Consider the following 115,343-nt stretch of genomic DNA (forward strand, 5'->3'; position numbering starts at 1 on the left):
CTGACCAATTTGATTGGACAACTTTTTCTTGGGATAGTGTGGATTTTGGTAGTGGATACGAATATATTGCTCTAAGATTTTGGACTAATGGTGTTGATGAAACAGAGTTTCAAGCCATTGATAATGTAAGTGTCGGCTCTCTACCTCAAAATCCCAAAACTCCTCCTCAAGCCTACGACGATCATTTTGTTACACAAAAAAATAATTCTTTAACTATACTAGGATCAGATTTATTAGCAAATGATTTAGATCCTAATGGCCAAATTCTCCAAATTACACAAGTTAATAATGCCAGTGATGGTACTGTCTCTCTTGATAGTCAAGGTAATATTTTTTTTAACCCCAATGTCAATTTTGCTGGTGTTACCAGCTTTGACTATACGATACAGAATGAGCAAGGATTGTTGGATCATGCAACTGTAACCATCAATGTTGCTAATGATGTAGCCCTAGGAACTAACCTCAACGGTATTCATGATTGGTCTACTCAAGTTCCCTTTATTGATCGCTTTAAATCTTCTCGTCAGTGGATAACTCAGACAGACGGGGTTTGGGATACCAATGAAGATGAACTCTTGGATTTAGATGCAAATGGTTGGGTTAAATCTTTACCAGCACTCGAAGACACACCCCAGTATAATTATGTGAGTACCATTTTTACACAGCTAGATCAAGGCCGATACATTGTTTTATACGAGGGAGAAGGTGAAATTCAATATAAACTCGGTGGAAAAATTGATCAAGCTGCTTCTGTTCACGGCCGAGATGTCATTGATGCTAGTGACAACCTTGTCATAACAATTACTGAAACCGATCCCAATCAAACAGGGGATTACATTCGCAATATTCGCTTGATTCCCGAAGCTTATGAATCAACCTACGAAACACAAACATTTAACCCAACTTTTCTAGAAAAAACTCAGCCTTTTGGTGCAGTTCGGTTTATGGATTGGATGGATACTAACCATTCAACTCAAGGAGAGTGGAATGAAAGACCTACGTTAGATAGTTCCACTTGGTCAACCTCAGGCACACCAGTAGAAGTAATGGTCGAATTGGCTAATACCCTTGATATCGATCCCTGGTTTACTATGCCTCATCTGGCTACGGATGAATATGTAACTAATTTCGCTACTTACGTCAGAGATAATCTTGAACCTGAACGAACCGTTTATGTTGAATATTCTAATGAAGTTTGGAATTGGCAGTTTCAGCAAGCAAAATGGGTTGATCAACAAGCTAAAAATGATCCTAATTTCGATGGTAATTGGATGAATTGGTTTGGAAAACGAACCACTGAGATTACCCAAATTTGGGATCAAGTATTTGAGCAAACGGGTCAAAAAGAACAAGTAATTGGGGTGATGGCTGCTCAAGCAGCTAACCGATGGACAGCAGAACAAGCCTTAAATTATGATTCTTGGTCTACTGAAAATAAAACCCATGCTGATTATGGTATTGATGCGATCGCTATTGCTCCTTATTTTGGTTTAAGTATCAACAGTTCTAACGAGGCTGAAATAGAAAAGTGGAATCTGGATCAACTGTTTGATGAATTAACTCATGGAGGAGTTTTAAGTGATGGACATCCAGGGGGAGCATTACAAAGATCGGCTGAATGGATAGAAAGTTATGCTAATTTAGCTAAACAAGAAGGGTTACAACTTTTGGCCTACGAAGGTGGACAGCATTTAGTGGCATCTAATAATCAAACCATCACTGACCTATTCATAGAGGCTAACCGCGATCCTCGTATGGGTGAATTGTATAAAGAATATTTCAGTAATTGGTATCAGCAAGGGGGTGGGTTATTTATGAACTTTAACGATGTAGGCACACCTAGTAAATCGGGAAGTTGGGGAACTTTAGAATCCATTGATCAAGCTGGTTCTCCTAAATACGATGCCCTGATGGACTTAATCAATAATGGCATTGAAACTGCTCAATAGTTTGGCGGTAGAGACGTTTTCTCAAACGTCTCTACTTCAATTAAAACGCTTCAAGAAGAAGCAATCACCGACTGAGGTTTAGCAAAAATCATCCGACCGGCAGAGGTTTGTAAGGCAGAGGTGACAACCACACCTAATTCTTCTCCGATGTACTCTTTGCCTTCTTCTACTACTACCATCGTTCCATCTTCAAGATAACCTACCCCTTGGGTGGGTTCTTTGCCTAACTTGAGGATTTTTAGATCGATGGTGTCACCTGGCAAATAAATAGGACGAATAGCTTGGGCAATATCATTAACATTGAGAATGGTTACTTTTTGTAAGTTAGCCACTTTGCTCAAGTTGTAGTCATTGGTCAAAAGGGTTCCATTGATCTCTTGGGCTAAATGGACTAACTTAGCATCAACTGTGGCAATATCTTCATAGTCAGCAGAATGAATAACGATTCTTTTAGGGAAAGATTCTTGCATTCTATTTAAGATATCTAACCCTCGTCGTCCCCTGACTCTTTTTTGATCATTACTACCGTCTGCTAACTGCTGTAATTCTTGTAAAACGAACTGAGGAATTAAAATTTGTCCTTCAATAAACCCCGTATGCAGCAATTGTTCAATACGACCATCAATGATACAACTGGTATCAACAATCTTGGTTGAGGCTGCCTGTAGAGTTCCTTCTGCTACTAAGAGGGTTTCAATACTATTCGGGTTGATCAGTCGTAAGAAAGTACGGCCATGGGTATCAGCTAAACTAACCCCCATAAAGGAAAACACCACACTTCCTAAAATAGCTGTCATTGGTTTAATAAAGGCCAACTCCTTGGGGATAGGAAGCAGAAAAATAGGAGCTAACATCAGATTAGCGATCAGTAAACCAATCACTAACCCGACAGCCCTAGTTAAAATGACTTCAATGGGTGTGGTACTAATACGGTTTTCTAAACGCCGATACGTCGTCTGAGCGACCAATCCGAAGGCTAACCCCAAAATTGAGGTAAACCCTGCTGCTAACCACCGCAAAGCCTCAATATTAGAGATTTGTTCTTGTACTTCTACAGGAAGCAAATCAACGCTATCGAAGCCGACTCCGGCCGCTGCTAGGATAAATATGAGAATAATAATGGCATCAATCATAGTTTTGATCTTAATCTATAATTTTGGTAGTTGAGAAGAAAAAATTACAAGATTTTTCTACCTTATTCAGATTATTTTATCTATTATATCCCTCTCATCTAACTCATTCTTGTTGATTCTTAATCCATTGCTGACTATCTTACTCTGACCAGTTCAGTAATCTATCGAAAAATTTTACAACTTTTAAGAATCTATGGAAAATTTTATGCCTATTTCAGCTTATCTTCATATTCCTTTTTGTCGTCGCCGTTGTTACTATTGTGATTTTCCTATCTCTGTTTTAGGAGATAAAACAAATACCAATCAATCGGGTTCTATTGTAGAATATGCTCAGTTTTTATGCGAAGAAATCAAAATTACTCCTACTTGTCATCTACCTTTAGAAACAGTTTTTTTCGGAGGAGGGACTCCTTCTCTTTTACCTCCTCGTTATTTAGAAAAAATTTTGCTCACGTTAGATGAGCATTTTGGAATTGATGCTAATGCCGAAATTTCCATAGAAATGGACCCTGGAACTTTTACTTTAGAACAATTACACGATTATAAAAAGTTAGGAGTTAATCGTTTCAGCGTAGGCGTTCAATCTTTTAATGATAAATTATTAGAAAAATGTGGACGATTTCATCGTTTGAAAGATATTGAACAGACAATTAATTTTATTTATCAAACTAATATTAAAAATTTTAGCCTTGATTTAATTTCTGGTCTTCCTTATCAAACTTTAGAAACTTGGGAACTTTCCTTAGAACAAGCTATTACAATTAATCCCTCTCATATATCTTGTTATGATTTAGTATTAGAACCCGTGACAGCTTTTGGTAAACAATATAAACCAGGTAATTTTCCTTTACCGGACGATGAAGATACTTCCAAAATGTATAAAATAACTCAGCAAAAATTGACAAAAGCGGGGTATGAACATTATGAAATTTCTAATTATGCCAAATTAGGTTATCAGTGTCGCCACAATCTTTTTTACTGGGAAAATAAACCTTATTATGGCTTTGGTATGGGCGCAGCAAGTTATACGAATAATCAAAGATTTACCCGCCCCAAAACTCGAAAAACTTACTATGAATGGGTCAAGCAATTAAAACTATCAGGTTATGTAATTTCTGCTTCTAATTTAAGCAGAGTTGACATTTTATTAGAAACTTTAATGTTAGGATTGAGATTAAAAAAAGGTATTAATCTATCAGAAATTAGTAACCGATTTGAGAAAGATATAATTGAAAAAATCTATCAGACTCTAATTCCTTACCATCAAGCCGAATTAGTTTACTTTAAAAATATAAATGATAATTTTATTACCGAAATAAATAACAATAGTTGGCAAAGTATCCATCGGATAATGCTAAGTGACCCTGATGGTTTTCTATTATCCAATACTATCTTAGCATCTTTATTCGATAAGCTAGAATCTATAGTCTAACTAAAGATAGAAAAAATATCAATGAGTGCAATTAGATTCATTTTTTGATATTATAGAACAGATTATTATCTTTTTACTATCCAAAAATAGTAGAAAGTGTAATTGAAACATAGAAAAAATTAGGAGGATAATTACTTTGTTAGACGAAAAAGCAAAAAAAACAATGCTGAGAAAAATTCCCCACGGACTTTATATTTGTGGGGTTAAAGATGGGGAAAACTTGAATGGTTTTACCGTGAGTTGGTTAATGCAGAGTTCCTTTGAACCCCCTTTAGTGGTTAACTGTGTTAAAAAAGATTCTGGTTCCCATGAAATGCTCAAAAAAAACGGCGTTTTCTCCATCAGTTTTTTAGAAGACGGACAAAAAGAGTTAGCTGCTAAATTTTTTAAACCTCAAAGTCGTGTGGGTAATAAATTTGAAGATGTGGAATTTTATGAAGGGGAAAAAACAGGATGCCCTATCATTAAAGATTCTTTAGGCTATGTAGAATGTCAAGTAGTAGGCTCAGTCGAAAAAGGAGATCATACTGTTTATGTTGGTGAAGTTATTAGTGCAGGAATACACCGAGAAGGAAAAGCTTTGAACTTAGAAAGTACAGGATGGCAATACGGTGGTTAATGCTATAAAAAATTAAAAATCAGAAACCAAAAGTTATCAATTACTAGAAAATAGAACACGTCATGCCATTAATTCAAGTAAAAACATCAGTTTCTCAACCAGAATCAAGCGTTATTGAATCTTTGCTAACAACTTTATCAGCTAAATTAGCACAACACTTAGGTAAACCTGAATCCTATGTGATGACTTCTTTTGACTCAGATATTAAGATGACTTTTTCAGGAACTTTTGATCCCGTTTGCTACCTAGAAGTTAAAAGTGTGGGTAATATGAGTCCTTCTCAAACTAAAGCCATGAGCGATGATTTTTGTCAAGTTATTGAAGATAAATTAGGAGTTGATAAAAATCGGACTTATATCGAATTTGCTGATGCTAAAGGTAGTATGTGGGGATGGAATGGGAGGACATTTTAGTTAGTTCAAAATTCATTCTAAAAAATTTCAATTGATTAAGGGAGGGAAATATTATTACAATAAATGAATAAACCCTCCTTGATCAAAAGGTATATCATTAATCAAGGCTTTTGACTCGTTTATTGTTGACATAAAGTCTATTATTATTGGGTTTCATTCCTCAACCCAACCTACCAACTACCTCAAAATTTTGTTATGAATTATCAAGATATTATTACCATTGAACCAGGAAAGCGAGGGGGTAAACCTTGTATTCGGGGAATGCGGATAACTGTTTATGATGTATTAGGATGGTTAGCTTCAGGGATGTCTCATGAGGAAATTTTAGATGATTTTCCAGAGTTGACAGAAGAAGATATTAAAGCGTGTTTAGAATTTGCTGCTAACCGAGAACGTCATCGCCTCGCTGTTGAAGTTGACGACAATATTCTAACCCAATTCCTCGATTTGCTCCTGTAATTAAATAAGTCCCCATTTTATATTTTTATATGGATTCTCAAAACATTTAATCTTTTTATTTCTTTGGCTAAGTTATTGATACTGATGATAACACTAACAGGTTTGTTCAATCTTGAGTGCGATCGCTATTTTTGAAACACGATTTGCTTTAATTTATCTTGCGATCGCTTCTATTAGCGTTCTTCCAGCGCATTTACCCCCTCAATAGACCAGTACAACCATCACCAAGGCAAAATCTCACCATTAGAATGCCAAAAACTACCAGTATTTTCTAAATTTAATTGATCAATATTTGTTTTTAACCATAGATTTTGCCCATCGACGCTGAAATTCTTCTTGAACCTCTACATCAACTGGTTCAACATCTTCTCCAAAATCAAAAATACTTACTAAGTGTTGGCGACTGGGAAAAATACCAATTTCCGCTTTGTAAATTTTTAAACCTAAACCCATATCTACTGCCATTCCTGTCATGACAACTTTCCGACTTGCGCCGTAACACATTGGATAAAGATTTATTTTGGCTAATTGTTCTCGAACTCTTTTGAAAGATTCCCAAAAAATAAAATCAATACATTCGATCTTTCCACCAGCCCAAAGCAACTTAATTCTACATTCTGTACGTCTCCGATTATCTTCAGTCCAATCTTTGCAACTAAGCTCAACCCTTGCAGACAATAAATTCCCTTCTTCGTCTCTAAGTAAAATGTCACGATGACTTAAAGATTTTTCTAAAATGTTTGGCATATAATTTTGACAATCTAGTTTTTATCCATTAATTCATCAGTGCGTAGGTTAGGTAGAGGAACGAAACCCAACATAACTAATTATTCCTAAGTTTCTAACAAGTTGGTTCATTCTTGGGGATAACGTTCCCATAAATCTGTTGTTCGGTGCAAACTGCAATGATTTCCTTCCCCTAAAATAAGATGATCAATCAGAGGAATACGAATCAACTGCATTCCTTGTAATAATTGTTCTGTTAAATCTAAATCTTGTTGTGAGGGTTCAACATTGCCAGACGGATGATTATGAGCCACAATTAAAGCGTTTGCTCCTTGTTTGAGGGTTTCTCGAAAAATTTCAGCCGGATCAACTAGAGTTTCTGTAGCGGTTCCAATAGTGATCACTTTCGTTCCTAAGAGTCGGTATTTACTGTCTAAAAAAACAGCAGCAAAATGTTCTCGTCTCTCCCACATCAAGTCATGACTTAAAGCAGCCACAGCAGCTTCAGGACTATCAATGGTTACTCGTTCAAGGGGACGCACCTGAAAGGTTCGTTTTCCTAATTCTACTGCAGCAATAATGGTTGTCGCTTTCGCCGGTCCAATACCATCAATACTCATTAATTCGTGGGGACTAATGTCTCGTAAAATATCGAGAGGATCACGTCGATGTTTGCTTAATTCTTGTAGAATATGATGGCCTAATCCTACAGCAGAGAGTTTCCCTTTTCCCTGTCCTGTTCCGAGTAAAATGGCTAAGAGTTCAGCAGTGGCCAAATTTTTAGCTCCTACCGCCATTAAACGCTCACGGGGTCGTTCGCTGCAAGGAATATCAGCAATTCTTAAATGATAGGTCATACTCAGTTAAAAAGGAGCAATACATTATGCTCATATTGTCCTGTTTTAACTGATTTTTTAGCAAATGTCTGTGATCTGATGATTATTCACCACATTCGCATCCGTGATGAGAACAACCTGCACCGTTGGGATGTCCATTCGCACAAGCATCACCGCAGTAATATTTTCCTTCTTTTTGGACAGCATCGCTAATAGAAACAATACAGTTACAAGAAGGACAAGCACATTTCATTTGAGTTACAGTAGCTGATGTCATAACTAATCATCCAATAACAATCTATTTTTATTTAAACCGATCATTAGGGTTGATTCCAAGAGATTGAGATGAATTTTAATGTGTAGTTTTTGGTTGAAATTAATACAGTAGAAATTAGAGGATTATGATATGTGTAAAACTTACCGAAGAACAGACAAATACATATCGGGAAGATTGATCTTATTTGCTACTATCTTTAAAATTTTGAATACTTGAGACGTTTTTAAGGGTTTTCCTAATTTATCACTAAATAAAAAGTCTGATGATTGAGTTTTATATCCGTTGAGATATACGGTCAAATAAGGCCGTAATTTAGTAATAATGGGGACTTTTTTTGTTGTGTGTAAGGTAGAGTCCTCAATGATAATTACTTCAGACGTGATATCCTGTTTTTGTAAGGATAAAATATCTTCAATTCTAGACGTGGTGAAGTAAGCTAAAGCAACAATAGTTCTATATTGAAGGGGTAAAACTCTTAAAAATTCTTCTAAGAGGGAAATTTCAGGTTTCCATAGTCGAGGAGTCAGCAGGGTATTCAACATGACAAAAGGGTGAGGGTGCAGCGAAAATGTGAAAATATTATTAATATATTTACATCTTAACAAAAAATGTTAAGAATACAAGACATTATCGAAAAATGATTATTGAGAAAAATGATTGCTTAATGCGATCCATTGATTGAGATCAAGATTTTCAGCCCGTACTTGTTCATTTAGGTCGATTTCTGTTAAAAATTTTGTCAAAAGATCCCGATCAATTAAACTTTGTAGGTTATTGCGTAACATTTTGCGACGACTGGAAAACCCTAAATTAATTAAAGTTTCTAACTGTTTAGGATTAATAGCAGAATTAAGCAAAGGACGAGGACGAAACGTAATTACAGCAGAGTCGACTTTTGGAGGAGGATAAAAGGATTTTTTTGGCACATCACAAATATAATTACAGTCAGCTAAGTATTGCATTTTGATAGATAATGCACCATAATTTTTACTGCCAGGAGAAGCAACAATTCTCTGCGCTACTTCTTTTTGAATTAATAAAACAATGAGATCATAAGGTGGATTTTCAGGAGAAGCAATATTGCCTAACAGTTTCTCTAAAATGGGACTGGTAATATTGTAAGGAATATTAGCAACAACTTTATTAATGGGTAAAAACTTAGGAAATTGTTCAGCTTCTGTGGCAATATCTAATTTTAAAATATCCCCTTGTAACAGTAAAAAATTATCTTCATTTCCTAAACTTTTAACTAATTTTTTACAGAGATCCCAATCTAATTCTACTGCAATAAGAGACTGAACTAAAGGTAAGAGACGACGGGTTAAAATACCCGTTCCTGGGCCTATTTCTAGGAGGCGATCGCTATTTTTTAGGTTTGCAGCTTGTATAATTTGTTCTAGTGCCGTTTCACTGCGTAACCAATGTTGAGCAAACCGTTTACGGGGTTGGGGCATAATGAATACTATGTTGAAATAACTCTTTTTTTATGACATCACCTGATACTGAGAAACTACATCTTACCACAAAATTAGCCTATGGTGCTGGTGATTTTGGTCCTGCGATCGCTGCTAATATTTTAGTCTTTTATTTATTATTTTTCTTTACAAATGTAGCTGGTTTACCTCCTGGTTTAGCTGGCAGTATTTTAATGATTGGTAAAATTTCTGATGCCATTAATGATCCCATTGTTGGCATATTAAGTGATAAAACTCGCACTCGTTGGGGTCGTCGTCTTCCTTGGATTTTAGGGGGAATGATTCCTTTTGCTCTGTTTTATTCTTTGCAGTGGATTATTCCTCAGTTTAGTAATGATTTATCAGCCAATCGATGGGGTTTGTTTGCTTATTATGTTTTTATTGGAATCTTATTTAACATTGCTTATACAACAGTTAATTTACCTTATACTGCCTTAACTCCAGAATTAACCCAAGATTATAATGAAAGAACCAGTCTTAATAGTTTTCGCTTTTCTTTTTCTATTGGTGGTAGTATTTTATCATTAATTCTCTATATTTTAGCTTCCATTGCTTATCCCGATGATCCTCAAACACGATTCTTTATTTTAGGATTAAGCTGTTCTATTTTAGGAATTATTGCCCTGCTTTGGTGTAGTTTACGAATCCAAGAAAAGGGAAGAGAACCTATTTTAAATTTAACTCAAAAGAAACAAGTAGGTATGGTGTTAACTGGGGTCAGTATTTTGGGGATAATTTACGCAATTTTAAGACTAATTCCTGCTACTTCGACCTTTCTAGGAGGAAGTGGAAATATAGATTATATTAGCTTCTTTTCTATTCTATCAAGTTTATTACTGTTGGGATTTGGTTGTAGTTTACTCTTTGCACAAGTAGAAGAGCATTTAGTGGGTCAAGAAGCGAAACAAATTAGACAAGATAATCAAGAACAAACCGATCTTTCTTTTTTCCAACAATTAAAAATCGTCTTTAATAACCGTCCATTTTTATTTGTGATTGGGATTTATTTATGTTCTTGGTTAGCAGTTCAATTAACTGCATCTATATTAGTTTATTTCGTGGTTAGTTATATGAACTTAGGGGAAGACACATCTGGTTTAGTGGCGTTGGCTGTGCAAGGAACTGCCTTAATTATGTTATTTTTATGGCAAGCGGTGTGTCAGAAATTAGATAAAAAAATTGTCTATTTTATGGGTACAGGAATTTGGATTATTGCTCAAATTGGACTCTTTTTATTACAACCCGAACAAGTTACATTAATGTTCATTTTAGCCATTATGGCAGGGTTTGGAGTATCCGTCGCTTATCTAATTCCTTGGTCAATGGTTCCTGATGTGATTGAATTAGATGAATTAGAAACAGGACAACGAAGGGAAGGGGTATTTTATGCGTTTATGGTACTCTTACAAAAGTTTGGCTTAGCATTAGGATTGTTCTTGGTTGGTGTGGTGTTAGAAGCAGCCGGATTCGTTGAACAAATTCCCGGTGAACCCATTCCTACCCAACCTGAAACCGCTTTACTTGCTATTAGAATTGCGGTGGCTCCGTTACCAGCTATTATCTTAATTGTAGGCTTAGTCTTAGCTTATTTTTATCCCATTACCCGTGAAGTTCACGCTGAAATTCGCTTGAAATTGAAAGAAAAACATCAAGGGGAAAGGGAACAATTATAAGCTGTTCATCATTGGAATTGCTAGTTAAGATTGCAGGGGAGTAGGGAGCAAAGGGAGCAGGGAGAAGATGTTTAAGACTTGGTACTAAAAAATCAAATACCCTGTTTAAATGCACAACAGCTTAGGATAGGTAAAAATAGAGTCCAGGTGAAAGGTGGGCAATACCCACCCTACTAAAATTTAAGCACTAATCACACTACCTAAAGCCCGTCCCATGTTTGCCGGGTTCATCGCATCAACGGCTGCAGTGGGTTCATAACCGCAATGTACCATACAGTCAGCACATTGAGGATTACCACTGACGCGTCCGTAATTTTCCCATTGTGTTTCTTGCATCAACTCGTTAAAGCTTTGATAATGACCTTCATTGAGTAGATAACAAGGTTTTTGCCAACCTAACACACTATAGCTAGGACTTCCCCAAGGGGTACATTCATAATCTTTTTCCCCTAAGAGAAAGTCTAAAAAGAGAGGATTATGGTTAAAATTCCATTTTTTCTTGCCTAACTTCCAAGGCATTAAAATTTCTCGGAATAACTTCTTCGTTTGTTCCCGTTTTAAGAAATTATCTTGATTTGGGGCCCATTCATAACTGTATCCAGGGGAGATCATCATGCCATCGGTTCCTAAAGTTTCGAGGAAATCGAAAAATTCCTGCATTTCTTTGGGATCAGCATCTTCAAACACAGTGGTATTGGTGGTTACTCTAAAACCTTTAGCCTTAGCTGCTTTGATCCCTGCGATCGCCTTATCAAATACCCCTTTGCGATCGACACATTTATCATGATGTTCCCGTAACCCATCTAAATGCACACTAAAACAGAAATAAGGAGAGGGTTCAAACTTATGTAAACTCTTTTCTAAAAGGATGGCATTGGTACAAAGATAAACAAATTTTTTCCGTTCAACCAACCCTTTAACAATCTCATCAATTTGAGGATGGAGTAAAGGTTCACCCCCAGGAATAGACACCACCGGCGCGCCACATTCTTCTACTGCGTTAAAGCATTCTTCGGGGGTGAGGTTACGGGCTAAAACATCGGTAGGATGTTGGATTTTTCCGCATCCAGAACAGGCTAAATTACAACGAAATAACGGTTCTAGCATCAACACCAACGGAAAGCGTTGACGACCCTTTAACCGTTGGCTGACGATATAAGTCCCCACACTTAGGGCTTGTTTTAATTGAACTGCCATAGAATTCTCTGCTCACACCTAATAATTTCTGGTTATTATAGTCTTTCTTTCTGGTAGCTTGGGGGAATTTAAAAATATCTTTGTTTATTTTGGTAAACAGGAGTCAGGAGAGAGAATAAAATAAAAGTAGAGGAAACTATTCGGAGATTTTTATAGGAACCAGCACGTGCATTAAGCAATAGTCCCCTGGCGGCCAGCAATAAAAGAGTTAACAATCTAACTAATCTACTAGGAGTTTAACTAATGAATGAACCGATTACCGTCCCTTACGACTTAGCAGATATCCTAAAAGAGCTTAAACAGGATATCAAAGACGTAAACACCAAGCTAGATAAGCAATCAGATAAACTAAACACCATTGATGTTAAGCTGGCAAAGATTGAGACAGAAATTAAAGGAATGGATAAACGATTAGAGAGGGTAGAAAACACCCAGGACACCCTAGTAAAAGAAGTATCTGACCTCAAGGGTGTTCGTTCACTAATCCTCCCCCTAGTCGTCGGTGGTATTAGTGCCGTTATCGGGGGAATCGTTACGGCGGTGTTTAGATTACCTTCTTTATTGTTGAAACCGTAACGAGTCTGATGGCGATCGCTGAAACAGTCTTAAATCATGATCCCAGATAAATATCGCACTACGCAAAAACGTATTTGACATTCACAAATGGTTAAACCTAGATTCCACTTACTTTTGCCTTTTGCCTTTTGCCTTTCGCGTAGCGGCATATTACCCAAACCGTCCACTTACATATTTTTTGGTCATTTTTTCTTGAGGATTATTAAAAATCACCTCAGTTTTATCATATTCAACTAAATAACCGTAACGGTTGCCTTTTTCTGACTCTTCAGCGTTAAAGAAAGCAGTATAATCAGCAACTCTGGTGGCTTGCTGCATATTATGGGTAACAATGATAATGCTATAGTTTTCTTTGAGGTCTTGGATCAAGCTTTCAATGGTAGACGTAGAAATGGGATCAAGAGAGGAAGCCGGTTCATCCATGAGAATAATATCCGGTTTGAGGGCAACGGCGCGAGCAATACAGAGACGTTGTTTTTGTCCACCTGATAGAGATAAACCGTTGCTATCAAGTTTATCTTTAACCTCATCCCATAAACCCACTTGTTGCAGCGATCGCTCGACCAGTTCATCCATATCATCTTCTATGCCGTTAATTCTGGCACCATAGGCAATGTTTTCGTAAATAGACTTAGGAAAAGGGTTAGGTTTTTGGAAAACCATACCAATATGACGACGCACTTCTACGGGGTCAACTTTGGAACCATAGAGATTTTTATCCCGATAAATCACTTTACCTTTGACGCGACAGGTATCGATCAAATCATTCAGACGATTAAAACAACGAATTAAGGTACTTTTTCCACAACCAGATGGACCAATTAAGGCCGTAATTTGTTTACGGGGAAAGTCCATTGAAACATTATCTAAAGCTAAAAAATCCCCATAGTAAACACTTAAATTTTCTGTATGCAAAATTGCATCAGTATCAAAGGACTGTTTTTTCGCAGAAGTATTAGGTAAAGAATGAGCAGAAGACATAATTAAATTCCATTAAAGTTGACAATATTGAATAACTGATAACTGTTCACTGTTTACTTTTGTTTTCCAGTGGCTAAACGAGAAATAATACTGGTTAATAAAACTAAGCTAACTAAGATTAAAGAAGCAGCCCAAGCGAGTTCTCTTTGATTATCATAAGGAACGGTAGCAAAGTTATAAATCAAGACGGATAAAGAAGGGACTGGACTAAATAAACCTTCGGGCCAAAATTGAGAATAAAGAACCGTAAAAATGAGAGGGGCAGTTTCCCCAGCAGCACGAGCCACGGCTAAGGTTGTCCCTGTTAAAATACCAGGTAAAGCCGTGGGTAAAACAATATATAAAACAGTGTGAAAGTTAGATGCACCAACACCGACAGAGGCCCAGCGAACTTCTTTATCGACTAATTGTAAGGCTTCATCAGTGGTTCTTACGACAATGGGTAACATAAGAATAGCTAGGGCAAATCCTCCTGCGATCGCAGAGTAAGAATCCATCGTTACTACTATTACCCCATACGCGAAAATTCCCATAATAATTGAAGGAACACCACTTAAAATATTGGCTGCAAATCGAATCCAACGGCCCCATCTTGGATCACTAAATTCTGATAAATAAATGCCCCCTAAAATACCTGTGGGAATGCTCATGACTGCAGCAATCGCTACTAACATTAAAGTACCAATGATTGCATGACCAACCCCTCCACCACTTTGTAAAGGAGGAGGTGGTAATTCGGTAAATAAAGCCCAATTAAGACGATTGACTCCTTTAAGAAAAACGTAAACAATAACTAAGGCTAAAGGAAGTAAAGCAAGCCCTAGAAAAGCAAAGGCTAAACCCGTTAATAGACTACCCATCCAGTTACGGGGTTTACTAGATGTGTATTCTAAATCAACAGAATTAGAAGAATAAGATTGAGAGTTGCTCATGATAGTTTAATCTAGTATTTTTTGACTTTACTAATAATAAATTCTGCTAAAATATTCACAATTAAAGTAATGGCAAATAGAACTAATCCTGCATATAATAAAGCTGATTTTTGCAGGTCAGCAGCTTCAGAAAATTGGTTAGCCATTAAAGAAGCAATGGTACTGGCTGGCGCAAGCAAAGAAACGTCTAAATTATGGCTATTACCGATAACTAAAGTAACGGCCATGGTTTCTCCTAAAGCGCGTCCCAAAGCCAACATAATGCCCCCAACAATGCCCGAAAAAGCAGCTGGAATCAAAACACTAAACATAGTCTGCCAACGGGTTGCCCCCACTCCATAAGACCCTGATCGCAATTCCGGGGGAACTGCAGCTAAAGAGTCCCTGGCAATGGTGGTTAAAATGGGCAGAATCATAATCGATAAAATGATCCCTGCCGGTAACATTCCGGGGCCTATATAACTGGTACTAAATAGAGGAATCCAACTAAAATTATTGTGTAACCAATTACCAATGGGTTTCAAAAACGGAATTAACACATAAATTCCCCATAACCCATAAACAACACTAGGAATCGCTGCTAAAAGTTCGACTAAGAAAACAAGGCTACGACGTACCGATAAAGGTAAAAAGTTTTCACTCAAAATAATGGCACTCGCTAAGCCAATAGGAACCGCTATTAATAGGGCAATTAAAGAACTAATTAAGGTTCCGTAAACAGCCGGCAAAATACCATAATTTTGTTCAGGAGGATTCCAACTGGTTGAGGTCAAAAATCCTGCACCAAATTTTGCGATCGCTGGTTTTGCTTGGAGTGCGACTTGAATGGCTATCCAAAGTAAAATAGCAATTACACTAAAGGCAAATAGATAAGTTAATGCCTTAAAAATACGATCTATTGTTTTTTCGGTTTGTGATCGCGCTTTACTTTCGTTGTTTTCACCTATACTTAATTGAGTCATATTTCTCTTTTTAAAATTTCAAGACTACTTCATAAACATGAGAAAAATAATTTATTTTAAACAAAAAATTACCTCGTTTTAATCAAAAATTAACCTTGCTAATTTTATGAACTTCACTACTTTAGACTATAGAAAAATGAGATTATTATTTTGTGACTAAAGATAGATATATTACTAATACTAAAGATAGATATATTACTTTTGATAAAAGATTTTACTGAGGAGAAAACAATAGAAAATAATCAATGATAAGCGAGTTAATCTTTACTGCAATTTGCGTATAGGATTTGATTAATAAATAATGCGTATTATATTTGTATTTTTAATATGATAGTCTCGCTTCCTGGGATTAAAAAAGTAAACCATGATACAAAATAAGAGAAAAATTCCTGATCTTCCCATAATTTTGTGGCAAATATTTCAACAACTAATAACTGTTCACTGATCTTTGTGGTCAGTAAAGCCAAAAAGCTTTAAGCTAAAGTTTAGTTAAGTTAACGCTATGATAGGATGATTGGCTTAATAGGGTCATAATCCTAGACAACAAAGCTAAAGTCGTAGTAGTGGTTAAAGGTTACTTTTCGGTAAGATTTAACCCAGTACAGACGACATCTAAGGTGTGAGGAGAACTGTGTCAGTCAAAAAAACCCATCCCAAAAATCATACTCAACAGAAGCCTTCTGTGAAGAAAAAGCCTAACGGCCTAAATTGGTTACTCATTAGTTTAGGACTTACTGGTGTTTCTCTAGCATCAGCAGCTGCTGGGGCTTTTATTGCTGTTTCTTTGTCGGCGACTCCTCTACAGCAAAGTTCTTTAACCCCGGAACAAGAAGAAGTATTTAGTAAAGATGAAGCCATTTCTTATAAAAATTTACGGCTTCCTGAATTAAGTCGTCCTGTCAATGTGTTAGTTTTAGGGACGAAAGTTTTAACCTCAGAAGTTGATGAAAAACCCATTGAAGATTTGGGATATCATGCTTTAGTTAACTCCTTCAAAGGTTTGTCGGATACGATGGTATTGGTTAGGTTTGATCCCCTCAGCAATAAACTTAGTCTTCTATCCATTCCCAGAGATACCCAAACCACCATCAATTATGAACTCAAAAAAATTAACGAAGCCAACTATTATGGAGGCCCATCTTTAGCAGCCGAAACTGTCAGCGAATTATTAGGAGGTGTTCCTGTTGATCGCTATGTACGGGTCAATATTCAAGGGGTTGAAAAGGTAATTGATGCTTTGGGAGGCGTTACTGTGTATGTTCCCAAGGATCTGAAATACACCGATCATAGTCAACATCTTTATATTGATCTCAAAGAAGGAGAACAACATTTAGATGGAGCCGAAGCAGTTTCTTTTTTACGGTTTCGCCATGATCGTTATGGTGATATTGGACGGGTACAAAGGCAACAAACGTTTATGAGAGCGTTAGTAGAACAGGCCCTTAAACCTCAAACCTTATTAAGAATGCCCGAAATTTTATCTATTATTAGCTCTTATATTGATACTAACTTAACTGTTGAAGAATTAGTGGCTTTATCTGGTTTTGCCTCTCAAACCAAACGGTCTAACGTGCAAATGTTAATGCTTCCTGGACGATTTAGTGGAGATGGTAAACACGAAATTAGTTATTGGCTACCGAATTCCTATCAAATTAAAAATATGGTAGCGGAATACTTTGATCACGGTCAACCCAGTTTTGAAGTCGAACCGACTAAACCCACTAACCTAAAAATTGCCATTCAAGACAGCACGGAAGACCCTGAAGCGGTACGGCGTATGATAAATTATTTACGGGAGGCTGGTTATCGCCGTATCTTTGTTAGTGATGAGTGGCCTCAAACCTTAGAAACCACTCGTATTGTTGCACAAAGTGGTGATGATCTCGGTGCTGCAACCTTGCGGGCTGATTTAGGGATAGGTGAGGTATTAGTCGAAAGTACAGGAAATTTAGCCTCTGATATTACCATTGTGTTAGGCCAAGATTGGCAAAATTATTTTCCTGATTCTTCAGTTCGTGTTCAAGAAACAACATCCTTTACTACTCAAAATTGATGGAACCAAATACAATTTTAGATTGGATTTTAGGTAGTCTTGCTATCATCATTTTAATAGCAGGAATGATTATGTTATTGGGTGGTGTATCAGGAATGAACAAAAAATGAGAGATAAAATGATACACAATTTATCAAGGCTAAAGCCTTTACTACAAAGCTTTCTATTTTACATTTAATTACACCTATCTACATACTATAAAGCTTATATCTTCCAACCTTAAATAAATTTCTATTATTAATTATTAATTCTTGTCACCCCGTGAAATAGGCATACGCCAACCTGTTCCAAAAGCTTTATCTGTCACTTTTAACACTAAAGGAGATTGTTTACGCTTAAATTCAGCACGAGTGACTAATTTCAATACTTGCTTAACAATATGAGGATCAAATCCTGCCTGACAAATTTCATGAAACGATCGATAATGATTAATATTTAGATTTAAAATGACATCAAGAATTTCATAAGACGGAAGAGAATCTTGATCAAATTGGTTGGGTTTTAATTCAGCACTAGGAGGTTTAATTAAAATATTATTAGGGATAATTTCTTCGTGACGATTTAACCAATGACACAGAGAAAATACACGAGTTTTCGGTACATCGGCAATGACAGCTAAACCGCCATTCATATCACCATATAATGTACAGTAACCTACAGCCATTTCTGATTTATTGCCAGTTGATAATAACAAGTAACCGAATTTATTGGCTAAAGCCATTAATAAGTTACCTCGAATCCTAGCTTGTAAATTTTCTTCAGCAACGCCAAATTCTGTCTCTGAAAACAAAGGATCGAGGACTTGATCGTAGGTTTTCATAACTTCACCAATGGGTAAAATATGATGATTAATCCCTAGATTTTTGACTAATTTTTTAGCATCTTTAATAGAATGATCGGAACTATAAGGAGATGGCATTAATACCCCTAAAACATTTTTTTCTCCTATTGCTTCTGCTGCGATCGCAGCTACTAAAGCGGAGTCAATTCCCCCGCTTAATCCTAAAACAACTTTAGTAAATTGGCATTTTTTAGCATAATCTTTTAGTCCTAATACTAAAGCAGAAAATAGTTCTTCTTCTTCTATTGGGAGTAAATGATTAATAGAGTTTAAAGGTATTTTTTTGTCTTTAGGATCAAATTCAAAAATTTTAAAATCTTCTGTAAAAGCTGTGGCTGCTAAAACAATATTTCCTTTTTCATTCACCACAAAACTATTACCATCAAAAATCAAGTCATCATTTCCTCCAATTTGATTAACATAAATAATCGGAACTTGATAATGATAACTACTTGATTGTAACATCTGTGTTCGTAGTTTTGGTTTATGGAGATGATAGGGAGAAGCAGATAAATTAATAATTAAGTCGATATTAATATTAACTAATTCTTCAATGGGATTCTGTTGATAAGAACGCTTTTGCCAAAACTGTTCATCATTCCATAAATCTTCACAAATAGTAACTCCAATTTTGATAATTTCTTCAGAATTATTATTAAGAGATATTTGAAAAAAATTTAATTCTTTTCCAGGTTCAAAATATCGATATTCATCAAAAACGTCATAAGTGGGTAATAACCATTTATGAAAAACTTGTTTGATTTCTCCATTTTCTAATAAAACAGCACTATTAAAAAGAGGTTTTTCCCCTTTAATAGTTGCTGCATGATTGGGGGTAACAGTACCAACTAAAACAGCTAATTGAGGGGGTAATTGTTTAGCTAATTCTTGTAATTGAATGGTTAAAAATTCGATAAAACTAGGATATAACAAGAGATCACGAGGAGGATAACCACATAAAGAAAGTTCTGGTGTTAATAATAGTCGGACATTTTTTTTTACAGCTTTTTGAGCAGCATCTAGTATTTTTTTTGCATTATTCTCAATATCCCCAATGACGGGATTAAGTTGAGCGATCGCTATTTTCATTATTGTTTATTTTGAGTAAATTGATAGGTCAGAATTTAGAGATTAAGCCGTCTATTTTGGCTTACTTAACCTCTAGTTAATTATTTGAACTGCTGTTGAAATCGATCAATTAATTGGGTAGATAACTGATAATTTTCGCAGGATAAATCGGCTGCTCTAAAATTGAGGTCTTTGAGAACTTTATAATGTTGTAGAGAGGTATCTAAATCAACTAAACCCAAAGTGGGTTTTAATTGTTCAAACCGAGTAGAAAGTAAACTAGAAAAGACACAACCCGTAATATTAAAAGGTTGACGATTTAGATAAGCATAACGTTGTTCTTCTGTCATAACTTTTTGAATATTATTAGGTAAATAAATCAAGCGTTCTATAGCTTGAGATGGGCGTAAAATTCCTCCTTCTGTAAATAAGATATCTTGATGGGTTTCTAATCGCTTGATAGCTTTTTCAGCAGAAAAACAATGAGGTGCAGAATCATCCACAATTAAGGTTCCAGGATTCAGTTTATTAACGTCTAAAATATCAGCAACATTAGTGGCACCGACAATTAAACCCGATTGATACATTTCTGGCGGTACTTCTGTTTTAGACAGAATAAGATGAACATCTCCTTTAAAGTTAAATTGATTAATTATTTCTTGTTTAATTGCCTCTAATTGGTCTAATTTATCGTAAATATCACAAAGTAGAATTTCTTGGGGATGGGGTAGGGTTTTTAACATTAAGCGAAGGGTACTAATCCCCACTGAACCTAACCCTAAAAATCCTATTTTTTCTTGTGAAATGTTACGGTTAGCTTCTCGTAAAATATTTTCGATGGATAATACTACAGTTGCGCTAGTCGTTCCGTGTCCGGTGGTGATTAGGGGTAAATCTTGGCGAGAAGAAATAGCTTGGGTCACAGCTTTTCCGTAATCCGTTGCTGATGGTAACAAACCGGTTAAAGAGACGGTTTTTGCGCCTATTTGTTTAGCCAATTCTAGGGTTTCAATAATTACATTAACCGTATTGTTTTTATTTTCATAGAGTTGATAAAGGAATCGAGGCAAGCACATCAAAGCAATGCGTCCTAATGGGGTTTCTAAGATGGTGCTAATAATAGGAAGATTATCAGAAAATTCTTCGATTAACGTTTGTGGAGTCCAGCCTAATTGCTCCAATTGATTAAAGTCAGGAGTAGGAAAATAAGTTAAAGCAGCAGAGTCAATAGGAGGAATTTTACCCGTTAGTAATAAGGTTAACAAGGAACGATGTTCTACTTTAACAAAGGGAGAAAGCTGTACTTCGGGTTTAGATTGAGTGACTTGATTCATGGGTTGAGATGGTTTAGATTTATTCTCTAAAATTGGGCTAAATTTAGCAACGGTTGGCCGCAAGAATAGGGATTTAACAGAAATATCACAGTTCATGACCATAGAAATTTTTGAGACTAATTGAATGGCTTGTAAAGAATGACCTCCCAAAGTGAAAAAGTTATCATCAATACCAATGCTTTCAACCCCTAACACTTCCGCCCAAATTTCACACAGTTGGGCTTCTATTTCATTTCTGGGGGCGACAAATTCAACCGTATTTTGAATCTGGGGATCGGGTAATTTATGGCGATCAATTTTGCCATTTTTAGTGAGAGGAAGGGCTTTTAATTGAACATAGCTAGAAGGGATCATATAGTCAGGTAATTTTCTCTGTAAAAATTCTCGCCATTGATCGGGTTCTGAGGTGTTTTTTTCCGCGACAATATAAGCAATTAAATGCTCTTCTTTAGCAATAACAACAGCTTGAAAGATGTGGGGATTTTCTAATAACGTGGCTTCAATTTCTCCCAATTCAATGCGAAATCCATGAATTTTCACTTGATTATCTAATCTGTCCAAAAATTCGATGTTACCGTCGGCAAGATAACGAACATTATCCCCTGTTTTATAAAGTCTTTCCTGGGGATTAAAAGGGTTACTAATAAAGCGTTGGGCGGTTAATTCTGGGCGGTTGAGATAGCCTCGCGCAACCCCTGCACCCCCGATATACAATTCTCCTGTAACCCCCATAGGAACAGGTTTTAAGTAGGGATCAAGGATGTACAGTTGGGTGTTATCAATAGGGCGACCAATGGGAACGGTTCCCACGGTTGGGGTTTGAAATTCAATGGGGAATGTGGTGACTCCGACAGTGGTTTCTGTAGGTCCATAATGATTGAATAGACGGCAATTAGGAGCTTTTTGCCGAATTTGGTCAATGAGTCCCCAAGGGGCTGCTTCTCCCCCTAATATGAGTCGCTGACGGGGTAAAAATGACCCTTGAGGATCAGCTGCGAGTAACGCCTGGAGATGGGAGGGGACGATTTTTAGGCAGTCAATGGAATGCTGTTGGAAGTAGTCGCCGAGGGCTTTGGCATTGGCAGCTCTTTCTTGAGAAATGAGATGCAGACATCCTCCAGTTGCAAGGGCGGGAAAGATGCAAGTATGGCCTAAGTCTGCTGCTAGGGTGGAAACTAGGGCAAAGTTGGCATTGATAGGAATATCTAATGCTTTGATGATGCTATGGAGGTAGTTAAGGAGTTGTCGCTGTTCGATGGCTACTCCTTTGGGTTGTCCCGTAGAACCAGAGGTAAAGATAATATAGGCTAGGGTTTCAGGGGTTAGTTGAATTTGAGGATTTTGGTTACTATTTTGGGAAATAGTTTGCCAATCTTTATTTAAATTAATAACTTTATAATTCGGTAAAGATTGGGGAATTATTAGGAATTTTTGTGTGATTAAAATGTCGGCTTTTACTTCTTCTAGGCGTTGTTGTAGTCCAGCAAAAGGTAGGGCGGAATCGATGGGTAAATAAGCTCCTCCTGCTTTCATAATGCCTAACATGGCAATTATCATTTCTAAAGAGCGATCGCCATAAACAGGGATGGGCATATCGGGTTTAATACCTAGTTTTATTAGGTAATGGGCGAGTTGGTTTGCTTTTTCATTGAGTTGTTGATAGGAGAGTTTTTTCTCTTCATAAACAAGGGCAGTATTTTCGGGTGTTTGTTTAACTTGTTGTTCAAACTTTTCTTGAAATGAGGTTAATCTAGGATGTTCAAAATCCGTTTGGTTTAGTTTATTTAGTAATTGATTAATATGATTTTTTTTGATTATTTTTAGGTCTTTTATTTGAGTATTTGGATAAGTTAAAATATTATGTAAAAGGGTTTGAAAATATTCAGCAAACCGTTGAATTTCTTGGAAATTGAAGATACTAGCATCATAATAAAACTGAGTTTTAAGACTATTTTCTTGGAGGAGACAGAAGAGTTTTAGTTTAAAGCGATCGCTACAGATATATTGTTGATATAAACTGATAGTTATTTCATCTCCTTTATACTGTTTTGGATAAGTTTGAAATTCAAACGCTATCGGGGTTATATCGTCTTCATCTCCTAAGTAATAGTCTTGCCAAGGACGATGATTACTAAAGGTTTCGTGGGTTTTAATGAGTAAATTATTTAATGTCGTTGATTCCTCAATTTGACCACAAACAGGGATCAATTTATTAACTAATCCTAAAATATCTTGGAGTTCTTCATAGGTTCTTCCATTGTAGTTTGTGTTAACAATGATATGGTTTTCATTGGTTAATTTTGATATAAAAATTTGCCAACAAGTTAGAAGAAAATTGTCAATAGTAATGTTGTAACTTGTAACAACACTGTTTATTTTTTCGGTAACTTTTTTGTCAATTTCTAGAGTATAAGTTTTAGGGTTAAAAGGGTTTGACGTTTGCTGTTCAAAAGGGAGTTTTAAACTAGCTTTAGGTTGTTGTCTTTCTTGTTGCCAATAATTAAACCCTTCTGTTGCGTCTTCATCTTCTAATAATTCATTTTGCCATTCGGAAAATTGTAAATATTGAATGGGTTCGTCATTATTATCTTTTTGATGATAAATATTATAAATTTCTTGGGTTAAATTTTTGAGGGTTTCTGCATCGCTATTTAATGTAGGTAAACTAATTAATAAAAAATTTTCTGTTTCTGAAACAGTTAATAAAGATGAATAAAATAAGGTTATTTCATTCAGTTTGTTTAACTTCTTTCGATGATCTTTAAAAATATTTTTAATGGTTTGATCGATGGATTGAGTTGGGTTTTTATCTTGTTTCCAATGAAGATAAAAAAAGTCATTTACCACTTGAACAGGTAACTTAATTCCTTGAATATGTTTATAATTAGTTCTCAGGATATCATAACGCTTAATGATACTTTCTAAGGAATTTTGTAAGCGATTAACTTGTAAGTTGCCTTTTATTAAAAGAGCAATTTGTGAACAAAATAGGTTACTCAATGTGGGGTTAATGGGTTGTTGTTTTAACCATACATATTTTTGTTGTGGTGAAAGCCGAAATCCTTGAATAGTTTGATTAGTCATGTTTTTATACTATTGATATTTTAAAAGTTTAAAAGAGTTAAATGCAGAGATATTTTAAGAAATACCTTTCTTACTTGGGTTATCTCTCGTGTAAATTAACTAAATTTCCCATTGCAACAACAATTTTGCGCTTTCCTTGGTAGGGATTTCGACTATGAGCAGTCAACATATTATCTAACATTAAAATATCCCCTTTTTGCCAAGCAAAACTAACCGATAGGTTTTGATAAATTGTTTTAATTTGGTTCATAACTTTATCTTCAATGGGTGAACCATCCCCATAGTAAACATTGCGAGGTAGTCCTTCATAGCCAAAATTAGATAATAAAGATTGACGAATATCAGAATCAAGAAAAGAGATATGATGTAATTGAACTTGATTAAAAAAGACGCATTCTTGAGTCGTAGGATGTTGAATAATAGCGGGAGACACTTTTTTAGTTCTTAACCCATCATTGGGTAGCCATTCCCATTCGATTGTATTTTTCTTGCAGTAACTTTCCACTTGTTTTTTATTATCTGTCTTAAAAAACTCTTGCCAGCTTACATCAAAGTCTTTGCTATAATTACGAACATACATTAACTGTTTTTCTTCTAAGGTTTGTATAATATCACTATCAAGTTTTTGGTAAATTTTTCGACAGTCAACGATGGGTGTTTCCCCACCTTGTTCAGCAGGTTGAACACAGAAAAACCAGATTTTTTGAGGCCAACTATTGAGGTGAGAACTTTCGTTATGAAATAAGATAGCTTTATCAGCAGGATAAGGGGTTGAACCGTAAACTTTATTGCTAATTCCTTCTCTAGGTAAGTCCCCATAATTACCAAATAAATTGGGACAAATAGCTTGAGATAATGTTTCAAAATCAGAAACTTGATTAAAATTAAATCCTCTAAATAAAATTGCCCCGTGTTGTTGTAATTTTTCTTCTAAATAGGGTCGATTATTTTTAGCCCATTCCATGATATCTATATCATTAATATTGGGCTGAATGATTAACGGTAAGGGTTCATTAGGTTTAAATTGTTCCGTTTTAATTAATTGTTTTGAGGATACAACCACAGCTTTAGGTTGAATACGTTTGAATTTTTTAAACTTATTAAGTTTGGCTTTTTCTCGTTGAGATTGTTGTTGGATTTTTTGTTCTTTTTCGGCTTCGCTTTGCATTTCTAGTTCCTCAATGGTTAAGTCTGGGTTGTTAACAATTTTTTGTAAAAGGGTTTGAAAATGGTTGGATAATTGATAAATAGTAGAAGGGTTTAAGATATTACTTTTATACTTCCAAGTGCCTTTAATTCCTTCACTGGTTTCTTCAATGAATAAAACCAGATCAAACCTTGCTTCTCCTTCATAAAGTTGCAGAGGTTTAATGGTTAAACCTGATAATTCTAAGGGCGGGACAGGAGCATTTTGAAACACTAATAAGACTTGGAATAAAGGGGTTTGGTCAAGACTTCTTTCGGGTTGTAAAATTTCGACCAGTTTGGCAAAAGGAAAGTCTTGATGAGCATAAGCTTCTAAGGTAGTTTCCCTAATTTGTGATAGTAATTCTCGAAAACTAGGCTTTCCTGACAAGTCATTTCTTAACAAAATAATATTAATAAAAAAGCCTATTAATACTTCAGTTTCTTTGTGGTTACGGTTAGCAACATCGGTTCCGATGACAATATCATTTTCTTTGGTATGGCGATGCAATAAGACATTTAACGCAGCTAAAATGGTCATAAATAGGGTGACACCTGTTTGCTGTGAAACCTTATTAAGTTGCTGTGATAAGGTAGGGGAAAGGGTAAATGTTTGGGAACCTTTGGATAAGTTTTTATGAGAAATAGTTCCAATTTTTTTGTTGATTTCAGCAAGATTTAAAGTAGGAAAGTTTTCTAATTTTTTTAGCCAGTATTGATATTCTTGTTTTAAAGTTTTCCCTTGTAACCATTGATGTTGCCAATAAGCGAAGTCAGCATATTGTATTGGTAATTCAGGCAAAGGTGAGGGCTGATTTTGGCAAAAAGCATGGTATAAAGTAGAAAGTTCTTTGATAATAACTCCAGTTGACCAAATATCAAAAATAATATGATGCAAGGTAAAAAGTAAAATGTGGCTATTTTCTTCTAATTTAAGTAACTTAGTTCGTAATAAGCTATCTTTTTCTAAGTTAAAAGGTTTTTCGGTTTCTTGGATCGCAATTTCTTTAATTTTTTCCTCTTTTTCTTGCCTAGATACTAACTGTAAGTTTTCTTTGTCTAAAGGAATATAATTTTGAGATTTTATCACTTGAATGGGTTGACCATTATTCGTGTTAAACGTAGTTCTTAGGACTTCATGTCGTCTAACAATTTCATTGATACTCTTTTCTAATGCCTCTTCATTTAATTCTCCTTGTAACTGAATCGCTCCTGACATATTATAAGCATGATTTTCAGGTTCAAGTTGATCTAAAAACCATAATCTTTGTTGAGCAAAGGATAGAGGTAAGGGTTGCTGTCTGGATACTTTTTTAATAATTGGTTTTGCTGTTATATTATGATTATCAATAACTTGACTTAACTGAGCAATTGTAGAAAATTCAAATAGCGATCGCAAAGGTATTTCTACTTTTAATTTTTGTCGAATGCGAGAGATAACTTGAGTGGCTAATAAAGAATGTCCTCCTAAGGCAAAGAAGTCATTATTAATGCCAACTATTACCCCTAAAATTTCTTGCCAGATGCTTACTAATTCTTTTTCTGTAGGAGTGTGAGGGGCAGTAAAAGCTTTATCTGTAAAAGTTTCACGAGGTTCAGGTAAAGCCTTGCGGTCAATCTTTCCATTAGGAGTTAAAGGAAATTCGGCTAAAGAAATAAAGACCAAAGGCATCATATAGTCGGGTAACTTTTTCTTTAAAAAGTCTCTTAAGTTTTCATCAGTAACATTACTTTCTTTTTGCGAAACATAATAAGCCACTAAGGGATTGATTCCTGATGCTTCTTTCTTAGCAACAACTACAGCATTCTTCACCCCTAAATGTTGATTTAACTGGCTTTCTATTTCCCCTAGTTCTATTCTAAATCCTCGTATTTTTACTTGATAGTCGCTTCTGCCGATATATTCTACTTTTCCATTGGGTAAATATTTGGCTATGTCTCCTGTTTTATAGATTTTTTTGCCTGGGTTAAAGGGACTGTTGATAAATCTTTCTTCTGTTAAGTCTCGACGGTTGACATATCCTCTTGCTAACCCATCTCCTCCGATATACAGTTCTCCTGGTATTCCTATCGGTACGGGTTGTAAATGGTTATCTAAGATATAGATTTGAGTATTGTTAATGGGACGACCAATGGTTATGTTATCTTCTGTTTCTATTTTTTCTATCATTGACCAGACGGTGGTTTCTGTTGGTCCATACATATTCCAGAGTTCTTGGCTTTTTGTGAGTAGTTCTTTGACTAAGGTTTTAGATAAGGCTTCTCCACCACAAAGAATTTTGAGGTCTTTCTTTCCTTTCCATCCTGCATCTATTAACATCTGCCAGGTGGCAGGAGTTGCTTGCATCATACTGGCGTTAGATTGGTCTATTTTTTGACTTAAGGCGACTCCATCGATAACGGTTTGTCGACTGACTATGACAACTTTTGCCCCAGTTATTAAGGGTAAGAAAAGTTCTAACCCTGCGATGTCAAAGGAGAGGGTGGTAACTGATAGTAAAATATCGTCAGAGTTGATTCCTGGTTGTTGGGCCATAGACCAAAGAAAGTTAACTATCCCTTGGTGAGATATTTCGACTCCTTTGGGTTTTCCTGTGGAACCGGAGGTGTAGATGATGTAGGCTAAGTCTTGGGGTGTTAGGTGAGGGTGTGGGGTGTAGGGTGTGGGGTGTAGGGTGATTTTATCGATAGCAATAATGGTATATTTTTCCCTGTTCTCTTTCCACACCCAAGACTGGGTTAAAATGACGTTAACTTGACTGTGTTCTAAAATATAATTAATACGTTCTGAAGGATAAGTGGGGTCGATAGGAATATAGGTGCCTCCTGCTTTGAGAATGGCTAGGAGTCCGATAAGCATTTCAATAGAACGTTCGACACAAATAGCGACTAAGTTATTAGGTTTAACCCCTGATTGTTGTAAGTGATAGGCTAATTGATTGGCTTTTTGATTGAGTTGAGAATAGGTTAATTTTTTGTTGTTAAATTCAATGGCAACTCTGTCAGGTGTTTTTTCTGCTTGTGTTTCCAAGAGTTGGTGTAAACAGCTATTTTTAGGATAATTAGCATCGGTTTTATTACATTTGATTAAAAGATTTTGTCTTTCTAATTCTGTTAATAAAGGTACGGTTTGAATACTCTGATTAGGAGAAGAAAGAATATTATTTAAAAGGGTTAAAAAATGACCTACCATTCTTTGGATGGTTTCAGGTTCAAAGAGGTCTGTTTTATATTCAAACATTCCCCGTAACCCTTGGTCTGTCTCTTCCATGTTCAAGGACAAATCAAATTTTGCTGTTGTCCATTCCTTCTCTATCACCTCTACTGATAACCCAGGTAACGAAAGGTTTTCTTTTGCTGTATTCTTCTGTAATGTAAACAGCACTTGAAACAAGGGGGAATGATTCAAATGGCGTGATGGTTGTAATTGTTCAACTAATTTCTCAAAGGGAAAGTCCTGATTTTCATAAGCTTCTAAACAAACTTTTTTAACCCGATTTAATACATCTAAAAAACTAGGATTTTTTGATAAATTGGCACGAAAAACTAAAGTGTTTAAGAAAAAGCCAATTAATGGCTCAACTTCTTGATGACTACGGTTAGCAATGGGAGAACCGATACAAATATCTTCTTGCTGAGTGTAGCGATACAGTAACACAAAAAATGCACTTAATAAGGTCATAAATAGGGTGGCATCCTGTTGCTTTGCTAAGGCATTTAACTGTTCTGTCACCGCAGAAGGCAAGATAAAAGATTCACCAGCCCCGTTAAAGGTTTGGGTGAGGGGACGAGGTTTATCAATAGGCAAGGATAAGGGGGTAATATCGGTAAGTTGCTGTTTCCAGTAGTCCAGTTGTTGGGTCAAAAGTTCCCCCTGAAGGCGTTTTTGTTGCCAGTGGGCGAAATCGGCATATTGAATGGGTAAAACGGGCAGAGGCGAGGGTTTTCCCAGGGAAAAGGCGTAATATAGTTGTTTTAATTCTTCGATAAAAACCCCTTTTGACCAAGCATCGGCCACAATGTGATGGAGGTTAAGGAGTAGTATTTGTTCGTCATCAGTCAAACGCAATAGTTTTAAGCGGATTAACGGACTCTCAGCTAAGTTAAAGGGTGTTTCTTCTTCTTCTTTGCTAAGACGTTCAATTTCAGTGTTGGTATCTTCTGGCGAATGACTCCGTAAATCAATAATAGGAATAGTAACGGTTATATTAGGAATAAGATGGGCTTGGGGTTGTCCTTCAATTTCCCTGAAATTAGTCCGTAAAACTTCGTGACGCTGGACAATCTCGTTAATGCTATCTTCAAGGGCTTTAAAGTTTAGTTTTCCTGTTAATTGCAACGCCCCAGGCAAGTTATAGGCACAACTTTCCGGGTCTAACTGGGTGAGAAACCAGAGTCTAGTTTGCGCGGAAGATAAGGGTATCTCATCGGGGTTGTCTCGTAGGGGGATACCTTGGGGGGATGTGCTGTCTACCCCTTCGTCTTCGAGTAGGTATTCAAACAATTCTAAGTCTTCTGCACGCATTATGCTTGTCCTCCTTGTCGTTTTTGTGCCAGCAGTCTTTGTTTTTCTTCGGGGGATAGGCTGTTTAATTTTTTTAGGGTTTGGGCAATTTTTTCGGTTTGGCCGGGTTTGGGTTCACGGGATACTAGGGTTTGGCTTAAATGGCTGATGGTGGGGTCATCAAACAAGTCTCTTAGGGTAATTTCAGCTCGAAAGGTTTGACGAATACGGGAAATGAGTTGAGTGGCTAATAAAGAATGTCCCCCTAAGTCAAAAAAGCTATGATTGACTCCTACTTTTTCTAAAGAGAGCAAATCTTGCCAAATATTGCATAAAATCTCCTCTATAGCAGTTTTAGGCGCAATATAATTTGTTTGAGAATTGCTTGTGTCAGGTGAAGGCAATGCTTTATAGTTAATTTTGCCGTTGGGGGTTAAGGGGAAGGTATCTAACCAAAGGAAATGGCTAGGAATCATGAAATCAGATAGTTTTTGAGCTAAAAAGTGGTTTAATATTTCATTTTCTGGTTTTTCCTCCTCTGAACTGATAAGATACGCCACTAAACGAGGGTTTCCTGGAGATGCTTCCCAAGATGTAACAACGGCTTCTTGTATCTGGGGATGTTGTCTTAGGGTTCCTTCGACTTCCCCTAACTCAATACGAAAACCTCTGATTTTAATCTGGCGATCGCTTCTTCCTAAAAATTCAATAGTCCCATCGGGAAAATATCGGGCTAAATCCCCCGTTTTATACAATTTTGTTTGTTTATCAAAGGGATTCTCAATAAATCGTTCTTCAGTTAATTCTGGCTGGTTTAGATATCCCCTAGATAGGTTATCCCCACCGATATAAAGTTCTCCTGTTACCCCAATAGGAACTGGTTGCAAGTATCTATCTAAGATGTACATCTGGGTGTTAGGAAGGGGAGTCCCCAAAGGAACCGTGTTCAAGTCGCTGACGGGTTCATCTGAGGTAACAGAATAGGTTAACACTCCGATGGTTGTTTCTGTGGGGCCGTAATGGTTATAAATACAGCAATCTGGAGCATATTGTTTGATTTTTTTGATTAATTGCCAGTTGGATGCTTCTCCCCCTAAAATTAACCGTTTTTTGGGTAAAATCTTCTCAGGATGCTTAGCAGCAATTAATAGGGTAGATAGGTGCGATGGAACAATTTTTAAGCAGTCGATAGGATGATGATCACAGTATTCGGCGAACCCTTCTGCATCCATGATTCTATCTTGGGAGATAATATGGACACAGCCTCCCGTACACAATGGGGGAAAAATAACCGTATTGCCTAAATCGGCTGCAAAACTAGATACATTAGCAAAATGACTCTCTGGGGGAAGGTCTAGCTTGTCTTGAATCCCATAGACGTAATTATACAGTTGTTTATGTTCTACTCCAACCCCTTTGGGTTTTCCTGTTGAACCTGACGTATAGATCACATAAACTAAGTTATCGGCAGCAACGGGAATATTGGGATTTTCGGTAGATTCTTGGGCAATGTTATCCTGTTCTTGGTCTAAATTAAGGATAGTTAAAGAAAGATCAGCTAAATTTAACTTTAAATGATTCTGGGTAATAATTAAACTCGCTTGTGCATCTTCTACGCGCAATTTAAGAGCTTCTAAGGGCAAGGTTGCATCTAGAGGGAGGTAAGCACCCCCTGCTTTGAGAATAGCTAACATTCCTACGATAAAGTCCACGGAACGCTCAACCAATAGGGGAACAATGCAATCGGGTTTGACTCCTTTTTTGATGAGATAATGGGCGAGTTGATTAGATTTTTGATTTAATTCTTCATAGGTTAATGACTGGTTTTCGTCAATAAGGGCTAGGTGTTCTGGTTTCTGTATTGCTTGTTTTTCAAATTGCTGATAAACTAAGTTTTTAATAGAATATTTAAGGCTATTTTGGTTAAATTTATTTAAAATATTCTCTTTATCTTCTTCACTGAGAATATTTAATTGATTGATGGGAGAACTAGCTTTGACGATAATGTCGTTTAATAAGATTTTGTATTGATTACAGAGCTTTTTAATCGTTTTACTATCAAATTTATAATTATCGTAAGCTAAAAACAGTTTTAAATTACTATCTTGATATTGAACGACTAATTTAAGTATAAAGGGTTCAATAACACTTGTTTTGTCAATGAGAGAAAAAGAAACATCACTAACTTTATTTTCTGGTGGATACTCATACCATTCAAAACTATAGGATAAAATTGTTTGATTAATATTCTTTTCTTTTTCTTGAAAATTATCCCAAGTAAAATAATCTTGCCATTTCTTATTTTCTGAATCATTTAGTTGATTAAGTTCCAGTATTTCCAAAAAAATTGATGTTTCGTTTAACTCAATTTTATTCGGTAAATATTTAGTAAATAAACCAATACCTTGCTCCAATTCTTCGTAACTACGCCCCTGAGTTTGCCTACCGAAGAAAAAAGATGCTTTTCCAGTTATTTTATAGATAAATGTTATAAAACTACTATAAAAGAAGTTTTCTAAAGAAATATCATAGCTATCTACAAATTTTTTTATCTTATCCCAGAGTTCAGATGATAGCTCAATTCTCTCTAACTGGGGAGTAAAGTCAAAACTTTGTTGATTATACTCTTCAATTACTAAGGAAGGATTTGCTTCATATTGCTCTCCTTTTTCGCGCCAAAAGGATCGAGCGATCGCTCCTTCTTCATCTTCTAACAGTTCATGAAACCATTCAGCAATATCAGCATATTGTATCTCAACTTCTGGTAATTTTTTATTTGTCTCATAATGCTGATAAGCTTCTACAATTTCCTGAATAAAGATATTAAAAGAATGACTATCTCCACATAAAGCAGATAGGCGAATTAGTAAGCAAAACTTATCATCTAATAATCTAACTAACTTAAACTTAATAGGAGGAGCTTTATCAAAGTTAAATGGTATTTGAGCAAACTGGCTTTGTATAATATTTAGACGTTTAAACCCTTTATTATGATCAGTTTCTCTTAAATCTTCTTCTTGCCAGTCTAACTTAGATATCGTTAATATCTGCTGAAAAGGAATATTCATTCCTGGTAAACAAGGGAAGATTGTCCGTAAAATTTCGTGACGCTCCATGACCTTATAAATTGCCATTTTTAAGCGTTCAATATCAAGATTACCTTTAATACTTAGGGAACCATTGACTTGATATTGATAGCTAAATTCTAATCCTTGTAATAACCAAGTTCTTTCTTGCTGGGGGGATAGACGAAATCCCTCATTCATATCTGTTGATAAAGATGTTTCAAAGTCTGTCATAATTCTCGTTCCTCAGTCTCAATAGAGAATAACATAGTTAAGAATATTTATCAATAAAATTATCCCATAGCTACCACTACCTGACGAGAACCGACAAAAGGTTGACGGCCATGGGCCGTCAATAAATTATCAAGTAGTAATAAATCCCCCGACTGCCAAGAGAAGTAAACTGCTTCTTGCTGGTAAATATGACGAATTTCTGCTAAGACTGAATCCTCTATAGGGGTACCATCGCCATAATAGGTATTACGGGGTAATTCTTCCTCTTTTAAAACAGCTAAAAGGTTATCTTTAACCTCTGAGCTTAAGCTAGAAATATGAAATAAATGAGCTTGATTAAACCAAACCATTTCTTGTGTTTGAGGATGCTTAATAACTCCTTGACAAACTTCGCAGGTTCTGAGATTATTTCCTATCCATTGAAAGTCAATATTCGCTTTTTTACAATAAGCTTCAACTTTAGTTTTATCATGAGTCTGAAATACTTTTTGCCAAGGTAAATCTAGTTTATCACTATAGTTTCTAACATACATTACACCTTTATCTTGAAACTTATCGCGAATTTTGGGATCAATTTTTTCAAATATTTTTCGACTATTAGCGATAGGAGTTTCTCCCCCTTGTTCTGCTGCTTTAACACAACAAAAAGCAATTTTTAAAGGATAATTTGATGTATATGACATCTCGTTATGTAACGGAATTAATTGATCAGGAGGATATTCTGTTGAAGTGTAAACTTGTCCTTCTAGTTTATTTCTGGGAGTAGAACCGTAAGAATAATCGAGAAGATTACCAAATAGAGAGGTCATAAACGTCTCAAATTTCTTCACATTTCTTATCTCAAATCCTCGGAATAAAATAGCACCCTCTTTTTGCAAATGGTTATTAATGAAATTTCGATGATTCAGACTCCAAGATATCAGATTAACTTGCTCTTGGGTTGCTTCAATGATGAAAGGAATCGGGCAATTATTGAATAAATATTGTTTCGTTAATTGAGCATTAGATAAGTTAATAGCACGTCGTTTAATGGTTTTTAAAGTCTTACTTTTCATAGGTAATTTCCGTATTCATTATGTAACTGTAACCGAAGAAAAAGCCTAACTTATCCGCGTTTGCGACGTTTTAACTTTTGACGCATATTACTTAATAAATTTTCTTCTTGTTTGGTTTTTCTATTCTCTTTTTTCTCAGTAATCATAGCTTTGATTTTAGTTAAATATTGATCAGTCTCTTCAACTAAAGTAGACAAAATAAATTCAAAATCTTCCTGCATTGAGGTGATGGTATCTTGATTAAATAAGCTAGTTCTATATTCAAAGTAACCATTTATTATTCCTGCTTTTTCTGATAGTCTTAAACTTAAATCATGCCGAACTGAACGATAATTTATCTCTCTCATTTTCCAGTTTAAGTCAGGTAAAATGAAATCAGAACTTAGATCGTCATCCATAACAAACCAAACTTGAAATAGAGGATTATAGCTTAAATTTCGTTCAATATTTAAAGCTTTAACTATCTTCTCAAATGGTACTTCTTGATGGGAGTAAGCATCAATAGCTATATTCTTTACCCTTTTCAAAAGTTCTCGAAATGTAGGATTTCCTGAACAATTTGTGCGTAAAACTAAAGTATTAACAAAGAATCCGATCAAGTTTTGAGTTTCTTGTCTTTGCCGATTCGCAATAGGAGAACCAAGACAAATATCCTCATCTTCACTATAACAATATAACAAGCTATTGAAAGCCGTTAATAAGGTCATAAATAAGGTGGCTCCTTCCCTTTGACTCAAGATTTTGATCTGCTCTGTTAACTGAGAAGATAAGCTAAACTCTGACCTATTTCCTTCATAACTTTGTTGTTTCGGACGAGGTTTATCAAGGGGTAAATTGAGGCAATGAGGAGCATCTTTTAATTGATTTTTCCAATAAGTTAATTGTTTCTCAAATGACTTCGTTTCTAACCATTGTCTTTGCCAGATTGCATAATCTGCATATTGAATTTTTAGAGGGGGTAAAGATAGTTTTTTTCCTTGAGAATAGTGCTGATAATAAGTCGATAGTTCTTGAACAAATAGGCTAATTGACCAAGCATCAGAGATAATATGGGGCATAGCAACGACTAAAATGTTTTCTTCTTTTTCTGGAGAAATTAGGCTGACTCTAATTAAACTATCTTGACTTAAATCAAATGGTTTAGCTGCTTCTTGATCGATTAAATTTTGAATATTAGTATCAGCTTCGACTTCTAAAATCTTAATTTTTAGGTATGAATTTGAACTATGATTGCGAATCATTTGTGTGGGTTTTTCATCTTGGGTTATAAAAGTTGTCCTCAAGATTTCATGACGAAAAATGATAGCATTCATACTCTTTTCTAATGCTTCTAAATTCAAAGAACCTCTTAGCTGTAAGGCTCCTGCCATAATATAAGCTGAGTTTGTACCTTCTAATTGCTCAAGAAACCATAATTTTTGTTGCGAAAAAGAAAGAGGGATTAATGAAGGGCGGTCGCTCGCTTCAATAGGTAATAATTCAATAAATTCTTTATCTTGAGAAGAGGTTTCTATCGCCTGACTAAAAGTTTCAATTGTTGGGTTTTCAAATAAACTCTTAAACGGAATTTCTAGATTAAATCTCTCTCGAATTTTTGAAATCACCTGAGTTGCTAGTAAAGAATGTCCTCCTAATTCAAAAAAATTACTATTAATACTCACTGTATTTAAACCGAGTACCTCTGACCAAATAGTAGCAATTATTTTTTGAATTTCTGTTTGAGGCAGAACAAAGTTATTATTATGGTTTAATAAAGATTGGTCAGGTTCAGGTAAAGCCTTGCGGTCAATCTTTCCATTAGGAGTTAAAGGAAATTCGGCTAAAGAAATAAAGACCAAAGGCATCATATAGTCGGGTAACTTTTTCTTTAAAAAGTCTCTTAAGTTTTCATCAGTAACATTACTTTCTTTTTGCGAAACATAATAAGCCACTAAGGGATTGATTCCTGATGCTTCTTTCTTAGCAACAACTACAGCATTCTTCACCCCTAAATGTTGATTTAACTGGCTTTCTATTTCCCCTAGTTCTATTCTAAATCCTCGTATTTTTACTTGATAGTCGCTTCTGCCGATATATTCTACTTTTCCATTGGGTAAATATTTGGCTATGTCTCCTGTTTTATAGATTTTTTTGCCTGGGTTAAAGGGACTGTTGATAAATCTTTCTTCTGTTAAGTCTCGACGGTTGACATATCCTCTTGCTAACCCATCTCCTCCGATATACAGTTCTCCTGGTATTCCTATCGGTACGGGTTGTAAATGGTTATCTAAGATATAGATTTGAGTATTGTTAATGGGACGACCAATGGTTATGTTATCTTCTGTTTCTATTTTTTCTATCATTGACCAGACGGTGGTTTCTGTTGGTCCATACATATTCCAGAGTTCTTGGCTTTTTGTGAGTAGTTCTTTGACTAAGGTTTTAGATAAGGCTTCTCCACCACAAAGAATTTTGAGGTCTTTCTTTCCTTTCCATCCTGCATCTATTAACATCTGCCAGGTGGCAGGAGTTGCTTGCATCATACTGGCGTTAGATTGGTCTATTTTTTGACTTAAGGCGACTCCATCGATAACGGTTTGTCGACTGACTATGACAACTTTTGCCCCAGTTATTAAGGGTAAGAAAAGTTCTAACCCTGCGATGTCAAAGGAGAGGGTGGTAACTGATAGTAAAATATCGTCAGAGTTGATTCCTGGTTGTTGGGCCATAGACCAAAGAAAGTTAACTATCCCTTGGTGAGATATTTCGACTCCTTTGGGTTTTCCTGTGGAACCGGAGGTGTAGATGATGTAGGCTAAGTCTTGGGGTGTTAGGTGAGGGTGTGGGGTGTAGGGTGTGGGGTGTAGGGTGATTTTATCGATAGCAATAATGGTATATTTTTCCCTGTTCTCTTTCCACACCCAAGACTGGGTTAAAATGACGTTAACTTGACTGTGTTCTAAAATATAATTAATACGTTCTGAAGGATAAGTGGGGTCGATAGGAATATAGGTGCCTCCTGCTTTGAGAATGGCTAGGAGTCCGATAAGCATTTCAATAGAACGTTCGACACAAATAGCGACTAAGTTATTAGGTTTAACCCCTGATTGTTGTAAGTGATAGGCTAATTGATTGGCTTTTTGATTGAGTTGAGAATAGGTTAATTTTTTGTTGTTAAATTCAATGGCAACTCTGTCAGGTGTTTTTTCTGCTTGTGTTTCCAAGAGTTGGTGTAAACAGCTATTTTTAGGATACTCACTCTTTGTATTATTCCACTCCTTTAGTAATTGTTGTTCTTCGGAGGTTGTTAGTAATGATAATTGAGTAATTTCTTTATCTGTATCAGTCGTAATATTTTCTAATAAGACTTTTAAATGTTCTACCATTCTTTGGATAGTAGATGGTTTAAATAGATCATCGCTATATTCTATTTTTCCTATAAGTCCATCTTGGTTTTGTTTAATTTCTAGGGTTAAATCGAGTTTCGCAATGATATTTTCTTTCTCTAATATTTTAATATTTAGTCCCGATGATTCAAAAGCCCGATTATTAGCATTTTGTAAACTAAACATGACCTGAAAAATTGGATTATTACCCAAGTTTCGTTGAGGTTGTAGAATTTCTACTAATTTATCAAAAGGAATATCTTGATTATTATAAGCATCTAAACAAGTGTTTTTAACTTGCTGTAATAAATCGCTAAAAGTTGGATTATCTGACAAGTCTATTCTTAACGCTAATGTATTAGCAAAAAAGCCAATTAGAGGTTCTATTTCTTTTCTGTTTCGGTTAGCAATGGGAGAACCAATAATCATGTCTGTTTCTCGACTATATTTTGATAGTAAAACTGACCAAGCTGTCAATAAAGTCATAAATAAAGTAACTCCTTTTTTTTGACTTAGTTGTTGTAATTGATCACTTAATGCTTGACTTAACTTAAAACTTTCAGAACTACCTTGATAGGTTTTCACAGGGGGACGATTATAATCCGTTGGAAGTTCTAATAACGGCGAAATACCCTCTAATTTATCTTTCCAATAATTAATTTTATCGATAACAGAATCACCTTGTAAATATTCATTTTGCCAAAGAACAAAGTCAGCATATTGAATATCTAAAGGAGCTAAAGGGGAAGATTTACCAGCACAAAATGCCTCGTATAATGTTACTAATTCTCTCATCAAGACTTCCCCCGACCAACCATCTCCAATAATATGATGTAGCGTCAGAATCAGGAGGCTTTCTTCTTGATTGAGTCTCAATAGTTTTAGTCTAATTAACGGTACTTCTGTCAGCTTAAAAGGTTTTGTTTCTTCTTCAATAGCGGTTTGTTTAATAAACTTATCTTGTTCTTTTTTGGAAAAATGAGTTAAATTGGATAAGGGTAAGTCTAAGGTTAAATGAGGTAAAACGACTTGTAAAGGTTGCCCATTTTTAATAGTAAAAAGAGTACGTAAAATTTCATGACGACGAATAATTTTATTGAAACTCTTTTTTAAAGCAGAAATATTTAGATTGCCTTTAAGTTGAACAAGTAATTGCTCATTATATGCAAAAATATCAGGATCTAATTCTGCTAAAAACCAAAGCCTTGCTTGACCTGAAGAAGCGGGAAAAATATAAACATCTTTCGCATCAAAAGTTTCAAAATAGTTATTAACAGAAATTGCTTTTTGCTCAGTATTCATGGTGATAAAATAATAAATTTTGATGGTAAAAAATTACTGTTGATTGTTTAAGCGATAAGCATCACGAGAAACTGCCTTAATTTTTGATATTTCTTTCTCTGGTGACTTTGATGCACTATTTTCTAAAAACTCTGCTAATTTAGCAATAATTTGATGTTCAAATAGTTCTCTCACAGTGATTTGAACATTGAGGGTTTCTTGTATCCGTGAAGTAACTTGAGTTGCCAGTAAAGAATGTCCCCCTAATTCAAAAAAGTTGTCATAAATTCCTATTTTTTCGATTCCCAAAATGGTTTTCCAAATTTCGGAAATAATCTCTTCTTTTTTGTTACGGGGTGCAACATAAGAGGTACTTAAATTAGGTCTAGGATAAGCTGAATGATTTTTGCTTGTTTCAGTTTCTTGCTGTTTCAAAATTGATTGAGATTTAGAAGGTTTAAAAATTTCAATCATAGTTTCTATTCCCCTAGTAGCCACAATTATTTGAGATTTATCTTCAGCCAAAATGCGACTAAAGGCTTCTATTCCCTCCTCTGTTGCCATTCCTTGTTTTAAATTTTCTAGATAATTATCTTGATTTTTATACCAAGATAGATTAGAAGCTAAACCAATTTCTCGCCAAAGATCCCAGTTAATAGCTGCGGTAAAATAGTCGCTTTTTTGGTTAACGAATTTATCTAAAAAGATATTAGCTGCATCGTAGTCAACTTGCCCAAATTCTCCTAAAATTGTTCCCACAGAAGACCAAAGATAAAGGAAGTCTAGCTGAATGTTTTTACACATTTTATCTAGGACTAACGTTCCTTTGACTTTAGCAGCGAAAACAGGATCAGATAAATCAGAATTTTGTTCTTGAATCACGCCTTTTCCTAATAATCCAGCAGCGTGAATAATTCCATTTAAGCAGCCAAATTTATGATTAATTTTGTTAAAAGCTTCTTGCATTTGTTGTTCATTAGAAACATCTGCTTGTAAGACTAAAACTTCTGATCCTAGTTGTTCTAATTTATTGATTGATTCTTGATTGTTGGGATTAGCAGAACGACTTAACAAAACTAATTTTGCTTGTACTGTCTTAGCTAAATATTCCGCTAATGCTAGGCCAATACCTCCTGTTCCTCCTGTAATTAAATAGACTCCTTCTGATCGTAAACGTGAGGGCTTTTCGTTCTTTTCTAGAGTAATTTTTTCGTAATTTTCAATCCAGCGATAGTTACCTCGATAAGCAACAAAAGAATCACTCGAAGAAAGGGTTAACTCGGTGATTAATTGATCAACAAATGGTTGCTCTAAACAACGATCAGAAATAACAAGATCGATGTTACGGCAAGTGAGATTAAGATACTCTAAGGGAATAACTTTAACCGGTCCTAAAACTGTTGCTTTTTCAGGACATAAGATTTCTTCTCCTGTAACTTGTTGAATTTGACTAGAAACCACTCCTATGGATAAAGAAGCCATCAAATTTCGTTGACCGATCGCTTGAGTCAAATAAATAATTGATTGATATCCCAATGCTTGGGATTCTTCAAAACATTGAACTGAATTAACTGTCCATAAGTGGGCAATTATTGGGTTTTTGTGAGATGCTAAAAGTTGTTCAACTAAAGGTTGATAATGTTCTTTTACCTCAGGATTAATAATGTATTGATGGTTGTTAATTTTTTGGTAGTCTGTACCCATTTTAACTTGAATCACTTCTTGTTGATATTGACTTTTTAGACGTTGAATTAGAGCATTTCCTAGCCCATATTCATCCATAAAAATCAACCAACAATCATTCCGTTTACTTAAATCAATTGAAGGTAAAGTTGAGCGTTTCCAAGAGGGTAAATAAAACCAATCTTTAATTTCTAGTTTTTCGGTATTATCGACGGTTTTAGTTTCCTGCAAAGCTTCAATCCAATACCGTTGACGTTCAAAAGCATAGGTGGGTAATGGAAGGCGATCGCGTTCTTCTTCTTGATAAAATTTCTCCCAATTAATATTAATTCCTGCTAACCACAATTGACCCAGAGTTTGTAAAATAAACCCAATATCAGATCCTTGATCTTTCGGATGACGAAGAGAAGAAAAAACCCTTTGCTGAGGATCAATTTGTCGGGTTAAGCTATTTAATGTACGTCCTGGTCCTACTTCTAAAAAAATAGATGAACCTTGTTCTAAGAGTTTACTCATACCAGGATAAAATTTAACAGGTTGTCTTAATTGTCGCCCCCAATAAATCGGTGCAGTCGCTTCTGCATCGTTGATCCAATTACCTGTCACATTGGAAATAAAAGGAATAGTCGGGGTATTCAAAGAAACCGTTTTGACTAACTCTGTAAACGGATTAACTATCGGTTCCATCATGGAAGAATGGAAGGCATGAGAGGTATGTAAACGACGGCAATTAATTCTGTTTTCTGTTAATTTTTTCTCTAAATTGTCTATGGCTTGCAAATCGCCAGAAACAACACATAAATTGGGACTATTGATAGCAGCTAAAGCAAGATTCTTATCTAAGAAGGGTTCGATATCTTCAGCCGACAAATTCACCGATAACATAGTCCCTGATGGCATTTTCTGCATCATTTTGCCTCGGTTTGCCACTAACATTAAGGCATCTTCAAGACTGAATACATTTGCCAAACAAGCAGCTACATATTCCCCGATACTATGACCGATCATGGCTTTAGGAGTAATGCCCCAAGATATCCATAATTTAGCCAAAGCATACTCAATAATAAATAAAGCCGGTTGGGTTAAAGCTGTTTCTTGTAACTGTTGACTAGCCGTTTCTATATTGTCAGTATCAGAATAAATAATCTGTTTAAGATCACCATTAACATGAGGCTTTAATATCGCAAAACACTGGTCACAAGTTTCTCTAAAAATTGTTTCTGTTTCGTATAAGTCACGCCCCATATTTATATATTGAGATCCTTGACCTGTGAACATAAAAACAATGGATTGCTCATTATCTTTACTCTCTTGAGTTAAGATTTTTTTGCCGTCACGGGATTCAATAATAGAGACAGCATCTTTTACGGTTTCAACTACCATCATGCGACGATGATCAAACTGTTTTCTTCCCACCTGTAACGTATAAGCTACGTCCGCTAAATTAACACTTGGATGTTGGTTTAAATAGTCCCCTAAATTATTCGTTGCTGTGTCTAAAGCGGTGGGTGTTTTTGCTGACAATAAAAGTAATTGATGGGATCTAGAAATACTATTTTGAGGCAAACTAGGAGCTTCTTCTAAGATGACATGAACATTGGTTCCCCCAATACCAAAAGAACTCACGCCAGCCCGTCGAGGCATCTCTTTAGGTTGCCATTTTCTTAAGGTTGTATTGACATAAAAAGGACTATTTTCAAAATCAATTTGGGGGTTAGGTTGGTCAAAATGTAAACTAGGGGGTAATAGGCCATGTTTCACCGCTAAAACCGCTTTAATAAACCCTGTAATCCCTGCTGCTGCGTCTAAATGCCCCACATTGGTCTTAACTGAGCCGATCGCACAAAAACCCTTTTTATCAGTCCCACTGCGAAACGCTTCTGTCATAGCTGACACTTCAATGGGGTCCCCTAAGGCTGTGCCAGTGCCGTGTGCCTCAATGTAGGTTATGGTATCAGGGTCAACCTCTGCCATCATTTGGGCTGCTTTGATCACTTTAACCTGTCCCGTCTCGCTAGGGGCGGTATAACCCACCTTCATCGCCCCATCGTTGTTCATGGCCGAGCCTTTAATTACCGCATAGATGCAATCTCGATCAGCGATCGCATCTTCTAGGCGTTTCAGGGTAACAACCCCTACCCCGTTACCCCCGACAATACCCTGGGCCGAGGCATCAAAGGCGCGACATTTACCCTCTGGTGAGACGATCTCTCCAGGACAAAGGTTCTTTTCGTTTTGGGGAATTTTTACGGACACACCCCCTGCTAAAGCCATGTCACATTCTCCTGCCAGTAAACTTTGACAGGCTAAATGGACTGCAACCAGAGAAGAAGAACAAGCGGTTCCCACACTGACACTAGGCCCCGTTAGATTCAATTTATAGGAGGCTAATGTTGGGACATAATCTTTATCAATACCGATAATATTTTGCAGTCCTTCTTTAATAGTTAAGGTCTTAGGATAAGTGTATATATTGTTAAACCAATAGGTACTTAACCCCACTCCCGCAAACACTCCGATAGGGCTTTTTTCTCTCTCTGAATCATAGCCAGCCGTTTCGATAGCTTCCCAAGAACATTCCAAAAATAAACGGTGTTGAGGATCTAATCTTTCTGCTTCTCTGGGGTTAAAACCAAAAAAACTAGCATCAAATTCTTCTACATTTTTGAGAATCGAACCTGCTTCTATTTTTTGATTATTATTATCAGAAAAAACAGAAGTTAAGGTCTTACCATCGAGAAGGTTTTGCCAAAATTCATCGAGACTGTTACTTTCGGCAAACCGTCCTGAAATACCGATAACTGCAATTTCTAATCCGTTTTGTTCAAAGTTCATGATAATTAATAGTTAACAATTGATAGTTAATTAAACCTTAAAATTCTTAAGTCTTTTTCGTCTTGCTTGAATACGATTTTTGCCTTTTTTGATGTTGTTAGCTAACTGTTCGTTATCATTAGCTTTATCGGCTGAATTATCTTGTTGATTTAAGTAATTAATAAAGGCAGTAATGGTAGGATATTTAAACAGTTCTACTACTGAAAAATTTTTAGTATTTTCTGGTAAAGACTGCTTTAAGCTAGTATAAACTTTGGTAATGAGTAAGGAATTTCCTCCTAAATCGAAGAAATTACGATTAATTCCTATTTTTTCTACTTCTAATACCTGTTTCCAAGTATCAGAAATTATTTTTTCTAATTCTGTTTTTGGGGCAACATAATCATCATATTTGCTATTAGCAACCTCCTCAAACTGTGGTAATGCCAAGCGATCTATTTTTCCATTGGCTGATAGAGGAAATGACTCTAAAAAGAAAAAGTAAGAAGGAATCATATAATCGGGTAATTTTTCTTTTAAATAACTTTTGATTCCTTCAACTTCGAGAGATGAGTTGAAGTGAGGAATGATGTATGCTATTAGCTTCTCATTACTATAATTAACCAAAGCTGATTTGATGTCAAGGTGTTTAAACAAAATTGACTCAATTTCTGATGGTTCAATCCGATGTCCTCTGAGCTTAATTTGAAAGTCAACTCGTCCCAAAATACGAATATTCCCATCAGGAATATAACAGCCTAAGTCCCCTGTTGCATAAATTCTTTCTCCTGTTTTCGGGTGAATAATAAAGCGTTCTTGGGTCTTTTCTTGATGCTGCCAATAACCCTTTGCAACCTGCACTCCAGTACAATACATCTGACCAGGAACCCAAATGGGACAATCTTCTAGTCTTTCATTCAAAATATAATATTTACTATTACCCATCGGTTTACCATAGGGAATACTCTTCCAGTTAGGATCAACCTCCTGTACTTCATAGCCAATGTTCCATATCGTGGTTTCCGTCGGCCCCCCAATACTCAGAAGTGTTACCCCATTGATAAGTGATTTTAAACGGTTGGGCAAACTTAAGGGCAACCAGTCACCCCCTAAAATCGCTAATCTTAAACTTTTTGGAGTCGAATCTTGAGAATTTTCTAAGTATTCTACCAACATCTCCATCATCGTCGGCACAGAGTTCCACAGGGTTACATTTTCTTGCTGCATCAACCGAGTCCAGTGTTGGGCATCTTTCACCTTTTCAGCCTCTGGTAACACCATGGCTGCACCCACACTTAAGGGTCCGAATATGTCATAGACAGAGAGATCATGGTTAAGGGAAGTTAATGCAAGGATGCGATCGCTTTCATTCACCCCAAACCGTTGATTTGTATAAGTGACAACATTCACCACGTTCCGATGAGGAATCATAACTCCTTTCGGTTGGCCAGTGGTTCCGGAGGTGTAGATGACATAGGCTAAGTCTTCGGGTGTTAGGTGAGGGGATGGGTTGTAGGGTATGGGGTGTAGAGAGTTGTTATCGATAGAAATGACAGTATATTTTTTATTGTTACCTTGTTTGACCCAAGACTGAGTTAAAATAACCTCAACTTGACTATTTTCTAAGAGATAATCGATGCGTTCTTGAGGAAGATTAGGATCAATGGGAACGTATGCAGTACCAGACCCAAGAATGCCCATAACGGCGACAATTTGCTCCCATCCTTTTTCCATGAGAACCGCAATTAATTGATTGGGTTTTAACCCTAACTCCCGAAGTTGATGGGCGATCGCAGAGGATTTTTGATACAGTTGTTCATAGGTTAATGTCTGCCCTAAGGTGATTACCGCAGCATTATCTGGGTTTTGACGGACTTGTTTAGTAAATAAGTCCCATAACGTCACATTTGGTAAAGGCATTTCCGTGGCGTTGATGGCCTGACGTTGGGCAACTTGAGAGGCAGGGAGTAAGTCTAAGCTAGTTTGCTGCCAAACTTCCCCAGAAGTGGCTAACTGTTGCAACAAGCGATAGTAAGTCTCAAACATATCATCGATCATACCTGGGGGGAATAACTCGTCTACCGCATCCCAAGTAAACTTAAGAGACCCGTGATATTCACTCACTTGATGATCTAACCAGACTTGTGAGGCTTGACTGACACCGTACACCATCTTACCCAAGCGATCAAAAGCCGACGTTTCCTGTCCTAAAGCTTCAAACCCAAGGGTACTGGTAAACACCACTGGCATGGCAGTGGGTACATCTCTGCGAAAACGGTTTAATTCTCGCATCACCCGAACCCCACTAAAATAACGGTGATCCAAGTCTTGCCATAGTTGCTGTTGCAGTCGCTGGGCCCGTTGTTTAAAAGTGTCTAAGGGTGAGTTATCTACAGCTAAGAGAGTAACGGAGGTAAAGTCCCCTAAAATATTGTGAATATGAGGATGAAAGGGTAAACGGTTAAATAAAGCTAAATTTAAAGTAAATTTCGGTGTTTTACTCCATCGGGTCAATACTTCTGTAAAGGCAGCTAATAATACCCCCGAAGGAGTCATGCCAGCAGCTTTTGCCCGTTGTTTTAACTGTTGCCAACTCGACCGATCCAATTCCCCATTAAACCGTCGACATTCATGTTTTTTTAGGGTACTGGGATTCTTGGCTAAGGGTAAATCTGGGGCAGGGGGTAAAGTGGGAATTCGACTTAACCAATAATCACGGGATTGATTATACAACTCCGTTCCTTGAAGGGCTTTATCTGCAAAAACATAGTCCCGAAAGGTAAAGTCTAAAGGAGGTAAACTGGATTGAGAATCTTGGCATAATTGAAACCATTCTTCAAATAATCTAAAGAGACTCCAAGCATCAAAAATCTGTAAATCGTAGCTAATATGTAACCTAATTCTATTATCGTCTAAAATACTTGCTCGAAATTCAAACAGCGGCCATTTATCCCACGGTAAAACTTGGTGAGACATTTCTTTACGGATACTGTTTAAATATTTAGCAATTTCATTTTCATCTTTTTGTCTTAAATCTGTGGCTTTAATATCGTATTGGTGGACTTCTTTTAATACCTGTTGTCTACCATCAGGTAACATAACCGCCCGTAGCATATCATGACGCTGAATTAGTTGATTCAATGCCCAGTTTAGACTATCTAAATTTAGGTCATATCCTTCAATTTCATAATAACCGTGGTTAGCTACATCTCCCAATTCTAAAATTCCCATACGTCCCACCCAGAAAGCGTGCTGCATATCGGTTAAAGGAAAGGGCTGATAACGGTTATCAGGATCAGCAATAATCGGGGGTAAGTTAGTATTTTGTGTTTGCTTATTTTGTTGTAAAAGCTTAAGAATTTTTGTCTTATTTTGACTTAGCAATTCTTTGTATTCAGGGGTTAATACTCCTTTTGCTGCACGGATTTTTAATTGATTATTTTCCGTCCAAAGTTGAACGCCAAGTTGAGATAATTCTGTTAATAATTGATTAAGATTCATATTCATTAATGTCATAACTGAAAAACTGATAACTGGTCACTGGTTACTGAATAACTGTTACAAAGTCATCTCCTCAACGTCTTCATCTCCTGTTTCTGGGGTTGAAGTTGTCATCTGAGTGATGGTAATTTGTTCTTGTAAACTATTGGCTAGTTGTTGGATATTGCGATCGCCTAACAGTTGTTCGAGGGACGCAGATAACCCCAGATCCCGTTCTAAATGACTTCTTAATTCCATGGCTATCAAGGAGTCTAAAAGGTTGATTAAAGACTGTTCAGTGTCGATCTGTGTGGGGGATACTTGCAATGAGCGGGCTAAGGTTTGTTTAATATAGGTGGCTATTAAAGCTTTACAATCCCTTGAATCAGCTTTTAAAAGTTGTTGACGAGTAATTTTTTGCAGTTTTTGTCCTACATAATCCTTTTTGAGTCTATTTTTTTCAAATTTGACTCGTTTGAGTTCAGCATTGCTGATCTCAGCTATTAAGTTACCGTCGTCATCATAAAGAAAAAGGTGTCCGAAAACGGTTTCTCCTTGATCTCGATTATCGGTTAACTTGGCGTGACCCCAATAAAGGGGGGTGCAAGGAGTATTCGGTGTGTTGGATTTGTGGGAGGTAAAATGGCTTAAGGAGTAAGAACGAAAGCTTTCTAAACCAATAAGTAAGTAAGTAGCTGAATCTTGGTGAAAAATGGCTAAAAGTAGTTGAATCCAAGCATCTATTTCTCCTAGGGGCAAAGAATAAGGATTAGGAAAACTAGGATTAATACTAGCTATGGCTTCTTGATCTTTTCGCCAGATTTGTTCTATTTGTTGACAACTTGAGCCAAGAACAATCCCTTTTTCTTCAAGATTTTTATAGAATCTATCTTTTGGGATAATATCATAATTTATATCAGAAATGCAAGCTAAATTTAGATTTTTTTGAGAGTCTTTTGAAATTTCTAGGTTGTCTAAAAAGACGGTTCCTACCGCATGAAGTTTCCAATCAAATTGAGAAACATCAGTTTGACTAAAGATTTGAAATTTAATGTTTTTCTCATCTTCAGAGGATAAAATGAGTTGAATGTTATGACTTTTTTCGTTGGCAAAGGTTAAGGCTTCAATAATTTTTAAATCTTTGACCTCACCCATAGATTGATCCCAAACTTCCTTAATACCTTCTGAGACTATTTCTAGATAGATAACTAAGTTCATTAAGGGGATACCGTTGATACAATGATCCTTCACTAAAGGTAAGCGATCAAGATTAATAATTGATTGAAATTGAATCGCTTTTAAAGGAGAAACAATACGGCGATCTAGTAGAGGAGAAATAATATTCTTACTAAGTGTAACTTTCCCTCTACTTTCTAGGTTTAAACTCTTGCCTTCGTCATGCCAATATTTTTGTCTTTGAAAGGGATAAGTTGGTAGAGTGATTTTTCGATAAGTTATCTCTTCAGATTGTTTACTTTTATAAAAGTTAGACCAATCAATATCTAATCCTTGACAATATAAAGATTTTAGGGACTCCAAGATTATAGATTCATCAGACTGCTTGGGATAAAGAGAAGACAGCCAAATACGATTACTAAAATCTTCAAAACAGCGTTGTCCCATTTTAGTTAAAGTTGGCGTTGCACCAATTTCTAAAAACAGCTTATAATCTTGGTTTTCTAAGGTTTTTATCCCGTCAAAAAATTGAACCTTTTCCATAATATGACGACACCAATAATTAGCATTAGCCATATTCTCAAGCGGTTCCCCTAAATTAGAAATAATATCTATTTTAGGCTGATAATAAGCAATTTCCTGAGCAACTTGAAAAAAGTCTTTTAATATTGGTTCCATTAATGGGGAATGGAAAGCATGAGAAACTTGAAGAATTTTTGTCTCAATTCCCTCCCTTTCTAGTTTAGAAACTATATTACTAATCGCTTCTCTTTCTCCAGATATGACTACTTGATTAGGTCCATTAATAGCAGCAATACTTACCTGACTATTTGAATTGGCAATAATTTCTTTTACCTGATTTTCAGATGTCGATACTGCTACCATTGAGCCATTTTGGGGCAAGTTATTCATCAAACGACCCCGATAAGCAATCAGTTTTAAAGCATCTTCTAAACTAAAGATACCTGCCACACAAGCTGCTACATATTCCCCCACACTATGACCCATCATAATATCAGGTTCAACGCCCCAAGATTCCCAAAGTTTAACTAACGCATATTCAAGGGAAAATAAAGCAGGTTGAGTATAAATTGTTTGCTTCAACAAGTTCTGATCTTTTCTTTCATATAAGACCTCTAATAGAGGCGTTTGTAAATAAGCGTTTAAAATATCATTACATTTATTCAATGTCTCTCGAAACACCGAATAGTTTTGATATAGTTCATGACCCATATTGAGATACTGAGAGCCTTGTCCTGTAAATAAAAAGGCAATCTTAGGAAGATTTTTATAAGGTTGAGTTTGTTCTAAAGTATCAAAACGACTTAATTCTTGGAGTAAATCTTTTCTTGTGTTACCCACTGTAGCAAAGCGATAATTAAAATGATCTCGACCTACAGCAGCCGTGTAAAATAAGTCTTCTAAATTAATCTCGGCATGATGATTTAAAAAATTGTGATAATTCTTAGCTAAATCTTTTAAACCTCGACTACTTTTAGCTGATAAAGGTAATAGAAAATGACCTTCTGCCTCCTGCCTCCTTCCTTCTGCCTTCTCATTATTCCATTCCTCAATAATAAGATGAGCATTCGTTCCACTAAACCCAAAAGAACTAACGCCGGCCATCCGTTTTTGACCCTCTTTAACGTCCCAAGGAGTTGGGTGAGTGGGGATGTGGATGGGTAGCCCTTCAAGCAGTGGATTTAACTGTTTAAGATGTAAATGGGGCGTAATTTGCTTATTTTGTAATCCCAACACCACTTTAATTAAACTAGCTACCCCTGCAGCCGCTTCTAAATGACCAATATTGGTCTTGACTGACCCCAAGGTTAAGGCGGTTTCTCTTTCGTCACCACAGAAAACATCTGTCAACGCTTTAGCTTCGATAGGGTCTCCTAACGAGGTTCCTGTCCCATGAGTTTCGATATAATTAACCTGAGACGGGTCAACCTGGCCATCTTTAAGGGCAGCCCGAATGCAAGCTTGCTGGGCCTGACCATTAGGAACCGTTAAACCACTACTGCGACCATCTTGGTTCATGGCAGTTCCTCGAATAACCCCTAAAAGGTTGTCCCCGTTGGCCACTGCGTCAGATAGGCGTTTTAACACCACCAGTCCACAACCTTCCCCCCTCACGTAACCATCGGCGGTTGCATCAAAGGTCTTACAATAGCCGTCAGGAGATAAGGCTTTCATTTTTGCAACAGAAACGAGGGTATTGGGGGATAACATTAAAAAACTACCCCCCGTTAAAGCCATATCGCATTCTTGCTTGCGTAAGCTTTGACAAGCGAGGTGAATGGCTACTAAAGAAGAAGAACAAGCGGTGTCAATAACCAAAGAAGGCCCATGAAAGCCGTAATAATGGGAAATGCGTCCAGCAGCAATGCTTAAGGCGTTTCCAGTAGCGGTGTAAACGTCGATGTCATCAGGGTTTCCCCCAACGGTTCCGTGGCCATATTCGTTGACACTGATGCCCAAAAAAACACCAGTTTGACTCCCCATGAGGGTACTGGGGGCAATGGCTGCGTTTTCTAGGGCTTCCCAACTCACTTCTAATAATAGTCTTTGTTGGGGATCCATGGGGTTTATTTCCCTAGGAGACAGACCAAAAAATGCCCCGTCAAACTCATCTACTTTGTCAATGAAACCCCCTCGTTTACTGTAGCTTTTCCCTGGAGTATCAGGGTTATTATCATAATAAGCGTCAATATTCCAGCGATTTTCGGGGATATCGGTTATGGCATCTATCCCTTGGCATAATCCTTCCCAAAAGGCAGCCGGACTATTGATACCGCCAGGAAAACGGCAACCCATTCCGACGATCGCTATCGGTTCACTTTGTAACCGTTCCATTTTCTCTAGTTTAGTCCGCATTTCTTTAACGGCGAGGGCTGCTTTTTGTAGGGGAGAAAGTTGCTTAGATTGATTATTTTGACTGTTCATTTTTTTGACAATTTTTGTTGATTTACGGTTTTTAAATTAAGTTTTATCTTGGGCTTAATAGTATTAAGACCTTACAAATACTAATACTAGGTTTCTATAATTTGGTTAAATTCACTATCAATGAAGGCTGATAAATCTTCATCGGAAAGTTGTTCTAGGTCTTGCCAAGAATTTGCTAGTTCTTGTTTTTGCTGATTTGTACTATCATCATGAATGACTTGACTGTCTTCAAATTGTTCTAAAATATAGTGAGTAATTGCTTCAATATTGGGGTAGTCAAAGGTGAGAGTATTAGGAAGCGATCGCCCTAACCGAGTTTGTAAGCGATTTCTAAATTCTAAGGCCATTAATGAATCCATTCCTAAGTCAAAAAAGCCGAGTTGTGGATCTAACTTTTCTTGAGTATTTAACCCAAGAGAACGGGTAACATCTTCTTTTATTTTTTCTATTAATCGGGCTTTTCTTTTTTTAGGAGAGAAGGGCTTTAATTGTTCCCATAAGGTTGTTTTAGGTTGTAAATCATGCTGTTTAATGATCTCAGATAATAACCCATTATTTTGATAAATAGGAAATTGTGATAAAAACTGTTTCCAGTTCACAGGAAAAACTGTTGTTTGAGTTACCTTTTCTTGCAGTAATTGACCTAAACTATTTAGTCCCTGTTCAATACTTAAAAATTCTACCCCTGCACTTTTCCACCGCTTTTCCCCTTCAGCTTCTAGATTAGCTGCCATTCCTGTTTCTGACCAAGGCCCCCAATTAATGGTTAATGATGGTAATTTTTGACTTTGGCGATAATGACATAAGCCATCTAAAAAAGCATTAGCAGTAGCATAATTCCCTTGACCTAGAGAACCTAAAATAGAGGCAATAGAAGAAAAACAAACAAAGAAATCTAGAGATAAATATTGAGAATATTTATGTAAATTCCATGCTCCCATTACTTTCGGAGAAAGAACTTTTTCAAACCGTGACCAACTTTGATTAATTAATACGCCATCATCCAAGCACCCGGCTAAATGAATAATACCCCGTATATTGTCATTTTCTTGTAAGAGGTTAGTCACTGCTTCAGCATCGCAGACATCCACCTGTTTAACCTCAATAGTGACTCCTTGCTGTTCTAACTCTGTAATAACTGCTTTTGCTTCAGGTTTCGGTTGACTTCGACCCAGTAAAATGAGGTGTTTTGCTCCATTTTTAACCATCCAAGTGGATAATTTTAGTCCTAACCCTCCTAAACCACCAGTTATTAAGTAAGAACCTTGATCAGAGAAAGACCATAGGAAGTTGTCTTTCTCCTGCTGTGGTAAGGAGGGGTTAGGGAAGAATGGAACCAAACGAGACACATAACGTTGTTGAGGCGTTAAAGCAATTTCTGAAGCTATTTCTGGGCTTAATAGTTCTTCTCGTAAACTATTTATTATATTTTCAGTATTATCTACCGAAATATCAACTAAACCGCCCCAAAAATCAGGATATTCTAGAGCAATAACCCGGCCTAACCCCCATACCGGTGTTTGTGATAGAGATAAACTGTTAAAAGTTCCCTCAGTCACCACCCATAAGCGAGGAGTCATGTTAAGACGGTTTAATGCTTGTACCAGATACAAAAGACTGCCACAGTTGCGTAACTGATCATCTTGCACGGTTTGAGGGGTTAATGCGTCAGTTGGGTAACTATTGAGGTTCCAAAGATGAACAATGCGATCGCAACTCCCAATAGTCTCTAGTACCCGTTGCAAGTCTTGAGGGTTATGAATGTCGATAGTCCATTGTTTCTCTGAGATGCTTTGATATTGTTGGCCAGGAAAAACCAGATAACAATGATGTCCTTCTGCTTCTAACTGTTGCGCTAGAGTAATAGCGACATTGTTATCATCGGCAAACAGTAACCAATGGCCGCAAGTTAGTTGCTGAGGTTGGGTTTGTTTGGGTTGAGGTTGCCAAACCTGCTGATAAAAAGCATTTTCAGGTAAAGATAACGGTTTTTCACGGTTAGGGAGGGTATCAAACCAATAAGACTGTCTTTGGAAGGGATAAGTGGGTAATGGAAGACGACGACGGGGATAGTCTTGATCGAACCCATCCCAGTCTATGGCGACACCGCAACGGTATAACTTCCCTAAACTCTGTAACAGGGTTTCCCAGTTAGACTGGTTTGATCGCAAGGATGACAACCACATCCCCACATCTTCTGGTAGGCAACGGCGAGCCATTCCTATTAAGGTGGGACTTGGACCAATTTCTAAAAAGATGTCATAGTTTTGTTCATATAACGTTTGCATCCCTTGAAAAAATTGCACCGTTTGACGACAGTTTTTAAGCCAATAATCAGGGTTAGTTACGTCTTGAGTTTGAATTCGTTTCCCTGTGACAGTAGAAACTATAGCAATAGTAGGAAGAAAATAGTTGATGTCTTCAGCCACTTCTCTAAACTTATCTAACATCGGTTCAATTAACGCCGAATGAAACCCCTGAGAAACGTTTAATAAACGACATTTAATGCCTGAACTTTCTACTTTTTTAAGTGTTTCATTAATAGCTAACTGTTCCCCTGTAATCACACAGCAGCGAGGCCCATTAATAGCAGCTATTTCTACATCAAATTTTTTTATAATCTGATTAATTTCTATTTCAGAGGCAAAAATAACCGCCATTTTACCCTGTTGCGGTAATGCCTCCATTAATTTTCCCCTAGCAGCAATCAATTTTAATCCATCTTCTAAACTGAAAACACCAGCGATACAAGCTGCTACATATTCCCCCACACTATGACCCATGACAACATCAGGCTCAACTCCCCAAGATTGCCACAATTTAGCCAAAGCATATTCAATGGAAAATAAGGCCGGTTGTGTATAAATTGTTTGATCTAAAAGACTATCTCCCGTCCTCTTATACAAAACATTAACTAAAGACTGATCTAAATAAGATTTTAATAAGCGATCGCATTCATTAATAATATTACGAAATAAAGGAGACGTTTCGTATAACTCTCGTCCCATAGCAATGTATTGAGAACCTTGTCCTGTGAATAAAAAGGCAATTTTTGACAGTTTCCTAACCTTTTCAATAGACTCTGATAAGATTTCTAACTGTTGACATAACTCTGGTAGGGTAGCAGCGATCGCATGGCAACGATAGTCAAAATGCGATCGCCCCCTATTGGCGGTATAACAGAGATCAGCTAAAGAAATTGTCTTATTTTTCGTCAAAAAGCCTCGATATTTAACGATCAGTTCCTGTAAAGCTTCTTTACTCTTCCCTGATAACCCTAAAATCTGCAAAGGTCGTTCTATTTGTCCATTCTGCTTGTTCCCTGCTCCCTGCTCCCCACTTCTTACAACAGGTGATTCTTCTACAATAATATGGGCATTGGTTCCACTCATGCCAAATGAGCTAATACCAGCCATTCTCGGTAAATTATCCTGTCTTACATAGTCCATTCTCCCTTTAGCAATGGTTAACGGAATATTGTCCCAAGAAATCGCAGGATTAAGGGTTTTCAAATGAAGATGAGCGGGTAGTTGTTGATGTTGCAGACTAAGAATAACCTTGATTAAACTAGCGATACCGGCGGCCGCTTCTAAATGTCCAATATTGGTCTTAACTGACCCCAAAATTAAGGGATTTTCCGCCGTTCTATTGCAGCCATAGACATTGCTTAATGCTTCTACCTCAATAGGATCTCCAAGGGCCGTCCCTGTGCCGTGAACCTCGATATAATTAACTTGATGGGGTTCTATTCGTCCGTTGGCTAAAGCGTCTTGAATGACCTTTTCCTGCGCTAAACCGTTGGGAACCGTTAAACCGCTACTATTCCCGTCATGGTTAATGGCTGTCCCCCGAATTAAACCTAAAATCTGATCTTGATTAGCGATCGCATCTTGGTATCGTTTTAACACAACCATCCCGCAACCTTCACCCCTTCCGTAACCATCAGCCGAAGCATCAAAGGTTTTACAGCGACCATCCTCTGATAATGCTTGCATTTGGGATAAAATATCATACATTTGGGGGGCTAACATCAACTGAACCCCTCCTGCTAAGGCTAAAGAACATTCTCTATTCCGCAAGCTTTGACAAGCTAAATGAACCGCTACCAAAGATGAAGAACAAGCAGTGTCAATAGCTAAGGTTGGTCCCTGGAGTCCTAAATAATAGGAGACCCTTCCGGCGGCCACACTTGGGGTGTTTCCAGTGAAAGCATAAGCATCTAAAGTCTTGGTTTTTCCTTGGGTTAGCTGTAATTGTAAGTAATCTGAAGAATTTATGCCGATAAATACCCCTGTTTGGCTATTCTTAAGTTTATTAGGCTCAATACCTCCATATTCCAAGGCTTCCCAACTGACTTCTAATAATAACCGTTGCTGCGGATCTAAGCAGTTGGCTTCACGAGGAGCAATGTTAAAAAAGGGTGCATCGAACTCATCAACAGCAGTATTTAAAAAGCTGCCAATTTGCTTATTTTGTCCTAATTTTAAGCGTGATTCAGAAATAGTTCCAGCCGTATCTTTTTTCTCTTCTAATAATTGCCAAAAGCTTTCGGGATCATTTCCTCCTCCTGGAAAACGACATCCCATCCCTACAATAGCAATAGCTTCTGAAGAAGTCTTTTCTTTTTCTATTAGTTTCTTTTGCATTTCTTCTAGGGCGAGAAATGCTTTTTTCAAAGGTGATAATTTGTCAAAATCTAAAGATTTACTGTCCATTTTAAAATTGGTTGAGATTCTATTTTGCAGATAAATCAAGTTCTATTAAGTTAAAATATTGTAAATTTTTTCTATAATCATTTTTTCAACATCTTCATCAGAATAGGACTCAATTTTTCTTGCTATTTTCTCTAACTCTAAACTCCTGCCTTCTGCCTCCTGTCTCCTGCCTTTTTCTTTCTTCCATCGATGATTTAAACGCTCTAATAAGTAACCAGATAACGCTTCAATATTAGGATAATTAAAAGCTAAACTGGTGGACATGGCAAAGCCGAAAGTTCTTTCTAAACGGTTTCTAAATTCAACAGCCATTAATGAGTCCATTCCCATCTGAAAAAAGCCTACTCTTTTTCCTGGTGCTTGGGATTTATCTAAGCCTAAAATAATTGCTACCTGTTCTTGAATATAATCAATAATTAAAGATAATTGTTCATTTTTAAAACTATTTTTTAATTGGCTCATCAATTGAGATGAATCAATTTGTTTTCTATTGTTTAATAAGCTAACTTCTGAAGAATAATTATATTCTGTTTGTGATAAAGGAGTAGGTAAAGATGAGTTTGATGATTGAGAAACTCCCTCAAACCAATAACGCGATCGCTGCCAAGGATAGGTAGGAATAGAAACCCGATGACGCTGATAATCCTGATCGAAGTGATACCAGTTAATCTCATATCCCTGAATCGATAACTTAGCTAAACTTTCTAACATTTGCTGCCAATTACTGTTACTGGGACGTAAACTAGGTAAATAACAAATTGATTGATTTTTATTTTCAACAATTCCCCGACTCATTCCTAATAAAATAGGTTTAGCTCCTATTTCTAAAAATGTGTTATAATCCCCTTCTAATAATGTCTCAACACTGTCCTTGAAGTTAACAGGTGAAATAATATGATTGACCCAATAATCTGCTTTAGCAATCTCTTCTGTAATAGGTTTTCCTGTAACATTAGAAATAATACTAATTTGAGGTAACTGATAACTAATTTCTTGGGCTAGTTCCTTAAATTCTGCTAAAATTGGCTGCATTAGAGGCGAATGGAAAGCGTGAGAAACCGTTAATTGCTTTGTTTTAATGTTTTGCTCATCTAAATTTTTAATAATGCTATTAATTGCTTCTTTTTCACCTGAAATTACTAAACTATTGGAACCATTAATGGCTGCGATCGCTACTTTATCTTGATAAGAATTAATCATAGGTTCAATCTTTTCTAGCGTCGCCAAAACGGCCACCATTGAACCATTTTGAGGCAAACTTTGCATCAATCTACCCCTAGCAGCAATCAACTTTAACCCATCTTTTAAACTAAACACACCAGCAATACAAGCTGCTACATATTCCCCCACACTATGACCCATGACAACAGTAGGATCAACACCCCAAAATTGCCATAATTTAGCTAAAGCATATTCAATTGAAAATAAAGCCGGTTGTGTATAAATGGTTTGATCTAAAAGACTATTTCCTATTTCCTTATATAAAATATTAACTAAATCCTTATCTAAGTAAGCCTTTAGAATCTCATTGCATTCATCAATAATATTTCGGAAAAAAGAACACGATTCGTATAATTCTCGCCCCATATTGACATATTGAGAACCCTGTCCCGTAAACAAAAAGACAATTTTAGGATCGTTTTCTTCTGTCACTTGTCCCCCGAAACATCCTGTCACCATTTCCCCTCTTATTAACCCCTGTAACTGTTGGGTTAACCCTTCCGTTGACTCAGACACGATCGCTAAACGATACTGAAAAGGCGCACCGCCAAGCGGATCTCTTCGAGATCGCCCGGTATTGGCACTAAAACAAATATTCCCCAAAGACAGATCCTGATGAGACTGTAAATAAGTGCAATAATCTTGAACTAAATGGCCTAACCCTTTCTCAGTCTTTGTAGATAAAGTCAAAAGATGTAAGAGACGTTCAAAATAATTCTCACCGCTCCCTTTCCCCTGCTCTCTGCTTTCTAAAACAGAAACTTCCTCTACGATCACATGACCATTTGTTCCCCCAAAACTAAAGGAACTCACCCCTGCAATGCGCGATCCTTCCACTGACCAAGGTTCACAGGTTGTAGGAATAGAAAAAGTGCTATTTTTCAGAGAAATATAAGGATTTAATTCCTTAAAATGCAAAACTGGCGGAATTTCTCTCTTTTGCAAACATAAAATCGTTTTAATTAATCCGGCCATTCCGGCAGCCGACTCTAAATGTCCAATATTGGTTTTTACCGAACCTAACCAGCAGGTTTGATCGGGGTTTCGTCCTTCCATCAACACTTTTTTGAGGGATCTCACTTCGATAGGGTCCCCCAATGCGGTACCAGTTCCGTGAGTCTCAACATAACTGATCTCAGAGGGTTTCACCCCTGCATTAGCCAATGCTTGACGAATCACTTGTTGTTGCGCCAACCCGTTAGGAGCCGTTAACCCTTGACTTAACCCGTCTTGGTTAATGGCAGTTCCTCGGATAATACCGTGAATGCGATCGCCATCTTGCATCGCATCTTCTAGACGTTTTAACACGACAATCCCACACCCTTCGCTCCGTACATAACCATTAGCACTGCTATCAAAGGTTTTACACCGTCCATCCGGGGCCATCATTCTTGTCTTAGAAAAGGCCACGGTTTGCTCTGGGGTAATAATTAAATTAACGGCCCCTGCAATGGCGAGATCCGACTCTTGTTGTTTTAAACTTTGACAAGCTAAATGGACTGCTACCAATGAAGAGGAACAAGCGGTATCAACGGTGAAACTGGGCCCTTGTAAGTTCAGTAAATAAGATAACCGGTTAGAGGCGATCGCCCCAGAAGTGCCAGTGCTATAATAAGCGTCGCAATGATCGATATGTTGGTACAGTAAACGCTGATAGTCTTGGTTGGTTAACCCCAGAAATACCCCAGTTTGAGTACCGCTTAGGGTTTCAGGAATAATACCCCCGTCTTCTAATGCTTCCCATGCCACTTCTAACATTAGTCTCTGCTGTGGATCAATATGTTGGCATTCACGGGGAGAAATACCGAAAAAATGGGCATCAAATTGGTCGATATTGGACAAAAATCCTCCCCAGCGTGTGTTCATCCTCCCTGGAATCTCAGGGTTTTGATGATAATATTTTTCAATATTCCATCGTTGCAATGGCACTTCGCTGATAACATCTTGACCTGTTTTTAGCAGTTGCCAAAATTCTTCCGAATTTTTAGCCCCTGGAAAACGACAACCTACACCAATAATAGCAATTTCTTGTCTTTGTTGATCCCTGACCATATCACACCTCAATTGTGTTTAAACTAGCGATTGAGTTAACTTAAATAAGGTTAAACTTAGTTTCTTCTTCTAAGTATTTTGATAATTCTTCTATGGTGGGATAATCATAAGCAATTGTTGGATCAATTTCTATTGTTAACTGTTTTTCTAATGCTTCTATCATAGATAACTGTGCCATAGAATCTAGACCATAAAGAGATAAAGGCTTTTTAATACTAATTATTTGAGGATCTTTCTTGACTTTTTTTGAAACGTAATCAATTAACCAGTCTTGAATATGTTTAGCCTGTTTTTTACTATCTGAAGTTGACATTTTTAAAATAAACATTAGTGAGCATCACTTAATATCAATCAAGATATAAGCCATCAGATTACTGATTAATTCAGCATTAAAAGTGAAAGTTAATGATAATAACTATCCAGTTTTTCACCAATAATTCTGAGTATTCTTAATTGTTGTCTCTTGGATTCAGCACTTATGCTGAAGCTTTTTACTGATAAACAGTCATGATTAAGCTCCTTACGGATTTAAAAAGGTTTTTAAGAATTTATTGAGTTTTTAAGCCATTTTACGGCTATTTACTCCGTTATGTTATTTATGGCTTTATTTATCAACTTAATGAAAACTATTTTCAATAGTTTGAAAAATATCCTAAACCAATTGTTGAGAATAGTCAAGAGATAAATGCAAATAATATTCAATTCCTTTTTAGTGACTTAATATTTAAGATAGTAAAACCCAGGCTAGAAAAGACTTATAGCAGTTTTACAAAAAATACCTTATTTTTAAAATCAACATCTAACTGCTAACGCTAAAATAATTTGTTACAGTATTACCTAAATCTTTTGCAAGAGTGATCAACAAAAAATTGCAAAATACCCTGACTACCCATGATCAGGGTCAAAGTCCCCTGACTCTGATTTTTTATTAGATATAATTTTTATTAAGCTAACATTCCTATTTTCCTTCTGCTCTTAGTTGTTGGCGATCGCATCAGGAGGATATAATTGCTTAGGCTATCTTTTGACAAACCATTGACTTTTTGATCGATTAATAAGTAATGAAACCCTATAATAATCCTTGGCTTTATTTTCCTAAACCAAATAAAAATGCAGCAATACGACTGTTTTGTTTTCCCTATGCTGGAGGAGGAACAAGAATCTTTCGACATTGGCCTCATCATTTATCAGATAGGATTGAAATTTGTGCCATTCGACTACCCGGAAGAGAAGGAAGATTATCGGAAAAACCCTTGACTCAACTTCCTGATTTAGTAGAAAGTATAACACCCAATTTACTTCCTTATCTCGATCAACCCTTTGCTTTTTTTGGTCATAGTCTAGGGGCATTAGTCTGTTTTGAGGTAGCCCATCAGTTACGGAAAAACTACGGTATACAGCCATTTTCTCTTTTGGCTTCTGGTCATCCTGCGCCCCAATTACCGGATCTTGATCCTCCTATTCATCAATTACCAGAGCCTGATTTTATCAGAGAAATTAACAAGCTAAATGGAACACCAAAAGAAGTGTTACAAGATGAAGAATTAATGCAGCTTTTGATTCCCATTTTAAGGGCAGATTTTAGGGTGTTAGAAACCTATAATTATACACCCAAACCTCCTCTAAATTGTCCCATTACCGTTTTTGGAGGATTAAATGATCCAGAAGCAAACCAAACTGAATTAGCAGCCTGGTGTCAAGAAACCAATCAATCATTTGAACAATATATGTTTTGTGGAGATCACTTTTTTATTCATTCGGCTGAATCCGAAATTTTCCCCATTATTGAGCGATCGCTTACCCTGTGTTTGGACAAGAAAAGATAAGCTAATACTGCTCAGTTAACAAAACGCAGAAGCGATTTTTATGCTTATGTCTTCAATTATTGATAATAATAGTCAATACTATTGACAGGAATTAGTAATAAGCCTATGATGAAATCAATAAGTGTTCTCCTCTCAAGGATGGATCAGCAGGTGGAATCGTTCAGCAACATAAGAGACGGTTCCCCTATTTTTTTATTATTTAATCCACAATTATTGATAAGTATTGGCAAAAGAGAGAAAAAAAAACCCGAAAGGCATAAATTCAATTAATTAAGAAATTCCTAGTCAATCGTTCCTGAGAAACGTTAACATAAGTTAACAAGTGTTTCTTTTAAAGAAACCATACCTGCATCGCCAGGCGTTATCATCTGGTTAGATCATTAACCTTGATATATTGAAGTTAACCCTATCTTCACCTTTAGTTTAAGAAGAGGCCGACAGCGTGAATAAAAATAACAAAAAATGGCGCAATGCTGGACTATACGCACTCTTACTGATTGTTGTATTAGCCTTAGCATCAGCCTTTCTAGATAACAACAACACTCAAAGTCGGGACAATTTAACCTATAGCGAGTTTATTGAGCGTGTAGAGAGTAACAAAGTTGATCGAGTTACCCTAAGCTCCGATCGCACTCAAGCCAAAGTGCCTAACCCCCAAGGTGGCGCACCGTTACTGGTTAATCTACCCAATGACCCCGATTTAATTAACATCTTGTCTGAAAACGGTGTTGATATTGCAGTTCAACCCCAAAATGACGAAGGAATCTGGTTTAGAGTTCTCAGCAGTTTAGCCCTTCCCATTCTCTTATTAGTTGGGTTATTCTTCTTGTTGCGACGGGCGCAAAGTGGACCCGGTTCCCAAGCTATGAACTTTGGTAAATCTAAGGCAAGGGTACAAATGGAACCCCAAACCCAAGTTACCTTTGGAGATGTAGCTGGTATTGAACAAGCAAAACTCGAATTAACCGAAGTTGTAGATTTTCTCAAAAATGCCGATCGCTTCACCGCCATTGGCGCGAAAATTCCTAAAGGGGTGCTATTAGTTGGGCCTCCTGGAACGGGTAAAACCCTGTTAGCTCGTGCTGTTGCCGGAGAAGCAGGCGTTCCCTTCTTCAGCATTTCCGGTTCTGAGTTCGTTGAAATGTTCGTCGGTGTGGGTGCATCCCGTGTCCGCGACCTATTTGAACAAGCCAAAACAAACGCCCCTTGTATCGTCTTTATCGATGAGATCGACGCAGTTGGTCGTCAACGGGGTGCCGGTTTAGGCGGTGGTAACGATGAACGGGAACAAACCCTTAACCAACTTTTAACCGAGATGGATGGGTTTGAAGGCAATACCGGCATCATTATCATTGCTGCAACCAACCGTCCCGATGTTTTAGACGCAGCCTTACTCCGTCCTGGTCGTTTTGACCGTCAAGTGGTGGTTGACCGTCCTGACTACGCAGGTCGTCAAGAAATTCTCAAAGTTCATGCTCGTGGTAAAACCCTCTCGAAAGACGTGGATCTCGATAAAATTGCCCGTCGTACCCCTGGGTTTACCGGTGCTGACCTCTCTAACCTGTTGAATGAGGCCGCTATTTTAGCTGCTCGTCGTAATTTAACCGAGATTTCTATGGACGAAGTTAACGACGCTATTGATCGCGTTTTAGCCGGTCCTGAGAAGAAAAATCGGGTGATGAGTGAGAAACGTAAAACCTTAGTGGCTTACCACGAAGCTGGCCACGCCTTAGTGGGTGCCTTGATGCCTGACTACGACCCTGTACAGAAAATCAGCATTATTCCCCGTGGTCGCGCCGGTGGGTTAACCTGGTTTACTCCTAGCGAAGATCGCATGGAGTCTGGGTTATATTCTCGCTCTTACCTACAAAATCAAATGGCTGTCGCTTTAGGGGGTCGTGTGGCTGAAGAAATCATCTTCGGTGAAGAAGAAGTCACCACCGGTGCCTCTAATGACTTACAACAAGTGGCCAGAGTTGCCCGTCAAATGGTAACACGGTTCGGAATGAGCGATCGCCTAGGACCGGTGGCTTTAGGACGGCAAAACGGAAACGTTTTCTTAGGTCGGGATATTGCTTCTGATCGGGACTTTTCCAATGAAACTGCTTCTACTATTGATAATGAGGTTCGTCAACTGGTGGATACCGCTTATAGTCGCGCTAAAGATGTTTTAGAAAGTAACCGTCACATCTTAGATCGCTTAGCGGATATGTTAGTTGAAAAAGAAACCGTTGACTCTGATGAACTGCAAGAAATCTTAAGCAGTAATGAGGTTAAAATGGCTACTTTAGTCTAGGCTTTTAACCTTATCTAACTTTTTTAAGCAGCACCTAAAATAGTGCTGCTTTTTTCGTACTAGAGTTTAGACTGAAGGATATTGACACTCCCACAACTACACGATGCTCTGTTTGCAGTATTCTGTAATATTGAAGTGTTGACAAGCCAAAATTGATGAATCGAAAAACCCACGGTGCGATCGCTGCTGGACATCCTAAAACCGCCCAAGCTGGTCAACTGATGTTTGAGTTGGGGGGAAATGCTTTTGATGGGGCGATCGCTGCAATGTTAGCCTCTTTTGTCGTTGAATCTACCTTAACCTCTTCAGCCGGTGGAGGATTTTTATTAGCCCATACTCAAGAAAAAGAAAGTATTTTATTCGATTTTTTTTGTCAAACCCCTCGGATGAAAAAATCTATTGAGGAGATTGAATTTTATCCTGTTAGTATTAATTTTGGTGGGGCAACCCAAGTATTTCATATTGGTCGGGGTTCGGTGGCTATTCCTAGTAGTTTAATAGGATTATTTGAGGTACATCAGCAACTGGGTAAGTTACCTTTTTCTACAGTAATAGAACCAGCCATTGACTATGCTAGAAATGGTTATAAAGTTACTCCTTATAATCGAGTTACATTTGAAATTTTAGAACCCATTTTAAGGGCTTCCCATGAGTCTCAAAAATTATATTTATCTAATAATCAATTATTAAATATAGGAGACAGAGCCTATGTTAAAGATTTTGCCAATGTCTTAGAAGAATTAGCTAAAAAAGGAATCCAAGAATTTTATCAAGGTGATATCGCTCATCAAATGTTGCAAGATATGAAAGAAGGTGGTTATTTAACTCAAGATGATTTGACGCATTATCGTGTTATTAAAAGAAAGCCTCTACATATTAACTATAGAGGTTATGAATTATTAACTAATCCTCCTCCGAGTTCAGGAGGTATTTTAATCAATTATGCTTTAAAGCTTCTAGAAACAGTTGATTTGAATGGTTATGAATTTGGCAATCAAACCCATCTTCAATTATTAGCGACAGTGATGGCATTAACCAATGATGCTAGAAAAATAAAGTACGATAATTATGTTTATGAGAAAAATATAATTAATCAATTTTTAAGTCAAGAAAATCTTTTTCATTCTCAAACTAAGTTACAACAAACAATTAATAAATGGGGCAGTACCACTCATATTAGTGTCATTGATGAACATGGGAATGCAGCCAGTGTGACTAATTCTAATGGAGAAGGGTCAGCTTATGTTATTCCTAATACAGGAATTATGCTCAATAATATGTTAGGAGAAGCGGATTTAAACCCTCTAGGATTTCATCGTTGGCCTTGTAATTGTCGCATTTCTTCGATGATGTCCCCTACCCTTGTTCTTAAAGAAGGAAAACCAGAAATCGTTTTAGGTTCGGGAGGCTCAAACCGTATTAGAACGGCTCTTTTACAAGTAATTTCTAACTTATTAGATTTCAATTTTTCTTTAGAAGAAGCTATTAATAAGCCCAGAATTCACTGGGAAAATAATCTTTTGAACCTCGAACCAAGAGAAAAATTAGCAACCGTTGAAAGCTTACAATTACCGCCCAACACAGAAATTATTCGGTGGCAAGAATTAAGTATGTTTTTTGGAGGGGTTCACGGTGTGAGATTCAAGGATAATCATTCCATAGAAGCCATAGGAGATATACGCAGGGCAGGCGTTGGCATTGTTTGTTAAATTCTACTCTACATGATATGGAGAAGCCCCTGGCCGTTGTTGTCCCCATTGCATAAGTTGATCTAAAGTAGAACGAGGAACCCCAGACCGACGAGAAGCACCATTGAGTCCCGCTCCCCGTCGTAATAAGTTAATAGCTGTTTGTACTTTACGATACATCCTTGTTCCATATCGAATCTGTTGTTTATCGTGGGCGACAACTAACCCGTAAGCAATATCATTAGCAATTTGAATTGATACCTCCTGAGCTAGTCTTTTCTTGGTTTCTTCAGCAGAAGGAGACTGATAAACATTTCGTGTCTTTTGATAGGGAACTTGGGGAAAACTCCCTGCGTCTTGGGTTACAACTAGGTTTTTAAGTAATAAGGTAGAGGTTTGTAGTCCTGATGCTGCCTCTGCAAAATTGCTCAAGATAGAGCCACTTAATAACAAACAGGTTAGATATTTCATAGAGCAACTGTACCCACTTTTGAAGTGGGGATGTGTGTGTTGGGTAGAAATAAGTTTGTTGTTTAATGTAGCAAATATTTAAGATTTGAGCCAAAAAGTTTTTTGTTAGCAGCAGAGATAATTTTTGTTTTAATCTAAGAAAGCCATAACCTTTTGTGTCTTACAAAGTCGCAAACTGCTGTAAATTATCATCAATGCAAATCCTATCATGCCCCCAAAACTGAAAAATTGGCTGATTAAACAGTCAAATATTTTATTTTCTTGGAAAACAGAGGACTCCAATAGTAGCCAAAAATCACAACCATCACCCCATGAATTACCAGCTAAGATTAAAAAGCAAATACAAGAAAAAATTAACAGTTTAGAGAATAATCCTACAGAAGAACAAGGGATTATAGACACCCTAGATAATGCTTTTCAACGTTGGCTAGATAGTCCAGAAACTGAGGATAACTCGGTGGTTATCTTAAGTAGTCCTATCACTGCTGTTTCTCCTCTCATAGCAGATGCGATCAAAAAATGGTCATTACAACAACAAATAGTTATTAAAGTGTTACCTTTAGATGCTAGACCACCGGATATGAAAAGTATTATTCCTATCGTAGAAGATTTTTTACAAGAACAGGGTCAGAAGGTAGAAACTAAACAAGATATTTCAGAAGTATTTGTTATTCCCAATCTTGACTTTTGTTTTCTTCGTTCTGTTGAAGGATTGAATGCAATTGAATATTTACAATCCTTATTTTGCCAACATTCACAAGAGCGTTTTTGGATTATTGGGGCTAATCAAGTTAGTTGGCAATACTTAGATTTAGTGAGTAATATTTCTGCTTTTTGTGGTGAAATTTTTATCTTACCTGAAGTTTCTCCAGAAGATTTACAAGAGTGGCTAAATCCTATTATCCAATCCTTTGATATTGGCTTAGATAAATTAAAAATAGAACAACAAATTTTAGAAGATACAGGAGAAAGCGATCAAAATGATTGGCAAAAATATTTTGAGCATTTAGCATATATTTCTGAGGGAGGTAGTCTGGTGACAGCACAACTTTTTCTGAATTCTATTTATCAAAAAACAGAAACAGAAGAAAAGGAGCAAGCTGAACAAAAATTACTGACAAATTATCCCGAATTATCTGACTTGCCATTTATTGATTTTCCTGAACAATATATTTTATACTCTTTACTATTACATGGCAGTTTAAATCTATCAGATTTAGCAGAAAGTTTAGGAGATGAGAAAGGAGAAGTGACTGGAAAAGTCCAAGTTTTACGCCGTCAAGGGCTGATTGAACAGTATAACCAAATCTTAACAATTAATCCTTTTCATTATCCAAAACTAAAACAAAAGTTATCAAGTAATAATTTTATTATGAGTGGAGAATAAAACCATGAATCATTTTCTAGTCACAATTAATAATCACCTATATTGGTTAGCACAATCTTCTTTAAGTGATATTCAAGATAACTCAGACAACGATATTATTTCCAAACTTACTATTAATAAAGTCATTCAGGGAGTATTAATTATTGTCAGTGCTTACTCCATTTTAAAAATTGTTGATAAACTCATTCTTTGGTTATCAGAAAGAATTGCTAAACGATGGCGTTTAAGAGTCAAGCAATTTTTACCCTTCTTAAGAATGTTTGTCTTAATCGTAACCGTTATCATTTTAATGAATCTATTTTTTCACCTGTCAAGAGAAAATATTATTGCTGTAACGGGGACGGTTGCGGTTGCATTGGGTTTTGCCTTTAAAGACTATGCTAGTTCTATTATTGCTGGCATTGTGGGTTTATTTGAATCTCCCTATGATGTAGGCGATCGCGTTAAAATAGGAGACTATTATGGTGAAGTAATGAGCTATGGCCTACGAGCCATTAAACTGCAAACCCCTGATGATAATTTAGTAACTATTCCCCATAACAAAATTTGGACAGAAGCGGTGTCTAATGCTAATGCAGGAGCGTTAGAAGCTCAAGTAGTGACAGAATTTTATTTTGCTCATGAAACCGATGTTAACTTAGTTCAAAAACTCCTTTATCGGGTTGCCCATACTAGCAAATATACTGCTTTAAAATTACCTATTTTAGTGATTATAGAAGAAAAGCCTTGGGGAACTTTATTTAAACTCAAATCCTATCCTCTGGACGCAAGGGATGAATTTGTTTACAAAACAGATTTAACGACGAGAGCAAAACAAGCTTTTGCTAAACATAAACTAAGTTATCCTCGTATTTTTGAAGTAGAAGGGGGTCCGTTAGAATAAGATGAAATTCCTTAATATTTGCTACAAAAGATTGCACGAGAGCAGGGAGTAGGGAGAAGATTGATTTATACACGAGGATTTAAACCATTGTCAGAACCATCCGCTTTTGCCCCTGTTAACGAATTAACTCTGGTTGGTCGCTTAGGTTTAGCCTTATTAGCTGGAGCGATTATTGGTGCAGAAAGAGAAGCAAAAAATAAAGCTGCTGGTTTACGGACTCATATTTTAGTTAGTTTTGGGTCTGCTATGTTTGTTCTCATTCCTATTCAATTGGGTGCTGCTCAACAGAATCCAGATATTCTGGGACGGGCGATTTCTGGAATCATTGGAGGAGTCAGTTTTATTGGTGCAGGAACCATTTTACGGAGTTCGAGGGTTCACGGGTTAACGTCTGCGGCCGCTATTTGGGTATCATCAGCTTTAGGGACTGCCATTGGTTGCGGTTTGTGGTTACTGGGATTAACAGGGTCTTTAGTGGCATTAATTGTCCTCAGACTTTTAGAGAAATTGGAGTGAACACTTAATAGTGAACAGTAAATAAATAGTCGGAGATAAATGTAAACAAGCTGTAACCTCTTAAGGTGCGCTTTCCCTGCTCCCTGCTCTTTGCTCACTTTAAAGTAACGTTTATTTTTATTAAATTACTATAATCCAGGGGTTGTTTGCTCAAATAACGCAGAAAAGTCTTCAGTAACAACAGCAGAAGCATCATCTTCAGGCTTACTAATGACATCAAAAGCTTTATTTTTAGCTTCAGGTTTGATTAAAGCTTGTACCACTAATTCTGCTACATCTTCCCTAGGAATTGATGTGGGAATACCATTGGGCGGATTTTCTAATAAGGTATCATTTTTTCCTACCAATAACTCTCGTTTTCCTCCAGGTTCATTGAGTAAACCACCAGCCCGAATAATAGTGTAATTAATCCCTGAATTAATTAAATAGTCTTCTGCTTTTCGCTTCCAAATTAAAATATTTCCATTGCCTATTTTGTTCAGGGGATGATTAGGGTTTGTTCCTCCCATCGACCCCACTAAAACAATATGATTAATGCCTAATTCCTTAGCAATATCAATCTGATTTTTTTGACCTATGTAGTCAACTTCTTCGGGGGTTCCACCTGGTTCAAAGTCAAATTCTGGGCGTTCTCCTTCTTTCGGTGGTGCTTTCATTTTAGGAACAGCACTGGTAAGAATAACTAAACTATCACATTCTTTTAAAGCAGATTTTAACGTTGCTTTATCATTAATATTGCCCATAACAAAACCGTCATCAGAGCCAAATAGTTCTTTTATTTTTTCTTCATTTCTGGCAAAGCCAAATACTTCAAATTGCTCAGATAATTGATGAAGTTTCTTAACAACCAGTGAGCCTGTTCTTCCTGTTGCTCCTGTAACCAGAACCTTTTTGATTGACATGATTACCTAATGATGGACGATGGATCTTTAGCATAAGCTTTAGGGTGTCTTTCTGGCAACTATGGGGTTACAATCTATAAAAGTATGAGATAATTAGACGATCTTGTTTTTGTGAGGAGCTATGAAAGGCTTATTAAAAATGACTTCGATGGTTTCAATTTTTACTCTAGGATTATTGGTTAATCCCACTTATTCAATGCCAGTTAAACCATCAACAGAATTTGCTCAGCAAACCCCTTCTATCAATCGAGAAGTTAGAAGTTTCTTTGAAAGTGGACGTTTAACTTCAGAAGATAGACTGTTATTTCAAAATCCTCCTAATGGCATTATTCCTATTAGAAATCAGTCTGATAGTTGGCAATTTTTTGTATTTAAACGAGGTGGTGTTTCTTTATGGATGCCCCCTGGTATTATAACTCAAGATGAGGTTTTATTAGAAACAAGTTTAGGGAATATTCGTTTTCAAAGTTTAGGCTCTCATACGGAAAATCAATACTATATTGCTGCTTATGCAGAAGAATTGACGGATAAACAAGTTGAAAATGCTGATGTCTTATTAGAAGCAATACAAGAGAGAATACCACCAGAAAAGAATTTTAAATTAACTAGAGAAAGAGCTATCTTATTAGATGAAAATATAGGCAAAGAATTGAGCTTTGAAAATGAAGACGAAACTATTACTTTAAGACTATATCTTGTTAAAAATCGTGCTTATGTTTTAGGGGTTCGTTTTCCCAATTCAATTACAGACACCCGTAGTACCAGAAGCTTTTTAAATGGGTTAGAATTATTAGAGAATTAGTTACTTAATTTCATCATGGATTATAAATCACAAAAAACAGAGAGACAACAAAAAGCTATCAAACAAGCAAGAAAAATATTTCTTTTTTTATTAGCAAGTGGTTTATTAATCGGCGTTATTGTCTCTGTTGGTGTTATCCAAGTGATGAATTATTTTGGCTTAACTGAAAAAACTAATCAAATAAAAATTATCCAAGAAAAACTTAATCAATGAATTTCTTTAACTAAACTTATCTAACAAAAAATAATAATCAAGGATAAAAAAATGCTTGATCCATTTCCTAGAATAATTCGTATATTATATGTTTTTCAGGGATTTTTAATCAGTAATTTTCTTTTTTTATTGTCAAATATAGCAGTCAGTGCTGCTGAAAGTAATGATATTAGAGACAGTAAATTAAATACTTCTTGTCCAATATTTATCCCATTGACGAATACGGTTAAACCGACTCTTAATTTCAATAAAGCTCACGAAATAGAAAATAAAACACAGCCAAATAGTTCTTGTGCGCTTGATTTATTAGGAGTAACGGATGAAGTAGAATCCATTAATCAGAATAATGAATCCTTATTAAATGCTCAAAAAACATCATCTGAAGATTTATTCACTTTTGAAAATTACGAAATTACAAACATAAATGATATTCATAGTAGTGACCGATGGCATTTTAAATTGCAACCTTATGCTACTATTCCTGTTAATACCTATGGAACCGTCTCAGCGAGAGGAAAAACAGTTAGTTATCATCTAAGTTTAGGAGAATTATTAGATACTTTACGAGTTGCAGCCAGTGGACGCTTTGAAGGTTGGAAAGGTCGCTGGGGCTTTATTATTGATGGTTATTTCGCCAGTTTACAAGGAATTGGTAATCTTTCTATTGAACGTTCAAGAGAACCTAATCCTATTAATACCTTAAACTTTTTATTAAATACTAATGTTAATAATCGATTAGAAAATATCATTAATCGGCTAAATCAAGATAGACAAATAGTAACTAATATTCAAGAGATACGAGATAAGCAGCCATTACGACAACTAGACCAAAACTTACAAAATATTGAAACAATTTTTTCTGAAAAAGAGCAAAATTTTCAAGAATTAGACTTTAAACTCCAACAATTTGAAGAGCAGCTAATAACAGGTCGTCAAACATTAGAAATCTTAGATATTAAACTTGAAGATGTCCGTAACCTTGGCTTAGAATTTGACCAGTTGCCACGTTTTGATCCTAATACTCAACCTCTGAGTAGAATTATATCTTTACAGATTCAAGATTTACCAATTATAGATGATTTACAAACATTAAATAATCAAATTAAAGAGTTAAATCAACTTTCTGATCTTGGACAACTACAAGAAAAACTAATACAAACACGAGATAATTTAGATCAACTTAATCAACAAATTAAAACCCTTCAAGAAACAAATAATAGTCAAGCATTACAAAATCTTGAAAACCAACTAGAAGAAACCAAAATTTTTCTTGATCAACAAATTGGCAGTATTAGCAAAATTAAAGAATTCCAAGAATTTCAAGCTAACCAACAAACACAAACACTAAATATAGATAATCAAACCAGTTTACAATTTGATCAAGGTATTTATGACTTTGCTATCAGTTATCATTTTGGTGAGCTTCCCTTTCATCAATTACCAGATAAACCCTCTAATCGTCCTTATCCTTTATTATGGTTCCAACCTATTGCAGGGGTTCGTTTAAATGATATTAGTATTGATATTGAAGCTATCACTACCACAAAAATATCGAGTACATTAGTGAATTTTGAAGCAACCACAAAGCAAAATTTTAAAAAAGATAGAACCTGGTTGGAACCCTTATTAGGAGGAAAACTCGGTTTACAAATTTCTGATCCAATTACATTTTGGTTGCGAGGAGATGCGTCAGGATTTGGATTAGCAGGAGACACCGATATTAGTTGGAATTTATTATTTGGCATTGATTGGTGGATTCATCAACAAATTTCTTTACAACTAGGCTATCGTTTTTATGAAATCGATTATAAAAATACGCGAGATAATAATGATTTCGGATTTGAAGAAAATTTCAATGGATTATTTCTATCAGCTAGTTTTCACTTTTAAACTAACCTCTCCTTAGTTACTCTGTGTAGTAAAGTCTCCTTATAAAAAGTAAGTAGTAAGTTTAATTAGAAAATAAATAAATAAATAAATAAATAAATAAATAAAATATGAAGTTAATCTAATTTATAGAGGTTATGCGATCGCTAAAACCGATAATAAACAGTTGATGTGCGATCGCCTTTATTTTAAACAAGTAATGAAAGATTTAACTACACTCTGAATCATGGGGAAAGTTCAGAAGCGGTAAGCGATCGCCTCTAAATATTTCTTCACTTTCTTCTCCCCAGGCTAATAAGTCTTGGTTTATGGTTTTCATGACCACTAAACCAGCTAAAAAAGGAAGAGTTGCTAAACTGAGACCTAACGTTGTTAAATAGAGATATTCGTTCTGATGATTCATGGATCTTATCCTGTTGTTACCCTAAGGGTTTCTAGCGTTAACGTTTGACAAAAGAAATGGCACATTTATTTTATCGCTCTCTCCTGACGATTAGCATAAGGAATCTTAAGTGAACTCATCAACCTGTTAACTATGGGTATTAATCTATGGTTTATTTGATCCTCGACTTTACCCACAGATGTTGATAGATTTTTATTATTAAAATATATTATTTATATTTACTTATGGCACGTCGCAACGCTTCCCCTAATGCTTCTCTAAATCGTCAAAGTAATGGCACAAATCCTCACCGAGAGGCTGATTTTGACATCCAGCAAGAGTTAGCTCGTCTTCAGGAAATCATTTACGAGAGTTTCCATATTCCTGTATCTAGATGGACGATTATCGATGAAGATAAAGTATTAGAACAACTGGAGTTTATTGGTACTAAGATTCCTGAGGCTATAAGGAAAGCATTACGAGTTCTAGAACAAGAACAAGAGATTCTGGCTAATGCAGAAGCCTATGCACAGCGTATTATTCAGCAAGCACAACACGAAGCAGCAGAAATTCTTGATGAATCAGGAATTATTCAACAAGCACAACACGAAGCTGAGCAAATTCGCCAACAGGTACAAAGTGAATGCGAAGCCATACAAGCTCAAACCATGGCCGAAATTGAGCAACAACGACAAATGGCTAATGGAGAAATGCAGCAGTTGTATCAAAAGAGTGTAACCGAAGCACAACAAATTCAAGAAGGTGCTGATGAATATGCAGATGCAGTTCTCACTCGCTTAGAACAAGAGTTAGGGGAAATGTTAGGAGTCGTTCGCAATGGCCGTCAACAACTCTATAATCATTCTGCTCAGCGTCAGACTCATACTTCAGGAAAACAAGTTTCCGGAGGAAAGAAAAAATAATCTTGAATCATCATTAAGGATCTCTTCGGATTAAAAGTCGGAAACGTTTTTAACGTCTTCTTTGCTGTAACTTACGATAAACGTCTTTGATATTTACTTGATGATAGGATAAAGCGACTAAAGTATGATAGAAAAGATCGGCCACTTCAGAAGCGATCGCTTCTGAATCGTCATCTTTACAAGCCATAACCACTTCGGCTGCTTCTTCCCCTATTTTTTTGAGAATTTTATTATCTCCTCCCTCTAATAAGATTCGAGTATATGAACCTTCTACGGGGTTATCTCGACGCTGACAAATGACTTCATAGACTTCCGATAAAGTATCGGCTGGAGGTGCGACTTTTTCATTTTCTTCTAGTTGATGAAAACAACTTCTTTCTCCAGTATGACAAGCGATGTCCCCCACTTGTTCGATACTTATTAACAATGCGTCGCTATCACAATCATAACGAATGGATTTGACTTTCTGAATATGGCCAGAAGTTGCTCCTTTATGCCATAATTCTTGTCGAGAACGGCTCCAATACCAAGTTTCTCCCGTTAAGAGAGTTTTTTCTAATGATTCTTGGTTCATCCAAGCCAACATTAAGACTGTCCCATCTAAATAATCCTGGGCGATCGCAGGGACTAACCCTTGCTCATTGTAGCGAATTTTATCTAAAGGAATAGCTTTACTCAAGGGATGATCGGAAAACACAGAAGACATTAATAAACGCCCCAAAACGATTCTTTTTTGATCCTACTATCAAATCATCCTCTGGTTAGTTGATCTTCTTTTTATCTTAAGTTATATTGAGAAGTATAAACTTTCTTAAGATTGTCTACAATTTTTGACCAATAAAAGGACATAATTGAAATAGAAAGCCCAACCAGAAAAGTGGATGTGAGGATAGGGCTAATTGGGGAGTTTACATTTTTTCAAAATAACATAATTTTTGTAAAAAATCAAGTTTTCAATATTGGTCAAAGGGGAAGTTTTTCATTTTTTGTTGATAACTTCATCTCGTGTTTATTGATCAAGAACTAGATGTAATTCTCAATCAAAGTAGACAATTATTTAAGCAAATTCAAAACACAACTGATTGAAAAAAAATAGTAAAAGTAACGAGGAATATTATGAAAACTCTTACAGGACTTCTTTTATTAACGTCATTAGCCGTAACCCCTATGGTTAGAGCAGAAAATGCGACAGATTTGCAAACATTAATGGAAACAGGCGATTGTGTTAGTTGTGATTTACAAGATGCTGATTTACGCAATTTAGATTTAAGCGGTGCAAATCTCGAAGATGCTAATCTTATTAATAGTAAACTGCATAATACCAACTTAAGCAACGCCAACTTAAAAGGGGCTAATTTAGTCAATGCAGACATGGATGGTGTTACTTTTCGCAATGCTAATCTTCAAGAAGCCCAAATGAGGGGGGTTTTGATGGAAAATGCTGACTTAGAAGGGGCTAACCTTCGGGGGGCAGACTTTACCCTTCACGATGCAGAAAGGGCAATTCTGACAGGTTCTAATCTTCGTAATGCTGATTTAACTGGGGCTTATTTACGAGGTATTAAACTCAAAGAAGCAAACTTAGAAGGCGCCAATCTTTCCTACACCGATTTTACGACAGACTATCCGAGAAATAGTACAGCAAAAACCGCTTTTGATATGGCGTTATTTGCTGTTCCCTTTGCCATTCCTGGGGCAGTTTTAGGGGGAGTTGGAGCCATTGTCATTCCTGAAGCTGCTTCTTATAATGCTGATGTGAGTTATGCCAATCTTGAGGGAGCAACCTTAACCGGTGCGAACTTGCAAGATATTAATCTTCATGAGGCTAATCTCAAAAATGCTAACTTAGAAAATGCTAACTTGCACCATGCCTATTTAGTTAACAGTGATTTTAGGTATGCTAATTTAACGGGCGCACGACTAAGCGATATTAATATGGAAGGTGCTAATTTTAGTTATGCGACATTACCAGAAACCGATTTTCATCTTTCTTATTTAGTGAATGCTGATTTCAGCAATGCTAATTTAGCCCATGCCAATCTAACAGAGATTAACATGGAAAATGCTAATTTTAGTGATGCTAATTTAGTCGGTGCAGTTTTCAATTCTTCCTACTTAGTAGGTGCAAATATGAGTGAGGCTATACTCACGTCTGCTCAATTAAAAGATATTAATATGAGTCGCGCTAATTTAGCTGCAGCTAATCTTGAGAATGCTAACTTAAGCGATTCTAACTTAACAAATGCTAACCTATGTGGTGCCATTATGCCTGATTCTGACGTATCTCAAGTCGGGTGTACGGCGGTTAATTATTAGTATTAAGGTAAGGTGGGCAATGCCCACCCTAAAACAATCATGTTTGAGCAATTTTTTCTAAAAAAGTATCAACATCTTGTTCTAGAATTGGTAAGAGAGTGATAGATTTATCGAGGTTATTTTTTAACTGTTCATATTCAATCGGTGTTCCATAGGCATGACGAAAAAAGTGTCGAAATCCCCTTAAACTATTTAATATTAAAAAAGTGTCTTGAGAGATTAATGGTGGACGAATACCAGGAATGGTTTGAGTCATTCTGGTTAGTAAAGCGATATGAAATTTTGCTGTTTCTGTAATATTATTTTCAAAGTAAGTGGCGACAATTTTTAATAAATCTTCCACTGCATTATATAAGTTATGAATGTGATAAGCGATACTTTCTAAACGAATCATATCATCAGCAGTTAATCCTTGACTTCTATGATTTAGGGTTTGATAAATTTTTTTGATAAGTTGCATTTGTGCATTAATATCAGTTTTAAAAATAATTAAGGTGTTTTCATCCATAAGATACCTTTTTCACAAATACGATTAGCAAAATGACATTGATTAAGTTTAATTATATCAACTTCTCTTTCTAAATAAGTGGATAATAAACTAATGGCTAAAAAATGCTTTTCAGGATTGATTTCTTCAACGGCTAAATCTACATCTGAGTCTTGATGAAACTTGTTAGGATAGGTAACAGAACCAAAAATATAAGCTTTTTTTATACCATAATCCGAGGCATATTTATCTAACCATTTTTGTGTTTTTTTTAGGATAAGCTGTCGTTCTTTTTCTAATTTTAAACGGCGATCGCTAATTATTTTATCTAGTTTTTCTGATGAAAAAAAACTCATTATTTTTCTTTCTCTAAGAGACTTTTCCAGACGATTGAGAACCAAAACTAGCAATCAATAAAAATAAAATACCAATATTAATAAAAACATCTGCTAAATTAAACACAGGAAAATTAATTAAACGAAAATCTAAAAAATCTACTACATAGCCAAACAAAAAACGATCTAATCCATTGCCCAATGCACCAGATAAAATAAATCCATAGCCTAATTGTTCTGTTACTTTCATTTTTTCTCCCCACCACGCTAAGGCCATTAACCCTAAACTAACCCCTAAAGAAAGCCAACGTAACCATTTAGCCCCTCCTTCAAAAAAGCTGAATGCAGCCCCTGTATTAATGACATAAGTAAAGTGAAAAACCCCTGACCATAAAGGTATAGTATCACCAATATTAGGAAAGGTTTGTACCACCCAATATTTAGTAACTTGATCTAAAATAAAACCCACAATACCGACTATCCAAAACCAACGATTTTTTTTCACGAATCTAATTAATAAAAGAGAATATGACGCAAAATAAAAGCAATAACAGCCACAACACAAACCACCACTAATTGCCCAGGAATAGGCTCAACGGAATAATTAATAATAAGGTCAAAAAGATTATCTGAGGGCAACTCAGAAGGATTAAGAAACCAGAGTCCTAATAAATAAATTAAGCCACAACCATGAATTATTAATAAACCAGCAGCAGCACTAATTCCTAATACTTCTAGTTTTGTTCTTCTGTGAAACGCTAACCAACCACATAACCAAGCCCCAGGCATAAACCCTAAAATGTAACCAAAACTTGGTTGTTCCCAGTATTGTAAGCCACCCCCTTGCGCGAAAACAGGATACCAAAATAAACCCAAGAAGACATAAGCCACTTGAGCTAGGAAACCTGCGTTTTTTCCGCCCATACAGCCGGTTAAGAGGACAGCGCCCACTTGAAACGTGACTCCAAGGGGCATACTGTTGACCCCTTGTTCAGTCCAAGTCCAGGGCATATTCGTGACGAAAGCTTCAACAAAGGTGCTGAATATAGTTAGTAATAAGCCGATTATCGCCCAAAGCAGTTCATTGGCAAAAGACACCGTTGATGAGGATTTTTTTGTATTAGTGAGCTTTTTTTTGGGTTTGCGTTTGATATTCACCAGGAATTGGAGCTTCACCCCCTTGCAGTCCTAAAGATTCTAGCATGGCGTGATCGTTTTCTGGGGGTTGGCCCAGGGTAGTTAGGTAATGTCCGATTAGCATAGCATTAATTCCTGATTTTAACCCTAAACTTTGTAATTCTCCCATGACGGCCTCTCGTCCGCCAGCGTACCGTAGAATTTGCTCAGGGAGAAGAAAACGGAAAATTGCGATCGCTTTTAGGGCTTCAAATACATCGAGTTTCGGTAAATGGCCTAGAGGGGTTCCCTCTCTGGGGTTGAGGAGGTTGATAGGAACGGAATCTACTTCTAACTCTCGTAGGGAGATGGCCAGGTCAACCCTATCCTCCCATGTCTCTCCCATACCCATTATTCCACCCGTACAGGCTTGGATTCCTGCTTTTTTGAGGTTTTTAACGGTTTCAACGCGATCGCCCCAGGAGTGGGTAGAAACGATGGATTGATAATAGTTTTCTGAAGCTTCTAAATTATGGTTATAGCGAGTGACCCCTGCTTTTTTCAATTCTTCTGCTTGTTCTAGGGTAACTTCTCCTAGAGCGCAACAGGGCTTAATATTGGTTTCTGTGGTAATTTGTCGTACGGTTTCGAGTATTTTCTCAAATTCTCCTGATTGAGGGCTATTATACTTCGGTCCGCGGCCTTGACTAACTAAGCAAAAACGTTTTGCTCCGGCTGCTTCGGCTGCTTTAGCTTGGGCGAGAATTTCTTCTGAAGATTTCAAGCCATAGATAGGACTATTTTCCCCTTGGTGGTGGACTGACTGGGAGCAAAATTGACAATTTTCTGAGCAGTTGCCCGATTTTACGTTGATAATGCTACAGAGGTCTACTACGTTACCACAACAGGCTTGACGAATGCGATCGGCCGCTTCGCACAGTAATAGGATGTTGTCTTGGCCGTCTATTTGGGTGAGGGTTAAGGCTTCGGTTTTCTTGAGGCGATCGCCTTTTATAATACGTTGGGATAAGGTATCTAACCAGTGTTTTAAGGCAGTGGTGTCTGCAGGTGGGGGAGTTTGAGGAGGTGAAGCGGATAATTGAACCACAATAGTCTTACCTGATGCTGTTTAAAGTCATGTGCATTGTATCATTTGAGGGTTTTTTCCTAGGCTTAACAGCAAGAAATCTTTAAACTCTCTACACAAATGGCTTTACTTCGATACAATTGGCTTTAGTTCGATTTTTAAGTATTCTTTTAAAAATTAAAGTCAAGAATGATTGATCAAAATAATTTTAAACAAGTCTTGCTTCGCCTCGAATTTAGTAATGATGGGAATATTTTGTATAAAAAATTCCCAGGCATAGATGTAACATTAAAAGCAGATTTTAATACACAACAATTAATTTATCCTACTGATAAAGGTTTTACTATTAGTGGCGATTTTACCACCAGTTTTCATCAAAAAGAGAATTTTGTTGTTTTTGAATGTGTTTGTAGATTATTTGAAAAGGGTTATAAACCACAACATATTGAACTTGAACCTAAATGGACTGTTGGCCATGGTGCAAGTGGGGGAAGGGCTGATATTATGGTTAAAGATAATTCGGGTAAATCTTTATTAATTATTGAGTGTAAAACCGCCGGAAAAGAGTTTAATGATGAATGGAAAAAGACGTTAATTAATGGCGGTCAAATTTTTTCTTATGCTAAACAAGCAGGAAGCACTAAATTTATCGCACTTTATACATCTGATTTTGTGGATCAAAAGGTTAGTTTTGACTATTATTTGATCACTTTAAAAGACAATGAAAAACTCTTAGAAGAGATAGCAGATACAGAACCATTATCTTATGGAAAAGCTAAACTTTTAGATAAAGAAGATATTTACCAAGCATGGAAAGAAACCTATAATCAAGATTTCGCTACTAAAGGAATTTTTGAGGATGATATACCTGCTTATGAAATTGGCAAAACTAAATATTCTCTAGCGGATTTAACTAGCATTAGTAGTAATGATATTCAAGGAAAATATCACCAATTTGCTACTATTTTAAGACAACATAATGTCTCTGGACGCGAAAATGCTTTTGATAAGCTAGTTAATTTATTCCTATGTAAAATTGTTGATGAAACTAATAATCCTGATGAATTAAGGTTTTATTGGAAGGGGATCGCTTATGATAGCTTTTTTGAATTGCAAGACAGGTTGCAAAAGTTATATCAAGAAGGGATGAAACGCTTTTTAGGGGAAGATGTAACCTATATTGATAATGAAGCGATTGATCAAGCTTTTCGCTTTTTTAAAAATGATCCTGATGCAACTAGAGATACTATTAAAAAGTATTTTCGTCAATTAAAGTTTTTCACTAATAATGATTTTGCTTTTATTGATGTTCACAATGAAAAATTATTTTATCAAAATGGGGTCGTCCTTTTAAAATTAGTGCAAATGCTTCAGGATATTCGCTTAAAAACAGAAGAAGAAAATCAGTTTCTAGGTGATATGTTTGAAGGATTTTTAGACCAAGGTATTAAACAATCAGAAGGACAATTTTTTACCCCTATTCCTATTGTTAAATTTATTCTTAAATCCCTACCTTTAGAAAAAATTTTTGCCGAAAGTAAAGAGATTCCATTAGTAATTGATTATGCTTGTGGGGCTGGACATTTCCTTAATGAATACGCCCAAGAAATCAAATTGATTGTTGAAAACCATTCAAAAAATGACCTTGAAAAATATTATCAAAATATTGTTGGTATAGAAAAGGAATATCGTCTTTCTAAAGTGGCAAAAGTTTCTGCTTTTATGTATGGACAAGATGAAATTAATATTATTTATGCTGATAGTTTGGCAACTATTCCTAATATAAAAGAAAATGATTATTCTATTTTAGTAGCAAATCCTCCTTTTAGTGTGAAAGGTTTTTTAGAAACTTTAGAGGAAAAGGATCGGAAGAAATATCAACTTATTGAAACTATTGAAACGAAAAGTTATCCTAATAATAATAGTATTGAAACCTTTTTTATTGAAAGAGCAAAACAATTATTAAAACCCGATGGAGTAATGGGTATTATTGTACCTTCTCCGATTTTAACGAAAGGTAAAGCTAAAAGCACCTCGAAATCTACTAATATTTATGTAGCAACGAGAAAAATTTTGCTTAAATATTTTGATATTATTGCTATTACTGAGTTTGGTAGTGGTACTTTTGGTAAAACGGGAACTAATACCGTAACTTTATTCTTAAGAAGAAAACCAGAAAATCCTGCCCCCTGTGATCATTTTTTGAATCGGGTTAATACTTGGTTTAAGGGTGAAGATAATAAAGATCAAATTTTTCAAGATGAGTATTTAATTAAAAATTATTGTCATCATTTAGAGTTTAATTTTGAGGATTATAAAACTTTTTTAACAGGAAAAATTAACGAAAATTTTTTTAATCATGATATTTTAAAAGACTATCAAAAAGAGTTTTATAAATGGACAGAAATTAAGAAGCTGAAAAAATCAAGAGCTTTTAAAGCTTTGAGTAAAGAAGCTAAACAAGAAGAATTAGATAAAAGATTTATGACTTATGTGCAAGATATTGAAAGAGATAAACTCTATTATTTTGTGTTAGCTAGTCTTAATACTCAACAGGTTTTAATTATTAAAAGTCCTTCTAAAAATACAGAAATGAAAGAGTTTTTAGGTTACGAGTGGAGTGGTAGGAAAGGAAGTGAAGGTATTAAATATTTAGGAAATTTTAAACTAGATAAAATAGAAGGTGAAAATGAAGACGAAGGAATCGAATTATTAGATAAAGAAGATAAAAGAGTGTTAAGTAATCTTGCTAATTTAGCTAATATTAATACTCCTCTTTATGATCCTCAAAATAATGACAATCTAGAAAAAATAAACTTTTTAATTAAGCAAAATTTTCTAGGTGAAACTGTGGATATTCCTGAAAGTTTAAGTCGTTTTGTGACATCTGCTTTTTTAGTAGATATGTTAGACTTTTCTAGCCCTGATTTCAATAAAGCAATTAGTTTAACACCAAATAAAAAAAACATTACTTTTAATACTAAATGGAATTTATATAGATTAGGTGATATTGTGGAGGTTAAAATTGGGGGTACACCACCAAGAGAGAACTCTGATTATTTTAAAGGAGATAATCTTTGGGTGTCAATTTCTGAAATGAATGGTCAAATCATCATTGATACTAAAGAAAAAATAACAGATCAAGGTGTTAAAGATTCTAATGTTAAATTAATTCCTAAAGGAACAACTTTACTTAGTTTTAAATTGTCTATTGGAAAAACGGCAATAGCAGGTAAGGATTTATATACAAATGAAGCAATTGCTGGTTTAATTCCTTTAGATAAAAATCAAGTTCTTGACTTATTCTTATTTCATATATTTAATGCTAAATTAATTAATTTAGAAAATGTGGGTTTAAATACATTTGGTAAAAGTTTAAATAGTGGATTTTTAAAAAAAGATGTTAAAATCCCTTTACCTCCCCTTGAAATTCAAGAGGAAATAGTTAAAGCTTGTCAAGCTATTGATGAGGAATTTGAGAAAGTGGAAACTATGATTAAAAAGGAGAAAGAAAAGATTGAAAAGTTAGCTAATCAACAGTATGAAATGTATCCTAAATATCAACTTGGTAATTTATCTAGTATGCCTCAATATGGTGCGAATGAAAAAGCAATTAATGGTAATAAAATATCTGATTATAGATATATAAGAATAACAGATATTAATGAAGATGGTAGTTTAAATAATGATTTCAAAACAGCCGAAAAAATAGAAGATAAATATATTTTGGAAGATGGCGATTTTCTTTTTGCGAGGTCAGGTAATACAGTAGGTAAAACTTTTTTATATCAATCTCAATATGGTAAAGCAATTTTTGCAGGATATCTGATAAGATTTAAGTTAATGCAAGACAGAATTTTACCTAAATATTTAGAAATCGTAACAAAAAGCTCAATTTATAAAAAATGGATTGAAGATGTGCAAACTGGTTCATCACAACCTAATATAAATGGTCAAATTTATTCATCTTTAGAAATTCCTTTACCAGAATTACAAAAACAACAAAAAATTATCTCTGAAGTAGACAAATGTGAAGTAAAAATCAAAGAATCTCAAACAATAATTAACAGTATTGCGAAGAGAAAAGAATCGGTAATCTATAAATATTTGTAAGCATATCTTTATATTAGTATTAGGATGAAACAACATAGCAAATACCTCGGAATTACAAGTTATAAATTAAACTCTTGTAAAGCAGGATAAAAGTTACTATTTTCATGACTGGGGCGACTTAATTTAATTAAAGCAAATCGTTGTAATGCGGTTAGTTTATCCCATTGTTCTAAAGTGATTTTTTTATCAAATTCCGCTATTTTCTCTTGAATTTCTACAGGAATCTGATTTCTATCTAACCAAGGAGGGTTATCATCAATAGGTAAAGTTTTTGCTGGCGTTCCTGTTTTTTGAGTCACTAAAGTTTGCAAAAAATCTCGATATAATTTTCTTTCTTCAGGAGTTTCGCAAGCCATACTAACTAAGACTTGTTTTTCTGGTGAAGTGAATTGATTCCAGTGGTTTAATTTCAATTTTACTCCACAAGTGTCTAACTTGAGACGAACGATCATGGGAATACAGTGTAAAGACTCAACAAATTCTTGTTCAAATTGAAAAAAATGATCCATAATATCCATAATATTTAATATTTACAATCCTGGATTGTCAAACTAAAATATAACTCGCTGATTATCAAGAAATTCCTGTGGCTAATTCTAACGTTTCTGATTCTCTTTTGCGTACTCCTTTATATGATTTAATTATCCAACAGAAAGCGAGGATGACCGCGTTTTCTGGTTGGGAAATGCCGGTGCAGTTTACGGGACTAAAAGTAGAACATCACGCTGTCAGAACTGCAGTGGGAATGTTTGATATTTCTCACATGGGTAAGTTTACCTTAGAGGGAGAAGGTTTATTTCCTATGTTACAGTCCCTAGTTCCTTCTGACTTAAACCGATTAACCCCTGGTAAAGCTCAATATACCGTACTGTTAAATCCCGATGGGGGTATTATTGACGACATTATTATTTACTGTCAAGGAGAAGAAAAAGCAGTTATTATTGTTAATGCAGCAACGAAAGATAAAGATAAAAAGTGGATTTTATCTAATCTAGGTTCAACTAATATCAATTTTACCGATTTATCCCAAGATAAAGTCTTATTAGCAATTCAAGGTCCCGAAACAGCAGAAACATTGCAACCTTTAGTTAAGGCGGATCTCACTCAACTGTCTTTCTTTGGCCATACCGATACTAAAGTGTTGGGATATCCTGCGTTTATCGCCCGGACTGGGTACACCGGAGAAGATGGCTTTGAGGTGATGATCTCCCCCGAAGGCGGACAAGAATTATGGCGATCGCTACTTGAAACTGGGGTAACTCCCTGCGGTTTGGGGGCTAGAGATACCCTAAGGTTAGAAGCAGCCATGTCTTTATATGGCCAAGATATCGATGATCATACCACTCCCTTAGAAGCCGGGTTAAAATGGCTGGTGCATTTGGATAAAAAGGGTAAGTTTATGGGACGAGAGGTGTTAGAAAAACAAGCCGAAGAAGGGGTTAAACGGCGTTTAGTGGGGTTAGAAATGGAAGGACGACATATTGCCCGTCATGGGTATCCGGTGGTTTCTGAGGACAAAATTGTCGGGGAAGTCACTAGCGGAACCATTGGTCCAACCGTGGGAAAAGCGATCGCTTTAGCTTATGTTCCTAGGTCGTTAAGTAAAATAGGGACAACGGTTGAGGTAGAAATTAGAGGAAAACTCTACCCGGCTAAAGTGGTTAAAAAGCCTTTTTATAAGTCTGAAAATCGTTAAATAAGGAACAGAGAACGGGGAAAAGGGAACAGAATTTTTACACCGTTATCTAATATAAGTAGACACTGTTTCTAATTCATCCCTTATGAAAATTCCCCGTAGATTATGGCTAATCTTTGGGATTAGCAGTTTCGTTTTATTTTTTTGTGCTGGTTTACGTCACTGGTTATTTCAGTCTAATGCGTTAGATTTAGGTTGGTTTGATCAATCTCTTTACTTAATTAGTCAAGGAAAACCCCCCATTGTTTCTTTTTCTGAGGATCATATTTTGGGGGATCATGCTGCTTTTATTTTTTATCCCTTGGCATTATTGTATGTTATTGTTCCTAATGTTCATTGGTTATTTTTAGTCCAAGCGATCGCTTTATCGATTTCTATTTTTCCTTTATGGTTATTAGCTAAAAAAGTAGGTTTAAAGGATAATTTAGCTTTAAGTTTAGTTGGTGTTTATTTATTATATCCTTTAATATTTAATGTTAATTTATTTGATTTTCATTCGGAAGTAATTGCCTTGCCTACAATATTTTGGGCAGTATTAGCAGCGAGATCAAAACATTTTTTACAATTTATTGTTGCTATTATTTTAATTTTAAGTTGTAAAGCAGTCTTATCCTTAACTGTTGCAGCGATGGGAGTCTGGTTATTATTTTTTGAAAAAAGAAAAAAGTATGGATTTTTAGCTTTATTTTTAGGTATATTTTGGTTTATTATCACCACACAATTTATTATTCCTCAATTTAGTGGTGATGAAGTAGCAGCCGTAGGACGTTATTCATTTTTAGGGAATTCAGTAACAGAAATTATAACTAATTTAATTTTGCAACCTAATATCATTTTAAGTCGCATTTTTACTTTAGCTAATTTAGAATATATTATCCTTTTATTGATTCCTGTAATTTGGGGTTTATCTCCTCGTTACTTAATCCCTTTAGTCGCTGCAATTCCTGCATTAACTTTAAATTTATTAACTGATTATCAACCGCAAAAAGATTTAGTACATCAATATTCTATTCCTATTTTACCCTTTCTATTATTATCAGTTATTGCTACATTAGCAGCAAAAAGAAGCTTATTTCGTAATCCAAAGTATATCATATCATGGTCATTAATTGCTTTTTTAGCTCTAGGAAAATATGGTTATTTTACCTCTCGATATTTAGAACAAATCGAAACAGTATCAGCCATGAGAGAAGCGGTAAAATTAGTTCCTGCTGAAGTCAAACTATTAACATCTCCCCAAATCTCGCCTCATTTAACCCATCGTTCTGTGATTAAATTAGCTATCAAAGATCGAGAACCTATTGACGTAAAACAGTTTGATTATATTTTACTGAATACTCGTTATTCAGGATGGGAAAACTCACAAGAAACTGTTAATAATATCGTCAATGAACTAAAAAATAATAAAGATTTTCGACTTAAATATGAGAAAAATGGAGTTATTTTATTGACTAACCATAAAGTTGATTAATGTAATATATTTTTCTATTGATTTATTTGTTGTTGACAGTTTTATAATCATGACATCTGAGTTGACTCTTTCATTGACTTTTGATCAGAAATTTACTGTAATCAATTAATGTTGAAGTTATTAATCATTTTTTTATATTATTAGGGGACAAAGTATAGAATATTTCTGTTTAACTTCTATACGAGATCCCCTGATTTTTTTATCATCATCGTTTTTACGATTTCATATTATAGTGTTTTTTTGATTGAGAAGCGTTACAAAAAAGAATCTTCTACCATCACCTCCATCGGTGTACCGGTTCCTGGTGGGGGATAAATTCTAATTTTTGCTGTATTACTTAACGTTTGTAAACTCTCAGCAAATAAGGGTATTGATTGTAAAACTTGCCAATTTAAATCATGATTAGGACAAATAACCACTAAAGTTAATCCCTTATTCCTAATCGTGACATCCCATCCACATTGCCTTAATAATTCTTGTGTAATCGGAGTGCAATTATTATAAAAAATTTCTCCAGTTACTTCTTCTAATTCCCACGAAAGTTCACGGTAACTCGGATTTAAAGAAGGTAAATCATCGGGGGGTAAACAGGGTTTAGTCATCTTCAATACTCTCACTAATTTATTAAATCGATTTTTTAACTAAAAATACAAAAGACCAACAAGCAAAACTTAATAACTTAACTCAACTTCATTAATTTCTCGATTGTCTATCCAATCTAAAACTTCATCTAGTTGATACAAATCAATGAATCCATATTGCCAAAGTACCATTGGTAGGGAACCCATTGAAGTTTCTGTAAACTTAACAGCCATTTTCAAAGCATCAGCAGGAATCGCTAGTTTATGACGTAAATATTCAAGGAGTGAAGTTTGCAAATCGTTGGTCATCATGGTTTCTTTTACTATTAACTATCTAGTCTTTTTCAATTTTCTAGTCTTGATTGTAGGTAAATAATTCTCTAAATACAGCCGAAAAAACACGGCAATACCTACGGATATAATTAAGATATCCGTAGCTTCACTGAATAATCTCATTATCTTGGTTAAGTAATTGTTGACTGAGACTTTTGCCTGTTGCCTTTGACTTACAAAGAAAAGTGTTTTAATAGGTGCAAATGCTGATCGACTGAAGTGAATCCCCAGTCAACTTTTAATACGAACTCATAACAGTTACGAATTAGTAGTCACTTCTATGATGAATTCTTGAACTAAATCATTTGAAAGTTATTTAGAACAAACTTGACTTAACCATTCAACCACTTCTAGACCTAAATTCGTACCATCGAGTAGATCAATTTCTCGAATACCTGTAGGACTGGTAACATTGACTTCAGTTAAATAACCGCCAATCACGTCAATACCAACAAAATATAAGCCATTTTTCCGCAATCTTGACCCCACCACCTCACAAATATGCTCTTCTCTAGGGGTTAATTCCGTTTTTTCTACTCTTCCCCCAACCGCCATGTTACCGCGAAACTCTTGACCTGTGGGAACTCGATTCACCGCGCCAATGGGTTTACCATCTAAAAGGATAATGCGTTTGTCTCCGTTTTTGGCTTCGGGTAAAAATCTTTGAACCATGACCGGTTCTTGACCGTGATAGGTACTGACTTCAATGATAGAGTTAAAATTGCGATCGCCTGGTTCTAAAAATAAAATTCCTTCCCCTGCTTTACCCCCTAACGGTTTCAAGACGGCCTGTGTTTTCTCCTCAACAAACTGGCGAATAACTTTCTTATCCAGACTAACCACGGTTTCAGGCATCACCGAGTAAAATTGTAGGGTGTACATTTTCTCGTTAGCTTCTCGTAATCCTTGAGGAGAATTAATGACCAAAGTGTTTGTTGGATCAATTAATTCGAGGATATATGTGGCATACAGATAACGAATAGTCACTGGAGGATCTTTTCGCATCCACACCGCGTCCATGTCCTCAAGACAACGTAACTCTCCTGGAGAAACTTGATACCACTGGGAGACACTCACCCATTTTCCGTCTTGTAAGGTTACAGAGGTTAACTGGACTTGAGATAAAACAGCCCAAGCTTTCCCATCAATGACACTCAATTGATGAATTTCTGTGATCCATACTTCATGGCCTAAATTTTGGGCTGCTTCCATAATAGCGACGGTGCTATCGTGGGCAGGGTTGAGATTAGCAATAGGATCAATAATAAACGCGAGTTTCATTAGGCTGCCGACTGCTCCAATAAGCTATCAAGTTTCCCAGTTGAATCTAAGTGATACAATTCATCACAACCCCCCACATGGCGATCGTTGATAAAAATTTGTGGTAAACTGCGTTTTCCGTTGGCCCGTTCTGTCATTTCTTCCCTAGCCTCTTCGTCCCCATCAATACAATATTCTGTGAATTCTGCCCCTTTTTTAACTAATAAAGCTTTTGCTCGAATACAAAAGGGACAGGTACTCCAAGTATAAATTTCAACGTTAGCTGCCATAGATATCTCAAATATTAATTATTATGTCAATTGTACTCTGTTCTGACTGTCTATTGTGGCGATCAAAGTCAAAGAAATTAGTCATAATAGATAATTAAAGTTTGTTGTCTTATCATGAAGCGATCGCAAGGGTTATCAGGCCAATAACTCTCACATTTTTATACAATAACTTTTTTCCTCACCTGAAACTGTTGTCTATTCACTCCCAATAAAAGCCATGATAAAAATTACTTCTATTAGTTTAACTGCTCTATTGACAGCATTTGGGTTAGTTTTACCGGTCAGAGCCGAAAATTTAGCCCATTTAAGTCAATTATTATCCACAAAACAATGTCAACTCTGTGATTTAACTGGCTCAGGGTTAGTGATGGCCGATCTTTCAGGTGCTTCTTTAATTGGGGCTAATTTAGCTGGAGCCAACCTATCTCAAGCCAATTTAGCAGGAGCCGATCTTAGGGGGGCAAATTTAACCGGAGCTTCGTTATACGGAGCTAATTTAACCGGTGCTAATTTAAGTAGTGCTGTGTTAGAAGGAACGGATTTAAGAGAATCCTATCTTACCAATGCTAACTTAACTGGTACTAACTTGGCTAACGCTTATGTGCAAGGGGCTAAAGGCATTTCTCAAAATGCAGGAACTCCTGAACTTTTTTATGGATGGGGTTTAATTGAAACCAAAGAAGGAAATTATCAAGAAGCGATCGCTCATCATAATAAGGCGTTAATTTTAGATTCAGAATATGCCCCTGCTTATTTAGCCAGAGGTTATGCTTTATTACGGTTAGGGAATGAAAATGGAGCAGTCCTTAATGCCCAAATGGCTTCTCAACTTTACGAAAAACAGGAAAATACTCAAGGAAAAGAATTGGCTGAAAGTTTTGTCAAAAATATTGAAGCCATGCAAGAAGCACGGAGAAAAGGAGGCGGTTCTCCTGGTTTAGACAATATTGTTCGGGGTGTGGCTTCTTTGGCGTTACAATTTTTGCTCAAAGGCGGGATTTAATATTAGCGATCAAAACTATAGATGTTCATATTCTAGGGGCTTAATGTTATTAAGCCCTGATCAAGATAACAGGATATAAAGATGCTAGATTAGATTAATCCAACATTTAACTCCCTAACATTTGTTGATAACGTCCTAAAGCAATCAAAGGGAAATAATGACGATAGAAATGATAGCGGATGTAGAAATGACAAGGAAAACCAGTTCCCGTAAATTCTGATTCTTCCCAGGTTCCTTCTTCGGTTTGGGTGTTTAATAAGTAGTTAATTCCTCGTTCAATACTATCAGTTTCAAAGTGATTTAATACTTCTCCTGCATCTAATAAACCAATCAAAGCCCAAGCCGTTTGAGAAGGGGTACTAACGCCTTTTCCTTTGAGACTGAGATCGTTATAACTCCAGCAGGTTTCCCCCCATCCTCCGTCTTCATTTTGACAGCTTAATAACCAGTTCATGCCTTGTTCTATTTGGGATTTATGTTGTTTGGGGTTAATAACAGCTAATGCAGATAAGACCCCACTGGTTCCGTAGATATAATTCACACCCCAACGACCAAACCAACTACCATCTTTTTCTTGTTCTTCATAAAGATAATCGAGGGCTTTATTGAGGCGATCGCTTGACATTTCTAGGTCACAGCTACCTACCATTTCTACTACTCTAGCAGTGACATCGGCGGTGTTAGGATCGATCATAGCTTTTAAGTCACCGTAAGGAATTTCATTTAACCAAGCTTGATCATTATCTACATCAAAAGCAGCCCACCCCCCTGCTTTACATTGCATGGTTTCTATCCATTTTAAACAGCGATTAATAGCTGCTTGTTTTAGGGCTTCATCGGGTAATTTTATGCCATTTAATGCCATTACCACGGTAGCAGAATCATCGATATCAGGATAAAAACGATTGGTAAATTCAAATGCCCATCCGCCGGGTTTTCCTGTTTTGTTTTTAACTGCCCAGTCTCCATATTCAAGGACTTGTTTTTCTAATAACCATTTTCCTGCTTTTACTAAGGAAAAATGATCTTTGGGTAAACCAGAATCCGTTAAGGCTCGTATGCACCAAGCCGTATCCCATACAGGAGAAACACAAGCTTGCACTCGATAAGTATCATTTTCTTCGATAGAAAAACGATCAATCGCTTCAAAACCTCGTTGAACCGAAGGATCAGCCACATCATAATTTAACACTCGAAATGCTAATAAAGAATTGACCATTGGGGGCATAATTCCTCCCCAATCTCCTGTTTCTTGTTGATGGTCTAACATCCATCTTTCTGCTGCTTGGAGTCCTTGTTTTCGGAAGGGAACTAAGTCAACTTGTTCAGCCAATTTGAAAACCTTATCTAAGCCTAAAAATAGGTCACCCCAATTATTATTTTTCGGTAATTCGTACTTAACATTTTCAATGCCTTCTGCATATAATTCATCTAGATTAAAGATAGGATCAATCGCAAAAACTGGCTTATCGTTAAAGACAATAATTAAAGGAACTGTGCTTTCTCTAGCCCAACTTGCCATTTCATAAATAGTGAAAGGAAAACTATTAGGAAATAACATAATCCACGGAGGAATAGAAGGAATTCCTTTCCAGCTATAACAACCGATTAATGCTAGGTGAAACTTAGTAAAAATTCGGGTTTTACTAATACCCCCTTGACTAATAATAAAGTTTTTAGCGCGAATTAAGGCAGGGTCATTCGAGGGGACTCCTAATAAACGTAAAGCCATATAAGCTTCTACGGAGGTACTAATTTCTCCCCCGTCTCCATAGAAGAGTTCCCAACCCCCATGTTCTCGTTGTTGCTGACGTAAATAAGCTTCAACTTTGTGTAGAGGACGGGTTTTATCGGTTCCCCATATTTTATGAAGTAAGACTGTTTCAGCCGTTAGGGTAATGTTAGACTCTAATTCTGCCCACCAGTAGCCTTGAGGATATTGTAGGGATAATAAATAATTTTGGCTGGCGGTGATGGCATCATTGAGGGATAAAGCGGGTTTATGAGTTTGTCTGTCTCGCGTTTGCATCGCTAATTCCGTTACACTCCTTCGATATTCCTTGTAGGAAACTATGTGGTTTAATAAATAACTCATTGGTACATTTATCCTATGAGTTATATCTTTTTTAATTATAGTTGGTCTTACGGTAGCTCATTAACTAACTCTCTAAATAGTCGTTTTGCTACATGGCTGACTACTTTCATGCTTAATAATTCGGATGGGTGTTTCCTGTAACTTTGGTCTTTTCATCCATGTACAAGTAACTGATCACTGATTTATTTATCTCCGCAAACTTGTTGTAAAGTTCCGACGAATTCGGGATAAGAAATAGCGGCCGCTTCTGCACGGTTAATAATAGTTTTTCCTTTAGCATTTAAAGCTGCGATCGCTAAACTCATGGCAATCCGATGGTCGGTATAACTATCAACGTCAGCAGCGTTTAAAGGAGTCCCTCCGATGATTTCTAAGCCATCAGATAACTCAGTAATGTTAGCCCCCATTTTAGTTAATTCTGAAGCCATTACCGCCAAGCGATCGCTTTCTTTTACCCTTAATTCTGCTGCATCTTTGATAACTGTTTTACCTGTAGCAAAAATAGCAGCAACGGCTAAAATTGGGACTTCATCGATCAGTCTAGGAAGAATATCCCCTGCAATGGTACAGCCTTTCAACTGACAAGATTTAACCCGTAAGTCAGCCACGGGTTCCCCAGTAACAATGCGTTTATTTTCTAGGGTAATGTCTGCATCCATCATTTCTAAGGCTTCTAAAATACCAGTTCGAGTGGGATTAATGCCCACATTTTCAATTAATAATTCTGACCCAGGAACGATAGATGCTGCGACTAACCAAAAGGCTGCCGAACTAATATCCCCTGGAACAATTACTTTTTGGCCGGTTAGTTTGGGATGACCGATAATGGTAACACTATGGGTTTTAGAATCGATTTCTAAGGTTGCGCCAAAAGCTTGTAACAGCCGTTCGCTGTGGTCACGGGATAAAGCAGGTTCCGTGACTGTGGTTTTCCCTTCTGTCATCAACCCTGCTAATAAGATACAAGATTTAACTTGCGCTGAGGCAATGGGGGAATGGTAATGGATGGGTTTCAGGGTTTGTCCTTTGACGGATAATGGTGCTAACGTATTGTTTTTGCGTCCCCATATTTGCGCTGACATTTCTTGTAAGGGTTTGATGACACGGGACATAGGACGCGATCGCAAAGAAGCATCCCCCGTCACACAAAAAAGGCGATCAGGGTGAGACGCTAATAAGCCTAACATCAAGCGCATAGTTGTGCCAGAGTTCCCTGCATTTAGTACGTCTTGGGGTTCTTCTAACTTGCCTAAGCCAATTCCTTGTACGGTAACTTTATCGCTGTTTAAGGGGGATATTTTCGCCCCCATCGCGCGGAAACACTCGGCGGTACTGCGAGGATCTTCTCCTAATAATAAGCCTTCGATAATCGTTTCTCCTTCTGCGATCGCCCCTAACATCAAAGCGCGATGAGAAATGGATTTATCCCCAGGTATTTGCAGGGTTCCTTGAAGAAATAATCCTGTGTTAGGAGGGGTTATGGTTAAAATTTGCTGATTTTCTACACTTTGCAGGTTAATGATCGACTTAGACATAGGTTAAGATTCAAAAGTTACCCGTCAGATGGAAAGGATGCTGACATAGGTATTTTATCAATGAATAAATAATAGTTAATAATTAATAATTAATAATTAATAATTGTTTTTACTTAATTCCAACTAACATCTTCGTATATTTCTGTTAAGTCAGCTTCAAATTTAATACTTTTTAGTATAAAATTTTTACAATCCGCATGATACACTTCTAACACCCATAAACCTTGCTCATTTTTTCTAAAACATTCAATTCGTTGATGTTTAGTATTAATTAAAACATATTCTTCTAAACTGTCTAAGCTTTGATAATCAATAAATTTATCTCCCCTATCAAACGCTTCGGTTGAGTCTGATAAAACCTCAATAATCAGTTTAGGATAACATTTATAAGTATTAGTTTCTTGGTCTTTTGAATCACAAGTGATCAGTACATCAGGATAATAAAAACGATTAAGATGTTCTAGTCTAACTTTCATATCACTGATGTAGACTCGACAATTTGATCCTCTTACATGATTTCGCAATAATGCAAAGATATTTCCTGCAATGGTAACATGAGCATCAGATGCACCAGTCATTTCAAAAATATGTCCATCTATGTATTCATGTTTAATATTTTGCTGTTTTTCTAATTCAAGATATTCTTCAGGAGTTAGAGGAGAAGATTCAGATAAAGCAATCATAGGACTTAATTTAATACTTTATAAGTGTATAATAGCAAAACTAATTATCAATTAAAACGTATTGAATAGAGAAGTTGTGATTAACCAACCCCTCTAAAAATCCAAACTAATAATAGACTATTTTTTCTAGCAAGAGAAAATTAGTCAAAAAGTCATGAAACTGCTAAAAGCTCTGAGAAGGTTCTAATTTTTTGGACATTATTTTTAAGAGTTAATATATTTGCTTCTAGTTCTTCGCTCTTATTTATACCTAATTTCGACTGAGTTTTAGCTGAATCTGCAAAATGGATTTCAGATAATGTGACTTTTATTCCGAATACAAGACTCAAAATTTTATGATAGTCAAAGACACTATCTCCTATCATTTTTTCATCTATATCTTTCAGTAACTCTTGACAATATTCTTCAAGAATTGAGCAATCCGAGTAACAACTTTTTCCTAAAGTTAAGTTTTGAATTATGGTTTCTAAACAGTTAGCTATTTTATTGATCTGAAATACCAAGTTCTGATAGTTTTTGTATCCAATTCTTTTAACTTGGACTAAAGAACTTTCTTTTGATTCTAATAAATTGGTAATCATGGTTTGATCTCCTTTGAAACTTAGCAAAAATATAATTATTAATATAGGATTAAATTTTTCAAAATTAACTCTATAAAATGGCTGAGAAATGTCTGACCTTATTAGGGTAAATTAGTGTTTTTTATTTCTGAAGAAGTATCACTGAGGTAAGATTTATGACATCTTATTTTTATGGTATTAACGTTTTGTTTATCTCCCTAAAATCTACAATCCTTTCTGATATAGGTTTTCAGCCCAATTCCTCATAATAGCAATGGATAGTAACCAAGCTAATGATGTTTTTTATGTTATGAATACATAACTTAGTTGATAGTTTAAATAATATTTTTGTGCTAATAAGAATTTTAACGTTTTCAATATATTTTAACTTTTGTTCAAAAATTTGTACTTTTAATAAAACTAATAAAGCACATATACAAAAATCTAACTAAGATGACAACTGCTCTCAATGGAGAATTAAACAATTCTTAATGGTTTTATCTTGCTAATCTTTTTAAGTTGGTAGTAAGCTTATTGATAGTATTTTTCAATAAGTGTTCATTAAGTTGTTCAATGAGAATCATCATGCAAACTTACGACAATTCAACAGTGAAATATGACTGGTGGGCAGGAAATGCCAGATTTGCCGATAAATCAGGCTTATTTATCGTTGCTCACGTTGCACAGGCTGCTTTGATCATGTTTTGGGCAGGTGCATTTACGCTGTTTGAACTTTCTACCTATTCTTCTGATTTGCCGATGGGAGAACAGGGATTAATTTTATTACCTCACTTAGCTACATTAGGCTTTGGAGTCGGACAAGGAGGAGAAGTTATTGATAGTTATTCCTTTTTTATCATTGGAGTGCTACACTTAATCTCATCTGCAGTATTAGGTGCTGGTGCCTTGTTTCATCTTTTACAGGCGCCGAATGATTTAAAAACCACAGAAGGAGGTGCGCGTCGCTTTCATTTTGAGTGGGATGACCCGAAAAAATTGGGTATTATTTTAGGTCATCACCTCTTGTTTTTAGGCATCGGTGCATTGTTATTAGTGGGAAAAGCCATGTATTGGGGTGGGTTGTACGACTCCACTACTGAAACGGTTCGTTTAGTGACTCAACCCACTTTAGACCCCTTAGTTATCTACGGTTATCAGACTCACTTTGCCAGTGTTAATAACCTAGAAGACTTAGTTGGTGGACATATTTATGTGGGTTTTCTTCTCTTAGCCGGCGGTATTTGGCATATTATTGTCCCACCGATGGAATGGGCGAAAAAACGCCTTATTTTCTCAGGAGAAGCCATTTTATCCTATTCTCTCGGTGGTATTGCCTTAGCAGGGTTTGTGGCTGCTTATTTCTGTGCTGTGAATACTTTAGCCTATCCCCCCGAATTTTATGGTCTTCCTTTAGAAGTAAAGTTAGGTATTACCCCTTATTTTGCCGATACAGCGATTTTAGACTTGGGTAAACATACCTCCCGTTGCTGGTTAGCTAATGCTCACTTTTTCTTAGCCTTTTTCTTCTTACAAGGTCATCTTTGGCACGCAATACGCGCTTTAGGGTTTGACTTTAAACGAGTTGAAACTGCGCTGAATAACTTTGAACAAGTGTAAATAACACGCAATAAAAAAGGAGTTAAGGGGTGTCTTTGGCGTTGTGAGAGGCACTAATAGACATCCGCTTAACTTTCCTATTTCCACTCTATCTTAATTGTGCCTTAAATTTTTCAAAATTGGAGTTTCTTATGTCTTCTCGTCCCACCGCTTTATGGTTAAGTGTTAGTCCTGCATTGCAACGGTTTAACCGTCCTTTAATTAGTCAACTGTCTCAACATCATGGGGTTGCTTTATGGGAGTATCAGCAAACTCCTGACGAACCTATAGGTTTAGATGTCGCATTTGTATTATTACACGACTATCTTAAACAATTAGAGCAACCTCTGCATCTTATTGGTCATGGTACCAGTGGGTGGTTGGGGATGATGTATGCACAACATTATCCTGAGAGAGTGAAGTCCTTGACTTTGTTATCAGTGGGGGCTAATTTATCTGTAGATTGGCAAAGTCACTATTATGCCATGTTCAAGACATTACCTTGCGATCGCCACACTATTTTAACTCAAATGGTTAATAGTTTATTTGGCCATCAATGTCCTTTCAAAAGTCAGTTGTTAACCTATGTTTTAGAGCAAGATTTATTATCTTCTCCCTCTCCTCATACCTTAGTTGAACAAGTGAGTATTATACCACAGTTGATATCAGTTCCTTTATTTATTGCTGGTAGTCAAGATGATATGGTCATTTCCAATTATCAATTAAATGCTTGGAAACCTTGGTTAAAATCAGGGGATATATTATGGCAATGTGCTGAAGGAAGACATTTTTTCCATTGTACAAACTTTGAATTAGTCGGTGAAAAAATTACTAATTTTTGGCAAAGTTTAGCAAAGGAAATAGGGAACAATAAACAGGTAGTCGTCACTCAAAAAGGTAGTGTTTAGAGATTTTTTATGGCTTTGCAAAAAATTATCATGACTCAACTGGGTTGGTTTTGTCCTTTTATTATTTGGTTGGTTTTACTGTGTTTTTTTTGTGCAATTTTCTTTGCTATTCAAGATGGGTTTTTGTATTTAAAAAAGCTTCATCAAGTTCCTTGCGATCGCTGTTCTTTTTATACAGGTGAAACTTGTTTAAAGTGTACAATACATCCTTATAAAGCGTTCACCGAAGAAGCAATTAATTGCGAAGATTGGGAAGGCAACTATTCTTATTCGCCGGTGTTTATTTCTGAGCAAGAAGTAAGATAATTATGGTTTTAAATGGGTTATACTAATTCTCAAAAGTAACTGAAGACTTGTCATTGCGAGGAGTAATATAAACAGTAAGCTTTGACTTTTATTAAAAATACCCCGAAGCAATCTCTTTAAGTATTTTTGAGAACTGGTATTACTCTATTTATCTAAATTATAGCCCATTTAATTGATTTAGGAGTTGAGGCGATCTCGAAGAGATTCGCTTTGCGGTGCGCTTTTTTTATCAATAGGTTAATGGAGTGCAAGTTAAGAAAACAGTAGGGTGGGTTAGACGGCGATAATTCAGATTATTACAAGGATATAACAATCCGTCGTAACCCACCATTTCCATAACTGTTTATAACTGTAACTGTTCCTTCAGTGCTTCTGGAATATTTCTAGTAATTACATGACATAACTTTTTGCCCTGCCCACCTTCTTCTGTAGTTTTGTTTCTCTTCTTTTCTTTCTCAAAAACAGAGGTAACAGGCGCACAAATTTTCCATCATGTATAGAATATCATGTCAAGTCAAGAAAAAGCAAGCATTTTTAACATTAATTGATGATTATGATTCGATGGACAACTGTCTTCAATACTATAGTTAAAATAGGAGATTATATAATTAGATGAGAGTCAATTAACTAAATGGGACCATCATTTACCAACATTATTGTTAAAGGACAAACACAAGATATCCTGGTGAACTATTTAAAACAACTCAATAGAATAGCATACGTATCTCCAACAGAAAATGATTATACTGTTGTTTATGATCAAAAATCTGAACAAGATTTAAAACAGCTTTCTGATTTAGCCAATCAAATTTCTAAAGATTTAACTTGCTTAGCTTTTGCCATTTTAATCTATGATGAATCTGTTTTTTGTTATGAATTATATGAGCAAGGAAAATTATTAGATGAATATAATTCTAATCCAGATATTCATGATAATAACTATAATCTAAATAATTTAGCTTTTCCAGAAGGAGGAGATGCAGAAAAAATTTGCAATAAATTAGGGGTAAAATCAATGATTGATAAAGTTCGACCAATTTTACGAGAACCCAACAATTCTGAATTTTATTTGTTAGCTTCAACAAGACACAAACGATTAGTTAAAGTATTAGGAATTCCTATTTTTTGGTCAACTGATTTTGTTGGAGGGTATAGATATATAGACTATCTCAACCTAGTTTTGATATAATCAGGCTATTCAATAAAAATGATCCTATCAATCAATATTAGTAGTCAAAAAAGTCAGAAAAATCTCAAAACCTTAGAAAAACTCGGTTTTGTTCAAATTCGTCAATAAGGAAATCATTTAATTCTTAAAAAATAATTCTTAAAAAATAACTGAAAAGTGAAGAAGGAGAAATCATTGAAACAGAAACCCCATAAATCACGTCTACACTAGCCATGACCTTATAATTAACAGATCAATCAGTCAAAAACCCCTGGTCATTTTGGACAAGATCATCGACAATTAATCAATTAATCATTTAACTATATATAAACTTATGTGTGGAATTGTAGGCTATATTGGCACAAAAACAGCAACCGAGGTATTAATCGACGGTTTAGAACGATTAGAATACAGAGGCTATGATTCAGCCGGTATTGCTACAGTTTTAGAAGGTAACATACACTGTACGAGGGCAAAAGGCAAACTTTATAACCTCCGAGAAAAATTAGAACGGGAGGTTAACCCCTCGCAAATAGGTATCGGCCACACTCGCTGGGCCACCCACGGCAAACCTGAAGAACATAACGCCCACCCTCACAGAGACAGTCGTAAACGGGTGGCAGTGGTGCAAAATGGCATTATCGAAAATCACCAGGAATTACGGAAAGAATTAATAGAGAAAGGGTGTGAATTTCTCTCAGAAACCGATACCGAAGTCATTCCCCATTTAATCGCTCAATATCTTCCTGAAACCGTTGATTATGATGGGTTATTACAAGCGATACAAAAAGCCGTGCATCGTCTCAATGGTTCCTTTGCGATCGCCGTTATCTGTGCAGACTACCCGGATGAAATCATTGTCGCACGACATCAGGCCCCTTTAATTATCGGCTTTGGACAAGGGGAATTTTTCTGCGCCTCCGATGTGACGGCGGTAGTGCCTCATACCCATGCGGTTTTATCCCTGGAAAACGGCGAAATCGCCCGTTTAACCGCCCTTGGCGTAGAAGTTTACGATTTTGACCTAAAACGCCTCAGAAAGCTTCCGAGAACCCTTGACTGGAATATTACCACCGTTGAAAAACAAGGGTTTCGTCACTTCATGCTCAAAGAAATTTATGAGCAACCTTCGGTAGTGAGAAGTTGTTTAGAAACTTATTTAGATCCTAGCTGGAATATTGAAAATGCAGAGGAAAAAAGCCCCATTGCTTTAGGTTTAGCAGCAGAATTATGTGACAACGTAGATTATATTCAAATTGTTGCTTGCGGAACCAGTTGGAATGCCAGTGTCGTGGGTAAATATTTACTCGAACAATTAGCCGGTATTCCCACGATGGTGCAATATGCGTCAGAGTTTCGTTATTCTCCTGCCCCCATGTTAGCTAATACCTTAACCGTTGGGGTCACGCAGTCAGGGGAAACCGCCGATACTTTAGCAGCATTAGAGATGGAAAAACAGCGCAGAATGGGCTTAGAATTTCCCTATGATGCACGAATTTTAGGCATTACCAACCGCCCCGAAAGTACCCTTGCTCACATGGTAGATCGTATCATTAATACCCAAGCAGGGATAGAAATTGGTGTGGCTGCAACTAAGAGTTTTACTGCACAATTAATGGGCTTTTATTTCTTGGCGTTAGAATTAGCTTATCGTCGTAAACGGTTGAGTTTAGAAAAGTTTGAAAGTTTGATTAAAGGGTTACGAGAATTACCCAATCAAATTGAACTCATTTTAAGTCAACAAGAAAAACAAATTGAAGAATTAGCTCATGAATTTATTGAAACCCAAGACTTTATTTTCTTAGGAAGAGGAGTTAATTTTCCTATTGCTTTAGAAGGGGCTTTAAAATTAAAAGAAATTAGTTATATTCATGCTGAAGGTTATCCTGCCGGGGAAATGAAACACGGCCCCATTGCGTTATTAGATGCAAAAGTGCCTGTGGTTGCGATCGCTATGCCAGGAGATGTTCATGATAAAGTATTATCAAATGCCCAAGAAGCAAAAGCCAGGGATGCAAGGTTAATTGGTGTTACATCGGTGGATGATTCTGAAGCAAGATCAACCTTCGATGATCTGTTATTTGTTCCTCATGTGGATGAAATTTTATCCCCTATTATTGCGGTAGTTCCTTTACAATTATTAGCCTATCATATTGCTGCGAGACGAGGGTTAGATGTGGATCAACCTCGGAACTTAGCTAAGTCAGTTACGGTGGAATAATTATTGGTTTTAGGAAAAAAAGCAAAATTTTTGTGGGTGTTTCAAGTTTGATCATACACCCGCAAAATATAGTTTAACTGGTGAAGAATTAAAAAATTAATATAGCCTTACGGATACACGTTAGGACATTTTTTGAAAGCTGTATCAACACATTCTCTAACAGTCTCAAATTCTTTAACTCTCTGTTTCATCCAAGTTTTGAGAACAGACCACCAACGTTCTATCTTGTTTAAATCGGGAGAATAAGGAGGTAGATACCAAATTTCACATCCTACCTTTTCGACTGTTTCTTTAATACTTTGTCCTTGGTGGAAAGTAGCGTTATCAATAATAATTATATCCCCTGGTTGAAGTTGAGGAATCAAACTTTTTTCCAGCCATGTTTCAAATAAATCTCGATTACACGACCCCTCAAAAGTTAATGGAGCAAATATTTTTCCTTCTTTTAATGCAGCCACCCAACTAACTCTCTCTTTTCTCTTTCCTGATTTGAGTGCATAACATCTTTCTCCCTTGGGACTATAACCATATGGATAATCATCTCGATTATCAAATCCTGCTTCATCTACATAAACTAAATTGTGCGACGGTTTTTTGTGAAGTTGGTCTTTAAATTCTTTTCTTTTATTTTCATCTCTTTCTCGATATCCGTAAGTTTTTTTTTCTAGTTATACCTAACTTTTTAATTCCATCACTCACGTTTTGCTGTGTGACATTTTCTCCCCATTTCTCGGCTATTTGTTGCTGTGTTTTATCTTTATGTTGTCTGACAAACTGTTTGAATCTCTCTAAATCTTGAATTTTGCGATTATTTTTAGGAGGACGCTTGGCGGTCTCGCGGGAGCGAGTGCGGCTGCACCGCTTTGAAGTCTCCTGTTTCTTGTTCTCTTTTTAGCCATAAATCGAGAGTATTACGACTAATTTTCATTAATCGGCAAATAGCTATCTTCTTTTCTCCTCTATAATAAGCATTTACGGCTTTTTTTCTCAAATCGTAGCTATAAGGAGCAGGCATTTTTTTCTTGTTTTCGTGAGCGCTTTAATTCTAGCTAATTTTGTCCTAACCTAACCCCGTATTGCTATAACTTATTAATTATCTTCTTAGAAGAAGGTTTAGAGCGTAGTTCTATCAAAAATGAGCTTAACAAAATCAAAAATAATGTTATGGAATTACGTCAAATGAATGATTATGACCAACCCTTATTTAATCCTAATGAGCGTGAAATTCCAGATTCAAGTCATTCACCAACAAAAGTGTGTAAATTTTTAAATCAAAATCGTCAAGAACCAGTTTCTATTCAAGATATATAATGATCTATTCATTACTGTTTATTTAACCAATCATCCATCAGGAAGTTGCATCGGATATTCAGATTCAAGACGTTTTTTAACTTTACGTCCATCCGCTCTTTTTCCTTCAAAAATAGCTAATTTTCTAGCTTGAGGATAAGTTATTTTAACTGTACTGGTAAGACTAGCATAAATCAGTATTGATCATGTTTACGTTGCATCTCTGGTAAAAATCTATTAATATAATAGAAAATTATCTTTGAAAACATAATAAATAATTTTGAGGATCGATGAATCAAATTGTAGACACAATTTTCAATAGCATAAATGACCTTGTTGCTAGTGCGATCAAAGGTATTCCAGCAGTTTTAGCTGCAATTGTTATTCTATTTTTAACTAAATTTGTAGCAGACTTTGTTTGTCAATTAGTTGATAAGGTTGGGGAAAAAACCATTAAAAGTCGTTCATTACAATTACTTTTGGCAAAAACAACCCATGTATTAGTTTGGGTTGCTGGTATTTTGTTTGCTGCAGTGGTAGCATTTCCTGGATTAAGATTAGGTGATATTATTGCTACATTGGGACTAAGTTCGGTGGCTATTGGTTTTGCATTCCAAGACATTTTCAAGAACTTCCTAGCTGGTATTCTGCTACTTGCACAAGAACCCTTTCGTATTAATGATCAAATCATTGTCGGAGACTATGAAGGAACTGTAGAAGCAATTAGTGTTAGAACGACACAAATCCGAACCTATCAAGGAGAAAGGGTTTTATTGCCTAATTCTACCGTATTTACCAGTGCCGTCCAAGTAAGAACAGCTTTTAATTATCGTCGCACTGATTTAGGGGTTGGAGTTGATTATAATACCAGTTTACCTAAAGCAAAAGGAATTTTATTAAGAACCATTTATGAACTTGAAGGCATATTAGAAAATCCTGAACCCGAAGTTGATTTAGTTAGTTTTGGGGACAGTTCTATTGATTTAGTTGTACGCTATTGGACAGCCCCATCTCAAGCAGTGGTAAGACGAATTCAAAGTAAAACCATTATCGCTATTAAAGCAGCTTTTGACGCAGAAGATATCAATATTCCTTATCCTATTCGTACTGTCTATCATTACGATCAACACGACTATAATGACTATCTTCCTGACAAATCTAACAATTCAAAAGAATATGCTAATCATAGCTAAACCTATTTGAATGTGTTTGTCGTTTTTGCTATGGCCTTTCATCTATATCTGTCAGGCCATAGTTACAGAAAAAATTAAATCTTTTAGTGGAAATGATCCCCCTGCTACTTAGAGAAAAGTATTATAAGATAATAATAGGAAGATTCAAGTGAGGAGAAAATTAATTATGGATGTTAAATTAATTTTAGTCATTTTAACAGCTTTATTTACCGTGTCTTGTTTGTTTTTTGGCACCAAAAACGGATTTTATGACTCCGATAACTACGATGGCAATGGTTCAGCCCATTAATTAGTTAGTTTAGAGCGATCGCCCCCTAAATGGACACCCTACTCTAGCATCCTCAGCTAACATTCCATACTGTACATGAGGCTGGTATCAACTATAATTAACTGCTTTTTCAAGGATTTCTGCTTGGATAATCCATAATCCTACACCATCATGGGGGATGAAAGGGCTACTTTAATTTAGATATTGATGTCCTAAATGATACATTGATTCCTTACGCTTATTTCCTCTAAAATGTAGGTGCAATTATTCGACGATTAAGAAGTATGGAGCGAATTTCTGCATTGGGGTTAGATGTGGGTAAAAAACGCATTGGTGTGGCAGGATGTGACGGTACAGGGTTAATTGCGACAGGATTAACCACCATTGAACGTCAATCATTTCCTCAAGATGTCCAACAACTGCAAACATTAGTTACAGAACGAGAAGCACAACTATTAGTTATTGGTCTTCCTTATTCTATGGACGGAAGCATCGGTTTTCAAGCTAAACAAGTGCAGAAATTCGCTAAACGTATCTCCAAAGCCCTAGAATTACCTGTAGAATACATAGATGAACGACTCACCTCTGTCGAAGCAGAAACCAAGTTAAAAGCTCAAAAAAAGTATTCTCGCCACAATAAAGGCTTAGTTGATCGCCTAGCAGCAACCATCATTTTGCAACAGTGGTTAGATCAGCGTCGTGCTTCTCTAATTTAGCCTTGACATTTTTTGAAATGTATGGGATGATGAAATTTAGTATTGAGAAATGCGGGTGTAGCTCAGTGGTAGAGCGTCACCTTGCCAAGGTGAATGTCGCGCGTTCGAATCGCGTCACCCGCTTTCCAAATCAATGACTTTAGAAGGGGTTAAAAAACTTAACCAGTAACCAGCTTTTTCTTTTAAATACAATTGATGAATATTGAATTGATAAGATCGTGGCAGTTTAACTATGATATTCAATTATGTTTCGTTATTTTTTATCATTGATTTTAGTCACAATTATCAGCTTGTTTACGATTGATTCTATAGCGTATGGAACTGAGTTAATCAAAAATGAGCGAATAGTTGAAAATCATTTATTACCTTGTCCATCTGAAGTTGCTTGTGTGGCCAGTTGGCCACAAGAAAATCAATCTTATATTGCTCCAATTGTTTACCATATTGATAAAAATCAAGCTAAAGAAATATTATCAAAGGTCTTAACAAGAGTTCCCAGAACTCACGTCATTGAAACAAAAAATAACTATATATTAGCAGAATCAAAAGGGAAATTTTTGGGAGGAATTGATGAATTAGAGTTTTATTTTCCCCCCAAATTATCTATTATTGAATTAAGATCAGCTTCTCGCAAGGGGAAGTTAGATTTAGGAGTCAACCGTAGACGTTTAGAACAAATTAGATTAGCTTTAAAAGACTTAAATATTTAAAGGATTTTTTCTAACCCATAAACCAAACCTTTTAACTCAGTCACTTTACGAATAGACAGTAAAACCCCTGCCATATAACACGAGCGATCGCTGGTATCATGACGTAAGGTATAAATCTGTCCCTGTGCGCCAAAAATTACCTCTTGATGAGCAATTAATCCAGGTAAACGGACACTATGAACCCGAATATTATCAGCTACCACACCACCTCTAGAACCATCTATGTTTTCTGTTTCTTGGACTGAAGGAGTATTATAGGTTTTTCCTAAATCGGATAGCATTTGCGCTGTTTTAATAGCTGTTCCACTGGGTGCATCAGCCTTTTGATTATGATGAAGTTCAATAATTTCAACGTGATCAAAATATTGGGATGCTTGTATCGCTGCTTGTTGTAATAAAACCATCCCGATAGAAAAATTAGGAATAATTAAACATCCTGTACTTGCTTTATCAGCAAACTCAGCTAACTCTTGTAACTGTTTATCCGATAGTCCCGTTGTTCCCACCACCGGACGCACTCCATAAGCGATCGCACTTCTAACATTATCATAAACACCGTCAGGGTGAGTAAAATCAACCATAACCCCTTGTACCTGTTCTTGGGTTGCTACCACTAAAATGCTTTCTAAATCATCTAAAATAGGCACTTCTAGCGCACCGCATCCAGCTACTTCTCCCACATCTTGGCCACGGTAGTTCGGGTTTTTATCCACGGCCCCCACTAACATCATATCCTCTGCTTGGGACACCGCTTTAATCACTTCACGACCCATTTTACCAGCAGCACCATTAACTACGACGGGGATAGGGGTTTCAACTGTCATTTATCTTTTTTATCCTTGAATATACCGAGATTTAGTTTTATTTTACCGAAGAAAGTAACTCTCAGTTTAAGAAAATCATTAAGAATGAAATGATCACTCATAGCTTTATTTTGGGAATCTTATGTATAAGAAGAAAAATATGAAATGTGAATCTATTAGACAATGATTAGTCATGACCCAAAAAAATAAACAACTAAATCAGATCATTCTTGATGAAATTGCACGAATTACAGAAAATAATTCAGTCAATGGTCAAGTGTTAGAAGATTTTGCTTTTTTTGTTATTTATAATCACAATAAAAAGTTATCAAAACCCACCAAAACGCAACAATCTAAAAAAATCAAACCCCTAACTTTATCTCAACTCAAGAAAGCAGTTTATCAATATTTTGAGGTTAAGGATACAACCGAACTTAAAAAATCAGATGCTTTCAAAATGGCCATCAGTGTTTGGGATAAATTAAATCTCAGTAAACGAGAAAGTTGGGAAATTATCTATCGTCAATTTATTGGTATTCTTCCTGAAGAAGATGGAGAAATAGGAAAAGATTGTATTAATGGAATTCATCTTTTTAAGTATTTTCGTCCCTATCAAGTGTTTGGACTTGAACCAAAAGAAGCAAGTACCCAAGATATTAAAAAAGCTTATTACCGACTTTCTAAAATTTATCATCCTGACAACCAAGAAACAGGAGATGCTCGCATTTTTGATCGCCTAACCATCATGTATAAATCAATTACAATGGAGTTTAAATAAAATGCCTAACACAAAGGAAAAATTTACGATCAAAGACAAAGAACTAGCGGAATGGTTTTCTATTAAACTCCAAAGGTTAGATGAAATTATCGATTTTTTTGATGCTGATCCTAATGATAAATGGGACTTAGTGGAAAAGAAAGATTATATTTTTATTAACAAAACGATGAAAAGTCGTAATTTTTCCTCTCAAGGTGCATTAAAAATTGCTGCTTATTTAGATCAAAATGAAACTAGAGGGATTATTTATAAAATTAAAGACTTTATCACACAACATGACGCGAGAATTCGTAAATCCCTTGCACGTAAAATTATAACTGAGGAATTAAGTGATGATGGTAAAATTATTATTTATCATAATGTTGCGATGATTAATAAACAAAGTGTTCGTCGAATTTTAGAAACGAATGGAGCAAAAATGAATGCAACTTTTAGAGAAATCCAAAAATCCCATCAACCTTTAGAATTAGGTAAGGATTCAGGTCTAGAAGTTAGGAATTAGGGAAGGAAACAAACAATTCGGATGACCGACTTTGGCTATTAATGACTTCTCGAAAAAATCAATCACCGAACGTTCTTGACGACGACAAGTTTGAATAACCGTCAATAAGTTAGCTGTTTGTTTAAATCGTTCCATGCTTCTTGAACCCCCACTAACTTTCCGTTTCGTGATGGCTAATCTTAAGGATCTTTCAGCAAGATTATTATCAGGGGGGATCTCTGGATGCTCCAGAAAATACCACCATTGCTCTGCCTTTTGCCGAAGGTTTCGCAAAAGTTTTCCGGCTTCATAACCGGCTTTAGGCTTCCATTCTTCTGTGGCTATCTTTATCTTATCTTTGAATTGTCTTGCCCAAACTTGATAACCATGCCTATTCTTATCGTTTTGCCAAATACGATAATGACGGAAAGCTTCATCAATTAATTTGAGAAAAGTTTGACCGATGGTTTTGTTATATTGACCTGGAGTTTTTATTAATCGCTGAAAGTGACGGCGTAAATGTGCCAAACATTTCTGTTGAGCAACAACAGTATAACCATTGTAAACTCCCAAATCATCACTACTTAAAACACCACCATATTCATGGCCTAACTGATCTTCTAATTCCTTACGCCCCCTAGTATCAGCAGCCCGAAACAGGCAGAAAAGTTGATTGGTAAATACCCACAACCATTCTTTGACTCCCTTCACTGGCCAGGGTGTTTCATCAACATGAATTGGGGGTTGTTCTACTTTGACCCACTTGGATAATTGTTCAACCGACGGATTAATGGCTGTTTCTACTCGTTGATTGGTGGCTACGATGGTCCCCATACCTATCTCAATTTGCCCTAACTCCCACAACATCTCTTGTTGCTTTTCATAAGGTAGATGTCCATAATTCCCTAACCATCCCAGAAAAGCTTGTAACTTCACTCCTAAATCTTGTCCTGGGACGGTCTTGGGCGACCAATTCGCTTTGGTCACTTCACCACAATGCCCACAGCGACAATGATGACGATGATATTCTACTACCTCAATGGGTTTATCTACCAGTTGTGCTACCTGCTGAGAATCAACTTTCACTGGTTCTATTAATAATTCTGTTTGACCACAGTGACTACATATTGATGGTTGCAAGATTTGAATTCTGTCAATTCTCCCAAAGCCTTTCCTTGTTTTTCCCTTATGTCCAGGTTGTCCCCCTGGTTTTCTTTTCTTATCCTTATCGTCTTCAGTTGTTTTAGCCTTCTCAGACTTTTTCAATAAGTCTGTTGATGGGGGTTTTGATGAGGTTTGGCTATCTAAATTACGACTGAGCTTTAATTTTTCTATTTCTTTTTGTAGCTGCTCGATAAGTTTCTGTTGAGCCAAGATAATTTGTACCAACCCAGATTTTGACAGTTGGTTTAATTCGTCTGGATTTAACTGTACTCCTGGTTCAGTTTGACTCATACCGTTACTTTAGCGCAGTCAGCCTGTTTGTCAATATTTGCCACCTGAATCCTTACAGAATTAGAAAAAGATTATGCAGAAATAGAGCAAGAATTTTGGTTCGGTGAACGAGGCATTTTACTCATGTCTAAACAAATGAGTGAAACTTTAACCAATAAATCTAGGAGGAAAGCTTGTAAAATTATTTGTGGTGAATTTCCTAGACAATTTAAAGCTCTTTCCAACTCATTAATTAACCATGTAAAAGAGATACAAAAAGCAAAAAATAGAGCCAAAACACGAGATAAAAAGACTTGTCAAATAACAGGACAAAAACCTGCAAATCATGATCAATTTAACCTGGCGGTTCATCATTTGTACTGCTCAAAAAAATATCCTCATTTAGCAACTATAGATATTAATCTTATTACAATAGCAGAGGATATTCATAAAGAATTTCATGGATCTTTAGGCGGATTTGATAAACCCTGTACCCTTGATGATTTCATTGAATTTGTGCATCATAACTATCCTGATCATCAACCTGAATTAACAGTTAGACTACAAAAAGCTAAAAAAGTATTAGGTACAGGTCATTTATCTATTTAACCCTTAAATATACTTATGCTCTCTGTTATTTTACCGAAGAAAGTAATCCTAAGTAATTGTAACTCAGTATATGATGATAGCGATAATCATCAGATTTACGAAGACTTAACATCAATAATTTACGAAAATTCAATGATTGTCAAATTTTAAAAATTCCTTAATAATTAAAATAAGATAAGCTATTTAGTTTTAAAAATTTTAACCCTATCTAGAAGGTTGACTCTAATAAAGTAATGACAATTAACTTAGATAATGTTCAAACTCAACTCATAGGAAAAACTTTTCCAAAGTTATATACAAGAAAATACAGAAGATTAAAAGTTAATAAAGGCAAGTCAGTCCGATTAATTTTTAACCAACAGCAAGCTTATTGTTCCTGTCAAGCAAGGATTATCGATAATTTTTTGGATGGGTGTAATTTATTACTTACCACTGATCAAAAAGTATATAAAGGACAAAAATTATTAATTTTAATGAACAATATTGAGCCGACGAAAGCTCAAATTATATGGAGTCGACAACTGAATGAGACTCAGTTCAGAATAGGCGTAAAATACTTAGGTTTTTAAACATTAAACATGATGAAAGTAAAATGATCCCTCTACTATTATCCTTCAAAGTCAATAGCTATTCATCAAATATGAAGCTTTGTTACAAATTAAGTTAAAGAGGGACAAAAGTTGATATATTAATAATTGAAGCAAGTAAAGCTTCCCTGGCAGATCAAACAGCCCAGTGAAAGTAAAAAACACAACCAAGAGGTAAGTAAACGCTGTTTAAACTAACATCTGTCTCGTATCCGACAACAACACCCAATCCGAAAACGGATAATTCCTCAAATGGTTAAATAGGAAGTAAGGCCCTCAAGTTAAGCTAGATCGGTCTCTTCAGATAGTATCAATAAAGAGAGGGATAATACCGCAGAGTAGGACTTGGGTGTTGTTTATTTATATGAATAGCAGCAAAATCTCGATAAAGCAATTGAAAGTTCTATAAAACGACAAACAACTATCGCGAATATTATTGACAAAATTCGTCGCTCTCTCAACATCGACACCATTTTGAACAGCGTGATCGAAGAAACAAGAAAACTCCTCAAATGAGATCGCGTGGTGGTGCATAATTTTTGCGAAACTTGAATTAGAGATTATTCTTTTATCAATTTCTTTTCGTCGAACTAACATTATCTAAGATTTTGGCCAGACTTTTTTCTTATTAATAGGTTGTTGTTCTCCAGGGGGAACAGTTCTTTCTTCCATAAAGTAAATTTCAAGACTTTCTAACTGTTTTTCAGCAGAATGTCTATCATTCCATTCGCGAATTAAATAGTCAACAAAATAGGGATAAAGTTGTTGTCCAATAGCACGATTAAGATTAATATAATAGACTCGCCATTGAATGGTTGGATAAAGTTGTTTGCGCTGTTTTAAAGTTGGTTTGTCCCAACTAATAGGACTATTTTCATTAAGCAGGTTAACGGTTTTTCCATTCTTCAATTTTCCTATTATAACGTGCCATCCATCATCTAAGGGAGGTGCCGGAGCAAAAATGCTCCAAGATTGATCTAAACGGGTGAGATAACCAATAATATTAATACGTTGAAAAGTGCGACGACTTAGAAAATTGCGGGTGGATAAAATCCAATCTTTTTTATTATTATTACGATAGTCTGGATTACGAGCGACCGTTTGATCAACAAACCCTTTTAAATTCCAAATTGTTGTTAATAATAATAATACGACTACTGTGAGATTAAAAGGAAAAGAAGATTTTGTACTTAAAGAACGAAACTTAAATGGTTTGGTAAAATTACCTGCAACTTTTCGGTTAGCAGCAATAATTTGATAGAATTTTGTTCCCCCTTTCATAACAGGTTTCCAACGTAATAAAGGTTCTAAGAAAGATAAGATAGGGGAGAGACTGACAACATAAGCGATCGCTTCAAATTTATAATGACGATTTTCTTGCCAATCTACCACAACCCATGAATTTTTTTCTAACATATCTTCATATATAGATTGATAATCTTGGGCCATCAATAAAGGAGTACCTGGTAAGATTAATAAAGTACGAAGTCCATAAACAACTTTCTTGCAAAAACCACAATTTTTATCATAATAAATGGTTAAACCTTGTCTAGATTTATTAGTAATTTTTTCTTGGACTTTATCCCAGACTTCTGTTGGTAATAAAGCTAACCAGTTAACAATGCTAAGGTAACTTAAAACCCCAATAGCAAAACATAATTCAAAGCCAATATGCAACAGAATAAAAGAAATAATAGCAACACAACGAAAGAAGCTAATACGAAAGGGAATAAAAATTAAAAACGGTCCAATCCATTCAAAAATTAACGCGCCAAAGGTTAGTATTTGTAAAATAGGAATCGGAAACCCTAATAAAAAATGACCAAATTCTGTGGCATATTGATCAAAATGAAGGGAATAATAAACTGCATCCCCATCAGGCCACCATAATTCGCTTTTTGTCTTATAAGCTGCTGACCAAGTATAGATAAATATTAGTTGTACCATAAAGGCCACTGTTGCTGCATTCATGACCCTTTTTGGCAACGGTTTTGCATTAGAATTTAACGCACTATCAATAGAATAAGCACAACCTAAGGGCAAAAACATCGACCAGAAAAGCATCGCTCTTAAAACATCATCTCCTGCAAAAATTAAAGCAGGATTACGATTTTGTAGAGAGATATTCAATGCCCAAATAGCGATTACTGCTAATCTAGTACGATAACCTACTAACAAAAATAAACAGAGAATAAAAGCAATTATAAATAAAAAAAATTGAAATAATAAACTACCATTTAGTAAATTAAACGACCAATACCAAGGATGAAGTAAAGAATTACCAGCCGATTTAAAGGCGATAAAAGAACCAAATAAATTAGGATGTAATGCTTCTCTCGGTAGTACCCCTTGATCAGTATAATGGGCTGAAACTCCCCTAAAACGACTGAATAAATCAGCCATTACCACTAAAGCTAAACCCATTCTAAAAATGGCAAGTGATCGCAAATCTAACCCAAAAATATTAGTTAATTTTGATAACTTTTTTTGATTCATGCTGATTATTAACTGTTGTTATAAAGTAATCATTTCAAAATGATCTTTTTAAGTACCTGAACAAAATTAATTACACATTTTAATAATCTTGTTGCTTTTTGCCTGTTTTCACTAGGAAATTAATTTTGTGTGCTTACTTGTGTACTAACTGTTCACTGTTCACTGGTTGCCGTATTTATAACAGGTTTTAATTGTTGAGCTAATTGTTCTGATCTCTGTTTTCTAGCTTCAAAAACCAGGTGATGATGGGTATCAGCAAAGAGACTAGAATCGGTTTTTAAATTGTAATCACTTTGATCATAAACAATGGGGGCAATTTTGCTTAATTTTTCCGTTATGTCCTCCATATTTGATAAAGTTTTTTCATCCTTACTAGCATAAACCCAAGGCAAAGATAAAACTAAAGTAGCACCTTTGGCCTCAACTTCTTGACGAAACTGTTTAATTCGTTTGATAGCATGGGGAGAAATGGATTTATTGATTTTCCATTGCCACCATTTTCCTTGACGATATTTAACCGTAGTCGGATCACCTCTTTCGGTTAATGGATCGGAGTAGTAACCTGTAAAACGACCTTTTTCCACTAAGTCAACAGCAGATTTTGTTATCGGCCTAAGACTGGGAACTCCTTGCATCCAGATAGTTTCTACTAACTGCTGAGGAGGAACTCCCCCCAGTCCCGGTCTTCCAATGGCAATACCAAAAGGGGCTGAACGTTCCAATAAACCATCTTTATCCAGTAAAATCAGGTCTTCAGGGATTAATAATACAATATCCCCTGGACGCACAGCCTTGAGAATACTTGGTAAAATAACATTTAAACCCACAGGACCATCTAATCCCATGTTTAGCACAGGCATACCTAGTTTTTCTTCTAAGACTTTAGAATTAAGGGAATGATGGGCCCCCGAACCCCCTAAAATTAATAAGCGAGGCGATGCTTTTACATCTGCTGCTAGGGATATTTTCTCAAAATACATCCCTCGTAAAAAGCTTAATTCACCGCCATAATAGACATTATAGACAAAGCCCAATGACCAGGCTGCCGTTGCTGCGATCGCCCAAGGGGCTAACTTCAAAAGTTTCTGCATAATCCTTTAACATGGTATAACATTGTCTCAGTTTAGCTAATAAAAGCCATTTAATAAAAATGATTAGATATGGATTATCTTGGTTTATTATAGGTGCTGGTGTTGTTTTTTCTTTGTTTTTATTGGGACAAGTTCCTGAAGGAGTTTATTTTAGTGGGGACGGTGGTCTTAAAGCTTTATTAGCACAACAATTAAGTGAGGGAATTTTTCGCATTGATTTAATCACCCCTGACGCTGAGTGGGTTCGTCAACTGTGGAAGGATGGATTATATCCTTATGAAGAACCCTTTGTTTACTATTTGAATGATCATTATTATATTACTTTTCCCTATCCTTTTTCTTTAATTACTGCCCCTTTTTACGCTTTATTCGGTGAACGGGGTTTATATGTTATTCCTTTAGTTTCTACTTGGTTAATTTGGATTAGTTTTAATCTTTACTCTCGCTTTTTTAATTTAAGTTATTTTCAGCAATGTTTGTCTTTATTTTTCTTAGTTTTTTCTTCTAATTTAACTTTATACAGTGGAATGTATTGGGAACATACTCTGGCTGTTCTCTTTTGTTTTATTGGAATGATTATCTTGTTAGTCCCCAAGGAATCAGTGACAATAAAAGAAGCAATTTTAAGTGGTTTTTTTGTTGGTTTATCGGCTTGGATACGTTCAGAATTTTTAGCGATGATTGCTACTTTGACCTTTTTGGTAGGAATTATGACAATTTTTAAATTCCTGACCATTAAGAAAAATTCTAATCTATCCAATCTGGCTTATAAACTTAAGTTAGATAAACTCTTATATTTAGGGGATAAGGGATGGATTTTTATTTTAGTTATGTATGCCACTATCGGATTATTTTTCATTAGTAATAAATTGATATATGGTCATTTCTTAGGAATTCATGCTCTACAAATTGTTGAAGAGTTTTCTATAATAAGACGTTTAACTGAAGCCTGGGAAAGTTTTCTAGAGATTATTGTAACGTTTTTTGAGTATTTTCCTGTGGCTTGTTTTTCTTTACTTTATTTATTATTATTCCTCATCACAAAAAGCTTTCAAGAGAAAACAGCTAGCATAATTTTTCTGGCTTTAATTGTTTTTTCTTTGATTACTAGCGTCTATTGGGTCAATATTCATGGATTATCAGAAATAAAACTATTTATTAAAACTTATGGAGTTTTAGTTGTTTTGTCAGCAATATGGTTATTTTTAAGTAGGAAAGAAAACATTAATATTAATCAAAGAATGGCTTTTATTTATGTGATGAGCTTATTATTTACCACTGGAGTCGCTTTATTAGTTGATTCGGGTTCCGATGAAATTGCTGTTGGGGGAAAACAATGGGGACAGCGATACCTATTAATCTTGTTGCCTTTTTTCTCAGTTATGATTGTTCAACAATTGAAATTTTTTCTAGATAACTCAAAATCTTTAATTAAATATTATACAATTTTCTTATTTTCAATCTTCTTGATACTTGGATTATATAAGAATATGTATTTAGGGACTGTATTTTTTCAGAAAACCCATACAGGAGTTGCTCCTGCGATTGAATTTTTAGCTAATGATTCTCGTCAAGTTGTGGTCGTTTCCCATCAATATGCAGCTCAGTTATTAGAATCTCCTTTGAGAAAGGATAAACTATTTTTTCGTGTCGATCAACCAGATAATTTAGTTAAACTAGGTCAAACTTTAATCAAGAATAATAAATCAGAGTTTATTTATGTTTGTTATCCTTATCGTAAATGTGAAATACCTAATTCTTCATCTGAAGAATTTATAACACAAAATGATGATAACTCTAGTTTTCAAGTTATATTTAATTCTTTAGGAACTAAAGGAAAATATACTATGTATGAGGGAAAACTGATCTCTAACAATTCAGTTAACTAAGATAAAGTTTATTGTATGCTTAAATTCGACATTAACGAAACAAGCTGATACAATTTAAAATGGAACCTAGTTTTTCCCTATTAAATTTAATATCATGATTCAACAAACCAATACTCAAACCATAATCGAAGAAATTACTTACAATGGTCAAGTATTAGCCATTATTCTTCCTTCTGAGTTTCGTCAACCCGGAATTCATTTTTTCACCCCTGATAGTTTTTCCCAACAACTTGCTTACATGAGACATCCTGAAGGAAAAATTATTAAACCTCATATTCATAAACAAGTTCGCCGAGAAGTTTTTTATACCCAAGAAGTTTTACTAATAAAAAGGGGTAAACTTCGGGTTGATTTTTATAACGATGACCGAGATTATTTAGAAAGTCGTATTTTGCAAGGAGGGGATGTTATTCTTTTAATTAAAGGGGGTCATGGCTTTGAAGTATTAGAAGAATTAGAAATGATTGAAGTGAAACAAGGTCCTTATGTTGGAGATAACGATAAAGTTCGTTTTTCAGGTATTGATGGAAGTCAAGCCGATGTAAAATAAAAACTGAGATTATATCAATAACAATTCATCTTTAAAATGTAATTATTATGGCTGACTTTATCCCTGTTAATGAACCTTTACTTGATGGTAATGAGAAACAATATTTAAACGAGTGTATTGATACAGGGTGGATTTCCTCAGAAGGTCCTTTTGTCAAAAAGTTTGAAGCAGAATTTGCTCAAACCGTCGGCAGAAAACACGCAATTAGTGTCTGTAATGGTTCCGTTGCTTTAGATGCTGCTGTAGTAGCTTTAGACATCCAACCAGGGGATGAGGTCATCTTACCTACTTTTACTATCATATCTTGTGGTGCAGC

The 115,343-nt window shown here is 36.0% G+C and carries 85 protein-coding genes, 1 tRNA gene and 1 pseudogene (1 of these 87 running past the window's edge); 42 read left to right on the plus strand and 45 right to left on the minus strand.

Features of this window, described 5'->3' with window-relative positions; genetic code table 11:
* A partial coding sequence (locus CY0110_RS08880; RefSeq protein ID WP_008275069.1) for a cadherin-like domain-containing protein occupies window positions 1-1,949 on the plus strand: 1,949 nt, incomplete at its 5' end.
* A 50-nt stretch (window positions 1,950-1,999) separates the two neighbouring features.
* Here the strand turns inward: CY0110_RS08880 and CY0110_RS08885 are convergent.
* Window positions 2,000-3,082 (minus strand): PIN/TRAM domain-containing protein, encoded by a 1,083-nt coding sequence (locus tag CY0110_RS08885; RefSeq protein WP_008275070.1) that lies wholly within the window; start codon window positions 3,080-3,082, stop codon window positions 2,000-2,002.
* Between the two features lie 205 nt (window positions 3,083-3,287).
* Between CY0110_RS08885 and hemW the strand changes: the two genes are divergently transcribed.
* The 4 genes from hemW to CY0110_RS08905 all read left to right on the plus strand — a co-directional run bounded on the left by hemW (window position 3,288) and on the right by CY0110_RS08905 (window position 6,005).
* Complete coding sequence (hemW, locus tag CY0110_RS08890) at window positions 3,288-4,514, plus strand: radical SAM family heme chaperone HemW (protein ID WP_008275071.1); 1,227 nt, start codon at window positions 3,288-3,290, stop codon at window positions 4,512-4,514.
* Between the two features lie 136 nt (window positions 4,515-4,650).
* The gene (locus tag CY0110_RS08895) at window positions 4,651-5,133 is read left to right on the plus strand and encodes a flavin reductase family protein (RefSeq protein ID WP_008275072.1); all 483 of its coding nucleotides are present in this window, start codon (window positions 4,651-4,653) and stop codon (window positions 5,131-5,133) included.
* A gap of 62 nt (window positions 5,134-5,195) precedes the next feature.
* The gene (locus CY0110_RS08900) at window positions 5,196-5,546 is read left to right on the plus strand and encodes a phenylpyruvate tautomerase MIF-related protein (RefSeq protein WP_008275073.1); all 351 of its coding nucleotides are present in this window, start codon (window positions 5,196-5,198) and stop codon (window positions 5,544-5,546) included.
* A gap of 195 nt (window positions 5,547-5,741) precedes the next feature.
* The gene (locus CY0110_RS08905) at window positions 5,742-6,005 is read left to right on the plus strand and encodes a DUF433 domain-containing protein (protein WP_008275074.1); all 264 of its coding nucleotides are present in this window, start codon (window positions 5,742-5,744) and stop codon (window positions 6,003-6,005) included.
* A 285-nt stretch (window positions 6,006-6,290) separates the two neighbouring features.
* Here CY0110_RS08905 and CY0110_RS27930 read toward each other — a convergent pair whose 3' ends face one another.
* The 5 genes from CY0110_RS27930 to rsmA all read right to left on the minus strand — a co-directional run bounded on the left by CY0110_RS27930 (window position 6,291) and on the right by rsmA (window position 9,298).
* Window positions 6,291-6,752: a hypothetical protein gene (locus tag CY0110_RS27930; RefSeq protein ID WP_008275075.1), complete on the minus strand. Its 462-nt coding sequence runs from the start codon at window positions 6,750-6,752 to the stop codon at window positions 6,291-6,293.
* Between the two features lie 107 nt (window positions 6,753-6,859).
* Window positions 6,860-7,588 (minus strand): RadC family protein, encoded by a 729-nt coding sequence (gene radC / locus CY0110_RS08915; protein ID WP_008275076.1) that lies wholly within the window; start codon window positions 7,586-7,588, stop codon window positions 6,860-6,862.
* Window positions 7,589-7,670: 82 nt separating this feature from the next.
* On the minus strand, window positions 7,671-7,844 hold the full coding sequence (locus tag CY0110_RS28515) for a metallothionein (protein ID WP_071943811.1): 174 nt from the start codon (window positions 7,842-7,844) through the stop codon (window positions 7,671-7,673).
* Window positions 7,845-7,984: 140 nt separating this feature from the next.
* Window positions 7,985-8,386 carry a tyrosine-type recombinase/integrase gene (locus CY0110_RS08920; protein WP_008275078.1) on the minus strand — a complete coding sequence of 134 codons (402 nt, stop codon included), beginning with the start codon at window positions 8,384-8,386 and terminating at the stop codon, window positions 7,985-7,987.
* 99 nt (window positions 8,387-8,485) lie between these two features.
* Entirely contained in the window at window positions 8,486-9,298 is an 813-nt protein-coding gene (gene rsmA, locus CY0110_RS08925) for a 16S rRNA (adenine(1518)-N(6)/adenine(1519)-N(6))-dimethyltransferase RsmA (protein ID WP_008275079.1), read from the minus strand.
* 32 nt (window positions 9,299-9,330) lie between these two features.
* Between rsmA and CY0110_RS08930 the strand changes: the two genes are divergently transcribed.
* Complete coding sequence (locus CY0110_RS08930) at window positions 9,331-10,992, plus strand: MFS transporter (RefSeq protein WP_008275080.1); 1,662 nt, start codon at window positions 9,331-9,333, stop codon at window positions 10,990-10,992.
* A gap of 180 nt (window positions 10,993-11,172) precedes the next feature.
* On the opposite strand, the gene hpnH is transcribed toward CY0110_RS08930, so the two are convergent.
* Window positions 11,173-12,189, minus strand: a complete 1,017-nt coding sequence (gene hpnH / locus CY0110_RS08935) for an adenosyl-hopene transferase HpnH (protein ID WP_008275081.1) — start codon at window positions 12,187-12,189, stop codon at window positions 11,173-11,175.
* Window positions 12,190-12,432: 243 nt separating this feature from the next.
* On the opposite strand from hpnH, the gene CY0110_RS08940 reads away from it, so the two are divergent.
* Entirely contained in the window at window positions 12,433-12,765 is a 333-nt protein-coding gene (locus CY0110_RS08940) for a hypothetical protein (protein ID WP_008275082.1), read from the plus strand.
* Between the two features lie 150 nt (window positions 12,766-12,915).
* On the opposite strand, the gene pstB is transcribed toward CY0110_RS08940, so the two are convergent.
* From pstB to pstC, 3 genes are read right to left on the minus strand one after another with little or no spacing between them, the layout of a single operon-like run.
* Window positions 12,916-13,746: a phosphate ABC transporter ATP-binding protein PstB gene (pstB, locus tag CY0110_RS08945; RefSeq protein ID WP_008275083.1), complete on the minus strand. Its 831-nt coding sequence runs from the start codon at window positions 13,744-13,746 to the stop codon at window positions 12,916-12,918.
* A 53-nt stretch (window positions 13,747-13,799) separates the two neighbouring features.
* Window positions 13,800-14,678 (minus strand): phosphate ABC transporter permease PstA, encoded by an 879-nt coding sequence (pstA, locus tag CY0110_RS08950; RefSeq protein ID WP_008275084.1) that lies wholly within the window; start codon window positions 14,676-14,678, stop codon window positions 13,800-13,802.
* A gap of 11 nt (window positions 14,679-14,689) precedes the next feature.
* On the minus strand, window positions 14,690-15,640 hold the full coding sequence (pstC, locus tag CY0110_RS08955; RefSeq protein WP_008275085.1) for a phosphate ABC transporter permease subunit PstC: 951 nt from the start codon (window positions 15,638-15,640) through the stop codon (window positions 14,690-14,692).
* A gap of 631 nt (window positions 15,641-16,271) precedes the next feature.
* On the opposite strand from pstC, the gene CY0110_RS08960 reads away from it, so the two are divergent.
* Window positions 16,272-17,693: an LCP family protein gene (locus CY0110_RS08960; RefSeq protein WP_008275086.1), complete on the plus strand. Its 1,422-nt coding sequence runs from the start codon at window positions 16,272-16,274 to the stop codon at window positions 17,691-17,693.
* Window positions 17,693-17,803 (plus strand): hypothetical protein, encoded by a 111-nt coding sequence (locus CY0110_RS08965; RefSeq protein ID WP_008275087.1) that lies wholly within the window; start codon window positions 17,693-17,695, stop codon window positions 17,801-17,803. Before CY0110_RS08960 ends, CY0110_RS08965 begins: the two co-directional genes overlap by 1 nt.
* A gap of 134 nt (window positions 17,804-17,937) precedes the next feature.
* On the opposite strand, the gene CY0110_RS08970 is transcribed toward CY0110_RS08965, so the two are convergent.
* The 12 genes from CY0110_RS08970 to CY0110_RS09025 all read right to left on the minus strand — a co-directional run bounded on the left by CY0110_RS08970 (window position 17,938) and on the right by CY0110_RS09025 (window position 59,109).
* Window positions 17,938-19,623: an NAD+ synthase gene (locus tag CY0110_RS08970; protein WP_008275088.1), complete on the minus strand. Its 1,686-nt coding sequence runs from the start codon at window positions 19,621-19,623 to the stop codon at window positions 17,938-17,940.
* A gap of 80 nt (window positions 19,624-19,703) precedes the next feature.
* Window positions 19,704-24,020, minus strand: a complete 4,317-nt coding sequence (locus CY0110_RS08975; RefSeq protein WP_008275089.1) for a non-ribosomal peptide synthetase — start codon at window positions 24,018-24,020, stop codon at window positions 19,704-19,706.
* A 79-nt stretch (window positions 24,021-24,099) separates the two neighbouring features.
* On the minus strand, window positions 24,100-29,730 hold the full coding sequence (locus tag CY0110_RS08980) for a non-ribosomal peptide synthetase (protein WP_008275090.1): 5,631 nt from the start codon (window positions 29,728-29,730) through the stop codon (window positions 24,100-24,102).
* Window positions 29,730-33,008 carry a non-ribosomal peptide synthetase gene (locus tag CY0110_RS08985; protein WP_008275091.1) on the minus strand — a complete coding sequence of 1,093 codons (3,279 nt, stop codon included), beginning with the start codon at window positions 33,006-33,008 and terminating at the stop codon, window positions 29,730-29,732. Before CY0110_RS08985 ends, CY0110_RS08980 begins: the two co-directional genes overlap by 1 nt.
* Window positions 33,009-33,067: 59 nt before the next feature.
* Window positions 33,068-34,063 (minus strand): TauD/TfdA family dioxygenase, encoded by a 996-nt coding sequence (locus tag CY0110_RS08990; protein WP_008275092.1) that lies wholly within the window; start codon window positions 34,061-34,063, stop codon window positions 33,068-33,070.
* A gap of 50 nt (window positions 34,064-34,113) precedes the next feature.
* Window positions 34,114-38,730 (minus strand): non-ribosomal peptide synthetase, encoded by a 4,617-nt coding sequence (locus tag CY0110_RS08995; RefSeq protein WP_008275093.1) that lies wholly within the window; start codon window positions 38,728-38,730, stop codon window positions 34,114-34,116.
* A gap of 33 nt (window positions 38,731-38,763) precedes the next feature.
* Complete coding sequence (locus tag CY0110_RS09000; protein WP_008275094.1) at window positions 38,764-43,227, minus strand: type I polyketide synthase; 4,464 nt, start codon at window positions 43,225-43,227, stop codon at window positions 38,764-38,766.
* 30 nt (window positions 43,228-43,257) lie between these two features.
* On the minus strand, window positions 43,258-46,707 hold the full coding sequence (locus CY0110_RS09005; RefSeq protein ID WP_008275095.1) for a non-ribosomal peptide synthetase: 3,450 nt from the start codon (window positions 46,705-46,707) through the stop codon (window positions 43,258-43,260).
* A gap of 57 nt (window positions 46,708-46,764) precedes the next feature.
* Window positions 46,765-50,808, minus strand: a complete 4,044-nt coding sequence (locus CY0110_RS09010) for a type I polyketide synthase (RefSeq protein WP_008275096.1) — start codon at window positions 50,806-50,808, stop codon at window positions 46,765-46,767.
* Window positions 50,809-50,894: 86 nt separating this feature from the next.
* Window positions 50,895-55,523 (minus strand): type I polyketide synthase, encoded by a 4,629-nt coding sequence (locus CY0110_RS09015; protein ID WP_008275097.1) that lies wholly within the window; start codon window positions 55,521-55,523, stop codon window positions 50,895-50,897.
* Window positions 55,524-55,568: 45 nt separating this feature from the next.
* The gene (locus CY0110_RS09020) at window positions 55,569-58,796 is read right to left on the minus strand and encodes a type I polyketide synthase (protein WP_008275098.1); all 3,228 of its coding nucleotides are present in this window, start codon (window positions 58,794-58,796) and stop codon (window positions 55,569-55,571) included.
* 40 nt (window positions 58,797-58,836) lie between these two features.
* Window positions 58,837-59,109: an acyl carrier protein gene (locus CY0110_RS09025; protein WP_035798978.1), complete on the minus strand. Its 273-nt coding sequence runs from the start codon at window positions 59,107-59,109 to the stop codon at window positions 58,837-58,839.
* Between the two features lie 748 nt (window positions 59,110-59,857).
* On the opposite strand from CY0110_RS09025, the gene CY0110_RS09030 reads away from it, so the two are divergent.
* The 3 genes from CY0110_RS09030 (at window position 59,858) to ggt (ending at window position 64,627) form a co-directional block, all read left to right on the plus strand.
* A complete protein-coding gene (locus CY0110_RS09030) occupies window positions 59,858-60,622 on the plus strand; it encodes a thioesterase II family protein (RefSeq protein ID WP_008275100.1) in 765 nt (254 codons plus the stop codon).
* 442 nt (window positions 60,623-61,064) lie between these two features.
* On the plus strand, window positions 61,065-62,918 hold the full coding sequence (gene ftsH3, locus CY0110_RS09035) for an ATP-dependent zinc metalloprotease FtsH3 (RefSeq protein ID WP_008275101.1): 1,854 nt from the start codon (window positions 61,065-61,067) through the stop codon (window positions 62,916-62,918).
* A gap of 155 nt (window positions 62,919-63,073) precedes the next feature.
* Window positions 63,074-64,627, plus strand: coding sequence for a gamma-glutamyltransferase (gene ggt / locus CY0110_RS09040; protein WP_008275102.1), 1,554 nt, complete (start codon window positions 63,074-63,076; stop codon window positions 64,625-64,627).
* Between the two features lie 3 nt (window positions 64,628-64,630).
* On the opposite strand, the gene CY0110_RS09045 is transcribed toward ggt, so the two are convergent.
* Window positions 64,631-65,077 carry a hypothetical protein gene (locus CY0110_RS09045; protein WP_008275103.1) on the minus strand — a complete coding sequence of 149 codons (447 nt, stop codon included), beginning with the start codon at window positions 65,075-65,077 and terminating at the stop codon, window positions 64,631-64,633.
* A 208-nt stretch (window positions 65,078-65,285) separates the two neighbouring features.
* Here CY0110_RS09045 and CY0110_RS09050 point away from each other — a divergent pair, with 208 nt between their 5' ends.
* From CY0110_RS09050 to CY0110_RS09060, 3 genes are all read left to right on the plus strand, one after another.
* Window positions 65,286-66,464, plus strand: coding sequence for a MarR family transcriptional regulator (locus CY0110_RS09050; RefSeq protein WP_008275104.1), 1,179 nt, complete (start codon window positions 65,286-65,288; stop codon window positions 66,462-66,464).
* A gap of 4 nt (window positions 66,465-66,468) precedes the next feature.
* A complete protein-coding gene (locus tag CY0110_RS09055; protein ID WP_008275105.1) occupies window positions 66,469-67,347 on the plus strand; it encodes a mechanosensitive ion channel family protein in 879 nt (292 codons plus the stop codon).
* A gap of 87 nt (window positions 67,348-67,434) precedes the next feature.
* Entirely contained in the window at window positions 67,435-67,863 is a 429-nt protein-coding gene (locus CY0110_RS09060) for an MgtC/SapB family protein (protein WP_035798958.1), read from the plus strand.
* A gap of 128 nt (window positions 67,864-67,991) precedes the next feature.
* Here CY0110_RS09060 and CY0110_RS09065 read toward each other — a convergent pair whose 3' ends face one another.
* Window positions 67,992-68,765 (minus strand): SDR family oxidoreductase, encoded by a 774-nt coding sequence (locus CY0110_RS09065; RefSeq protein WP_008275107.1) that lies wholly within the window; start codon window positions 68,763-68,765, stop codon window positions 67,992-67,994.
* 121 nt (window positions 68,766-68,886) lie between these two features.
* Between CY0110_RS09065 and CY0110_RS09070 the strand changes: the two genes are divergently transcribed.
* From CY0110_RS09070 to CY0110_RS09080, 3 genes are read left to right on the plus strand one after another with little or no spacing between them, the layout of a single operon-like run.
* Window positions 68,887-69,567 (plus strand): hypothetical protein, encoded by a 681-nt coding sequence (locus CY0110_RS09070; RefSeq protein ID WP_008275108.1) that lies wholly within the window; start codon window positions 68,887-68,889, stop codon window positions 69,565-69,567.
* A 15-nt stretch (window positions 69,568-69,582) separates the two neighbouring features.
* A complete protein-coding gene (locus CY0110_RS09075) occupies window positions 69,583-69,780 on the plus strand; it encodes a hypothetical protein (protein WP_008275109.1) in 198 nt (65 codons plus the stop codon).
* Between the two features lie 51 nt (window positions 69,781-69,831).
* Entirely contained in the window at window positions 69,832-71,670 is a 1,839-nt protein-coding gene (locus CY0110_RS09080; RefSeq protein ID WP_008275110.1) for a hypothetical protein, read from the plus strand.
* Window positions 71,671-71,875: 205 nt separating this feature from the next.
* On the opposite strand, the gene CY0110_RS09085 is transcribed toward CY0110_RS09080, so the two are convergent.
* Window positions 71,876-72,070, minus strand: coding sequence for a hypothetical protein (locus tag CY0110_RS09085; protein WP_008275111.1), 195 nt, complete (start codon window positions 72,068-72,070; stop codon window positions 71,876-71,878).
* A gap of 224 nt (window positions 72,071-72,294) precedes the next feature.
* On the opposite strand from CY0110_RS09085, the gene CY0110_RS09090 reads away from it, so the two are divergent.
* A complete protein-coding gene (locus CY0110_RS09090) occupies window positions 72,295-72,972 on the plus strand; it encodes an ATP synthase F0 subunit B (protein WP_008275112.1) in 678 nt (225 codons plus the stop codon).
* A 49-nt stretch (window positions 72,973-73,021) separates the two neighbouring features.
* Here CY0110_RS09090 and hisIE read toward each other — a convergent pair whose 3' ends face one another.
* A complete protein-coding gene (hisIE, locus tag CY0110_RS09095) occupies window positions 73,022-73,678 on the minus strand; it encodes a bifunctional phosphoribosyl-AMP cyclohydrolase/phosphoribosyl-ATP diphosphatase HisIE (RefSeq protein ID WP_008275113.1) in 657 nt (218 codons plus the stop codon).
* Window positions 73,679-74,088: 410 nt separating this feature from the next.
* Between hisIE and CY0110_RS09100 the strand changes: the two genes are divergently transcribed.
* Window positions 74,089-75,288 (plus strand): pentapeptide repeat-containing protein, encoded by a 1,200-nt coding sequence (locus tag CY0110_RS09100; protein WP_008275114.1) that lies wholly within the window; start codon window positions 74,089-74,091, stop codon window positions 75,286-75,288.
* 37 nt (window positions 75,289-75,325) lie between these two features.
* Here the strand turns inward: CY0110_RS09100 and CY0110_RS09105 are convergent, their stop codons facing one another.
* The 5 genes from CY0110_RS09105 to bioB are packed head-to-tail and all read right to left on the minus strand — an operon-like array spanning window position 75,326 to window position 78,334.
* A complete protein-coding gene (locus CY0110_RS09105) occupies window positions 75,326-75,796 on the minus strand; it encodes a ribonuclease toxin HepT-like protein (RefSeq protein WP_008275115.1) in 471 nt (156 codons plus the stop codon).
* Window positions 75,778-76,131: a nucleotidyltransferase family protein gene (locus CY0110_RS09110; RefSeq protein WP_008275116.1), complete on the minus strand. Its 354-nt coding sequence runs from the start codon at window positions 76,129-76,131 to the stop codon at window positions 75,778-75,780. Before CY0110_RS09110 ends, CY0110_RS09105 begins: the two co-directional genes overlap by 19 nt.
* Before the next feature lie 13 nt (window positions 76,132-76,144).
* A complete protein-coding gene (gene lspA / locus CY0110_RS09115; RefSeq protein WP_008275117.1) occupies window positions 76,145-76,615 on the minus strand; it encodes a signal peptidase II in 471 nt (156 codons plus the stop codon).
* Window positions 76,616-76,623: 8 nt separating this feature from the next.
* Window positions 76,624-77,268, minus strand: coding sequence for a biotin transporter BioY (locus CY0110_RS09120; RefSeq protein WP_008275118.1), 645 nt, complete (start codon window positions 77,266-77,268; stop codon window positions 76,624-76,626).
* Entirely contained in the window at window positions 77,231-78,334 is a 1,104-nt protein-coding gene (gene bioB, locus CY0110_RS09125) for a biotin synthase BioB (protein ID WP_008275119.1), read from the minus strand. Before bioB ends, CY0110_RS09120 begins: the two co-directional genes overlap by 38 nt.
* Window positions 78,335-78,502: 168 nt before the next feature.
* Here bioB and CY0110_RS09130 point away from each other — a divergent pair, with 168 nt between their 5' ends.
* The gene (locus tag CY0110_RS09130) at window positions 78,503-82,426 is read left to right on the plus strand and encodes a restriction endonuclease subunit S (protein WP_008275120.1); all 3,924 of its coding nucleotides are present in this window, start codon (window positions 78,503-78,505) and stop codon (window positions 82,424-82,426) included.
* Between the two features lie 59 nt (window positions 82,427-82,485).
* Here the strand turns inward: CY0110_RS09130 and CY0110_RS09135 are convergent, their stop codons facing one another.
* Window positions 82,486-82,935, minus strand: coding sequence for a nitrate reductase associated protein (locus CY0110_RS09135; protein ID WP_035798980.1), 450 nt, complete (start codon window positions 82,933-82,935; stop codon window positions 82,486-82,488).
* A 77-nt stretch (window positions 82,936-83,012) separates the two neighbouring features.
* Between CY0110_RS09135 and gcvT the strand changes: the two genes are divergently transcribed.
* Window positions 83,013-84,122: a glycine cleavage system aminomethyltransferase GcvT gene (gcvT, locus tag CY0110_RS09140; RefSeq protein WP_008275122.1), complete on the plus strand. Its 1,110-nt coding sequence runs from the start codon at window positions 83,013-83,015 to the stop codon at window positions 84,120-84,122.
* An 85-nt stretch (window positions 84,123-84,207) separates the two neighbouring features.
* Window positions 84,208-85,593, plus strand: a complete 1,386-nt coding sequence (locus CY0110_RS09145) for a DUF2079 domain-containing protein (protein ID WP_008275123.1) — start codon at window positions 84,208-84,210, stop codon at window positions 85,591-85,593.
* A 254-nt stretch (window positions 85,594-85,847) separates the two neighbouring features.
* Here the strand turns inward: CY0110_RS09145 and CY0110_RS09150 are convergent, their stop codons facing one another.
* The 4 genes from CY0110_RS09150 to grxC all read right to left on the minus strand — a co-directional run bounded on the left by CY0110_RS09150 (window position 85,848) and on the right by grxC (window position 88,057).
* On the minus strand, window positions 85,848-86,195 hold the full coding sequence (locus tag CY0110_RS09150; protein ID WP_008275124.1) for a hypothetical protein: 348 nt from the start codon (window positions 86,193-86,195) through the stop codon (window positions 85,848-85,850).
* A gap of 69 nt (window positions 86,196-86,264) precedes the next feature.
* A complete protein-coding gene (locus tag CY0110_RS09155) occupies window positions 86,265-86,483 on the minus strand; it encodes a DUF2949 domain-containing protein (RefSeq protein WP_008275125.1) in 219 nt (72 codons plus the stop codon).
* A 336-nt stretch (window positions 86,484-86,819) separates the two neighbouring features.
* Complete coding sequence (gshB, locus tag CY0110_RS09160) at window positions 86,820-87,788, minus strand: glutathione synthase (protein ID WP_008275126.1); 969 nt, start codon at window positions 87,786-87,788, stop codon at window positions 86,820-86,822.
* Window positions 87,788-88,057 (minus strand): glutaredoxin 3, encoded by a 270-nt coding sequence (grxC, locus tag CY0110_RS09165; protein WP_008275127.1) that lies wholly within the window; start codon window positions 88,055-88,057, stop codon window positions 87,788-87,790. Before grxC ends, gshB begins: the two co-directional genes overlap by 1 nt.
* A 217-nt stretch (window positions 88,058-88,274) precedes the next feature.
* Here grxC and CY0110_RS09170 point away from each other — a divergent pair, with 217 nt between their 5' ends.
* A complete protein-coding gene (locus CY0110_RS09170) occupies window positions 88,275-89,060 on the plus strand; it encodes a pentapeptide repeat-containing protein (protein WP_008275128.1) in 786 nt (261 codons plus the stop codon).
* Window positions 89,061-89,166: 106 nt separating this feature from the next.
* Here CY0110_RS09170 and shc read toward each other — a convergent pair whose 3' ends face one another.
* The 4 genes from shc to CY0110_RS09190 form a co-directional block, all read right to left on the minus strand.
* Complete coding sequence (gene shc / locus CY0110_RS09175) at window positions 89,167-91,089, minus strand: squalene--hopene cyclase (RefSeq protein WP_008275129.1); 1,923 nt, start codon at window positions 91,087-91,089, stop codon at window positions 89,167-89,169.
* Window positions 91,090-91,337: 248 nt separating this feature from the next.
* Entirely contained in the window at window positions 91,338-92,690 is a 1,353-nt protein-coding gene (gene aroA / locus CY0110_RS09180; protein ID WP_008275130.1) for a 3-phosphoshikimate 1-carboxyvinyltransferase, read from the minus strand.
* Window positions 92,691-92,803: 113 nt separating this feature from the next.
* Window positions 92,804-93,373: a Uma2 family endonuclease gene (locus CY0110_RS09185; protein WP_008275131.1), complete on the minus strand. Its 570-nt coding sequence runs from the start codon at window positions 93,371-93,373 to the stop codon at window positions 92,804-92,806.
* Window positions 93,374-93,525: 152 nt separating this feature from the next.
* Complete coding sequence (locus tag CY0110_RS09190; RefSeq protein ID WP_008275132.1) at window positions 93,526-93,954, minus strand: hypothetical protein; 429 nt, start codon at window positions 93,952-93,954, stop codon at window positions 93,526-93,528.
* A 564-nt stretch (window positions 93,955-94,518) separates the two neighbouring features.
* Between CY0110_RS09190 and CY0110_RS09195 the strand changes: the two genes are divergently transcribed.
* From CY0110_RS09195 to glmS, 5 genes are all read left to right on the plus strand, one after another.
* Entirely contained in the window at window positions 94,519-95,550 is a 1,032-nt protein-coding gene (locus tag CY0110_RS09195) for a chlorophyll a/b binding light-harvesting protein (protein ID WP_008275133.1), read from the plus strand.
* A 131-nt stretch (window positions 95,551-95,681) separates the two neighbouring features.
* On the plus strand, window positions 95,682-96,437 hold the full coding sequence (locus CY0110_RS09200; protein WP_008275134.1) for an alpha/beta fold hydrolase: 756 nt from the start codon (window positions 95,682-95,684) through the stop codon (window positions 96,435-96,437).
* Between the two features lie 9 nt (window positions 96,438-96,446).
* Window positions 96,447-96,743 carry a hypothetical protein gene (locus tag CY0110_RS09205; protein WP_008275135.1) on the plus strand — a complete coding sequence of 99 codons (297 nt, stop codon included), beginning with the start codon at window positions 96,447-96,449 and terminating at the stop codon, window positions 96,741-96,743.
* A 631-nt stretch (window positions 96,744-97,374) separates the two neighbouring features.
* Window positions 97,375-97,932 carry a hypothetical protein gene (locus CY0110_RS09210; protein WP_008275136.1) on the plus strand — a complete coding sequence of 186 codons (558 nt, stop codon included), beginning with the start codon at window positions 97,375-97,377 and terminating at the stop codon, window positions 97,930-97,932.
* Window positions 97,933-98,245: 313 nt separating this feature from the next.
* A complete protein-coding gene (glmS, locus tag CY0110_RS09215; RefSeq protein WP_008275137.1) occupies window positions 98,246-100,132 on the plus strand; it encodes a glutamine--fructose-6-phosphate transaminase (isomerizing) in 1,887 nt (628 codons plus the stop codon).
* A gap of 107 nt (window positions 100,133-100,239) precedes the next feature.
* Here the strand turns inward: glmS and CY0110_RS29210 are convergent.
* Window positions 100,240-101,147 (minus strand): annotated as a pseudogene (locus CY0110_RS29210) (IS630 family transposase).
* Window positions 101,148-101,296: 149 nt separating this feature from the next.
* On the opposite strand from CY0110_RS29210, the gene CY0110_RS29910 reads away from it, so the two are divergent.
* The 6 genes from CY0110_RS29910 to CY0110_RS09250 all read left to right on the plus strand — a co-directional run bounded on the left by CY0110_RS29910 (window position 101,297) and on the right by CY0110_RS09250 (window position 104,309).
* Window positions 101,297-101,443, plus strand: a complete 147-nt coding sequence (locus CY0110_RS29910; RefSeq protein ID WP_008275140.1) for a hypothetical protein — start codon at window positions 101,297-101,299, stop codon at window positions 101,441-101,443.
* A gap of 269 nt (window positions 101,444-101,712) precedes the next feature.
* Window positions 101,713-102,615, plus strand: coding sequence for a mechanosensitive ion channel family protein (locus CY0110_RS09230; protein ID WP_008275141.1), 903 nt, complete (start codon window positions 101,713-101,715; stop codon window positions 102,613-102,615).
* Between the two features lie 166 nt (window positions 102,616-102,781).
* Entirely contained in the window at window positions 102,782-102,904 is a 123-nt protein-coding gene (locus CY0110_RS31355) for a hypothetical protein (protein ID WP_008275142.1), read from the plus strand.
* 263 nt (window positions 102,905-103,167) lie between these two features.
* Window positions 103,168-103,599 carry a Holliday junction resolvase RuvX gene (gene ruvX, locus CY0110_RS09240; protein ID WP_008275143.1) on the plus strand — a complete coding sequence of 144 codons (432 nt, stop codon included), beginning with the start codon at window positions 103,168-103,170 and terminating at the stop codon, window positions 103,597-103,599.
* 51 nt (window positions 103,600-103,650) lie between these two features.
* Window positions 103,651-103,722: transfer RNA gene (locus CY0110_RS09245), tRNA-Gly, on the plus strand.
* Between the two features lie 122 nt (window positions 103,723-103,844).
* Window positions 103,845-104,309 (plus strand): DUF1499 domain-containing protein, encoded by a 465-nt coding sequence (locus tag CY0110_RS09250; RefSeq protein ID WP_008275144.1) that lies wholly within the window; start codon window positions 103,845-103,847, stop codon window positions 104,307-104,309.
* Here CY0110_RS09250 and dapB read toward each other — a convergent pair.
* Entirely contained in the window at window positions 104,306-105,133 is an 828-nt protein-coding gene (gene dapB / locus CY0110_RS09255; RefSeq protein ID WP_008275145.1) for a 4-hydroxy-tetrahydrodipicolinate reductase, read from the minus strand. The genes CY0110_RS09250 and dapB overlap by 4 nt on opposite strands.
* 172 nt (window positions 105,134-105,305) lie before the next feature.
* Between dapB and CY0110_RS09260 the strand changes: the two genes are divergently transcribed.
* Window positions 105,306-105,890, plus strand: a complete 585-nt coding sequence (locus tag CY0110_RS09260) for a J domain-containing protein (RefSeq protein WP_008275147.1) — start codon at window positions 105,306-105,308, stop codon at window positions 105,888-105,890.
* 1 nt (window position 105,891) lies between these two features.
* Window positions 105,892-106,392: a hypothetical protein gene (locus CY0110_RS09265; RefSeq protein WP_008275148.1), complete on the plus strand. Its 501-nt coding sequence runs from the start codon at window positions 105,892-105,894 to the stop codon at window positions 106,390-106,392.
* Here CY0110_RS09265 and CY0110_RS09270 read toward each other — a convergent pair.
* Window positions 106,375-107,826: an IS66-like element ISCysp3 family transposase gene (locus CY0110_RS09270; RefSeq protein WP_008272619.1), complete on the minus strand. Its 1,452-nt coding sequence runs from the start codon at window positions 107,824-107,826 to the stop codon at window positions 106,375-106,377. The genes CY0110_RS09265 and CY0110_RS09270 overlap by 18 nt on opposite strands.
* Before the next feature lie 123 nt (window positions 107,827-107,949).
* On the opposite strand from CY0110_RS09270, the gene CY0110_RS09275 reads away from it, so the two are divergent.
* Together CY0110_RS09275 and CY0110_RS09280 are read left to right on the plus strand one after the other, a co-directional pair.
* Window positions 107,950-108,414: a hypothetical protein gene (locus tag CY0110_RS09275; RefSeq protein ID WP_008275149.1), complete on the plus strand. Its 465-nt coding sequence runs from the start codon at window positions 107,950-107,952 to the stop codon at window positions 108,412-108,414.
* Between the two features lie 233 nt (window positions 108,415-108,647).
* Window positions 108,648-108,983, plus strand: coding sequence for a hypothetical protein (locus CY0110_RS09280; protein WP_008275150.1), 336 nt, complete (start codon window positions 108,648-108,650; stop codon window positions 108,981-108,983).
* Between the two features lie 618 nt (window positions 108,984-109,601).
* Here the strand turns inward: CY0110_RS09280 and CY0110_RS09285 are convergent.
* Together CY0110_RS09285 and CY0110_RS09290 are read right to left on the minus strand one after the other, a co-directional pair.
* Window positions 109,602-111,497: an HTTM domain-containing protein gene (locus CY0110_RS09285; RefSeq protein WP_008275151.1), complete on the minus strand. Its 1,896-nt coding sequence runs from the start codon at window positions 111,495-111,497 to the stop codon at window positions 109,602-109,604.
* 152 nt (window positions 111,498-111,649) lie between these two features.
* A complete protein-coding gene (locus tag CY0110_RS09290; protein WP_008275152.1) occupies window positions 111,650-112,588 on the minus strand; it encodes a hypothetical protein in 939 nt (312 codons plus the stop codon).
* Window positions 112,589-112,647: 59 nt separating this feature from the next.
* Between CY0110_RS09290 and CY0110_RS09295 the strand changes: the two genes are divergently transcribed.
* From CY0110_RS09295 to CY0110_RS09305, 3 genes are all read left to right on the plus strand, one after another.
* A complete protein-coding gene (locus tag CY0110_RS09295; RefSeq protein WP_008275153.1) occupies window positions 112,648-114,477 on the plus strand; it encodes an LA_3751/LA_3752 family putative glycosyltransferase in 1,830 nt (609 codons plus the stop codon).
* Between the two features lie 94 nt (window positions 114,478-114,571).
* On the plus strand, window positions 114,572-115,027 hold the full coding sequence (locus tag CY0110_RS09300) for a cupin domain-containing protein (protein ID WP_008275154.1): 456 nt from the start codon (window positions 114,572-114,574) through the stop codon (window positions 115,025-115,027).
* A 47-nt stretch (window positions 115,028-115,074) separates the two neighbouring features.
* On the plus strand, window positions 115,075-115,343 hold the 5' end (the start) of the coding sequence (locus CY0110_RS09305) for a DegT/DnrJ/EryC1/StrS family aminotransferase (protein ID WP_008275155.1). The gene runs 850 nt beyond the window's last position; the window shows 269 of its 1,119 coding nt (coding positions 1-269); its start codon is at window positions 115,075-115,077; the stop codon falls past the right edge of the window.

It is taken from the genome of Crocosphaera chwakensis CCY0110 (assembly GCF_000169335.1).
GTDB lineage: Bacteria > Cyanobacteriota > Cyanobacteriia > Cyanobacteriales > Microcystaceae > Crocosphaera > Crocosphaera chwakensis.

Bases quoted from the DNA above. Each gene is read 5' to 3' on its own strand.
- CY0110_RS08885 (WP_008275070.1), bottom strand. From the start codon at position 3,082: ATGATTGATGCCATTATTATTCTCATATTTATCCTAGCAGCGGCCGGA.
- hemW (WP_008275071.1), top strand. From the start codon at position 3,288: ATGCCTATTTCAGCTTATCTTCATATTCCTTTTTGTCGTCGCCGTTGT.
- CY0110_RS08900 (WP_008275073.1), top strand. From the start codon at position 5,196: ATGCCATTAATTCAAGTAAAAACATCAGTTTCTCAACCAGAATCAAGC.
- CY0110_RS08905 (WP_008275074.1), top strand. From the start codon at position 5,742: ATGAATTATCAAGATATTATTACCATTGAACCAGGAAAGCGAGGGGGT.
- CY0110_RS27930 (WP_008275075.1), bottom strand. From the start codon at position 6,752: ATGCCAAACATTTTAGAAAAATCTTTAAGTCATCGTGACATTTTACTT.
- radC (WP_008275076.1), bottom strand. From the start codon at position 7,588: ATGACCTATCATTTAAGAATTGCTGATATTCCTTGCAGCGAACGACCC.
- CY0110_RS28515 (WP_071943811.1), bottom strand. From the start codon at position 7,844: ATGACATCAGCTACTGTAACTCAAATGAAATGTGCTTGTCCTTCTTGT.
- CY0110_RS08920 (WP_008275078.1), bottom strand. From the start codon at position 8,386: ATGTTGAATACCCTGCTGACTCCTCGACTATGGAAACCTGAAATTTCC.
- rsmA (WP_008275079.1), bottom strand. From the start codon at position 9,298: ATGCCCCAACCCCGTAAACGGTTTGCTCAACATTGGTTACGCAGTGAA.
- CY0110_RS08930 (WP_008275080.1), top strand. From the start codon at position 9,331: ATGACATCACCTGATACTGAGAAACTACATCTTACCACAAAATTAGCC.
- hpnH (WP_008275081.1), bottom strand. From the start codon at position 12,189: ATGGCAGTTCAATTAAAACAAGCCCTAAGTGTGGGGACTTATATCGTC.
- CY0110_RS08940 (WP_008275082.1), top strand. From the start codon at position 12,433: ATGAATGAACCGATTACCGTCCCTTACGACTTAGCAGATATCCTAAAA.
- pstB (WP_008275083.1), bottom strand. From the start codon at position 13,746: ATGTCTTCTGCTCATTCTTTACCTAATACTTCTGCGAAAAAACAGTCC.
- pstA (WP_008275084.1), bottom strand. From the start codon at position 14,678: ATGAGCAACTCTCAATCTTATTCTTCTAATTCTGTTGATTTAGAATAC.
- pstC (WP_008275085.1), bottom strand. From the start codon at position 15,640: ATGACTCAATTAAGTATAGGTGAAAACAACGAAAGTAAAGCGCGATCA.
- CY0110_RS08965 (WP_008275087.1), top strand. From the start codon at position 17,693: ATGGAACCAAATACAATTTTAGATTGGATTTTAGGTAGTCTTGCTATC.
- CY0110_RS08970 (WP_008275088.1), bottom strand. From the start codon at position 19,623: ATGAAAATAGCGATCGCTCAACTTAATCCCGTCATTGGGGATATTGAG.
- CY0110_RS08975 (WP_008275089.1), bottom strand. From the start codon at position 24,020: ATGACTAATCAAACTATTCAAGGATTTCGGCTTTCACCACAACAAAAA.
- CY0110_RS08980 (WP_008275090.1), bottom strand. From the start codon at position 29,730: ATGCGTGCAGAAGACTTAGAATTGTTTGAATACCTACTCGAAGACGAA.
- CY0110_RS08985 (WP_008275091.1), bottom strand. From the start codon at position 33,008: ATGACAGACTTTGAAACATCTTTATCAACAGATATGAATGAGGGATTT.
- CY0110_RS08990 (WP_008275092.1), bottom strand. From the start codon at position 34,063: ATGAAAAGTAAGACTTTAAAAACCATTAAACGACGTGCTATTAACTTA.
- CY0110_RS08995 (WP_008275093.1), bottom strand. From the start codon at position 38,730: ATGAATACTGAGCAAAAAGCAATTTCTGTTAATAACTATTTTGAAACT.
- CY0110_RS09000 (WP_008275094.1), bottom strand. From the start codon at position 43,227: ATGAACTTTGAACAAAACGGATTAGAAATTGCAGTTATCGGTATTTCA.
- CY0110_RS09005 (WP_008275095.1), bottom strand. From the start codon at position 46,707: ATGAATCTTAATCAATTATTAACAGAATTATCTCAACTTGGCGTTCAA.
- CY0110_RS09010 (WP_008275096.1), bottom strand. From the start codon at position 50,808: ATGAACAGTCAAAATAATCAATCTAAGCAACTTTCTCCCCTACAAAAA.
- CY0110_RS09015 (WP_008275097.1), bottom strand. From the start codon at position 55,523: ATGGACAGTAAATCTTTAGATTTTGACAAATTATCACCTTTGAAAAAA.
- CY0110_RS09020 (WP_008275098.1), bottom strand. From the start codon at position 58,796: ATGGTCAGGGATCAACAAAGACAAGAAATTGCTATTATTGGTGTAGGT.
- CY0110_RS09025 (WP_035798978.1), bottom strand. From the start codon at position 59,109: ATGTCAACTTCAGATAGTAAAAAACAGGCTAAACATATTCAAGACTGG.
- CY0110_RS09030 (WP_008275100.1), top strand. From the start codon at position 59,858: ATGAAACCCTATAATAATCCTTGGCTTTATTTTCCTAAACCAAATAAA.
- ggt (WP_008275102.1), top strand. From the start codon at position 63,074: ATGAATCGAAAAACCCACGGTGCGATCGCTGCTGGACATCCTAAAACC.
- CY0110_RS09045 (WP_008275103.1), bottom strand. From the start codon at position 65,077: ATGAAATATCTAACCTGTTTGTTATTAAGTGGCTCTATCTTGAGCAAT.
- CY0110_RS09050 (WP_008275104.1), top strand. From the start codon at position 65,286: ATGCCCCCAAAACTGAAAAATTGGCTGATTAAACAGTCAAATATTTTA.
- CY0110_RS09055 (WP_008275105.1), top strand. From the start codon at position 66,469: ATGAATCATTTTCTAGTCACAATTAATAATCACCTATATTGGTTAGCA.
- CY0110_RS09065 (WP_008275107.1), bottom strand. From the start codon at position 68,765: ATGTCAATCAAAAAGGTTCTGGTTACAGGAGCAACAGGAAGAACAGGC.
- CY0110_RS09070 (WP_008275108.1), top strand. From the start codon at position 68,887: ATGAAAGGCTTATTAAAAATGACTTCGATGGTTTCAATTTTTACTCTA.
- CY0110_RS09075 (WP_008275109.1), top strand. From the start codon at position 69,583: ATGGATTATAAATCACAAAAAACAGAGAGACAACAAAAAGCTATCAAA.
- CY0110_RS09080 (WP_008275110.1), top strand. From the start codon at position 69,832: ATGCTTGATCCATTTCCTAGAATAATTCGTATATTATATGTTTTTCAG.
- CY0110_RS09085 (WP_008275111.1), bottom strand. From the start codon at position 72,070: ATGAATCATCAGAACGAATATCTCTATTTAACAACGTTAGGTCTCAGT.
- CY0110_RS09090 (WP_008275112.1), top strand. From the start codon at position 72,295: ATGGCACGTCGCAACGCTTCCCCTAATGCTTCTCTAAATCGTCAAAGT.
- hisIE (WP_008275113.1), bottom strand. From the start codon at position 73,678: ATGTCTTCTGTGTTTTCCGATCATCCCTTGAGTAAAGCTATTCCTTTA.
- CY0110_RS09100 (WP_008275114.1), top strand. From the start codon at position 74,089: ATGAAAACTCTTACAGGACTTCTTTTATTAACGTCATTAGCCGTAACC.
- CY0110_RS09105 (WP_008275115.1), bottom strand. From the start codon at position 75,796: ATGGATGAAAACACCTTAATTATTTTTAAAACTGATATTAATGCACAA.
- CY0110_RS09110 (WP_008275116.1), bottom strand. From the start codon at position 76,131: ATGAGTTTTTTTTCATCAGAAAAACTAGATAAAATAATTAGCGATCGC.
- CY0110_RS09130 (WP_008275120.1), top strand. From the start codon at position 78,503: ATGATTGATCAAAATAATTTTAAACAAGTCTTGCTTCGCCTCGAATTT.
- CY0110_RS09135 (WP_035798980.1), bottom strand. From the start codon at position 82,935: ATGGATCATTTTTTTCAATTTGAACAAGAATTTGTTGAGTCTTTACAC.
- CY0110_RS09145 (WP_008275123.1), top strand. From the start codon at position 84,208: ATGAAAATTCCCCGTAGATTATGGCTAATCTTTGGGATTAGCAGTTTC.
- CY0110_RS09150 (WP_008275124.1), bottom strand. From the start codon at position 86,195: ATGACTAAACCCTGTTTACCCCCCGATGATTTACCTTCTTTAAATCCG.
- CY0110_RS09155 (WP_008275125.1), bottom strand. From the start codon at position 86,483: ATGACCAACGATTTGCAAACTTCACTCCTTGAATATTTACGTCATAAA.
- gshB (WP_008275126.1), bottom strand. From the start codon at position 87,788: ATGAAACTCGCGTTTATTATTGATCCTATTGCTAATCTCAACCCTGCC.
- grxC (WP_008275127.1), bottom strand. From the start codon at position 88,057: ATGGCAGCTAACGTTGAAATTTATACTTGGAGTACCTGTCCCTTTTGT.
- CY0110_RS09170 (WP_008275128.1), top strand. From the start codon at position 88,275: ATGATAAAAATTACTTCTATTAGTTTAACTGCTCTATTGACAGCATTT.
- shc (WP_008275129.1), bottom strand. From the start codon at position 91,089: ATGCAAACGCGAGACAGACAAACTCATAAACCCGCTTTATCCCTCAAT.
- aroA (WP_008275130.1), bottom strand. From the start codon at position 92,690: ATGTCTAAGTCGATCATTAACCTGCAAAGTGTAGAAAATCAGCAAATT.
- CY0110_RS09185 (WP_008275131.1), bottom strand. From the start codon at position 93,373: ATGATTGCTTTATCTGAATCTTCTCCTCTAACTCCTGAAGAATATCTT.
- CY0110_RS09190 (WP_008275132.1), bottom strand. From the start codon at position 93,954: ATGATTACCAATTTATTAGAATCAAAAGAAAGTTCTTTAGTCCAAGTT.
- CY0110_RS09195 (WP_008275133.1), top strand. From the start codon at position 94,519: ATGCAAACTTACGACAATTCAACAGTGAAATATGACTGGTGGGCAGGA.
- CY0110_RS09200 (WP_008275134.1), top strand. From the start codon at position 95,682: ATGTCTTCTCGTCCCACCGCTTTATGGTTAAGTGTTAGTCCTGCATTG.
- CY0110_RS09205 (WP_008275135.1), top strand. From the start codon at position 96,447: ATGGCTTTGCAAAAAATTATCATGACTCAACTGGGTTGGTTTTGTCCT.
- CY0110_RS09210 (WP_008275136.1), top strand. From the start codon at position 97,375: ATGGGACCATCATTTACCAACATTATTGTTAAAGGACAAACACAAGAT.
- glmS (WP_008275137.1), top strand. From the start codon at position 98,246: ATGTGTGGAATTGTAGGCTATATTGGCACAAAAACAGCAACCGAGGTA.
- CY0110_RS29910 (WP_008275140.1), top strand. From the start codon at position 101,297: ATGGAATTACGTCAAATGAATGATTATGACCAACCCTTATTTAATCCT.
- CY0110_RS09230 (WP_008275141.1), top strand. From the start codon at position 101,713: ATGAATCAAATTGTAGACACAATTTTCAATAGCATAAATGACCTTGTT.
- CY0110_RS31355 (WP_008275142.1), top strand. From the start codon at position 102,782: ATGGATGTTAAATTAATTTTAGTCATTTTAACAGCTTTATTTACCGTG.
- ruvX (WP_008275143.1), top strand. From the start codon at position 103,168: ATGGAGCGAATTTCTGCATTGGGGTTAGATGTGGGTAAAAAACGCATT.
- CY0110_RS09250 (WP_008275144.1), top strand. From the start codon at position 103,845: ATGTTTCGTTATTTTTTATCATTGATTTTAGTCACAATTATCAGCTTG.
- dapB (WP_008275145.1), bottom strand. From the start codon at position 105,133: ATGACAGTTGAAACCCCTATCCCCGTCGTAGTTAATGGTGCTGCTGGT.
- CY0110_RS09260 (WP_008275147.1), top strand. From the start codon at position 105,306: ATGACCCAAAAAAATAAACAACTAAATCAGATCATTCTTGATGAAATT.
- CY0110_RS09265 (WP_008275148.1), top strand. From the start codon at position 105,892: ATGCCTAACACAAAGGAAAAATTTACGATCAAAGACAAAGAACTAGCG.
- CY0110_RS09270 (WP_008272619.1), bottom strand. From the start codon at position 107,826: ATGAGTCAAACTGAACCAGGAGTACAGTTAAATCCAGACGAATTAAAC.
- CY0110_RS09275 (WP_008275149.1), top strand. From the start codon at position 107,950: ATGTCTAAACAAATGAGTGAAACTTTAACCAATAAATCTAGGAGGAAA.
- CY0110_RS09280 (WP_008275150.1), top strand. From the start codon at position 108,648: ATGACAATTAACTTAGATAATGTTCAAACTCAACTCATAGGAAAAACT.
- CY0110_RS09285 (WP_008275151.1), bottom strand. From the start codon at position 111,497: ATGAATCAAAAAAAGTTATCAAAATTAACTAATATTTTTGGGTTAGAT.
- CY0110_RS09290 (WP_008275152.1), bottom strand. From the start codon at position 112,588: ATGCAGAAACTTTTGAAGTTAGCCCCTTGGGCGATCGCAGCAACGGCA.
- CY0110_RS09295 (WP_008275153.1), top strand. From the start codon at position 112,648: ATGATTAGATATGGATTATCTTGGTTTATTATAGGTGCTGGTGTTGTT.
- CY0110_RS09300 (WP_008275154.1), top strand. From the start codon at position 114,572: ATGATTCAACAAACCAATACTCAAACCATAATCGAAGAAATTACTTAC.